Origin of the sequence: Pseudomonas sp. SWI36, from assembly GCF_002948105.1 — a bacterium.
Classification (GTDB): domain Bacteria; phylum Pseudomonadota; class Gammaproteobacteria; order Pseudomonadales; family Pseudomonadaceae; genus Aquipseudomonas; species Aquipseudomonas alloputida.
Genome location: NZ_CP026675.1, coordinates 2327672 through 2440781 on the forward strand (window position 1 = coordinate 2327672; position 113110 = coordinate 2440781).

A 113110-nucleotide genomic window follows, 5' to 3' on the forward strand; every position below is an offset into this window, starting at 1 on the left:
AAGTAGTGACTGGAGGGCGTTGCCGAGCGTTCAATCAGGATTACCGGTTGTCGCGATATGCCCGATGGATTGGTGCATGACGAAATAAATGCTAAGAACAGCTATGGGAAAAGGCTAAAATGCGCGACCCCAGCTAACCGCTGACCCAAATTTCAATGCGCCCCACAAGGTTCGCTACGTGATCGAGTTCCAACAGGTACATAAAACCTACCGCGTTGCCGGTAGGGAAATCCCCGCACTGAATCCGACCAGCCTGACCATCGAAGATGGCCAGGTGTTCGGCCTGATCGGCCATTCCGGCGCTGGCAAAAGCACCATGCTGCGCCTGATCAACCGCCTGGAAGAACCTTCCGGCGGCACGATCATCGTCGACGGCGAAGACGTCACCGCGTTCAATGCCAGCCAGTTGCGCGGCTTCCGCCAGCAGGTCGGGATGATTTTCCAGCACTTCAACCTGCTGGCCTCCAAGACCGTCGCCGACAACGTCGCCCTGCCACTGGCCCTGGCCGGTGAGCTGTCGCGCAGCGAAATCGACAAGCGCGTCACCGAGCTACTGGCTCGCGTTGGCCTGTCGGACCACGCCAAAAAGTACCCGGCGCAGCTGTCCGGCGGCCAGAAGCAGCGCGTCGGCATCGCCCGCGCCCTGTCCACCAACCCGAAGATCCTGCTATGCGACGAGGCCACCAGTGCCCTCGACCCGCAAACCACGGCCTCGGTCCTGCAACTGCTGGCCGAGATCAACCGTGAACTGAAGCTGACCATCGTGCTGATCACTCACGAGATGGACGTGATCCGCCGTGTCTGCGACCGCGTGGCAGTGATGGACGCCGGTCAGATCGTCGAGCAAGGCTCGGTGGCTGAGGTGTTTCTGCACCCGCAGCACCCCACCACCAAGCGCTTCGTCCAGGAAGACGAGCAGGTCGACGAAGGCGAGCAGCGCGACGACTTTGCCCACGTGCCAGGCCGCATCGTACGCCTGACCTTCCAGGGCGACGCCACCTACGCGCCGCTGCTGGGCACCGTGGCCCGCGAAACCGGTGTGGACTACAGCATCCTCGCCGGGCGTATCGACCGCATCAAGGATGTCCCCTATGGCCAGCTCACTCTCGCCCTGATCGGCGGAGACATGGAAGCGGCGTTCGCCCGCTTCAAGGCAGCTGACGTACATATGGAGGTACTGCGTTGATGGACGCCCTGAATTTCTTTGCCAACGTCGACTGGGCCGAAATCTGGCTGGCCACCGTCGATACCATGATCATGCTGTTCGGCTCGCTGTTCTTCACCGTGCTGCTGGGCCTGCCACTGGGCGTGCTGCTGTTCCTCTGCGGGCCAAAGCAGATGTTCGAACAGAAGGGCGTCTATGCGCTGCTGTCGCTGGTGGTCAACATCCTGCGCTCGCTGCCATTCATCATTTTGCTGATCGTGATGATCCCGTTCACCGTGCTGATCACCGGTACCTCGCTGGGCGTTGCAGGCGCCATCCCGCCGCTGGTGGTGGGTGCCACGCCGTTCTTTGCGCGCCTGGTTGAAACCGCCTTGCGTGAAGTGGACCGCGGCATCATCGAAGCCACCCAGTCGATGGGCGCCACCACCCGCCAGATCATCACCAGTGCGCTGCTGCCGGAGGCCCGTCCGGGCATCTTCGCGGCCATAACGGTAACCGCCATCACCCTGGTTTCTTACACTGCCATGGCCGGTGTGGTGGGTGCCGGGGGCCTTGGTGACCTGGCTATCCGCTTCGGTTACCAGCGTTTCCAGACCGATGTGATGGTAGTGACCGTGGTACTGCTGCTGGTACTGGTTCAAGTCCTGCAGAGCGTGGGCGACAAACTGGTCGTGCATTTTTCCCGTAAATAACCCCAATGGGGTCGGCCTGGCCGACCCGTTCGGGGGCCGTCGCGGCCCTCACAAGGAGTGATCAATGAAGAAGCTGCTTGCTGTCGCTGCCGCTGTCGCGGCCTTCTCGGCCCAGGCCGATACCCTTACCGTCGCCGCCACCCCGGTGCCGCACGCCGAGATCCTCAACTTCGTCAAACCACAGCTGGCGAAAGAAGGCGTAGAGCTGAAGGTCAAGGAATTCACCGACTACATCCAGCCGAACGTGCAGGTGGCGGAAAAGCGCCTGGACGCCAACTTCTTCCAGCACCAGCCTTACCTGGATGAATTCAACAAGGCCAAGGGCACCAGCCTGGTGAGCGTGGCCGGCGTGCACATCGAGCCACTGGGCGTGTATTCGACCAAGATCAAGAAACTGGACGAGCTGTCCTCCGGCGCCACCGTGGTCATCCCCAACGACGCCACCAACGGCGGCCGCGCCTTGCTGCTGCTGGACAAGGCTGGCGTGATCAAGCTCAAGGACAACAAGAACATCCTGTCGACCGTGAAGGATGTGGCCGAAAACCCGAAAAACGTGAAGTTCCGTGAGCTGGAAGCCGCCACCATCCCGCGCGTGCTGACCCAGGTAGATGCTGCCCTGATCAACACCAACTACGCGCTGGAAGCCAAGCTGAACCCGGAAAAAGACGCGCTGGCCATCGAGGGCAGCGACTCGCCTTACGTGAACATCCTGGTTGCCCGCCCGGACAACAAGGACTCGGACGACATGAAGAAACTGGCGGCTGCACTGCACTCGCCTGCGGTGAAGCAGTTCATCATCGAGAAGTACAAAGGCGCTGTGGTTCCGGCGTTCTGATCCAACATCCCCGGGGCCGCTTTGCGGCCCTTTCGCGACGCAAGGCCGCTCCCACAAGGTAGGCGTACGCCGATCCATGTGGGAGCAACTGTCTTGCTCAATTTCTAAAAGCTGGCGCGATCCCTGTGGGAGCGGGCTTGCCCGCGAACACGGGCGAAGCCCGTGCCATCCACCACGGTGTTGGCTTCGCGGGCAAGCCCGCTTCCACGCGGCTCACGCTTATGTCGCGAAAGGCCTGCGCAGCAGGCCCAGCACTCTCAATCCCGCTTGACCAGCCCCGGCAGCTGCGCCCCCAGCTTCTGGTTGTTGAACGGCGCCCGAATGAACCCACGCTGTCTCCCATCCGGGCCGACTATCGCCAGGTTACCGCTGTGATCCACGGTATACCCCGGCTTGCTGGTATCCGCCGGAATGAACGGAATGCTCAAGGCATTGGCCAGCTTCTGGGTATCCTCGATCGACCCCGCCACGCCGACAAAGTCCTTGTCGAAATAGCCCAGATACTGCTTCAGCTGGTTCGGCGTGTCGCGGTTAGGGTCCACACTCACCAACACCACCTGCAGCCGGTCGACGGCATCCTTGGGCAACTCGCTCTTCACCTGGCGCAGCTGGGCCAGGGTGGTCGGGCAGATGTCCGGGCAGTAGGTGTAGCCAAAGAACAGCAGCGACCATTTGCCCTTGAGGTCATCCATCTGCACCGGCTGGCCGTCCTGGTTGGTCATGGTGACATCAGCCACGGCGCGGCTCTGCGGCAGCAGGATGATGCCCGCATCGATCAGCTCGGCAGGGTTGGGCTGGTCACGACCATTAAGCACCTTGTTGACGGTCAGGCCCATGATCAACGCGACCAGGGCAACGAGGATGAAGACGGTTTTCTGGGTTCGGGTCATAGGTTCAGCAACAGGTAGTGGTCAAGAAGCAACGCGATGAACAGCGCGAACAGGTAGCCGATAGAGTACTTGAAGGTGCCGATCGCCGCGTGCGGCCGGCTGCTACGGTACAACACCCAAGCCCATTGCAGGAAGCGCAGGCCCAAGGCCAGGGCACAGACCAGGTACAGCGGGCCACTCATGTGGATGACATACGGGAGCAGGCTCACTGCCAACAGGATCAGGGTGTACAGCAGGATATGCAGTTTGGTGTAGCGCTCGCCGTGGGTCACCGGCAACATCGGGATATCGGCCTTGGCGTATTCCTCCTTGCGGTGGATGGCCAGCGCCCAGAAATGCGGCGGGGTCCAGGCGAAAATGATCAGCACAAGCAGCAAGGGTTCGGCGCTGACATGGCCGCTTACCGCCACCCAGCCGAGCAACGGCGGAGCGGCACCGGCCAGGCCACCGATGACGATGTTCTGTGGCGTGGCGCGCTTGAGAAAGCCGGTGTAGAGCACCGCATAACCGAGTAATGAGGCCAGGGTCAGCCAGGCGGTGAGGGCGTTGGTGAACACAAGCAGCAGGACCATGCCCAGCAACGCCAGGGCCAAGGCGAACAACAGCGCCGGCAGGGGCTCGACTCGGCCTTGGGCCAAAGGCCGTTTGTGGGTGCGTGCCATCAGCGCATCGATGCGCCGATCCACCACATGATTGACCACCGCTGCGCCACCCGCGCACAGGCCGATGCCCAGGTTGCCGAACAACAGCACGCTCCAGCTGACGCCCGCCCGGGTGGCCAGGAACATGCCCGCCAGCGAGGTGATCAGCATCAGCACCACCACCTTGGGCTTGGTCAGCTCGAGGTAATCGCGCCAGTGGGCCCGTCGTACGCTTAGAAGCGTCGCCACGAGTCGTTCCTCATATGATGGGAAATGCCCACCCCGACCACCGGCCGCAGACGCCAGCCATGGCCGACACCCACTCGAACCTTGTCGACCACTCGAATGCGGTAGTTCACCAGCACCATGCTCAGCAGCAGCATCGCCCCGCCGGCATTGTGCGCAACAGCCACAGCCAGCGGCAGGTGGAACACCACGTTGCTGATGCCCAGGCCCACTTGCAAGGCCAGCGCCAGCAGCACCAGCCGCGCCAGGCCGGGGAGACCACAGCGGTGCAGCTTCCAGCTGAGCATCAGCAGCACGCAGGTCACCAGCAGCGCACCCAGCCTGTGGCTGATGTGGATGGCCGTACGCGCATCACTGTCCAGCTGTCCGCCCAGGTAATTGGGGCCGACGTGCTGGGTCAGGTGGAAGCCGTTGCTGAAGTCCGCCGCTGGCCACCACTGGCCATGGCAGGTCGGCAGGTCGATGCAGGCCACGGCGGCGTAGTTGGCGCTGACCCAACCGCCCAGGGCGATCTGGCCGATTACCACCAGCAGCGCCAGCGCAGCGATCCGGCGCAGGCTCAGCGGCAGTTTCGGCAAGGGCGCAAAGGCCCGGGACAGACGCAGAGACAACAGAAACAGCAAGCTCAACGTGGTAAAGCCACCCAGCAAGTGCGCCGTGACCACCTGCGGCCATAGCTTCAGGGTGACCGTCCACATACCGAAGGCTGCCTGGGCCAGCACCACACCCAGTAGCAGCATTGGCAGGCGATAAGGCTGCCCATCGCGGGCATGCCGGCGCATTGCCTGGAACGCGAGCAGGGCGATCACCACGGCCAGGCTACCGGCAAAGTAGCGGTGGACCATCTCGGCCCAGCCCTTGGCAGCTTCCACCGGGTGCTCAGGAAAGTGCAGCTCGGCATGGGCGAACTGCGCGTCAGTCTTGGGCACGCTGATAAAGCCATAGCACCCGGGCCAGTCGGGGCAACCGAGGCCGGCGTGGGTCAGGCGGGTATAGGCACCGAGCAGGACGACCAGCAGTGCCAGCAGGGTGGCGAACACAGCAAGGCGAAATCCAGGTCTGGCCATGGCAGGCTCCTAGCCGATATTGGACAGCTTGAGCAGGTGGCGCAGGTCATCCAGCACATGCTTGCCGTTGACCTTGCCGTCGTAGCGCAGCACCAGGTTGCCGTGCGGGTCGACGATCCACAGCTGCGGGCCGGGCTCGACAACCTTCTGCTGATAACGTTGCGCATCCAGCGGGTAGCGCTGCAACTGCGGGTACTCGCGGCCGAGCAGTGCCTGGTAGTCGGCACTCAGCGGCTGGGCAGCGGCCAGCGCATGGCTGGCGCGGCTGGCATCACGCCCCAGCCCGACCTGAATCTGCCGAGCCAGGTACACCAGGCGCTGACAGTCTTCGGTGCAGGCCTGGGGTGCGCTGACCAGCAACTGCCAGCGATCGTCCTGCCCCGCCACGCCGAGATCGGCACGGCTTTCCCCATTGCCAATCATGGCGCCATGGTAGCTGCGGCCTTCCGGCACCCAGAATTTGAGCTTGTACATGCTGGTGGCCAGAACCATTGGCCCAAGCACCACCAGCAGGATCAGCAAAAGCTGCAAACGCCCACGGGCTCTGGGTTTGCTACGTTCAGGCGCGTCCAGTGGAGTGGCGGTGGCCATGGCGTTTCTCCTTGTTTTGATGCCAGCCGAAGTAGAGGTAGAGCAGAACCAGAGCGGTAGCCAGGGCAAACCACTGCACGGCATAGCCGACGTGTTTTTCGGGGCTCATGGCGACAACCGGCCAGTCCAGGCGATAGCTCGCAGGGCCCGGCTCCAGGCGCAATTCCTGAGCGAAGCCTTCGCGATCAAGCTGTTGCCATAGCTGCGCGGCATCGATAGCGGTCAACAGATGCGGCCATTGCCCGCCGATGGGGTCCGGGTGCAGCTGGAAGGTGCTACCGGGCACGACATACACAGAGGCATCCAGCGCCAAGGCCTGGGCAGGGGTTTCGAAACGCACCGGCACCCGGCGGTCCAGCCATGGCAGCCAGCCACGATTGATCAGCAACCACAGGCCGCTGGCTTGGTCGTGGAAGGGCTGCAGCAGCTCGACACCGGCTTTGCCGTCGCGCATGCGGTTGTCCAGCAGCACGCTGTGCTCGGCGTCGAAGCGGCCATACAGGTGCACGCGGCGGAAGGCGTTGTCTTCTTTAGAGAAGAGCTGGGCGGTGGCGATCGGTGCTTCAACCCGCCGTTCTGCATAGGTGGCCAGCAGCACGCGCTTTTCCTCGGCACGGCCGAGTTGCCAGCAACCAAGCGCAATCAGCCCCGGCAGCAATGCAAGCACCACCAGCGTCGGTACCCAGCCTGGGCGAAACGGCCTCACGGGCGCCTCGCTATACTTATCCACATCACCGCATCCCCCGGGAGTAACGCCATGCTCAAGGCCGCGATTGTCCTGATGCTGTTGGCCACGATTGCCAGCCTGTTCAGTGGCCTGGTGTTTCTGGTCAAGGATGATGAAAACTCGACCCGTCTGCTCAAGGCGCTGACCATACGGGTGACCCTGGCAGCCCTGACCATAGGCCTGGTCGCCTGGGGCTTGATCAGCGGTCAACTGGTCTCCCACGCCCCTTTCTGAAGTTCTCACCTGCCCCTACAGGGTTTTCGTATTCACAACACATAGACAAAGATGAACAACCCCACCCACACCACATCGACGAAGTGCCAGTACCAACTGGCTGCCTCGAAGCCGAAGTGTTTTTCCGGGTTGAAATGCCCGCGCAGAATGCGCACGAACATCACGATCAGAATGATCGTGCCCAATGTCACGTGGGCGCCGTGAAACCCGGTAAGCATGAAAAACGTCGCACCGTAGATGCCTGAGCCCAGTGTCAGCCCCAGCTTGGTATAGGCCTCGTGGTACTCGAAGGCCTGCAGTGCGATAAAGCTGATGCCCAGGACAATGGTCAGCGCCATCCAGAATTTCAGCGGGCCGCGGTGGTCACGGCGCAAGGCGTGGTGGGCAATGGTGATTGTCACACTGGAACTGACCAGCAGGATGGTGTTGATCAGCGGCAGGTGCCACGGGTCGATCACTTCCTTGGGGGGTGGGAACAGCTTGGGGTCGGGGGTATGCAGCAGCGGCCAGGTGAATTCGAAGGTTGGCCACAGCATGTGTGCAACACCTTTGGCTCCTTCGCCACCCAGCCACGGCCCCGCCAGTACGCGCACATAGAACAGCGCACCGAAGAAGGCCAGGAAGAACATCACTTCGGAGAAGATGAACCAGCTCATGCCCCAGCGGAACGAGCGGTCCAGTTGCGGGCTGTACAACCCGGCGCGGCTCTCCTTGACCACTGCCCCAAACCAGCCGAACAGCATGTAGGCCAGAAACAACGCACCCACGAAGAAAATCAGCGGCCCGTGGGAATCCGGGTGGCCCGCCTTCATGTCGTTGAACCAGGTGCCCAGGCCGAATACCGTGATGAACATGCCGATGGTGGCGATGATCGGCCATTTGCTCTGCGCCGGAACGTAGTAGTGCTCATGACTTGCCATTGCTGTTCTCCTTCCCTTAACGGGCGCCTTGGACGTCCTGCGCCGCAACGTGCGCGACCGGCGGGTGGCGAGCGGTGATGTCGAACAAGGTGTAGGCCAGTGTCAGGTGCTTCACGCTGGCCGGCAGGTCGCGGTCGACGATGAAGCGCACCGGCATCTCGATGCGTTCGCCGGGCTGCAGCACCTGCTGGGTAAAGCAGAAGCACTCGGTCTTGTGGAAGTAGGCCGCGGCCTCGGCCGGGGTAATGCTGGGTATTGCCTGCGCACTCATCGGCCGGTCGGTCGGGTTGTGGGCAATGAAGATCATCTGGTTCACCGCCCCCGGGTTGACCTCCAGCTGGTCGGCAGTGGAGTAGAAGTCCCAGACCATGTCGCTGGCATTGGTCGACATGAACTGCACCCGCACAGCACGCGTCGGGTCACTGACCTGGCTACCTTCGTACTGGCCGCCGGTCTTGCCGTTGATACCGAAGGCTTTGCACATGACGTCGTAGATCGGCACCAGCGCGAAGCCGAAGGCGAACATCACCACCGTCAGCATCAACAGGCGCGTTACCAGGCGTTTCACCGACAGGCCGTTCATGGCGGGTTCCTATTTCACTTCCGGGGGTGTCTGGAAGGTGTGGTAGGGCGCAGGCGAGGGTATCGACCACTCAAGGCCCTCGGCGCCATCCCAGGGTTTGGCCGGTGCCGGCGCGCCACCGCGGATGCACTTGATGACAATGAACAGGAAGAAGATCTGCGTGGCGCCGAACATGAACGCGCCGATCGACGACACCATGTTGAAATCGGCGAACTGCAGGTTGTAGTCGGGGATGCGCCGTGGCATGCCGGCCAAGCCTACGAAGTGCATGGGGAAGAAGGCCATGTTCATGCCGACGAACGACAGCCAGAAGTGCAGTTTGCCGAGGGTTTCGTCGTACATGTGGCCGGTCCATTTCGGCAGCCAGTAGTAGGCCGAGGCAAAGATGCCGAAAATTGCACCAGGCACCAGTACGTAATGGAAATGCGCCACCACGAAGTAAGTGTCGTGGTACTGGAAGTCTGCCGGGGCGATCGCCAGCATCAACCCGGAGAAACCACCGATGGTGAACAGGATGACAAAGGCGATGGCGAACAGCATCGGCGTTTCGAAGGTGAGCGAACCTTCCCACATGGTGCTGACCCAGTTGAATACCTTCACCCCGGTGGGCACGGCAATCAACATGGTGGCGTACATGAAGAACAACTCGCCGACCACCGGGATGCCGACCACGAACATATGGTGGGCCCAGACGATGAATGACAGGAAGGCAATGGCGCCGGTGGCATACACCATCGAGGTATAACCGAACAGCGGCTTGCGTGAGAATGCCGGGATGATCGAGCTGACCGCACCGAAGGCGGGCAGGATCATGATGTAAACCTCAGGGTGGCCGAAGAACCAGAACACATGCTGGAACAGCACCGGGTCACCGCCACCTGCGGCACTGAAAAAGCTGGTACCGAAGTGGATATCCATCAGCATCATGGTTACCACGCCAGCCAGTACTGGCATCACCGCAATCAGCAGGAACGCGGTAATCAGCCAGGTCCAGACGAACAGCGGCATTTTCATCAGCGTCATGCCGGGGGCACGCAGGTTGAGGATGGTGGCAATCACGTTGATCGCCCCCATGATCGAGCTGATACCCATCAGGTGGATGGCGAAGATGAAGAAAGTGACGCTGGCTGGCGCATAGGTGGTGGAAAGCGGTGCGTAGAACGTCCAGCCAAAGTTCGGCCCTCCGCCCGGGCTAAACAGCGTCGAGACCAGCAGCAGGAAGGCCGCCGGCAGCAGCCAGAAGCTGAAGTTGTTCATCCGTGGCAGTGCCATGTCGGGCGCGCCGATCATCAGCGGAATCATCCAGTTGGCCAGGCCGACGAAGGCCGGCATCACCGCGCCAAACACCATGATCAGGCCATGCATGGTGGTCATCTGGTTGAAGAACGCCGGTTCCACGATCTGCAAACCCGGCTGGAACAGCTCGGCGCGGATCACCATGGCAAACGAGCCACCCAGCAGGAACATGATGAAACTGAACCACAGGTACATCGTGCCGATGTCTTTATGGTTGGTGGTCAGCACCCAGCGCATCAGGCCCTTGGCCGGGCCGTGCGCATGGTCATGGCCGTGGGCGTGGTCGTCGATCACTGCACTCATGTCCTGTCTCCTGCAATCCATTGATTGCCGCGAGTAACCCGGTTCACTTGGCTTCTGCCTGCTTCAGCGCCAGCACGTCCTTCGGCGTCACCATGTCGCCTTTGTTGTTGCCCCAGGCATTGCGCTCGTAGGTGACCACAGCAGCGATGTCGACTTCCGACAGCTGCTTGCCGAAAGCGGCCATGGCCGTGCCGGGCTTGCCATGGAAGACAATGCTCAGGTGGCCTTCCTTCGGCCCGGTGGCAATCTTCGAGCCCTTGAGCGCCGGGAACATTGGCGGCAGGCCCTGGCCTTCGGCCTGGTGACAGGCCACGCAGGTGGTGTGGTAGACCTTGTCGCCTCGCTCCACCAGCTCCTCCAGGGTCCATTCCTTGCTGGTCAGCTCCTTGAGCTTGGCGGCTTCAGCCTTGCGCTCGCCCAGCCAGGTGTCGTAGTCGGCCTTGGACTTGACCTCGACCACCACCGGCATGAAGCCGTGGTCCTTGCCGCACAGCTCGGTGCACTGGCCGCGGTAGATGCCTGGCTTTTCGATACGGGTCCAGGCTTCGTTGACAAAGCCTGGGATGGCGTCGCGCTTGACCGCGAAGGCCGGCACCCACCAGGAGTGGATCACATCGGCAGCAGTGACCAGGAAGCGCACTTTCGCGCCCACCGGCAGCACCAGCGGCTGGTCGACTTCCAGCAGGTAATGCTCATCCTTCGGCGCCTTGTTGTGGATCTGGTCGGTGGGGGTGGCCAGGTTGCTGAAGAACTCCACGTCCTGGCCCAGGTATTTGTAGTGCCATTTCCACTGGTAGCCGGTGACCTGGACGTCGATGTCCGACTCGCTGGCGTCATAGATGTCGATCAAGGTCTTGGTAGCCGGAATGGCCATCACCACCAGAATCAGGAAGGGCACCACCGTCCAGAGAATTTCCACCCACGTGTGCTCATGGAAATGCGCGGCCTGCTGGCCAGTGGAGCGGCGGTGGATGACCATCGACCAGAACATCGCGCCAAACACCACGATGCCAATGATCACGCAGATCCAGAAGATGGTCATGTGCAGGTCGAAGACGGCGTTGGAGACTTCCGTCGCCCCTGGGTGCATGTTCACGGTCCAGGCGGCGTTTGCCTGGCCAAAAACCGACCACAACAGGAGGCCCATCCAGACATGTGGATGTCGCATCATTGCGGGTTCCCCTTCTAATTCTTGTTGTCCCGGAGGCGTGGCCTGCGGCAAGAGGGAACGGCGGTCAAGACTGCATGGCTTCGACGACCGAGCCCCTGCTAAAAGCAGTCGGGCCTCATCAACGAATCACGTTCAACGGGAGTATAGACAGCGACCAATGGCACGCAATGAAGCCTGTGAAATGAACTTCATGAAATGGCCGAATGGCCGGAAAACCGCGTGCTTGACAGGGCATGGCGTAATAATGGCACGTCGATATGCCTGATAGCGCACACGTTTGCGAGGCTTATAACAAATACGTCTTAGGTATTCTGTATACCGAGCTAATTTAGTGTCTTCCGTTTGAAACGTAATGTCCCTGGAGTTGTCATGAACATCGCTGCTGTACGCGAGCAGGTAAGCCAAGCCCATCAACATGAAGGCCAGACCGGCCAATTGAAAGAGCGTCTCGAGCTGCAACTGCCCCACCTGCACCCCTCGATCCAACTGCCTGAGCAGGACGCCCAGGGTACTTTGGCGCGCTTCGTCAGCGCCTACATCGATCAGGTTCCGGAATTGCTGGAGGCCGCCCACGAGGTCGCCCGCGAAGCCGGGATCGAATCGCAGATCAAACCTGTACTGAAAATTGCCGAAGCCTACTTCCTGCAGCCGCCCAGCGTGATGCAAGGGCATGTAGGCCTGGACTGCCTTCTGGATGAAGCGTACCTGGCGCACCGCCTGGTGGAAGAGGTGAATGACTTGTACATCCGCCACTTCCAGCAGCCGTTGATCCCGGTCGACACCACGGTCGCCAACCTGATTGCCCACCAGTTGATTGGCGAAAGCTTTGCCAACCAGCTGGATGAGGTGGTGCACCATTCGGTCGACGAAATGCTCAATGACGAGAGCTTTGCGGTTGAATCGGTGGAGGCTTATCGAGAGAAGCTGAGCAGCCCGGCAACTGGCGCGGCGTGGAAGCGCTGGCCGTGCCTGTCGCGCCAACTGGGTGTCGAGCTGGGTCAGCCGGCCTGATATACCTGTCACGGCCTAGGTGCATCGGTGGTTCGGCGCAGGCCGTGGTAGGAGCGGGTTCACCCGCGAAAGGGCCGGCCCTGCTGGCCAATCTCAACCCGCCGTTCACCGTTGCCGCCGCTACCGTATTCGCGGGTAAACCCGCTCCTACACATGCATCGATGGTTCGCCACAGGCCGTCGTAGGAGCGGGTTCACCCGCGAAAAGGCCGGCCCTGCTGGCCAATCTCCACCCGCCGCTCACCGTTGCCGCCGCTACCGTATTCGCGGGTAAACCCGCTCCTACGCCCCAACCCCCGCCGTCGTCCGCAACCGCCCCTCGATCCGACGCTTCAGGCGCCGCTGCTCTATCAGCAATCGTGACCCATTGGCAGAATTACTGCGGCTCCAGTCCTCCAGCAACTCAAGGCACGAGTGGTCGATATAGCTCAGGTTCCCCAGCGGCACATGCAGCGTGGTGCCCGCCGGTACGGTATCCAGCACCTGGGTCAGCGCCGGCACCTTCAGGAAGGTCGCCGCACCACTGAGGCGCAGTTCCATGTGCCCATCCTTGGCCAGGCTCACCAGGTTGATCTTCAGCCGCGCCGCCTTGAACGCCAGCTTCAGCAAGGTCAAGGCAAAGCCCAGCAGCACACCGGTCAGCAGGTCGGTAAAGATAATCGCCAGCGCAGTCGCCGCGTAGGTAAACATCGGCATGCGCCCATAACGGCCCAGCCCGCGGAACGCCTTGAAGTCGACCAGTTTGACCCCGGTAAACACCAACACCCCCGCCAAGCTCGCTACCGGGATCTGCTGCAGCACGCTGCTCAGCGCCACCACGAAGGCCAGCAACCACAAGCCATGGAAGATTGCCGACGCCCGGGTTTGCGCCCCCGCCTGGACGTTGGCCGAGCTGCGCACGATTACCCCGGTCATCGGCAGGGCACCCAGCACCCCGCACAGCATGTTGCCGATGCCCTGGGCCGACAGTTCGCGGTCGAAGTCCGAACGCTGGCCGCTGTGCATGCGGTCCACTGCTGCGGCCGACAGCAAGGTTTCGGCGCTGGCAATGAACGCCAAGGCAAAGGCGGCGACCAGCAGGGTAGGGTCTGCCAGCTGCAACAGGTCCTCCGGACGAAGCCAGTCGATGGCCTCGGACAGGTCGGCCGGTACCTGCACGCGGTTCACCGGCAAGGCCAGCCACATGCTGATAGCGGTCATGCTGGCCACGCCGAGTAATGCACCCGGCACGAAACGCAGCCGCTGCGGCCGCAAGCGCTCCCAGCCCCACATGATGGCGATGGTCCCCAGGCCCAGCGCACCGGCCATCCAGCCGGCGCCGGTGCTCTCCTGTGGCAGGGCAGCCGACAAAGTTGCCGGGAACTCCAGCAGGTTCTGCAGGCCCGACGGTTGCGGTGCGGTGTCGAACATCACATGCACCTGCGAAAGCACGATCAACACGCCAATCCCGGCGAGCATGCCGTAAACCACCGCCGGCGCGGTCACGCGGAACCAGCAGCCCAGGCGCAAGCGACCGGCAAGCAACTGCAACAGGCCGGCCAGCAACAGGATTGGCCCGAGCATGGCCATGCCGTGCTGGCGTACCAGCTCGAACACCAGTACCGCCAGACCGGCAGCAGGGCCGCTGACCTGTAGCGGCGATCCAGCAAGGAAACCGACGACAATGCCGCCGATAATCCCAGTAATCAGGCCTTTTGCCGGCGGCATGCCAGAAGCGATCGCAATGCCCATGCATAACGGCAAGGCCACAAGGAAGACCACCACCGACGCCAGCAACTCACGCGGCAGGGCCGCTTTCAACTGTGTAATGTTCACCGTGTTTCTCCTTTCTCTAGTCGCACGGCCATTCCCCTGGCCGTGGGCACGTTTGCCCCTGACAAGCGCGCAGGCGCGGGCCGCCAGCGAGCACGCCGGCAGGGCAGTCAGGGAATTCAAGGCAGCCGAAGGCCGCGCCACACCCCTGCAGGGTGCAGCCGGCTATCAAGGTTCTAGCGGCGGACGGGTCGCTTAGTAGCGGCCTCTCGGAGTGGCGCAGGGAACGGGTTCACCCGCGGCCAAGGGCAGGAAGCTGTCGCTGGCGGCGTCGTAGGCTTCGATCTTGCTGGTCTCGATGTCGTACACCCAACCATGAATGAACAGCTCACCGGCTGCCAGGCGCGAAGCCACCGAAGGATGGGTGCGCAAGTGATGCAGCTGGGCGATGACGTTCTCTTTGGTCAGCACTTGCATCGTCTCGTGTTCGCTGCCGCAGGAGCAGTTGTTCTCGACCACGGTGCGGGCCACTTCAGCGTGGCGCAACCAGGCGCCAACGGTAGGCATCTTGGTCAGCGACTGCGGGTTGAGTACCGCACGCATGGCACCACAGTCGGAGTGGCCACAGATGATGATGTGGTGAACTTTAAGCGCCATTACGGCGTACTCGATGGCGCTGGAAACGCCGCCGTTCATCTGGCCATAAGGCGGTACCACGTTACCCACGTTACGGGTCACGAACAGGTCGCCTGGCGAGCTCTGGGTGATCAGCTCGGGAACGATGCGCGAATCGGCACAGGTGATGAACATCGCGCGTGGTGTTTGCGCGGTGGCGAGCTTCTTGAACAGCTCTTGCTGATCAGGGAAAACATCATGGTGAAAGCGCAGGAAGCCGTCGACGATGTGCTTAAGGGCAGCATCGGCGCTTTCCGCGGGGACCTGCGGTACGACCTTGGATGGGTCCTTGACGGGCATGATTCATCCTCTTGACGGTGTGTAGGTAAATCCATTTTACCGGTGAAAGATTCAGGCTATGCAGGGTTTTAGATGACACGCACGGGCCATAGATCACAGTCGGTGTGGACTTGTTACCTACGCTAGCGGGGAAAACTTAACTGAAACTTAATTCGAAGGCTCTAGAACGGGCGTTCCAGATGAAAAAGGCGGGAACTGGATAATAGCAAAAAAACATCAACTGCCAATATGTATTAGCGCAATTATTGGTTGTTATTAGTTGCGTTGTGAGCAATGCGCAGCCCCCTGTGGGGGGTGGGTTCATGTCAGAACAGCGCCATCTGCCCACCCGGAGGGCAAAACGCCGAGCAATCCAGCGCCTGCGCCTCGCGCCCTTCGAAGTCCAGCCGTTTCATCGCCTTGGCAAAGCGCTGCGCCAGCAACTCGGCAAATACCCCTTCACCACGCATGCGCACACCGAACCGGCTGTCATACAGCTCGCCACCGCGGCTCTGGCGGATCAGGCTCAACACATGCGCCGCCCGCTGCGGGTAATGGTCCTGTAACCACTGCTCGAACAACGGCGCCACTTCCAGCGGCAGGCGCAGCATCATGTAGGCCGCACTCTGTGCGCCAGCCTCCTTGGCCGCCTCCAGCAGGCGTTCCAGTTCACTGTCGTTGATCATCGGAATCATCGGCGAACACAAAACACCCACAGGTACGCCCGCTTCACGCAATACCCGGATGGCCCTCAACCTCGCACCGGGTGAGGCTGCTCGGGGTTCGAGCACCCGTTTGAGGCCGTCGTCCAGCGTGGTCAGGCTGATCATCACCCGTGCCAGGCGCTGGCGGGCCATCTCGGCCAGCAGGTCGAGGTCGCGCAGCACCAGTGAACCCTTGGTGACAATGGTCACCGGGTGACGAAAACGCAGTAACACTTCGAGCAAGCGCCGGGTCAGCAACTGTTCCCGCTCGATCGGCTGGTACGGGTCGGTGTTGGAGCCCAGATTGATCGGCGCGCACACGTAGCCCGGTTTGCTCAATTGCTGTGCCAGCACCTCGGCGGCGTTGGTCTTGGCAATCAGTTTGGTCTCGAAATCCAGGCCGGGAGAAAGGTCCCAGTAGGCGTGTGAGGGGCGGGCATAGCAGTAGATGCAGCCATGCTCGCAGCCACGGTAAGGGTTGATGGAACGATCGAAAGGGAGGTCGGGTGAAGTGTTGCGGCTGATCACCGACTTGGCTGTCTCGATCCGCACCTCGGTACCCTGGGTTTGCGGCACTTCCTGGTACCAGCCATCATCTTCCGCCACCGAACGACCAGGGGCAAAGCGGTTGTGTGGGTTGTGCGCCGTGCCACGGCCCTTTTGCGGTGCTGGAGGAATCATGGCTCACCTGAATACTGTATTCATATACAGTATCGTGCATGCCGGGATCTTTCCAGCACCTCTGGTCTGACTACTTCAGGCCATGCCAGCCGAGATACGCTGCCTGGCTCGATTGCCGCCCAAGAAACGCCTCGATGCCTTCACGCAATGGGCGCGATGCCCCTGGGGCGAACAGTGCTTCCTGCAGTGCCCGACCCGTGGCTCCGTTCAACAGGCCCTCGGCTTTGAAGCGGGTGAACACATCGAAGGCATGCACATCCGACCACAGGTAGGCGTAGTAACCCGCATCGTAGCCGTTCACAAGGTGGTCGAAGGCATGCGCCGGATGTTCGAAATCAGCGAGTGGCCAGTAACCGCAACGCTCGCGGGCATCACCCAGTCGCTGTTCAATGGTCCTGCCATCGTTTGGAGTGCCATGCAGGTCCATGTCGAACAGCGCCAGGCATAGATCACCCGCGATCTCCTCCACGCTCTGCTGCCGTAGCTGCCGCAGGCACTCATCAGCTTGCTTGCGGGATAGTTGGTGGCCGTCGTGGGTGCGCGCCGAGATCGCCACCAGGTAGTCCGCGTCCCAGACCCAACGTTCGAACAACTTGCCGAACAACTCCACACCATCGGTGCCCAGCTCGGTCACATTGGACATGACGTGGTTCGTCGTACGTACCAGCAGGTGGTGCAGGGCATGGCCGAATTCATGGAACAGCTTGCGCAGTGACAAATGATCGAGCAACGGCTGTGAACCTGACAGCGCTTGCGGCACATCACTGAACACCACCACCGAGGCGGCCTGGTAGATACCCTCTGCATCGACCCGGCGATTCCTTGCATAGGTGGTGAACACCGCGTCTGGCTGCTTGCCTGCGTGTTGCACGGCATCCAGATACAGAAAGCCAATGAAAGCGCTGTCCTGCCACACCTCGAACGGCTGCACGCTGTCATCCCAGACAGGCAGCGCTTTGGGCTGCAGCACTGCACCAAACAACGTCTGCGCCAATTGCTGCAACGCACTGACAACAGTATTCAGCGGGAAGTAATCGCGCAGCGCTTCGGCAGGAAACTCGCTGCGCGAAGCACACCGCAGGTACTCGAAATCCCAGGGTTGGGGTTTGCCCAGGCCCTGCTCGGCAGCCCAACACTCCACCTGCGAACGCCACCGCAACATGGCAGGTCGCACATGATCGGCCAGATCGTGGAGAAAGCCGCACACCTGGGCTACCGAACCCGCACTCTTCACCTGCAGGCTCTGCTCCAGATGGCCGGAATAACCGAGCAGGAGGGCCTTCTCCTCAAGTAATTGCGCCAGTTGCTGCAGATACGTGCGGTTGTCCTGTTGCCGATCATGGCTGACGCCACGGGCGTGAAAAGCCCGGTACACGCGCTCACGGAGCTGGCGGTTGTCAGCATGTTTGAGCACCTCACGCGTAGTCACCTTGTCACACGCAATCAACCACCCCTGCTTACCTGCTTGCTGTGCACTTGCAGCCAATTCGTCACGTACCCGCTGCGGGATGCCGCTCAGCTCCGCTTCATCGGTGATATTCAACCCAGGCCGGTCGATGTTGCTGCGGAACGCCTCGCGTGCAGTGCCAATCTGCGCTTGAAGGTCTGCCAGATGCGCTTTGCCTGCGGTGTCGAGTAAAGCCCCGCTAGCGGCGAACTTGCCCAGGTGCCAACGCAAAGTGGCACGCTTCCCGACATCCAGTTGCTTGCCGATGTCACTGCCGGCCAAGCGTGCATACAGGTCATGCAAAGCCGTGTTGGCGAATTTTTGCTCGAAGCGCGCCGTCACTTTCCCGTAGAAATCAATGATGACGTTGGCCCACGCCGTATCCCGGCCGACCAGTGGTGAGGCGGCATACAACACTGCCAGCAGCCGGCTATCCAGCCCATCCACCGCCAGCACCATGTCATCCCAGGTGGGCATGGTTCGTTGATCACGGATGATGCGTTGGACACCGTTCTCGTGTGCCTGCAGCACGTGAGCGAATGCCGCCTGCATGTTTTCGAGGGTGATGGAAGAGTAATCGACGGGGATATGGCTATCTTGCAGAAGAGGGTTGGCCATGGGGCATCACCTTGCTGATAGAAATGAGCAAGAGAGCTTGCATGGCCAGCGTGCGCCAGGTGGCCTGACTATCTAACACCTGTCCATGCCAGCCCGGGCATTGCACCCGGGCGGCATGACCGTATTACTCAGCCGGCTTTTTCAGCTTCGGATTTGGGAAGAACTGCACGGTCTGCACCTTGGCCGGCGCGGCTTTCGGCGCCAGGTGGTTGACCCGCGTGCCCAGTTCCTTCGGCACCGACAAGCCCTGCTCGTTGAGGGTGTCGGTAAAGCCGCAGGCCACACACTCGCGGTGCGGTACGCCGTCTTCGTTCCACATCATCAGCTTGTCGGGCTCGCTGCACGCCGGGCACACGGCACCGGCAATGAAGCGCTTCTTGGTCTTGTTCACAGCTACCTCACTCATGCTGCAGCGTCCTCGGTGAGACCACTGTGGCGCAGCAATGCATCGATGGAAGGCTCACGGCCACGGAAGTCGACGAACAGCTCCATCGGCTCGCGCGAACCCCCACGGGCCAGGATCGCCTCGCGGAAGGCGCGGCCGGTCTCGGCGTTCAGCACGCCTTCTTCCTCGAAGCGCGAGAAGGCGTCAGCCGACAGCACTTCGGCCCACTTGTAGCTGTAGTAGCCCGCCGCGTAACCGCCCGCGAAAATGTGCGCAAAGCTGTTGGGGAAACGGTTGTAAGCCGGCGGGCGCATGACTGACACCTCGTCACGCACACCTTCGAGCACCTGCAATACGCTGCGGCCGTCGCCATGGCTGGCGTGCAGCTCGAAATCGAACAGCGAGAACTCCAGCTGGCGCACCATCATCATGCCCGACTGGAAGTTTTTCGCGGCCAGCATCTTGTCCAGCAGGTCCTGGGGCAGGGCGGCGCCAGTTTCGTAGTGACCCGAAATCAGTGCCAGGCCTTCCGGCTCCCAGCACCAGTTTTCCATGAACTGGCTTGGCAGCTCGACCGCATCCCAGGCCACGCCGTTGATGCCGGACACGCCGGCATGCTCGATGCGGGTCAGCATGTGGTGCAGGCCGTGACCGAATTCGTGGAACAGGGTGGTGACTTCATCGTGGGTCAGCAGCGCGGGCTTGCCGGGCGCGGCCGGGGTGAAGTTGCACACCAGGTTGGCCACCGGGCTTTGCAGCTGGCCGCCAGCGGTGCGGCGACGGTCACGGGCGCCGTCCATCCAGGCGCCGCCACGCTTGTTGGCGCGGGCGTACAGGTCGAAGAAGAAACGGCCAACGTGCTGACCGTTTTCCTTGATCTCGAACAGGCGTACGTCCGGGTGCCAGCTGTCGAAGCCTTTGAGCTCGGCGATTTCGATGCCGTACAGGCGCTGCACGATGCTGAACAGGCCGCCCAGCACCTTGTCGATCGGGAAGTAGGCGCGCAGGGCTTCCTGCGACACGCTGTAGCGCTGCTCGCGCAGCTTCTCGCCAAAGTAGCCGGCGTCCCAGCTGGCCAGCTCGGGGCAGCCTTGTTCGGCAGCGTAGGCCTTGAGCTGTTGCAGATCCTGGGCGGCGAACGGCTTGGAACGCTTGGCCAAGTCACGCAGGAAGCTCAGCACCTGGTCGCTGGACTCGGCCATCTTGGTGGCCAGGCTCAGCTCGGCGTAGTTCTTGTAGCCCAGCAGTTCGGCCAGCTCCTGGCGCAGGTCGAGGATTTCGCGCATCACCGGGCCATTGTCGAACTGGCCGGCATTCGGGCCCTGGTCGGAGGCGCGGGTGCAGTAGGCGGCGTAGAGCTCTTCGCGCAGGGCGCGGTCGCTGGCGTAGGTCATCACCGCGTAGTAGCTGGGGAACTCAAGGGTGATCAGCCAGCCGTCCAGGCCCTTGGCCTGGGCTGCAGCGGCCATCTGCGCCTTGGCCGAATCGGTCAGGCCGGCCAGCGCAGCTTCGTCGGTAACATGCTTGGTCCAGGCCTGGGTGGCGTCAAGCAGCTGATTGGAGAAACGGCTGCCCAGCTCGCTGAGCTTGCTCTGCACTTCGGCGTAACGCTGCTGCTTGTCCGCCGGCAGGTCGATACCCGACAGGCGGAAGTCACGCAAGGCGTGCTCGAGGATAGTCTTTTGCGCCACGTCGAAGCCGGCAGCCTCAGGGCTGTCGATCAGCGCCTGGTAGGCTTCGAACAGCGCGCGGTTCTGGCCCAGTTCGGTAGAGTAGGCGCTCAACGCCGGCAGGCACGACTCGTAGGCCTCACGCAACTCGGCACTGTTGCACACCGCATTGAGGTGGCTGACCGGGCTCCAGGCGGCGCCCAGGCGGTCGTTCAGTTCGTCCATGGCCAGCACCAGGCCGGCCCATGTAGGGTTCTTGCCCTGCTTTTCAAGGATCTCGGCAATGGCTTTACGGTTGTCGGCCAGGATCGCTTCGATCGCCGGCAACACGTGTTCGGCACGAATTTGCGAGAAGGGCGGCAGATCGTGGGATTGCAGAAGCGGGTTGTTCGCAGTCACGGTTTGGATACCTTGGCAGAAGAAACACTGCCCCATCTTAATTACAATCGACGCCGACCGCAGCAGGCAGCCTGCCTATCGGCACAGATGAGAGACGCTATCATGGCCATTCGCAGCTTCCAGCAACACACTCCGAAAGTTGGGCCCAGGGCCTTCGTCGACCGTTCGGCGGTGGTGCTGGGCGACGTGGAGATCGGTGAAGACAGTTCGGTCTGGCCGTTGACCGTGGTGCGCGGCGACATGCACCGCATCCGCATTGGCGCGCGCACCAGCGTGCAGGACGGCAGCGTGCTGCACATTACCCACGCCGGGCCTTTCAACCCGGACGGTTTCCCGCTGATCATCGGCGACGAAGTGACCATCGGGCACAAGGTGATGCTGCATGGCTGCACCCTGGGCAACCGTATCCTGGTGGGTATGGGCAGCACCATCATGGATGGTGCCATCGTCGAGGACGAAGTAATCATTGGCGCTGGCAGCCTGGTGCCGCCGGGCAAACGCCTGGTCAGTGGCTACCTGTACATGGGCAGCCCGGTGAAACAGGCCCGGCTGCTGAACGACAAGGAGCGCGCATTTTTCTCCTACAGCGCCGGCAACTACGTGAAGCTCAAGGACCAGCACCTGGCCGAAGGCTACGATCAACCTGAATGACCGCATTCACGGGCACGCCCGCTTCCACAGGTTCAGTGGAGCCATCAAGGCCTGCGCTGTACCTGTGGGAGCGGGCATGCCCGCGAAGAAGGCCACGCAGCACTCAAGTGGAACCCTGTACATGCACCAGCAAAACATCCTCTTCGACCTCGACGGCACCCTGACCGACCCACGCCTGGGCATCACCCGCTCGATCCAGTACGCCCTGGCCAAGCTGGGCATCGACGAACCAGACCTGGCCCGCCTCGAACACTTCATCGGCCCACCCCTGCTGCAGGCTTTCATGCAGTTCTACCGCTTCGACGAAGCCAAGGCCTGGGATGCGGTGAACTTCTACCGGGAGCGTTTCCGCGTGACCGGTCTATACGAGAACCTCGTGTTCGAAGGTGTGCCGGAGTTGCTTGAGGCCCTGACCGGGCAGGGCCGCACGCTGTACATTGCCACCTCCAAACCGTGGGAGTTCGCCCGCGAAATCGCCCGGCACTTTGCTTTCGATCATCACTTCAAGGTGATCTACGGCAGTGAACTGGACGGCACGCGCACCAACAAGGTCGAGCTGATTCGCCATTTGCTGGATGAAGAAGGGCTGGACCCGGCGCAAACCCTGATGATCGGGGACCGCAAGCATGACCTGATCGGCGCGCGCAGAAACGGGCTGCAAGCCGTCGCGGTGGGATACGGGTTTGGGAGCCGGGAAGAGCTGATGGCAGAAGAACCCGCTTTCCACTTCGCCACGGTAGCCGATTTGCATCAGGCTTTTATCAAGGCTTGAGCACCAGCAGGGCTGCTTTGCAGCCGGCCCTCCCACCTCGATCGGCGTACGCAGGGCCTTTGTGGGGGCCTTGTGTCGCGATGGGCCGCAAAGCGGCCCCAAAATCTCAAAGGCTAACCATCAGACGCTGCAACGCCGCTTTCCTTTCTTCAATCGGCAACCGCCCCAAATGCTCGACCCGCGCGTAAAACCGAACCCAATCCCCACCCACCTCACGAAACAGCGCCGCAAACGCCGGCACCCACTGGTCATAGAGCCCGAACGGCAACAACTTGGCATTATTCATCGGCCCATACATCCACGCGTCATAGCGCTTGTCACCACCCCACTGGCCATCACGCACCTGCCGGTATTCACGCCTCAAACGCTCAAACTCGGCCTGCTTGGCCCGGCGCTTGTGCGCATCATCCAAAGGCCCGGCATAAATGGCCTGCAACCGCTCACGACAGGCCAGCACCAGGCGGATGAACTGGTCACGCTGCTGCTGCCTCTGCCCTGCGTCAACCGCCGCCAGCCCACGCGCCGCCCGCCATTGCCGCGTGCCTTCCTGCTCGACGAACGAGGCAAACGATTCATTGAACTCGGTATCGTCCTGCACATAGAAGCGCTGGTGGGCCAGTTCATGAAAGATCAACGTAGCCAGGCGCTCATCGCCCCAGCCCACCATCGACGACAAAATCGGGTCATCGAACCAACCCAGGGTCGAATATGCTTCCACGCCGCCCACGTACACATCCAGGCCATCCTGACGCATCAACGCCGCCGCACCTCGCGCCGCGCCTTGCTGGTAGTAGCCGCGGTACGCCACGCACCCGGCAATCGGAAAGCAGTGCGTTACCGGTTGCAACGACAACTCGGGTGTGGCGAACACATTCCATACCACGTAGGGGCGGCCAAGGTCGGCATATACCCGGTAGCTGCGGTTGTCTGGCAGTTTCAATTGCTGGCTGGCAAACACCCGCGCCTGTTCGGCCTGTTGCAGGTGCGCGCGCAAGGGTGCAGGGGTAGCAGGGTCGGCCAATACCTGCTCTACAGGCTGCCGCGCCCGCAGCAACTGCCACTGGCCCTGGGCCAGCTGCCCATAGTAGGAGACATTGCTGCAACCGTTCAGCAGGAACGCCGCAAGCAGCGGAACCAAACGGGTGAAAATGCGGTCGAGTGCCCCAAGGCCTGAGCGCTGCATAAGAAAAAGTCGAAGCATCCGGGACTGTCTGACTCGCTCAAGACCATTTCGCTCCAAGACTATCTCGCCAAGGGGGAGTTTCGCCATGCGTGCATTATTGGTCGCCGGCTCAGTGTTGTTGATCTCTGCCTGTTCAACATTGCCAGACCCAGACCCGAACCAGGCCTGGATCGACCTCACCCGCTACGACAATACTTCGCTAGACGCCGTGCAGGTCGATGAGCGTGACTGGGCTGACAGCCGCTATTTCGAGGTTCAACCCGGCAGCCACGAACTGACCGTGCGCTATCAGTTTCCGGTTAACCCCAGCAATATCGGCCCCGTCGATGAGCCACTGTGGCGCGATTGCCAGGTCAAGCTGACCTTCAAGGACTTCAGCGCCGGGCAGCGTTATCAGCTGCAGGCTGGCAGCATTGGCTTCCGCCCTTGGATAAAACTCTACGACCACCAGCAAAAACTGCTGGGTCAAGGGCTGCCGGCGGGTTGTCAGCGCACCTGAACTGCACAAACGGCGCTATGCTTGTTACTTGTAAATCGCAAGTGGGAGTTTTGCCATGCGCCAGCCCATGATGCTGATCGCCCTCAGTACACTGGGGGCTTGCGCCAGCCCCTTGCCGCCCGTCGACCCCAAGCAGGCTTGGGTCGATCTGTACACCATGACCCCCGGTCGGGTGATCATGGCCGACCGCCTCGATGGCAAGCGCCTGGACGATGGCCGTTACTTTCAGGTGACACCGGGCAAGCATGAACTGGTGGTGCGCTTCGATTATGAAATCTACTCGGGCGGCCTCATGTCACAACCCAGGGACCGAACCTGCTACCTGACCGTCCGCTTTGACAACTTCAAGGCCGGCGAGCGCTATCGCCTGGAAGCGCGGGCGCCGGTGATGGAGCCGCAGGTGCTGCTGTATGACGCCAACCGCAAGGTGGTGGTGAACGAGCCTAGCGACGTGTTCTGCATCCCGTGAGTGTGGGGCTGCTTCGCAGCCCCGGGCCCTGATGCTTATCGATCGTTCTTTTGATAGATGATCTTCTTCGTCCCGCCATCGCAGGTCCCGACGACCATGTTCTGGTCCTTGACCTCGCTGTTGGGCACGATCTCCAGCGTGTAGGACGAAACCCCTTGGGCCTGGATCTTGGCCTCGATCTCGGCTTTCAGCTCCTCGCATGGCTTGACGGCCGCCAGCGCAGACGTGGCGACAAGGGAAGCCAACACAGCGATAGCTACGCGAATCATGGAACGGCTCCTGGAAAGGGCAGTGGCGCTGCCGACGTTCTTTAGACTACAGCAAACCACCACCGTTGCACCGTTTCACCCCACCAGCGCCGCATCCAGGCTGATCTTTGCATTCAAAACCTTGGACACCGGGCAGCCTTCCTTCGCCTTGTTGGCAATCTCCAGGAACTGAGCCTCGCTGGCCCCAGGTACCTTGGCCCTGAGCACCAGATGCACCGCGGTAATGACAAAACCGTCAGCTTGCTTGTCGAGCGTCACCTCTGCAGCCGTGTCGATCCGCTCTGCGGTAAGCCCCGCCTCGCCGAGCATCATGGATAGCGCCATCGAGAAGCAACCGGCATGGGCCGCGCCAATCAGCTCCTCCGGGTTGGTGCCGGGCGTGCCCTCGAAACGCGTGTTGAAGCCATAAGGGTTCTGCTTGAGTGCGCCGCTTTCGGTAGAAAGCAGACCTTTTCCATCCTTCAGGCCACCTTGCCAGATCGCCGATGCTGTCTTTTTCATGATGCCTCCTGGTCACTGGGTTGCTTACCTAGGGTTCAGAGGCCTGCCGCCTGCCGCAAGTTCAGAGCAATATGCTTGCAGGCATTGAATCCAACGAACGCGCCCATACAGAGTCAAAAAGGCCTCTGGCCAATCACTTTTGCGGAGGCTCCATGACGCAGCTGCGTGACCTGAAGATTTCCACCCTGGACCTGGTGCCCGTACGCGCCGACGCTGGCCCCGCGCAATCGCTGCGCAACTCGCTGGACCTGGCGCAGCATGTCGAGCGCTTTGGCTATAACCGCTTCTGGGTGGCCGAGCACCACAACATGGACGGCATCGCCAGTTCGGCGACTTCGGTGCTGATCGGCTACCTGGCCGGGGGGACCTCACGTATTCGCGTGGGCTCTGGCGGGGTGATGCTGCCCAACCATGCGCCACTGGTGATCGCCGAGCAGTTCGGCACCTTGGCCAGCCTGTATCCGGGGCGTATCGACCTTGGCCTGGGCCGTGCACCGGGTTCGGACCAGATGACGGCCTATGCCCTGCGACGCGACCGCGCTGGCGGCCCGGACGACTTCCCGGACGATGTCGAGGAGCTTTCGCGCTACCTCGGGCCACGCACTGATGATCAAAAAGTGATCGCCGTACCGGGGTACGACACCGACGTGCCGATGTGGTTGCTGGGATCCAGCCTGTTCAGTGCCCAGCTGGCGGGCATGCGCGGCATGCCCTACGCCTTCGCCTCGCATTTCGCGCCACGCTACATGCACGAGGCCATTCGCGTGTACCGCAACCATTTCAAGCCCTCGACCACGCTGGACAAGCCGTATGTGATGCTGGGCATTCCCATGGTGGTGGCGCAGACCGACGAGAAGGCCGAATACCTGGCCACCTCGGTCTACCAGCGCATCCTGGCGCTGATTCGTGGGCAGAGCCTGATGCAGAAGCCACCCGTGGAAAGCATGGATGGGCTGTGGTTGCCCCATGAGCGAGAGACGGTGGGCAGCTTCCTGGGGCTGGCCATGATCGGCAGCCCGCAGAAGGTAAAGGCCAAGGTAGAAGTGCTGCTGGAACAGACGGGTGCGGATGAGCTGATCTTTACCTGTGACCTGTATGAGCATGCGGACCGCATTCGGTCATATGAGCTGATGGCGCAGGCCCTCAAGACCGAGTGACCCTCGTCGCGGGCTCGCCCGCTCCCATAGGTTGACTTGGGAGCGAGCAAGCCCGCGAATGAGCAAACACATTAGCCGCGGCGGTAAACAATCTCCTTGCTACCGGCCTCGCAGCTACCAATCACCTTGCCCGCCGGCTCGCCTTTCTTGACGATCTCCAGCTTGTAGCCAGTGACGCCCTTGGCATCCAGCTTGGCCGCAATTTCCGCCTTCAGTTCCTCGCACGGTTTGCCCGCTGCCAGCGCACCACCGGCCAGGGTCATCAGGCCCAGCGCCAGAATCAGTTTGTTCATCACTCGCGTTCCTTGTGCAGATGAAATCAGAAGGGGCCCCACCAAGGCGCCCCTTTTCTGAATACCTCATCACGCCGGGATCATACAACCCAACGTTGTTTCAGCTATTGGCGATACGGAAGCCGACCTTCAGCGTGACCTGGAAGTGCGCCGCTTTGTTGTCGCGGATATGGCCGCGGGTATCGACCACTTCGAACCATTCCAGGTGCTTGATGCTTTTACCGGCTTCGGCCAGAGCATTGTTAATCGCCTCTTCGATACTGGTGGGCGAAGACCCGACCAGTTCGATTTTCTTGTAGGTGTGATGATCGGTCATGAGTGCTCTCCGTGGTTGACAGTGAGATTCAGCCTAGCAGCGCAGGCCTGGTTTACCTGCGAGCGGTCACTGTCAGCGAAAGTTCGATCGCACTTTCACGCAGCCCAAGGGTCGCAATCCTTACAGCCCATACTGCAAAGGAGAGTCAACATGCACCGCAACTCGCTGCGTAAAACATCCCTGGAAAGCATGGAAGCGGAGATCGAGAGCCTTCTGAAAAGCTTGGAACACCTCAAGCATGATGCGTCGGAAGAGTCCCAGAAGTCGGTGAAGGCAATCCGCAGCAACGCTGAAAGCGCACTGCGTCATTCGCGCAGCCTACTGAGCGATGCGTACGAGGAAGTGAAGCAGCGCACCCGACAGACCGGCATAGCCACCCGGGACTACGCCCAGGAGCACCCATACACCACCGCCGGTGTGGCCATTGGTGCGCTGGGCCTGCTGGCGGCCTACCTGATATGCAAGCGAAACTAAGCGCTCTGCCGCGCAAGTTCCGCCCGTAACCACTGCGCCAACTGCTCGGCGCGCCCGTCTGCGGCGCGCCGTGGCACCCACAATGCCAGCGCCGCCTGGGTAGGTGAGAAGCCCCAAGGCGCACTCAAACGGCCCGCCCGCAGGTCATCGGCGACCAGTGGCTGCGGTGCAATCGCCACGCCCAATCCGGCCACGGCAGCCTCCAGCAGGTAATACAGGTGCTCGAAAGCCTGACCATAGTGAATGGCCGTCGGGTCCAGGCCCTGTTGCACCGCCCAGGTAGGCCACGCTTGCGGGCGTGAAGTGGTGTGCAGCAAGGCTTCGCCCAACAATGCCTTGGCGGGCGCCCCCTGCAAGCGCTGGAAACCTGCGAAATGTGGGCTGAGCACCGGCCCGATGCATTCTTCGGCCAGCACGTGCACCTGCATGTCCGCCGGCCACGGTGGCTCGGCATACACCAGCAACGCATCCAGCCCGGGCCGCCGCGGGTCCAAGTCGCCCTCACCCGCCGACAGGTGCAAGCGCAGCTCAGGCAAATCCGCCTGCAACCGGCCCAGTCGCGGGATAAACCACCGCGCCAGCAGGCTGCCCGAGCAGCCCAGCACGAATGGCGCCTCGCTCACATCACGGCTGAGCTCGGAACACACGCTGCGCAGCCGGTCGAAGGCCTCACCGCTGGCATCGCGCAGACGCATACCGGCATCTGTGAGTTTGATGCCACGCCCGTCCTTGACGAACAGGGCTACGCCCAGATGCTCCTCAAGCACCTTGATCTGCCGGCTGACAGCGCCGTGGGTGACGTGCAGCGCTTCCGCCGCCTGGCTGACACTGTTCAGCCTGGCGGCAGCCTCGAAGGCGCGCAGGGCATTGAGGGGAGGGAGGTCGTGGGCCATTTTACCTGTGAGTTTTTCTGACAAGTTTACGCAATCTTATCGGTTTTCAGCCGAGCTTGCCGTGGTTAGAGTAAAGCTCATCACTCATTCACTACGCCCCGGAGCGCCCCATGACCCAGTCCCAATACCGCCCCGGCCCCGACGCCAATGGCCTGTTCGGCTCGTTCGGCGGCCGCTACGTGGCCGAAACCCTGATGCCACTGGTGCTGGACCTGGCCCGCGAATACGAAGCGGCCAAGGCAGACCCCAAGTTCCTTGAAGAGCTGGCTTACTTTCAGCGCGACTACATCGGCCGCCCCAACCCGCTGTACTTCGCCGAGCGCCTGACCGAGCATTGCGGCGGGGCGAAGATTTTCTTCAAGCGTGAAGAGCTCAACCATACCGGCGCGCACAAGGTGAACAACTGCATCGGCCAGGTGCTGCTGGCCAAGCGCATGGGCAAAAAGCGCCTGATCGCCGAAACCGGCGCCGGCATGCACGGTGTCGCCACCGCCACTGTCGCCGCGCGCTTCGGCCTGCCTTGCGTGATCTACATGGGCGCCACCGACATCGAGCGCCAGCAGGCCAACGTGTTCCGCATGAAGCTGCTGGGCGCCGAGATCGTGCCGGTTACCGCCGGCACCGGCACCCTGAAAGACGCCATGAACGAAGCCCTGCGTGACTGGGTTACCAACGTCGAAGACACCTTCTACCTGATCGGCACCGTGGCTGGCCCACACCCGTACCCCGCCATGGTGCGCGACTTCCAGTCGATCATCGGCAAAGAGACCCGTGCCCAGTTGCAAGAGAAGGAAGGCCGCCTGCCAGACAGCCTGGTTGCCTGCGTCGGCGGCGGCTCCAATGCCATGGGCCTGTTCCATGAGTTCCTCGAAGAGCCGAGCGTGCAGATCATCGGCGTTGAAGCCGGTGGCCACGGCGTACACACCGACAAGCACGCCGCCAGCCTGAACGGCGGCGTACCGGGCGTGTTGCACGGCAACCGCACCTACCTGTTGCAGGACCAAGACGGCCAGATCACCGATGCCCACTCGATTTCCGCAGGCCTGGACTACCCGGGCATCGGCCCGGAGCACGCCTATCTGCATGAGGTGAAGCGCGTCGAGTACGTCAGCATCACCGACGACGAAGCATTGGATGCGTTCCACGCAACCTGCCGTCTGGAAGGCATCATTCCAGCCCTGGAAAGCTCCCACGCCTTGGCCGAAGCGATCAAGCGCGCACCGAAGCTGCCCAAGGACCACCTGATGGTCGTGTGCCTGTCGGGCCGCGGCGACAAAGACATGCAAACCGTCATGAACCACATGGCCGCCCAGGAGAAACAGGCATGAGCCGTCTTGAACAACGCTTCGCCGAGCTGAAGGCCGAAGGCCGCTCGGCACTGGTCACCTTCGTCACAGCTGGCGACCCGGGCTACGACGCCTCGTTGCAGATCCTCAAGGGCCTGCCGGCTGCTGGCGCCGACGTGATCGAGCTGGGCATGCCGTTCACCGACCCGATGGCCGATGGCGTGGCCATCCAGCTGGCCACCCTGCGCGCCCTTGAAGCTGGCCAGACCTTGGCCAAGACCCTGCAGATGGTTCGCGAATTCCGTGTGGATAACCAGACCACGCCGATCGTGCTGATGGGTTACTACAACCCTATTCACCGCTTTGGCGTGGACACGTTCGTGGCTCAAGCCAAGGCAGCGGGCGTCGATGGCCTGATCATCGTCGACCTTCCGCCAGAGCACGACGCCGAACTGGCTACCCCGGCCCAGGCCGCAGGCATCGACTTCATCCGCCTGACCACCCCGACCACCGACGACGCGCGCCTGCCGCGCGTGCTGGAGCGCAGCTCCGGGTTCGTCTACTACGTGTCGGTGGCTGGTGTGACCGGTGCCGGTTCGGCGACCACCGAGCATGTGACCGAAGCCATTGCCCGCCTGCGCCGGCATACCGATCTGCCGATCAGCGTTGGCTTCGGCATTCGCACGCCGGAACAGGCTGCGAACATTGCCCGCTTGGCGGATGGTGTGGTGGTGGGCTCGGCACTGGTCGACAAGATCGCCCAGGCCAAAAGCGCCGATCAGGCGGTGACTGATGTATTGAGCCTGTGCTCGGCATTGGCTGAAGGGGTGCGTGGCGCACGCCGCTAAATCGCGTCGTCTGCTTCGCGGGTAAACCCGCTCCTACGGGGCCAGTGCCACCCTCTGGCTCTGCGATATCGTTGTAGGAACGGGTTCACCCGCGAAGAGGCCAGCACAGGCAACCCCCGCCTAGCCCCCAAAAACCGACAGATTCAATGGCCGCACGGCCCCCATCCAGATCGCATGATCCCGGTGATCCGCCAGTTCATCCCCGGTTTCCGGATGCATGAATACCACCAGGCCCTTGCGGTACAGCGCCAACCAAGGCAAAACCACTCCCACCACTTCGGGCCCGAACGCCAGCTGGCAACTCCAGTCCGGATGCGGCCCAACCGGTTTCTGATGCATGCGCCCCATGGTCACCGGGAACAGCCGCGCCGCCTCCTCGCACAGTTCGCGGGCCTGCTCCATGGTGGCTGCGTCGTAATAAACGTGGGCGTGATAACCCTTGATCCTCTGCACGATAACTCCTGATTGCGGTCCAACCATCACCACCTGCAACGGGAGTGATGCAGTGAAAAACGCCGAAACCCCAGTGTTCAAACTGGTCCTGTTCGGGCCTGAAAGCAGCCTGGGCAATGCCCTGATGGTCGAGCTGCTGTCGCGCCAGCACGAAGTCATCGCCGTGGTCGACGACCTCAACCGCCATTCGCCGCGTCCGGGCCTGCACTTCAAGATAGGGGGGCTGGGTGATGCCCACCAGGCGGAGCAGGGCGCAGCGGGCGGCTCGGCGGTGATCGCCCTGTTACCAGCGCTGGCGCCGGGTGACCTGCCGGGGCAGGCACGCTTGAGCGAGGCGCTGGTGGCGGGGCTTTCGCGTACGACTATACGCCGGCTACTGCTTGTGGGCGATTTCGATGTGCTGGATGAGCCGGGCAAGTACAGCGAGGTGGAACGGGAATGCGTGGCCCAGGTGGTTGATGGGTTGCAGCGCAGTGCCTTGCACTGGACGCTGATCAATGCACCGGAGGAACTGGCCGGGTTGGGCATGGAGCATTTTCGCAGTACCGAAGGCACGCTGGAGCCTGGGCTGGCTGAGCCGTTGCGGCGATTGTCCAGGATCGCAGCGGGGATGGTGGACATGCTGGAGCTGGACTTGCACCGGGGCGAGCACCTGAACTTCGTGGTCTAAATTGCCGGGGGCCGCAAAGCGGCCCCAAAATCTCAAAGGCTGCGCTCCTGCTCCAACCAATCCACGAACCGCTCGATCAACGCCCCACGCCGCTTGCGCGGCGGTAAGACTACGTAATAGCCGCGTTCCGAGCGCAAACTCCCCTCCAGCGGCCGACACAGCAACCCTTGCTCCACCAACCTGTCCACCAGGTGCGCCCAGCCAATCGCCACCCCTTGCCCGGCAATCGCTGCCTGAATCAGCAAGGTATAGTTATCAAACCGCAGCTGCCCCGCCGGCGGTGGGCTGTCCACACCAAACCCACGAAATACCCCCGCCCAGTCAAACCAGCGGCTGGCCTGCTCGCCCTTCAAATGCAGCAGCGGCAATCGTTGCAAAGCCACAGCTGACAAGGCTTTGCCATGAGTCAGATGGGGGCTGCACACCGGGAACACTTCCTCATCGAATAGCCAGCGGCTTTCTCCTTGGTGAAAGCGTCCATCGCCAAACAGCACCGCCACATCAATGTCCGGGCGCAACATGCCCTGGCTGCGCTCACCCGTCACCAGGCTCACATCCACCTGAGGATAAGCCTCATGAAAGCGCTGCAGCCTTGGCATCAGCCAGAACGCCGCAAAGGCAAAGTCGGTGGCGACCTGCAGCACTTCGCGCTGGCCGCGCCCGCCGGCCTGGGCAATACCGTCATCCATAGCCTGCAGCCCCTGATGCACCTGTTCGAACAGCACCTGGCCAGCCTCGGTCAGCTCGATGCCCCGGTAAATGCGGTCAAACAGGCGCGTGCCCAACTGTGCCTCCAGGCGCTTCACCTGCTGGCTCACTGCCGGCTGCGTGGTACCCAACTCCAGCGCCGCAGCAGTAAAGCCACGTAGGCGCGCAGCGGCCTCGAATACGCGCAAGGTATCCAGCGACAACCCAGCAAGGTGCTCAAACATAAGCTTGGCTAATCCCAGTCATTGCCCGCCATGGGCTTTACCCATGTTATCCACAGTCGCATCTTGGTAGGCAAGCAGTTCGCATAACCCTCAACGATGGAAGCCACTATGACGCGTCCGAATATCCTGTTCATCATGGCCGACCAGATGGCCGCGCCCTTGCTGCCGATCTACGGCCCTTCGCCCATCAAGATGCCGCACCTCGGCCGTCTGGCCGAGCAAGCCGTGGTGTTCGACTCGGCCTACTGCAACAGCCCACTGTGCGCGCCATCACGCTTCACCCTGGTCAGCGGTCAGTTGCCCAGCCGCATTGGCGCCTACGACAACGCGGCCGACTTCCCTGCCGATGTGCCGACCTACGCCCATTACCTGCGTCGCCTGGGCTACCGCACCGCGCTGTCGGGCAAGATGCACTTCTGCGGCCCGGACCAGTTACACGGCTATGAAGAACGCCTGACCAGCGACATCTACCCGGCCGACTACGGTTGGGCGGTGAACTGGGACGAACCCGATGTGCGTCCAAGCTGGTACCACAACATGTCCTCGGTGCTGCAGGCCGGTCCATGCGTGCGCACCAATCAGCTGGATTTCGACGAGGAGGTAGTGTTCAAGGCGCGTCAGTACCTGTACGACCATGTGCGCGAAAACGATGGCCGGCCATTTTGCCTGACCGTTTCGATGACGCACCCGCACGACCCCTACACCATTGCCAAACGCTACTGGGACCGCTACGAAGGGGTGGATATCCCCATGCCCCGTGCCGAGTTCAGCCAGGCAGCACTCGACCCGCATTCGCAGCGCCTGCTGAAGGTCTACGACCTGTGGAACAAGCCACTGCCTGTGGATAAGGTTCGCGACGCCCGCCGCGCCTACTTCGGCGCGTGCAGCTATATCGATGACAACATCGGCCAATTGCTGCAGACCCTGGAGGAATGCAACCTGGCCGATGACACAGTGATCGTGTTTTCCGGCGACCACGGCGACATGCTTGGCGAACGTGGCCTCTGGTACAAAATGCACTGGTTCGAAATGTCGGCGCGGGTGCCGCTGCTGATCCATGCGCCGAAGCGCTTCGCGGCGGGCCGGGTCACTGCCTCGGTGTCGACCTGCGACCTGTTGCCAACCTTGGTCGAACTGGCTGGCGGCGCTGTGGATAAAGACCTGCAGCTGGACGGCCGCTCACTGCTGGGCCATCTGCAAGGGCAGGGCGGTCACGACGAGGTGATCGGCGAGTATATGGCCGAAGGCACCGTCGGCCCGCTGATGATGATCCGCCGCGGGCCCTACAAGTTCGTGTACAGCGAAGACGACCCATGCCTACTCTATGACCTGAGCCGCGACCCGCACGAGCGGGAGAACCTCACCGGCAGCCCGGACCACCAGGTGCTGCTGCAGGCATTTGTCGATGAAGCGCAACAGCGCTGGGACATCCCCAGCCTGCGCCAGCAGGTGCTGGCCAGCCAGCGCCGCCGCCGCCTGGTGGCCGAAGCGCTGGCCATCGGCAAGCTGAAAAGCTGGGATCACCAACCACTGGTGGACGCCAGCCAACAGTACATGCGCAACCACATCGATCTCGATGACCTCGAGCGCAAGGCACGTTATCCACAGCCCGCCCCCCTGGATTGAGAAGAGAGGCCGCCATGCACAAGTTCTCCGCCGCCGTGTTCGTCCTGGCCCTGAGCGCCACCACGGCCCACGCCGCAGACAGCGATGCGCAATGCAGTACCGTGAAAATGGCCGACCCCGGCTGGAGTGATATTGCCTCGACCAATGCCGTGGCACGCCTGTTACTGGAAAGCCTGGGTTACCAGGTGAAGATCGACAGCCTGGCCGTACCGATCATCTACGGCGGCCTCAAGGACGGCCAGGTCGACGCCTTCCTCGGCAACTGGATGCCGGCGCAGCAAGGCTTCCATGACAAGTTCATCGCCAATGGCGATGTGCAGCAGCTGTCGCGCAACCTGGAGGGAACCGAGTTCACCCTCGCAGTGCCCGACTATGTGTGGAATGCCGGGGTGAAGGACTTCGCTGACCTGCAGAAACACGCCGGGCAGTTCGACAAAAAGCTGTATGGAATCGGCTCCGGCGCCCCGGCCAACCTGTCGCTCAAGGCAATCATCGACAAGAATGAATTCAACCTCGGCCAGTGGAAGCTGGTGGAGTCCAGCGAGCAGGCGATGCTGGCCCAGGTCGACCGGGCGGTGAAGAAGCAACAATTCATCACCTTCCTTGGCTGGACCCCGCACCCGATGAACGTGAAGCTGAAAATGCATTACCTGACCGGTGGGGAAAAGTGGTTCGGCAGCAAGGGCGAGGTATATACGCTGACGCGCAAGGGTTATCCACAAGCCTGCCCGAATGCCGCGAAGCTGCTGGGTAACCTCAAGTTCACACTGGACATGGAAAACAGCATCATGGCCGAGGTGGTAGACAAGAAGATCAGCTTCGATGAAGCGGCCAAGGCCTGGGTGAAAGCGCATCCTGAACGGTTGGATGGGTGGTTGGCCGGAGTTACCACCAAGGCCGATGGGGATGCCCTGGAGGCCGTCAAAGCCAAACTGTAATCTCACAAAGCAACACACCAACCCTGTGGGAGCGGGCGCGCCCGCGAACACCGGCAAAGCCGGTGCCAAGCAACGCGTTGGCTTTTTCGCGGGCATGCCCGCTCCCACAGGGCTTGGCGACCCCTTAAGGATTGTGGATAACCCATGCATCGCCTCTCTTTACTGCTGCCCTTCCTCACCTGGCTTCCCCGCCAATCGGGCCGCAGCCTGCGCCAGGACCTGCTGGTAGGCTTGAGCGGCGCCATCCTCGCCCTGCCGCAATCCATCGCCTACGCCCTGATCGCCGGCCTGCCCGCCGAATACGGGCTTTACGCCGCCATCGTGCCGGTACTTATCGCCTGCCTGTGGGGTTCTTCCTGGTACCTGATCTGCGGCCCGACCGCTGCCATTTCCATCGTGCTCTACGCCAGCATCAGCCCGCTGGCCGTGGCCGGCAGCGCTGACTACATCACGCTTGTGTTGCTGCTGACCTTCCTCGGCGGCATTTTCCAGCTGCTGCTCGGGCTGTTGCGCTTCGGTGCGCTGGTCAACTTCGTCTCCCATTCCGTGGTGCTCGGCTTCACGCTGGGTGCCGCCATCGTCATTGCCTTGGGCCAGCTACCCAACCTGCTGGGCATGGCCCTGCCCAGCCAGGCCACCGCGCTGATGACCGTGCAAGACCTGGCCAGCCACGCAGGCGAGGTCGACCTGCCTTCCTTGCTGCTGGGCGTGGCCACCGTAGTGATCGGTGTGGCCTTCAAACTCTGGCGCCCACGCTGGCCGAGCCTGTTGATAAGCCTGATCCTGGTCAGCTTGCTGGCCTGGCTGATGCCGGGCTTCTTTGGCCATGTACCGCGGGTGGCAGCGTTCACCGGGCAACTCCCGCCTTTCAGCCCGCTGCCTTTGCTGGACGTGGAGCTCATGTTGCGTCTGCTGCCCAGCGCCGTGGCGGTAGGCATGCTGGGGTTGGTCACCAGTCTGTCGATTGCTCGCTCGTTATCGGCACGTTCAGAACAACTAATCGACCCGGACCAGGAAATACGCGCACAGGGCCTGTCGAACATTGCCGGTGCATTTTTCTCGGGTTACTTGTCTGCCGGCTCCTTCACCCGCTCGGGCCTGAGCTACGAGGCGGGCGCCCGCTCGCCCATGGCCGGGGTGTTTTCGGCGCTGTGGGTGGCGTTGTTCGCGGTGACTGGCGCCGGCCTGATCGCGCACCTGCCGATACCGGCCATGGCCGGCAGTATTCTGCTGATCTGCTGGGGGTTGGTGGACCACCGAGGGATCCGTGCATTGTTCCGGGTCAGCCGCTCGGAGTTTCTGGTGATGGCGCTGACGGCGGCAGCGACATTGCTGCTGGAGCTGCAGACGGCCATCTATGCCGGCGTGCTGGCTTCGCTGTTCTTCTATTTGAAGCGCACCTCACGACCACGGATCCAACAAAGCCGTGAAGGGGACGCGGATGTATTGCGGGTAGGTGGGTCGATTTTCTTTGGTGCGGCGCATTACCTGCAGGTGCGCTTGCAGCGCTGCCAAGGGCCGCATGTAGTGATCGATGCCCGGCAGGTGAATTTCATCGATTACTCGGGTGTGGACATGTTGCACCGCGAGGCGCGGCGGTTGCGGCGATTGGGGGGGAGTTTGACCTTGCACCGGGCCAGGCCGCAGGTGATCGAGGAGTTGCAGAAGCTGGAAGGGGTGGAGTTGTGCCCGATCCGGTTTGAGGAATGAGGTTGGGATTCTGGGGCTGCTTTGCAGCCCATCGCGACGCAAGGCCGCTCCCACAGAGGATCGGCGTACGACGTACTTTGTGGAAACGGCCTTGCGTCGCGATAGGGCCGCCAAGCGGCCCCGGCCATCTCAGCCCCGAGCGAGTTGCCGGCGCAGTTCAGCCAACACCGGCGCCGTATCCGGCCTCACGCCACGCCAGATAAAGAAGGCTTCAGCTGCCTGCTCAGCCAGCATCCCCAACCCATCCAGTACCTTGGCAGCCCCCAGCTTGGTAGCCCACTGGCAAAACGGCGTCGGCTCCTTGCCATACATCATGTCGTAGCAAACCGTACGACCCGCCTCGACCAAGCTGTCGGCAATCGGTGGTAATTCCCCGGCCAAGCTCGCCGAGGTGGCGTTGATGATCACATCCACAGGTTCCTGCAACCAGGCAAACCCGCTGGCCACCACCGGCCCCAGTTCATCGAACTCGCGCGCCAGCTGCTCGGCCTTTTCCACGGTACGGTTGGCAATCACCAGCGACTGCGGCTTGTGCGCCAGAATAGGCTCCAGCACGCCGCGCACGGCGCCACCGGCACCGAGGATGAGAATGCGCTTGCCCGCCAGCTCGACCCCGGCATTCACCGTCAGGTCGCGCACCAGGCCAGCGCCGTCGGTGTTGTCGCCCTGCAGGGTGCCATCAGCCAGCTTGCTCAGCGTGTTCACTGCGCCTGCGCGCCGGGCACGCGGGGTCAGGCTGTCGCACAGGCGGTAGGCCTCTTCCTTGAACGGCACGGTGACATTGCCGCCACTGCCTTGCTTGAAGAAGCCGCGCGCGCAGTCGCTGAACTCGTCCAGTGGCGCCAGCAGCGTGGCATATTCCAGGTCCTGACCGGTCTGCTCGGCGAACAGGCGGTGGATCAGCGGCGACTTGCTGTGGCCGATGGGGTTACCAAAAACGACGTACTGGTCCATGACGGCTCCTTGTTTATCCACAGGCTTACTGGCCGAGCCAGTCGCGGTCCTGCAGGAAGTACTCTGTCAGGCGCGCTTCTTCACTGCCGGGCGCGGCCTTCCAGTCATAACCCCAACGCACCTGCGGTGGCAGCGACATGAGGATGGATTCGGTGCGGCCACCGGACTGCAGGCCGAACAGGGTGCCGCGGTCATAGACCAGGTTGAACTCCACGTAGCGGCCGCGGCGGTATTCCTGGAACTCGCGCTGTTGCGGGGTGTAAGGCGTGTCTTTGCGGCGCTGGACGATCGGCAAGTAGGCGTTGATGTAGGCATCGCCGATGGCGCGGATGAAAGCGAAGCAGGTGTCGAAGTCCCACTCGTTCAGGTCGTCGAAGAACAGGCCGCCGATGCCGCGTGGCTCGCCACGGTGCTTGAGGTGGAAGTAGCGGTCGCACCAGGCCTTGTAACGCGGATACACGTCGGCGCCGAACGGTGCGCAGGCCTGTTCGGCCACGCGGTGCCAGTGGATGCAGTCTTCTTCGTTGCCATAGTACGGCGTCAGGTCGAAGCCGCCGCCGAACCACCATACGGCCTCTTCACCTTCCTTTTCGGCGATGAAGAACCGCACATTGGCGTGGGAAGTAGGCACATACGGGTTGTGCGGGTGGATCACCAGCGACACCCCCAGGGCCTCGAAGCCACGGCCCGCCAGTTCAGGGCGGTGGGCGCTGGCCGAGGGAGGCAGGCCGGCACCAAACACATGGGAGAAGTTGACTCCGCCTTTCTCGATCACCTTACCGTCGCCGATCACCCGCGTGCGGCCCCCGCCACCGGCTTCGCGCACCCAGGCGTCCTCGACGAAGCGGGCACCGCCGTCTTCGGTTTCGAGGGCAGAGCAGATGCGGTCTTGCAGGTCGAGCAGGTAGGCTTTCACGGCCTCGGTGCGGCTAGTCATCGGGTCACCAGGAACGGGCAGGGAAGAATTCGCCGCGTAGCATACCACCGCCAGCGCGCGCGCCGCAGTTGACGACGACCAAGCAAAGGCGTCCGATAGAAGGCCTTTCCCGATCCCGACTACAGGAGTGCGAGATGGCCAAGCGTATCCAGTTCAGCCAGCATGGCGGCCCGGAAGTGCTGCAGTTTGTGGAATTCGAACCCACCCCGCCCGGGCCACAGCAGGTGCGTGTGCGTAACCATGCGATCGGCCTGAACTTCATCGATACCTACTTCCGAAGCGGGCTGTATGCGCCGCCGTCCCTGCCTTCTGGCCTGGGTACCGAAGCGGCAGGTGTGGTAGAGGCCGTGGGCGAAGGCGTGTCCCGGCTGAAGGTAGGAGACCGTGTGGCACATGCCGGCGGCCCGCTGGGCGCCTACAGCGAGGTGCATACGCTACCGGAAGCCAACCTGGTCAAGCTGCCGGACACCATCAGCTTCGAGCAGGCGGCAGCGGTGATGCTCAAGGGTTTGACCGTACAGTACCTGCTGAAGCAGACCTATGAGGTGAAGGCGGGTGATGTGATCCTGTTCCATGCCGCAGCCGGTGGTGTAGGGTCGCTGGCTTGCCAGTGGGCCAAGGCCCTGGGCGCCAAGCTGATCGGCACCGTGAGCTCTGCCAAGAAGGCAGAGCGGGCCAAGGCGCTGGGGGCTTGGGCGACCATCGACTACAGCCGTGAAGATGTGGCCAAGCGCGTACTGGAGCTGACCGACGGCAAGAAATGCCCTGTGGTGTATGACGGCGTGGGCGCCGACACTTGGCTGACCTCCCTGGACTGCCTGCGCCCGCGTGGGTTGATGGTGAGCTTTGGCAACGCTTCCGGTGCGGTGAGCGGGGTGAACCTGGGGATTCTGGCGCAGAAGGGCTCGCTGTATGTCACCCGGCCGACCTTGGCCACCTATGCCAACAATGCCGAGAACACCCAGGCCATGGCCGATGACCTGTTTGCGATGATTGCGAGCGGAAAGCTGGTTGTGGATATCCAGCAGCGGTATCCACTGAGCGAGGCGGCCAAGGCGCAGGCAGAGCTGTCGGCGCGGCGGACTGTAGGATCGACTGTACTAATCCCCTGAGCCACACACATCCCCTGTAGGAGCGGGTTTACCCGCGAAGAAGCCACCGCAATGGATGGCACCGGCTTTGCCGGTGTTCGCGGGCAAGCCCGCTCCCACAGGTACTGCGTCGGCTTCGATAGCTTCGCTATGCCTGTGAGGGTCGGTTTGTCGGCGGTGGAGACGACTCGATGCCATCGAGTATCGCCTCGATCACACCCTCTGCCATCTCAATCGCATGCAGGTTCGACCAGAACATGCCACGGCCTTCTTCACGCATGTAGTCCAAAGCTTTGTAGCCGGTTTCGTAAGCGCTGCGCAGGTAAAGGGCTACGTGGACCAGAGCGTCCTCGGCAGAAATGTTTGGGTTGACGGTGAAGAGTGGATCGTGGCCGGCATCGCAGTGGCCGAAGGGGCGGGTGGAGGTGCATGGGAGAGGTGGATCGGGGACTATTTTCTTCATCATTGGAAAATGCTCCTCAAGGCCGCCAACCCTCACTACCACGTGAATGGGTGGCGACTGTACGCGAGGTGGTAGACCCGGGCATTTTCCAATCCAGGCAGGCTCGAAAGCCTCCCACGCACAGCCACCATAGACTGTCATGGAAAAAATGCATCCGGGCTACCACACCCGATCGCCAAGTTATTCGGCGACGGATAGAGCCTAGAGGCAGAGGTTCCCACTTAGAAGGTGATGGAAGGAGACGCGGGTCGTAGGATATTTCCGAAGTGCCCAGCTGGACAGACATTTTGGCAAAAATCAGAAAACCCTGATCACGTAGAAAGCCACAGAAGGCCCATCTATAGCACGCGAGAAAAAGATCCCGGCTTGACCGTACAGATTCGGAAGCGTAGCCTTTCTGCTTGAGGATGTGCTGGTGCGCCGGTTGAGTTTCAAGTTATCCGGGCGAGTGCATCCCCGCCATTTAGGCCGCTTAAGCGGCCTTTATTTTTTGGCTTGTTTCTATCCCCTTTCGGGATGATGGAATAGAGCTCTGCCTTGGGCTTGCGGGCCGTCAGTTCAAAAATCGCCTCATCGAAGACCTCGTTACCATAGCCATCATCGCGACCAAACGTGCTGCGAAGGGCAGTCATGTGCGTGGCACTCTTCCAGATCGACGTCGCAGCCAGTGCTGCCTTGATCTGCAGAATCATGTCATCGATGGTGTAACCATCTCGTACTACCCGGCTTCTGTAGGCATGGCTACCGATGAAAACGATGCCTGGGTCCTCAAGCTGTGGCAAATCCTGCCCGTCCTTCTGCCTATTGATCGCGTCAAACTGATCAGCGGTGAACCTACCAATTTCCACCGCCCTGACCCGGTGGTTGGACGCAAGCTGCTCAAGATTCGCCCTTATCAGGTACTCGGCATTTTCGAATAGCGGCATGTTCCCCAGTACTCCCGCCGATTGGCGACGGTTCTTGCTAGCGTCAAAGATCGAGCGCCGCACGTGCGACGCATGGCTAGCAAGCTAGAGGCTGGGGTTTATGCAGGGAAGGTGAAGACTGGGGACGCAGGGAGTAAGAAATTTCCCAAACTCAGTACCGGACAGCCATTCGAGACATAATCAGAAAAATCTGCGGTGAATTGGCCCTAACCTCGTGGGAGCGGGCATGCCCGCGAACACGGGCGAAGCCCGTGCCAGGCACCGAGTTGTATTCTTCGCGGGCGCGCCCGCTCCCACAGGGGCCCGAGACCCGAGCCAGGCGTGTGGATTGGTATCAACCCGGGCGAACGACTTCGCCGGTTGCCAGGTCGCGAATCACACTCGGGTTCTTCCGCCCGCCCAGCGCACCACCCAGCACCAGGTCCAACTGGCCATGGAAGTACTGCTCAACCCGCAAGCGGGTCTTCGCCGCCGGGCGCCCGCCAGGGTTGCACGAGGTGGAAATCAGCGGCCCCACCAGCGCGCACAGCTCACGCACCACCGGGTGATCACTGACCCGCAGCGCTACCGTGTCATGCTGCCCGGTCACCCATTCGGGCAACAGGTCCTGGTGCGGCACCAGCCAGGTGTTCGGCCCCGGCCAGGTGCTGCTCATGCGGTCGATCCAGTCTTCGGGGAAGTCCTCGAACAGGAAGTCGAACTGACGGATATTGTCAGCGATCAGAATCAGCCCTTTATCCACAGGACGCGACTTCAGCGCCAGCAGGCGATACACCGCGTCCTCGTTCCATGGGTCGCAGCCCAGGCCCCAGACCGCTTCCGTCGGGTAGGCGATCACCGCGCCCGCCCGGATCTCACGTGCGGCTTGTTGCACACGAAAACTGCTCACCATTGCTGTTTCTCCGCCTATATACCTTGCATGTGAGCAGTGTACTTAGCCCGCACGGGCAAACCAACGCCCGGCTTCATTGCTGACCCGGCCTTCCAGCTCCAGCTCGGTCAACTGCGCCAGCACGTCGGCCAGCGGCTGCTCGCTGCAGTGGGCCAGGCTTTCACTGGTCTGGGGTGCGGCATGCAGCAGGGCGAGCAGGGGGTGGTCGAATCTGTCCACAACCGCAGGCGGCAGGTTCTGCCAACCCTGCAAGCTTTCCAGGATCTGCTCCACAGTTTCCACCAGCAGCGCCCCATCACGGATCAGCTGGTGACAGCCCTTGGCCCCCGGGTGATGAATGGAGCCCGGAATGGCGTACACCTCGCGGCCTTGTTCCGCCGCCAGGCGCGCCGTGATCAGCGAGCCGCTGGCGAGGCTCGCCTCGACCACCAGCACACCGAGCGACAGGCCACTGATGATGCGGTTGCGCCGGGGGAAGTTGCCGGGCAGCGGCCCGGCATCCAGGGGATACTCGGAAACCAGCGCACTGCCGTTGTCGATCATCGCCTGCGCAAGGTCCCTATGGCGCTGTGGATAAAGTTTTTGCAACCCCGTCCCGAGCACGGCAATCGTGCCGCCGCCAGCCTGCAACGCGGCCCGATGAGCGGCACCGTCGACACCTACCGCCAGCCCGCTGGTAATGGTGAAACCAGCCTGCGCGAGGTAGCGGGAAAATGCCCGGGCGGTGTCGAGCGCCGGGGGTGTGGCACGTCTGCTGCCCACGATCGCCAGCTGAGGACGATCGAGCAAGGCAGGTTCGCCAGCGACAAAAAGCAGCGGCGGGGCATCGTCGATTTCTGCCAGCAAAGCTGGGTAGTCTGGGCCGTCCCACATCAGCAAATGCTGGCCAGGGCGCTCCAGCCAAGCCATTGCGGCCAGTGCGCCATCGCGTACCTCGGCACTGCGCCGGGCATCGATGGTGGCTTGGGGAATGCCCAGCGCTCGCCAGGCCGAAGCGGGAGCACTGAGCGCGGAGGAGGCACTGCCGAAGGCTTCGAGCAACGTTCGAAAGCGTCGCAGTCCAGCCTCGGGGAGGCGATGCAGGCGTAAGCGTGCCTCCAGTTCGGCAGGCGGGCAGGGCGACGAATGGTGACTGGGCATTGAGATCATCCTTGATCGAAAGGGGGCCAATTACGTGGCACAACCTGTGGATAACTCTGTGAGTAACACTTTGAAAAGCTGTCCATTGATTGGGGGCTATCAAGCCCATAGTCACCCTAGACGAGCTTGCCAGGTGCCGAAATCCCCGTTTCCCTTTATTATGTGTGCTCAGTTTTCAACCGAACGCACAGTGACTGCCTGACCTTATGGCCATCTTGAACATTCTCGAATTCCCGGACCCGCGCCTGCGCACCCTCGCCAAACCGGTGACGGAGTTCGACGACGCCCTGCGTCAGCTGATCGACGACATGTTTGAAACCATGTACGAAGCCCCTGGCATCGGCCTGGCCGCTACCCAGGTGAACGTGCACAAGCAGGTTGTGGTCATGGACCTCAGCGAAGACCGCAGCGAACCGCGCGTCTTCATCAACCCGTCGGTCGAAGAGCTGACCCATGACATGGGCCAGTACCAGGAGGGCTGCCTGTCGGTACCGGGCTTCTACGAGAACGTCGACCGTCCGCTGCGTGTCCGGGTCAAGGCCCAGGACCGCGACGGCAAGCCGTTCGAACTGGAATGCGAAGGCCTGCTGGCGGTGTGCGTACAGCACGAATTCGATCACCTCAACGGCAAGCTGTTCGTCGACTACCTGTCGCAGCTCAAGCGCGACCGGATCAAGAAGAAGCTGGAAAAGCAGCATCGCCAGCAAGCCTGATCCCCACCTTCCTGAAGGCTTGCTCCGGCAAGCCTTTTTCTTTTTTGAAGCGAGAACTCCATGCGCATCGTCTTTGCAGGCACTCCAGAGTTTGCCGCCGAACACCTCAAGGCCCTGCTCGACAGCCCCTACGAGATCGTGGCCGTCTACACCCAGCCCGACCGCCCGGCCGGCCGTGGCCAGAAGCTGATGCCAAGTGCGGTCAAGGCACTGGCCGTGGCCCATGACATCCCGGTGTTCCAGCCGCAGACCCTGCGCAACGCCGATGCGCAGGCCGAACTGGCCGCACTCAAACCAGACCTGATGGTAGTGGTCGCCTACGGCCTGATCCTGCCGCAGGTGGTGCTGGATATCCCGCGCCTGGGTTGCATCAACAGCCACGCTTCCCTACTGCCACGCTGGCGCGGTGCCGCGCCGATCCAGCGTGCCGTGGAAGCTGGCGACGCCGAAAGCGGCGTGACCGTGATGCGCATGGAGGCCGGCCTGGACACCGGCCCGATGCTGCTCAAGGTAGTCACCCCGATCAGCGCCGAGGACACCGGCGGCACCTTGCACGATCGCCTGGCCGAAATGGGCCCGCCCGCAGTGGTTCAGGCCATCGCCGGCCTGGCTGACGGTTCGCTGCAAGGCGAAATACAGGACGATGCCCTGGCCACCTACGCGCACAAACTGAACAAGGACGAAGCGCGTATCGACTGGACCCGCCCCGCTGTCGAGCTGGAACGCCTGATCCGCGCCTTCAACCCATGGCCGGTGTGTCACAGCACTCTGGATGGTGAAAGCGTCAAGGTGCTGGCCGCCAACCTGTCCACAGGCCAAGGCGCCCCAGGCGAGATACTTTCCGCCAGCAAGGACGGCCTCGTAGTTGCGTGCGGGGACCAAGCCCTGAGCCTGACCCGCCTGCAACTGCCTGGCGGCAAGGCATTGAGCTTCAGTGACCTGTTCAACAGCCGCCGCGAGAAGTTCGCCGCTGGCAAGGTGCTGGGCCAATGAACCCACGCCTCGCCGCCGCCCGTGCGCTGGCCGCTGTGCTCAGCGGCAAGGCTTCGCTGAACAGCTCGCTGCCGGCGCAACTGGACAAGGTAGATGAACGCGACCGCGGCCTGACCCAGGACCTGGCGTTCGGCACCGCACGCTGGCAGCCACGCCTCGACCTGCTGGCCGCACAGCTGCTGCAAAAGCCCTTCAAGGCAGCCGATGCCGATGTTCAGGCGCTGCTGCTGGTCGGCCTGTACCAGCTGTTCTACACCCGCATTCCGGCCCATGCCGCCATCGGCGAGACCGTGGGCTGTGCCGACAAACTGAAGAAGCCGTGGGCCAAGGGCCTGCTCAATGCCGTGCTGCGCCGTGCCCAGCGCGAAGGCGAGGAACTGCTCGCCGGCATGGAGCGCGACCCGGTGGTGCGTACCGCGCACCCGCGCTGGCTGCAGAAGGCGCTGAAAGCCTTCTGGCCAGAGCAGTGGGAGGCCATCTGCGCCGCCAACAATGCCCACCCTCCGATGATTCTGCGGGTCAACCGCCGTCACCATAGCCGCGATGCCTACTTGGCACTGCTGGCCGAAGCAGGCATTGGCGCCAGCGCATGTCAGTACAGCCGGGATGGCATCGTGCTGGCTGAAGCCTGCGACGTGCGCGGCCTGCCAGGCTTCGCCGAAGGCTGGGTGAGCGTGCAGGACGAAGCCGCGCAGCTATCTGCCGACCTGCTGGAACTGGCCCCCGGCCAACGCGTGCTCGATGCTTGCTGCGCACCGGGCGGCAAGACCTGCCACCTGCTGGAGGCCGAGGCTGGCCTGGCGCACATGGTGGCCATCGACCTCGAAGCCAAGCGCCTGACCCGCGTGCGAGAAAACCTCGACCGCCTGCAACTGGACGCCGAGCTGATCGCCTGCGATGCCCGCGACACTGCCAGCTGGTGGGACGGCAAGCCATTCCAGCGCATTCTGCTCGACGCGCCGTGCTCGGCCACCGGCGTGATTCGCCGCCACCCGGACATCAAGATGACCCGCCAAGCCGACGACATTCCGGCTTTGGCCACACTGCAAGGCGAGCTGCTCGATGCCCTGTGGCCGACCTTGGAAGTGGGCGGCATGCTGCTATACGCCACCTGCTCCACATTGCCGACCGAGAACACTGAAGTGATCAAAGCCTTCCTCGCGCGCACCCCGGGCGCTCGTGAGCTGGACCTGGCGACCGAAGCCGGCCTGCGCCAGCCCCACGGCCGTCAGTTGCTGGCCCAGGAAGGCGGCCACGACGGTTTCTACTATGCCAAGCTGATCAAGATCACCGCCTCGCGCGGATAAGAACAAAGGATAGGGAGTAGCGCATGAAGATCATCATCCTCGGCGCAGGGCAGGTAGGCGGTACGCTGGCTGAACACCTGGCCAGCGAAGCCAACGACATTACCGTGGTCGACACCGACGGCGACCGCCTGCGCGACCTCGGCGACCGCCTGGACATCCGCACCGTCCAGGGCCGTGGCTCACTGCCGACGGTACTGCGTCAGGCCGGTGCCGACGACGCCGACATGCTGGTGGCGGTAACCAACAGTGACGAGACCAACATGGTTGCCTGCCAGGTGGCCTATTCGCTGTTCCATACCCCGACCAAGATTGCACGGGTGCGCGAATCGTCCTACCTGACCCGCGAAGAGCTGTTCGACAACGACCATATCCCGGTCGACGTTCTGATCAGCCCCGAGCAGGTGGTGACCAATTACATCAAGCGCCTGATCGAACACCCAGGCTCGCTGCAGGTGATCGATTTCGCCGAGGGCAAGGCCCAGCTCGTGGCAGTGAAGGCCTACTACGGCGGCCCGCTGGTCGGCCAGCAATTGCGCCAGATCCGTGCGCATATGCCCAACGTCGACACCCGCGTGGCGGCCATCTTCCGCCGTGACCGGCCGATCACCCCGCGTGGCGACACGGTGATCGAAGCCGACGACGAGGTGTTCTTCATTGCCGCGAAGAAGGATATCCGTGCAGTGATGGGCGAACTGCGCCGCATCGACGAAACCAATAAACGCATTGTCATCGCCGGCGGCGGGCAGATCGGCGAGCGCCTGGCGGAGGCCATCGAAAGCCGATATCAGGTGAAGATCATCGAGATGAGCCCGGCGCGTTGTCGGCACCTCTCCGATACCCTGGAAAGCACTGTAGTGCTGCAGGGCAGCGCCTCGGACAAAGACCTGATGCTCGAAGAGAACATCGCCGACGCCGATATTTTCCTGGCCCTGACCAACGATGATGAAGCCAACATCATGTCGTCCTTGCTGGCCAAGCGCCTGGGCGCAGGCAAGGTGATGACCATCATCAACAACCCGGCTTATGTCGACCTGGTGCAGGGCGGCGATATCGACATTGCCATCAGCCCGCAGCTCGCCACCATCGGCACACTGCTGGCGCACGTCCGTCGTGGCGACATCGTCAGTGTGCACTCGCTGCGCCGTGGTGCAGCCGAGGCTATCGAGGCGGTGGCACACGGGGACTCGAAGTCGAGCAAGGTGGTCGGCAAGGCAATCGAGGACATCACGCTGCCACCGGGCACCACTATTGGTGCGATCATCCGTGATGAAGAGGTGATGATTGCCCATGACGACACCATGATCGAATCAGGGGACCATGTGATCCTCTTCGTTGTGGATAAAAAGCATATTCGCGATGTGGAGAAGCTGTTCCACGTCGGCTTGAGTTTCTTCTAGGAGAAGAGGGCATGCGCGAATCGCTGGAGAAGATGCTGGCCAAAGGTGTGGATAACCCGCTGCTGAGGTTTGGCCTGGGCAAGGCCTGGCTGGATGAAGGCAACGGCGCTGAAGCAGCGGTGCACCTGGCGCGCTGTGTAGAGCAGGATCCGAAATACTCGGCAGCATGGAAGCTGCTGGGCAAGGCCTATCAGCTGCAGGGCGAGCTGGCGGCGGCGCGCAAGGCGTGGGAAGACGGGATCGTGGCGGCGCAGGCCCATGGTGACAAGCAGGCCGAAAAAGAAATGACCGTATTCCTGAAGAAGCTCAACAGAGCAGCGGGTTGACGCGGCCCCTGTAGGAGCGGGTTTACCCGCGAATGCGATGTTGGATTCACCGACGCATTCGCGGGTAAACCCGCTCCTACAGGGGCGGTGAATGGCTTAATACCAGCGCGGCTCGCCAGCCGGACGCTTCTTGAAGCGCTTCATGCTCCACATGTACTGGCTGGGGTACTCGCGCACATAGCGTTCGACCACCTTGCTCATCGCCGCTGCCGACACATTCACATCGGTGCTGTACATCTCTTCCGGCGCAGCTTCGAGGAACACCTTGAAGCCCGAGCCATCCGGCAACCGCAGCGCATGCAGGAACACACCTACCGCCTTGCCACCGGCCAGCATGTTCGGCACGAACTTGCTGGTCAGCGCCTGGGTGCCGAGGAACGGTACGAACACGCCCGCCGATTCCGCCGGCTCCGGGTCGGCAGGAATACCCACCTGGCCACCACGGCGCACTTCCTTGATCACGCTGAGGATGCCTTCCTTGGTCGACGGTGCCACGCGATTGCCCATCTGCACGCGCTGCTCGCGCAGCAGGTCATCCACCGCCTTCAGCTTCGGCGGGCGGTAGAAGATGATCGGCTTGCACTGGTTGCAGTAGAAGTGGTTCAGCACTTCCCAGTTGCCCAGGTGGCTGGTGATGCCGACCACGCCTTTACCCGAGGCCAGGGCCTGCTCCAGCACTTCCAGGCCATGCACTTCCTTGACCAGCTCCAGCGAGCGTTGCGGCGGCCAGATCCAGGCACAGGCACTTTCGACAAAGGATTTACCGATATCCCGCAGCGCCTGGCCCACCAGTTGCTCACGGGCAACCGGGTCCATCTCCGGGAAGCATTTGGCCAGGTTGATCCGTACCACGTTGCGCGAACTGTTGGGGATTTTCCACATCAGCCAGCCAATACCGGCGCCGACACGCTGCACAGCGCCCCAGGGCAGCTTGGCAAACAGGCGCAGCACCCCGACCATCAGGGCGCCCTTGAACTTTTCCACAGGCGAATTCCTTATTTCAGCAAGGCGCGCATTGTAACCCCTCAGCGCAACAAGGCGGCGTAGCGATCGCAGTCGGTGGTGTGGTCCATGACCATGCCGGTGGCCTGCATGAAGGCGTAGCAGATGGTCGGACCGACGAACGTGAAGCCAGCTTTCTGCAGGGCCTTGCTCATTGCCTTGGCTTCATCGGTGACCGCCGGCACGTCGCTGCGCTGCTTGAAGTGGTTGATCTTCGGTGAGCCGCCGACGAACGACCACAGCCATTCGGCAGGGTTATCCACAGCCAGCCAGGCCTGGGCATTGCGCCTTGCGGCCTTGAGCTTGAGGCGATTGCGGATGATGCCTGCATCCTGCATCAATTCTTCGATGCGTTCGTCGCTCATGGCCGCCAGCTTTACCGGGTCGAAGCCGTACATCACCTCGCGATAACGCTCGCGTTTGCGCAAAACGGTAATCCACGAAAGCCCCGCCTGGAACCCTTCGAGCAAAAGCATCTCGAAGAGCAACGCCGGGTCGCGCTGTGGCATTCCCCATTCCTGGTCGTGGTAGGCCTGGTACAACGGATCGTCGGTACACCAAAAGCAGCGTGGCATAAGGCTCCAATGAGTAGAGGGCGAGGCGAATCAGGTTATACTCCCGCTCTTTACATCCGCATCCCCAGATACAGGTGAATTTCGTGAGCCAGCCTACGCCAGCCGTGCGTACCTTCCAAGACCTGATCCTCGCCCTGCAGAACTACTGGGCAGCTCAAGGTTGTGTGGTACTTCAGCCCTACGATATGGAAGTAGGCGCCGGCACTTTCCACACCGCTACATTCCTGCGCGCCGTGGGTCCAGAAACCTGGAACGCCGCCTATGTGCAGCCTAGCCGTCGTCCTGCCGACGGGCGGTATGGCGAAAACCCCAACCGCCTGCAGCACTACTACCAGTTCCAGGTGGTGCTCAAACCGAACCCGGCCAACTTCCAGGAGCTGTACCTCGGCTCGCTGAAAGCCATCGGTCTGGATCCGCTGGTGCACGACATTCGTTTCGTCGAAGACAACTGGGAATCGCCGACCCTCGGCGCCTGGGGTCTGGGCTGGGAAATCTGGCTCAACGGCATGGAAGTCACCCAGTTCACCTACTTCCAACAAGTCGGCGGCATCGAGTGCTACCCGGTCACCGGTGAAATCACCTACGGCCTGGAGCGCCTGGCCATGTACATCCAGGGCGTCGATTCGGTGTACGACCTGGTGTGGGCCGACGGCCCGTTCGGCAAGGTCACCTATGGCGACGTGTTCCACCAGAACGAGGTGGAGCAGTCGACCTACAACTTTGAACATGCCAACGTCGACAAGCTGTTCGAACTGTTCGATTTCTACGAAAGCGAAGCCAACCGCCTGATCAAGCTGGAGCTGCCGCTGCCGACCTATGAAATGGTCCTGAAGGCCTCGCATACCTTCAACCTGCTGGACGCCCGCCGCGCCATCTCGGTAACCGAGCGCCAGCGTTACATCCTGCGTGTACGTACCCTGGCCCGGGACGTGGCGCAAAGCTATCTGCAAGCCCGCGCACGCCTGGGCTTCCCGATGGCCACCCCTGAACTGCGTGACGAAGTGTTGGCTAAGCTGGAGGCTGCACAATGAGTGCTCAAGATTTCCTGGTAGAACTGGGCACCGAAGAGCTGCCACCCAAGGCCCTCGCCAGCCTTGGCGACGCCTTCCTGGCCGGTATCGAAAAAGGCCTGCAGGCTGCTGGCCTGAACTACACCGGCAAGCAGGTGTACGCCGCGCCGCGTCGTCTGGCCGTGCTGATTCGCCAGCTGGACGTGCAGCAGCCTGACCGCAGCATCAACATCGACGGCCCGCCCCTGCAGGCTGCCTTCAACGCCGAAGGCGAGCCGACCCAGGCTGCGCTGGGCTTCGCCAAGAAGTGCGGTGTGGAACTGGCCGAGATCGACCAGAGCGGCCCCAAGCTGCGCTTCTCCCAGCACATCCCGGGCAAGGCTACCGTTGGGCTGCTGCCGACCATCGTCGAAGATTCGCTGAACGACCTGCCGATTCCCAAGCGCATGCGCTGGGCGGCCAGCCGTGAAGAGTTCGTGCGCCCGACCCAATGGCTGGTGATGCTGCTGGGCGATCAGGTGGTCGATTGCACCATCCTGTCGCAGAAGGCCGGGCGTGAATCCCGTGGCCACCGCTTCCACCATCCGGAAAACGTGCTCATCACCACCCCGGCCAACTACGTCGAAGACCTGCGCAAGGCCTACGTCCTGGCCGACTTCGCCGAGCGCCGCGAGCTGATCAGCAAGCGTACCGCAGAGCTGGCCATGCAGCAGGAAGGCACGGCCATCGTGCCACCGGCGCTGCTGGACGAAGTGACCGCTCTGGTCGAGTGGCCGGTGCCGCTGGTGTGCTCGTTCGAGGAGCGTTTCCTCGAGGTGCCGCAAGAAGCCCTGATCACCACCATGCAGGACAACCAGAAGTACTTCTGCCTGCTGGACAGCGAAGGCAAGCTGCTGCCGCGCTTCATTACCGTGGCCAACGTCGAAAGCCGCGACCCGAAGCAGATCGTGCAAGGCAACGAAAAAGTCGTGCGCCCGCGCCTGACCGACGCCGAGTTCTTCTTCAAGCAGGACAAGAAGCAACCACTGGAAACCTTCAACGAGCGCCTCAAGAACGTGGTGTTCCAGGCTCAGCTCGGCACCGTGTACGACAAGGCCGAACGTGTTTCCAGGCTGGCCGCCTTCATTGCTCCGCTGATCGGCGGCGACGCCCAGCGCGCTGGCCGTGCCGGCCTGCTGTCGAAGTGCGACCTGGCCACCGAGATGGTCGGCGAATTCCCTGAAATGCAGGGTGTTGCCGGTTACTACTACGCGCTCAACGACGGTGAGCCGGAAGACGTAGCCCTGGCCCTGAACGAGCAGTACATGCCGCGCGGTGCAGGCGCCGAGCTGCCGCAGACCCTGACCGGTGCTGCCGTGGCCATCGCCGACAAGCTCGACACCCTGGTGGGTATCTTTGGCATCGGCATGCTGCCTACCGGCAGCAAGGACCCGTACGCCCTGCGCCGTGCTGCTCTGGGCGTGCTGCGTATCCTGATCGAGAAGCAACTGGACCTGGACCTGACCGGTGCGGTTGAGTTTGCGGTCAAGCAGTTCGGCGCCAAGGTCAAGGCCCCCGGCCTGGCCGAGCAAGTACTGGAGTTCATTTTCGACCGCCTGCGCGCGCGTTACGAAGACGAAGGCATCGACGTCGCCACGTACCTGTCGGTACGCGCACTGCAGCCAGGCTCCGCCCTGGACTTCGACCAGCGCGTACAAGCTGTGCAGGCGTTCCGCAAACTGCCGGAAGCCGAGGCCCTGGCCGCGGTGAACAAGCGCGTGTCGAACCTGCTGAGCAAGGCCGAAGGTGCCATCGCCGAGCAGGTCGAGCCGAAGTACTTCGACAATGCTAACGAGTTCTCCCTGTACTCGGCCATCCAGCAGGCCGACCAGGCCGTGCAACCGATGGCTGCAGCACGTCAGTACAGCGAATCGCTGGCCCGCCTGGCGGCCCTGCGTGACCCGGTCGATGCCTTCTTCGAGGCGGTCATGGTCAACGCCGAAGACGCCAAGGTACGTGCCAACCGTTATGCCCTGCTCAGCCGTCTGCGCGGCCTGTTCCTGGGCGTGGCTGACATTTCGCTGCTGGGGTAAGCCTTGAAACTGCTGATTCTCGACCGTGACGGGGTGATCAACTACGACTCCGATGCGTACATCAAGACGCTGGAAGAATGGGTGCCGATCCCTGGTTCGGTCGATGCGATCGCGCAGTTGAGCAAGGCGGGCTGGACGGTGGCCGTGGCCACCAACCAGTCCGGCATTGCCCGTGGCTACTACCCGCTGGCAACCCTTGAGGCCATGCACGCGCGCCTGCGCGCGCTGGTGGCCGAGCAGGGCGGCGAGGTGGGCCACATCGTGTATTGCCCGCATGGGCCGGACGAAGGGTGCGATTGCCGCAAGCCCAAGCCCGGCATGCTGCGGGCGATCGCCGAGCATTACCAGATCGGCCTTGAAGGCGTCTGGTTCGTCGGCGACAGCAAAGGTGACCTGGAGGCCGCCCTGGCCGTCGGTGCACAACCCGTGCTGGTGAAAACCGGCAAGGGCGAGCGGACCCTGGAAAAAGGCGTCCCGGAAACTACACTGATTTTCGACGATCTGGCAGCTATCGCCAGAGAACTAATTTAAACAGTGCGCCTTCTGGCGCATTTTTCTCAGGCGGGCATGCCCCGCAATGGTACAAGCCACTATGTCGATCCTGCAGGCGATCAGAATCTTTCTTTTTTACCTGCTGCTGGGCACCAGTTCGCTGCTGTGGTGCTCGCTGAGCTTCTTCGTCGCGCCGTTCCTGTCGTTCCCCAAGCGCTACAAGTTCATCAACGTGTACTGGTGCCGCTGCGCGCTGTTTCTGGTGCGCACCATCCTGGGCATCGACTACAAGATCACTGGCGCCGAGAACGTGCCAGCTGAGCCTTGCGTGATTTTGTCCAATCACCAGAGCACCTGGGAAACCTTCTTCCTGTCCCAGTACTTCTCGCCGCTTAGCCAGGTGCTCAAGCGCGAGCTGCTGTATGTACCGTTCTTCGGCTGGGCCATGGCCATGCTGCGGCCCATCGCGATCAACCGCGACAACCCCAAGGAAGCGTTGCGCCAAGTGGCGAGCAAGGGTGACGAACTGCTCAAGCAGAAGACGTGGGTGCTGATTTTCCCAGAAGGCACCCGTGTGCCGTTCGGCACCATCGGCAAGTTTTCCCGCGGCGGTACGGCACTGGCCGTGAATGCCGGGCTGCCAGTGCTGCCGATTGCCCACAACGCCGGCAAGTTCTGGCCCAAGACCGGTTGGGGCAAGCGCGCCGGTACAATCGAAGTGGTAATTGGTGAGCCGATGTACGCCAACGGCACAGGGCCACGTGCCATCGCCGAACTCAACGACCGCGCTGCAGCTTGGAACGAAGCGACCCAGCGGGCCATGGGATCGCTGCCGCCAGCGGCGGAAAAACCTCAGGAGCAGATGGCTTGACCTTCTGTGGATAACTTGTGTGCAGTTTTTGGATTAAATGCTTGAATTGATAGCTAAGTGTATGAATTTGCTAGTTATTTCTTTGTATGAATTTTTTCTGAAAATCGTGCATAAGTTTTTTTGAGGCATAAGAAAACCGGCTTTTACAGCCGGTTTTTTTATGGCATGTGGACATCAGACTTTGTCGATATCTACATCCTTGGTTTCTCTCAGACAGAAGATCCCAACCACCAGGCTGATCCCGGTCACCAGCACCGGGTACCACAGCCCGTAGAAGATATCCCCGGTATAGACCACCAGCGCAAACGATACGGTAGGCAGGAAACCACCAAACCAGCCATTACCAATGTGGTAGGGCAGCGACATCGAGGTGTAGCGGATGCGGGTCGGGAACAGCTCGACCATCACCGCCGCCAACGGGCCATAGGTCATGGTCGCGATCAGGATCATCGCCACGATCAGTACCACCACCATTACCTGGTTGACCTGCGCAGGGTCGGCCTTGGCCGGGTAACCAGCCTGCTCGATTGCAGCACGCATGGCGGTTTCGTCAAAGCCGTTGATGGTCTTGTCACCGATGTTGACCACCACTTCACTGCCGGCCACGCTAACCGAGCTGTACGGCAGGCCCTGCTTGACCAGGAAGGTCTTGACCTTGTCGCACGGGCTGTCAAAACGAGCCTTGCCCACTGGGTCGAACTGGAATGTGCAGCCTTGCGGGTCGGCGGTGACCACGATCGGCGCCTGACGGCTGGCAGCGTCGATCTGCGGGTTGGCGTAGTGGCTCAGCGCCTTGAACAGTGGGAAGTACAGTACCGTGGCCAGCAACAGGCCGAGCATCAGGATCGGCTTGCGGCCGATACGGTCGGACAACCAGCCGAAGAACACGAAGAACGGCGCGCCAATCACAACGCTGATGATGAGCAGGGTGTTGGCCTGAGCCGAGTCCATTTTCAGCATCTGGGTCATGAAGAACAGAACGTAGAACTGCGCCGTGTAGAAGGTCACAGCCTGCCCCGCGTTGATGCTGAACAGGGCGGTAAGCACCACTTTCAGGTTTGGCCAGGAGGTGAATGACTCACGGATGGGCGACTTGCTGACCTTGCCCTGAGCCTTCATTTTCACAAAGGCCGGCGATTCGTGCATGCTCATGCGAATCCAGGTGGAGATCGCCAGCAGCACGATCGACAGCAGGAACGGCAAGCGCCAGCCCCAGGTTTCGAACTGGTCGCCACTGATATACCGGCTACCCAGCACCACCAAGAGCGACAACAACAGGCCCAGCGTTGCGGTGGACTGGATGAAACCAGTGTGCAAGCCACGCTTGCCGGGCGGCGCATGCTCGGCCACGTAAGTGGCTGCACCGCCATACTCGCCGCCCAGCGCCAGCCCTTGAAGCATGCGCAGGATCACCAGGATGATCGGTGCGGCGATGCCGATGCTGGCGTAGGTGGGCAACAACCCCACAGCGAAAGTGGACAGACCCATCAGCACGATGGTGACCAGGAAGGTGTACTTGCGCCCGATCATGTCACCCAGGCGGCCGAACACCAGCGCGCCAAACGGCCGCACCAGAAAGCCCGCAGCAAAGGCCATCAGGGCGAAGATGAAAGCGGTGGTATCGTTCACGCCAGCGAAGAACTGCTTGCTGATGACCGCTGCCAGCGCACCATAGAGAAAAAAGTCATACCACTCGAAAACCGTCCCGAGGGATGACGCGAAAATGATCTTGCGTTCTTCACGGCGGCTGGAGCTGCTGGCCGCCGCCCCCTGCTCTTGGATGTAATCCGACATCGTTGCTGTCCTCGGCCCTTAGGCCACAGTGATTATTCTTGTTGTTCCACTGTCGGCGACTTCTGACCGCAAGCCGCCGGTACTGCACGCACCCAGGTCAGGGCGTCGGTAACGCGTCTTCGTTCAGGTAGGTCTGGGTAGTAGCTCCTTTGAGGATCAGTTGCGCCGCCTTTTCGGCGATCATCAGGGTGGGGGAACACGTATTGCCGGAAGTTATCTGCGGCATGATCGAAGCATCGGCTACACGTAGACCGGGGATGCCATGCACGCGCAGCTGGTTATCCACAACGTCCATGGCACCGTTGCCCATGCGACAGGTACCGACCGGGTGGAAGATGGTGGTGCCGATCTTGCCAGCGGCCTCGAACAGGTCTTCCTCGCTTTGCAGCGCCGGGCCCGGCAAATATTCCTTGGGCTCGAAAGCGGCGAGGGCAGGGGCCTGGACGATGCGCCGGGTAAGGCGAATGGCATCGGCAGCAACCCGCAAGTCCTGCGGAGCACTGAGGTAATTGGGGTCGATCCGCGGCGTGCTGTTCATGTCGGTGCTGCAGATGTCGATGCGCCCGCGGCTGGCCGGGCGCAGGTTGCACACCGAGGCAGTAAAGGCCGGGAACTGATGCAACGGCTCACCGAAGCGTTCCAGTGACAGCGGCTGCACGTGATACTGAAGGTTGGCGGTGGCCTGTTCAGGGCTTGAACGCACGAACGCGCCTAACTGGCTCGGCGCCATGGCCAGCGGCCCGCTACGGTCGTAGAGGTAACGCAGGCCCATGCCCATCTTGCCCCACAGGCTGTTGGCCATCTGGTTCAAGGTACGGGCGTTGCGGATCTGGTAGATCAGGCGCAGTTGCAGGTGGTCCTGCAAGTTGCCACCAACGCCTGGCATGTCGTGGCGAACACCAATACCCAAGCTTTCCAGCAACTGACGCGGGCCGATGCCGGAACGCTGGAGGATGCCCGGTGAACCTACCGCCCCAGCACAGAGGATGATCTCGCGGCGCGCCGCAAACTCATGCCAGGCCCCTTGCCAGAGCGCCTTCACCGCCCTTGCGCGGGTGTTGTCGAGCAGTACCTGGTCAACCTGCACGCCGGTCAGCACAGTGAGGTTGGCGCGATCCTTGATCGGCCGCAGGAAAGCTTTGGAAGCATTCCAGCGCACACCACTGCGCTGGTTGACCTGAAAATATCCACAACCCTGGTTGTCGCCGGTGTTGAAATCGTCGACCTTGCCAATACCGCTCTGCTCGGCGGCATCTCGGAAAGCATCAAGGATCGGCCAGCTGTAGCGTTGCCGCTCGACCCGCCATTCGCCCTCCGCGCCGTGGTGCTCGCTGGCGCCTGCAAAGTGGTTTTCGCTGGCCTTGAACAGCGGTAACACATCTTTCCACGCCCAGCCGTCGTTGCCTTGCGCGGCCCAATGGTCGTAGTCGGCGGCTTGGCCCCGCATGTAGATCATGCCGTTGATCGACGAACATCCACCTAGCACCTTGCCCCTTGGATAACCCAAAGCGCGACCGCCGAGGCCAGGTTGTGCCTCGGTCTTGAAGCACCAGTCTGTGCGCGGGTTGTCGATGCAGTAGAGGTAACCAACGGGGATGTGGATCCAGGGATAATTGTCACGGCCACCCGCCTCCAGCAGCAGCACGCGGCAGGAAGGGTCGGCGGACAAACGATTGGCCAGCAGGCATCCGGCGGGGCCGGCCCCTACGACCACGTAGTCGAAGACAGAATCGGCTGATGGCATGTGCAACCTCGCGCCTGTTTTTTATTCTTGTCCCGATCCATCTTAGTGAGTAATTTCGTGGATGAAACACGAGATTTCGCGCAGCCGCTGTGCGTTTTAGCACAGTGGCAAGCCTGTACCGACCTCTTCGCGGGCTCGCCCGCACCTCAGGGATCACGTTACCTTCAGGGTGTTCACCGCACCTGTGGGGCATGCCCGTGAAGAGGCCGGAACGAACTGCCATAAGGGACAAGCATGTTCGACTGGAATGATCTGCGTTTTTTCCTCGAATTGCAGCGCAGCGGCCGCCTGCTGACCGCCGCCAAGCGCCTGAACACTACCCACAGCACCGTGGCCCGGCATATCGAAAGCATCGAGCAGAGCCTGGGGACCGCGCTGTTCGTGCAACATGCCCAGGGGTACGAGCTGACCCCCTCGGGCCAAGCCCTGCTCAAGCATGCCGAAGCCATGGAGAACGTCGCCCTGCTGGCACAGGAGGAAATCACCCAGGCCATCACCCCGCTGGGCAAGATTCGCCTGGGGGTAACCGAAGGCATCGGCATCATGTTCTTCACCCCACGCATGAACGCGTTGTTCGAGCGCTACCCCGGCCTGGAGGTGGAACTGGTAGCGGTGCCGCGCTTCGTCAGCATCCTCAACCGCGAGGCAGAAATCAGCATCCATCTGGAGCGGCCCAACGCCGATCTGCTGATCACCCGCAAACTCACCGACTACCGCTTGGCGCTGTACGCCAGCCAGGACTACCTGGACCGCGCGCCGCCACTGCGCCACCGCGAAGACCTGGCCCGGCACAGCTGGATCGGCTACGTTGACGATTTGCTGTTCAGCCAGGAACTGCTGTTTCTCAACAGTTTCTGCCGAGCACCCAACGTGGTGTTTCGCAGCACCAGCGTGATCGCCCAGCAAGCCGCCGCCCGCGCCGGGCTGGGCATCGCCGTGCTGCCCAACTACATGGCCCGCCACGACCCGACACTGGTGCGCGTGCTGCCGGGTGAAACCATCCAGCGCAGCTACTGGATCTGCACCCGCCGTGAGCTGCACAAGTCTGTGCGCCTGCGGGTGGTGTGGGACTACCTGCTGGCGTTGTGCGCGGCCGAACAAAGCGAGTTGCTAGCCGAGTAGAGCCTTGCCGGCCAACAACAGGGCAGCGGCCCAACCTGCCACGGCAAACATCTGCTGCAGACGCGGCCCGGCCAACCTGGCTGCCAAAGGCCGCGCCAGCAGCAGACCGAGCACTGCACCGACGGCAAACGGGGCGCCAACCTGCCAGTGCATGACGCCCGCAAGGCTGGCGCTGACCACACTGCCGGTAGAGACCAAGGCAATCACCGCCAGCGAAGTGGAAACGATGCTGGCCATGCGCAGGTTGGTGTAGCGGTTCAGGGCAGGGATGATGACGAACCCCCCACCCACGCCCAGCAAGCCGGACAACAACCCGGACAAGGCTCCCGTGAATGCCAGTGCGCGCGCACAGGGCAGAGTCCAGCGCAAACGCCCCTGCAGCGGGTTCAGCACACACGGCTCGATAAAGCGATGAGCGTCATTGGCTTCGCCACGCAGTTCTTTGGTCGCCTTGCGCCAGATGCGCAGGCAGGCATAAACCAGCACGCCGGCGAATACCACCTGCAACGGTGCATTCGGCAGGCGGTGCGCCAGCATCAGCCCGAACGGCGCTGCTGCCACACCAACCAACGCAATGAACAGCGCAGCCCGATAACGCACCAGCCCTTGGCGCAAGCCCAGCACCGCACCAACCGCTGCAGCCATACCTACAGCCAACAGGCCCACCGGTGCCGCTTCGACCATCGATAGCCCCAGGCCGAACACCAGCAAGGGTACTGCGAGAATGCCACCGCCTGCGCCGGTCAGCGCCAGCACCGCGCCGATGATTGCGCCCAGGCCCGCCCCTAACAGTTGATGCTCGATCACTGCCCACCCTCGGCTACCAGCTGCGGGCGTGCCAACCACTCGCGCCCCTTGAGCATGCCTTGCCAGTACAGCGGTGGCAGCGCCTGTGCCTTGAGCAGCCAGGCCAGACGTGTCGGCTTGCGGCCATCCAGTAACCAGTTAGGGAAGCTCGGTGCCAGCTTGCCGCCATAGGTGAACTCGGCCAGGACGATCTTGCCGCGCTCGACGGTAAGCGGGCACGAGCCATAGCCGTCGTACTGGGCCAGGGTCGCCAGCCTGCCCAGCGCCACCAGCACATTGTTGGCGACCACCGGTGCCTGCTTGCGCGCCGCAGCGGCGGTCTTGGCATTGCTGGTGTTAGCCACGTCACCCAGGGCATGAACGTTGGTGTATTTGCGATGGCGCAGGGTATGCGGATCGACGTCAACCCAGCCGGAGCTATCAGCCAAGGGGCTTTCGCGAATGAAGTCTGGCGCCACCTGTGGCGGTACCACGTGCAGCATGTCGAAGACCTCGATGCGCGTCTCGCTGCTGCCATCGGGCAAGGTACGCAAGAATGTAGCGCGCTTTCCCGGGCCGTCTACGGCAACCAACCTGTGAGAGAAGTTGAGATCGACGGCGTATTTTTCGATGTACTTCATCAGCGCGGGCACGTAGTCCGCGACACCGAACAGCACGGCACCCGCATTGTAGAAGCTGGCTTTCACCGCCCCCAAATGGCCATGGCGCAGCCAGTGGTCACAAGACAGATACAGCGCCTTCTGTGGTGCACCGGCGCACTTGATCGGCATGGGCGGCTGGCTGAACAGCGCGCGTCCTTGCTTGAGCTTTTGCACCAGTTCCCAGGTATAGGGCGCCAGGTCGTAGCGGTAGTTGGAGGTGACACCGTTGCGGCCCAGGGTCTCGCTGAGCCCATCGATGGCCGCCCAGTCCAGCTTGAGGCCGGGGCAGACGATCAGCTGTTCATAGCTGATGGCGCGAGCATCATCGAGGATGACCAACTGGCCCAACGGGTCGAATCCCTTTACCCGCGCCTTGACCCAGCGCACACCGCGAGGAATGGTCGACGCCATGGTGCGAGCAGTGCTGGGTGCCTTGAACACACCGGCACCGACCATGGTCCAGCCGGGTTGGTAGTAGTGCACTTCGGCAGGGTCGATCAAGACGACGTCCAATGATGGGTCGCGGCTGATCAGGCTGGAAGCAGTGGCGATCCCGGCGGCACCGGCACCGACGATGACCACCTTGTGGTGGTCGGTATTGGCAGGGGACAACAAGGCAGGCATGGCGGCAAATCCTGGAAATCTGATTATGGGGGCAGGGCGGTTACAGCTTGTTCAGCGGGATCTTCAGATAGCTCACGCCGTTCGCCTCCGGAGGGGGTAGTTGGCCGCTACGCATGTTCACCTGCACCGAAGGCAGGATCAGTACGGGCATTTCGAGCGTCTTGTCACGGGCTTCGCGCATGGCAACGAAGCTGTCCTCATCGATACCCTGATGGATGTGAATGTTGCTGGCGCGCTGCTCGGCGACAGTTGTGACGTACTGCATGTCGCGGCCACCCGGCAGGTAGTCGTGGCACATGAACAACCGAGTCTGGTCGGGGAAAGCCAGCAGGCGACGGATTGAGCGGTACAAGGTGCGGGCATCGGCCCCGGGGAAGTCGCAGCGGGCGGTGCCGTAATCGGGCATGAACAAGGTGTCTCCAACGAACACCGCGATCTCGCCGGCATCTTCGATCATGAAACTCATGCACGCGGGTGTGTGCCCAGGCGTGTGCAACGCACGGGCCTGCAGGTTGCCAATACGAAAACCTTCCTCATCTTCGAGCAGCACATCGAACTGGCTGCCATCACGGGCGAAGCCGGGCTCTGCGTTGAACAAGGCGCCAAACACTTTCTGCACCTGGGTAATGTGCGCGCCAATTGCGGTATGGCCGCCCAGCTTTTCTTTCAGGTAGGCAGCCGCTGAAAGGTGGTCAGCGTGCACATGGGTTTCCAACACCCACCGCACGCTGGCATTCAGTTCATTCACACGCTCGACCAAGCGATCAGCCGAAGCGCTACAGGTGCGCCCGGACTTGGGGTCGTAATCCAGCACGCTGTCGATCAATGCGCATTGTCGGGTTTCACGGTCCATGACCAGATAGCTGATGGTCGAGGTCGCCTCGTCGTAGAAGGCGTCCACGTGAAGGTTGTTGCCGATGATCATCACGTTCTCCAATTTATCCGCCCCGCCTTGTACAGGCGTAGGCAGTGACAGGAGCTTTATCAAGATGCATGCCAGGCTTTTTGCCACTCACTGGCCAGTAAAACCGGCCAGTTGCAGACCGCTGCGGGCAAAACTGGCAGCCCAGGTGGCAGTCGACTGACAGCCAATGGCAGTGTTTGGCAGTCCTTGTTACCCTGCGTCGGTCATCCATACGGTGCCGACATGCCTGAAGCCCATCCTCTCATCCTAGCTCTGGTTTCCTACCTCGAGCACGATGCCCTTCCGACCATCGTGTTGGACACCGACTACAACATCCTCGCCGCCAATGCGGCCTATCGCCGTCAGTTTGGCCGGCATGATCAGGCCCCACTGGGCGAGAAGTGCCACAGGGTTTCGCACCACTACGCTGTGCCGTGCGACCAGGCTGGCGAACATTGCCCGATGCGCAAGGCGTGGGACAGCAAGGTACCGGAGCGGGTATTGCACATTCATCACACACCACGCGGCCCGGAGCATGTGGATGTGGAGTTGCGGCCGATCCTGGATGAGCAGGGCAAGGTAGTGGCCTTTGTCGAACGCCTCACCACCATCACCCTCGCTTCGGCGCAGCCACAGGAGCAAGGGTTGGTCGGCCGCGCGCCAACCTTCAAGGCCGCGCTGGCCAGCCTGCAGCGTGCGGCACCGGCGCAGATCCCGGTGTTGCTGCAGGGGGAGTCGGGGACCGGCAAGGAGCTGTTCGCCCGTGCAGTGCACATGGGCAGCCCCAGGGCCAACGGCCCACTGGTGGTGGTCGACTGCACCGGCCTGACCGAGTCGTTGTTCGAGAGTGAACTGTTCGGCTATGAGAAGGGCGCGTTCACCGGGGCGAATCAGCGCAAGATCGGCTTGGCCGAGGCGGCGCATGGCGGCACCTTGTTCCTCGATGAAATTGGTGAGGTGCCGCTGGCGATGCAGGTGAAGTTGCTGCGCCTGATAGAGTCCGGGAGTTTCCGTCCCGTGGGCAGCCTGCGCACTGTGCATTCGGATTTCCGCCTGATTTCGGCCACCCATAAACCACTTAAACAAATGGTCGCGGATGGCTCATTCCGTGAAGACCTGTATTACCGCATCAGCGGCTTCCCGATTCGTCTGCCTGCATTGCGCGAACGGGTGGAAGATCTGCCGCTGCTCGCACAGAGCCTACTGCAGCGCATGGCCGGCCAACCGACGCCCAGGCTGAGTGAAGACGCCTTGCAGCAACTAGCGTTGCATCCGTTTCCAGGCAATATCCGCGAACTGCGCAACATTCTGGAACGCGCGCGTTTGTTTGCCGATGACGGAGTAATCAGACCGGAGCATTTACCGGAAGACACTGGGCTGACTGGCGCGGCTAAAGGAAGCGGCCGTCGCAATGACTTGGGTGAGCTGGCGCAGGCGCTGGAGCAGTTCAAAGGCTCGCGCAGTGAACTGGCCAGTCATCTTGGCCTGAGTGAACGCACACTGTATCGCCGCTTGAAAGCGCTCGGGCTGAACTGAAAGAACGTCAGACTTTACCGGACCTTTACCTGCGCCCTGACATTGAAAGGGAAAAATCGTGGTCTGATCAGTTAACCGAACCTGGCAATCATTACTTGCCAGGCGATTACAGGCAGAGGACCGCATCAAATGAAGAAAACCCTAACCGTGATCTGCGCCGCGCTCATGCTCAGCACACCGCTGGCAAGCTTCGCGCAACCGGGCCCGCCTGATCGGCATGATGGCGGCCCATCGCACCAAGGCAACCCGCCACAGGGTCAACCACAGCACCAGGGCCGACATGACAATGGCCGCGGTCCTGCTTACCGTGATCCAAACTTCCGCCCACAACAAGGCATGCCGATACCTCATAAGCAGTGGCAGCGTGGTCATGCCGTTGATCCACATTACCGTGGTGACCGTTACTGGGTAACTGACTGGAAAGCGCGCCACCTGTATGCGCCACCTCGTGATCATCGTTGGCTGTATGTGAATGGCGACTATGTGCTGGTGGCTATTGCCAGCGGTGTGATCGTGAACATTCTCACCGGTTACTGATTTTTTGCAGACACTAAAAAGCCCGCATCAGCGGGCTTTTTAGTGTCTGGCGAATTACACCTGATCAGAAGTCCAGGTTCGACACCGACAGCGCGTTACTTTCGATGAAGTCACGACGCGGCTCGACCGCATCACCCATCAGGGTGTTGAAGATCTGGTCAGCGGCGATGGCATCTTCGATAGTGACCTTGAGCATACGGCGAACGGTCGGGTCCATGGTGGTTTCCCACAGCTGGTCCGGGTTCATCTCACCCAGCCCTTTGTATCGCTGAATCGTATGGCGCTTGGTGGTCTCGTTCATCAGCCAATCCAGGCCCTCTTTGAACTCGACGATTGCCTTGCGGCGTTCACCGCGCTGCACGTACGCACCTTCACCCAACAGGCTCGAAAGCTTGGCACCAATGTTGACTACGGTACGGTAGTCATTGCTGCCGAAGAAATCGCGGTTGAAGGTGATGTAGCTGGCAAGACCGTGAGAGGTAATTTCCACTTCAGGCAGCCACACGTTGCGCTCTTTGTCTTCACGCAGGCTGGCGTTGTAAGCCAGGCCAGACTTCTGGCTGGAGTTCAGACGCGCCTGGAACTGGGCCAGCCAGGCCTGCATCACTGCGTGGTCACCCAACTGCTCCAGGGTCACCTCCGGCAGGTAGACGAAGTGCTCAGTCAGCTCTTCCGGGTACAAGCGCGACAGGCGCTTGAGAGTCTTCATGACACTACGGAACTCATTCACCAGCGCTTCCAGCTGCACACCGGAAACTGCTGGCGCCGATTCGTCCAGGTGCAGGCTGGCATCTTCCAGAGCCGACTGGGTCATGTACTCTTCCATGGCCTCATCGTCCTTGATGTACTGCTCCTGCTTGCCTCGTTTCACCTTGTACAGCGGCGGCTGGGCAATATAGATGTAGCCACGCTCGACCAGCTCCGGCAGCTGACGGAAGAAGAAGGTCAGCAGCAGCGTACGGATGTGCGAACCGTCAACGTCAGCATCGGTCATGATGATGATGTTGTGATAACGCAGTTTGTCGATGTTGTACTCTTCGCGGCCGATGCCACAGCCCAGCGCAGTGATCAGCGTGCCCACTTCCTGGGACGAAATCATCTTGTCGAAGCGCGCTTTCTCGACGTTGAGGATTTTACCCTTCAGCGGCAAGATCGCCTGGGTACGACGGTTGCGGCCTTGCTTGGCCGAGCCACCCGCAGAGTCACCCTCCACCAGGTACAGTTCGGAGAGAGCAGGATCCTTCTCTTGGCAGTCGGCCAGTTTGCCCGGCAGGCCCGCGATATCCAGCGCACCTTTACGGCGGGTCATTTCACGGGCTTTACGGGCGGCTTCACGGGCGCGAGCCGCGTCGATCATCTTGCCAACGACGGCCTTCGCCTCGTTCGGGTTTTCCAGGAGGAAATCGGCGAAGTACTTGTTCATCTCCTGTTCCACGGCGGTTTTCACCTCCGAGGAGACCAGCTTGTCCTTGGTCTGCGAGCTGAACTTCGGGTCCGGTACCTTCACCGAGATGATTGCGGTCAGGCCTTCACGGGCGTCGTCGCCAGTGGTTGCCACCTTGTTCTTCTTGGCCAGGCCTTCCTGCTCGATGTAGCTGTTAAGGCTACGGGTCAGCGAGGAACGGAAACCCACCAGGTGGGTACCGCCATCACGCTGCGGAATATTGTTGGTAAAGCACAGCAGGTTTTCGTTGAAGCTGTCGTTCCATTGCAGGGCGACTTCAACACCCACGCCATCGTCACGCTGAACGTTGAAGTGGAAAACCTGAGAGTTCACCGGCGTCTTGTTGGTGTTCAAGTACTCGACAAACGCACGCAGACCGCCTTCGTACTTGAAGAACTCTTCCTTACCGCTGCGCTCATCCTTCAGCAGAATGCCAACGCCCGAGTTAAGGAACGACAGCTCGCGGATGCGCTTGGCCAGGATGTCCCAGCTGAAGTGAATGTTCTTGAAGGTTTCAGCCGATGGCTTGAAGTGGATGTGGGTACCCGTGGTTTCACTGTCACCGACAACCGCCATGGGCGCTTGTGGAACACCGTGAACGTAAGTCTGTTCCCAGATCTTGCCGCTACGGCGAACGGTCAGAACCAGCTTCTCGGACAGGGCGTTCACAACCGACACACCTACACCGTGCAGACCGCCGGATACTTTGTAAGAGTTGTCGTCGAACTTACCGCCGGCGTGCAGCACAGTCATGATGACCTCGGCTGCGGAAACGCCTTCTTCCTTATGCACATCGACCGGAATGCCGCGACCGTTGTCGCGCACACTGATAGATTCGTCCGGGTGGATGATGACAGTGATGTCATCGCAGTGACCGGCGAGGGCTTCGTCGATCGAGTTGTCGACCACCTCGAAGACCATGTGGTGCAGGCCACTACCATCATCGGTGTCGCCAATGTACATGCCGGGACGCTTGCGTACGGCATCCAAACCTTTCAGCACCTTGATGCTGGAGGAGTCGTACGTTTGATTTTCGCTCATGCCTTCACTCCCGATGGTCGTGGGTCTGGGTGATACGGCCTTGTTCCACGTGGAACAAAGCAACTGGCGTTTCCGTCTGCCAGCCTTCCCTCAGTAATTCGTGATCTACACAGGTGATGAACACCTGGCAGCGTAATTCTTCAAGCAAGCGGCACAGTGCGCGGCGATGCTGTTCATCCAGTTCGGACGGCAAGTCATCCACGAGATAAATACAGTGACCGCGGCGAGCCTGACTGACGAGGTGGCCTTGGGCAATGCGCAATGCGCATACCACCAACTTTTGCTGACCACGCGACAGGATGTCGGCTGCGTTGTTGCCAGCCAACCGCAAACGCAGATCAGCACGCTGCGGACCGGCTTGGGTATGGCCCATCTGCTGATCGCGAAGGAGGGAGGAGGCGAGCACTTCTTGCAGTTCCCGGTCCTTGTCCCAGCCTCGGTAGTAGCTCAGGGTCAACCCGTCCAGCTCGACCAGTTCGCTCAGGGTTCGCTCGAAGACGGGCTTCAAGGCCTTGATGTAGTTGCGACGGTATTCATCTATTTCCGCGCTAGCCAGGCACAATTCCCGGTCCCAGGCGGCTTGCGAAGCTGGGTCAAGTGTACCATGACGCAACCATGAGTTCCGCTGCCGCAGCGCCTTCTGAAGGCGTTGCCAGGCTGGCAGAAAACGAGGTTCCACGTGGAACACCCCCCAGTCCAGAAACTGGCGGCGTATTTTTGGGGCACCTTCCAGCAGTCGGAAACTGTCTGGGTTGATGAGCTGAAGCGGCAGTAACTCAGCCAATTGCGCGGCGCTGCGCGCATTCTGCCCATCGATGCGAATAGTAAACTCCCCTTGTCGCTCACGGGACACACCCAGGTTGCTCGTACCACCCTCCGTCAGCTGAACCTCGCCGAACACAGTACAGGCAGCCTGTTCGTACTGAATAACCGGATTCAGGCGGGTGCTGCGAAATGAACGGGCCAGGCCGAGCAAATGCACGGCTTCGAGCACGCTGGTCTTGCCGCTGCCGTTGGCGCCGTAAAGGATGTTGATGCGGGGGGAGGGTAAGAGTGTCACCGGGTGCAAGTTGCGCACCGCGGTGACCATGATACGTCGAAGGGACATTTCGCCTGCTACAGGTTACAGGCGCATCGGCATGACAACGTAGGAAGAATCGTCATTGCCAGCTTCCTGCAGCAGCGCACTGCTGTTTGAATCGGACAAGATCAGACGAACTTGCTCAGTAGTCATCACGCCCAGCACGTCCAGCAAGTAGCTGACGTTGAAACCGATCTCCAGCGAGCTACCGTCATAGTCCACGCTGATTTCTTCTTCAGCTTCTTCCTGCTCGGGGTTGTTAGCCTGGATCTTCAGTTGACCGGCAGCCAGCTGCAGGCGAATACCGCGGTACTTTTCGTTGGAAAGAATCGCAGTACGGCTGAAGGCTTCACGCAGCGCCTGGCGGTCTCCGACGACCAGCTTGTCACCGCCTTTGGGCAGTACGCGCTCGTAGTCCGGGAATTTGCCGTCCACCAGCTTGGAGGTAAAGGTGAACTCGCCAGTAGTGGCGCGGATGTGATGCTGACCCAGCACGATGCTGACCATGCCTTCAGGATCGGTCAGCAGGCGCGCCAACTCCAGGATACCTTTACGCGGCACGATGACCTGGTGTCGATCTTCCTGCTCGATCGGCGCGCTCATCGAGCAAAGCGCCAGGCGGTGACCGTCGGTGGATACAGCGCGCAACGTGTTGCGGGAAACCTCAAGCAGCATACCGTTGAGGTAATAGCGCACATCCTGCTGGGCCATGGCGAAGCTGGTTCGCTCGATCAGGCGGCGCAGCTTGCTCTGCTCCAGGTTGCAGGTCAGCGAACCCGGGCCTTCTTCCACAGTCGGGAAGTCATTGGCAGGCAGGGTCGACAGGGTGAAGCGGCTGCGGCCGGCCTTTACCAACAATTTCTGCTCATCGACCTTGATATCGATCAGGGCGTCGTTAGGCAGGCTTTTGCAGATGTCCATCAGCTTGCGCGCAGGAACAGTGATCTCGCCAGGCTCGGCCGGCTCTTCCAGTTGCACGCGGCCTACCAGCTCGACTTCCAGGTCGGTACCGGTCAACGACAGTTGCTGGCCTTGTACGACCAGCAATACGTTGGACAGGACCGGCAAGGTCTGACGGCGCTCGACGACACCGGCGACCAGTTGCAGGGGTTTCAACAGGGCTTCGCGTTGAATGGTGAAATGCATGGTCTAGTCCCTTGCCTTCAATTAGCTGCGCAGACGGCCATCAGGTCGTCAGCGTCCGCAGCAGGTTCTTGTAGTCCTCGCGGATGTCCGCGTCGGATTCCTTCAGTTCATTGATTTTGCGGCAGGCGTGCAGCACGGTCGTATGGTCGCGACCACCGAACATGTCGCCAATTTCCGGCAGACTGTGGTTAGTCAACTCCTTGGACAGGGCCATGGCTACCTGACGCGGGCGCGCGACAGAACGCGAACGACGCTTGGACAACAGATCGGAGATCTTGATCTTGTAGTACTCAGCGACGGTACGCTGAATGTTATCCACACTGACCAGTTTGTCTTGCAGCGCCAACAGATCCTTGAGCGATTCACGAATCAGCTCGATGGTGATGTCACGCCCCATGAAGTGCGAGTGAGCGATAACCCGCTTCAGTGCACCTTCCAGCTCACGGACGTTGGACCGGATGCGCTGAGCGATGAAAAAGGCTGCGTCATGCGGGAGCTCGACTTTGGCCTGGTCGGCCTTCTTCATCAGGATCGCTACGCGGGTCTCCAGCTCTGGTGGCTCGACAGCCACCGTCAGGCCCCAACCAAAGCGCGACTTCAGACGCTCTTCCAGGCCTTCGATTTCCTTGGGATAGCGGTCAGAGGTAAGGATTACCTGCTGGCCGCCCTCGAGCAAGGCGTTGAAGGTGTGGAAAAACTCTTCCTGCGAGCGCTCTTTGCGAGCGAAGAACTGGATATCGTCGATCAACAACGCGTCCACCGAGCGGTAGAAGCGCTTGAATTCGTTGATGGCATTGAGTTGCAGCGCTTTGACCATGTCCGCGACGAAACGCTCCGAATGCAGGTACACCACCTTGGCGTTCGGATTTTTCTTCAGCAGATGGTTACCCACAGCATGCATAAGGTGGGTTTTACCCAAACCCACACCGCCATAAAGGAACAGCGGGTTGTAGCCATGCTTAGGGTTGTCCGCAACCTGCCAGGCAGCCGCGCGGGCGAGCTGGTTCGACTTACCTTCGACGAAGGTGTCAAAGGTAAAGGTCCGGTTCAGGTAACTGGTGTGCTTGAGCGCACCTTCAACCTGCACGGTGCGTTGTTCAGCCCGGCCACCACCACTGGGCGGCGCCGCAGCGGGCTCGGCCATGGCATCAAAGCTGTCACGCGAAGACGTCTCGACCAGTACAGGCTCGGCTGCAGCCACGGCAACGGGTTCAACCGCTGCGACAGGGGCCGTCTTGTGTGCCTGAGTCTGCGCCAGCGAAGCCGCAACGGCAGCGCTGACCGGCGCGTTGGGCGCAGCCCTTGGGGCCGAGCTGCGACGGCTACCTATTAATAAGGAAAGGGCTGGTGCAATGCCGCTACCGTTCTCACCCAACAGCTCGAGCAAGCGACCCAGGTACTTTTCATTGACCCAATCGAGAACGAAACGGTTAGGCGCATAGACGCGCAACTCGTCGCCTTCGGCTTCGACCTGTAGCGGACGGATCCAGGTGTTGAATTGCTGGGCAGGCAGTTCATCGCGCAGAAGCTCCACGCACTGCTGCCAAAGTTCCACTGACACGGATATCCCCTGAGTTTGAAAGCCGGATGAGGCAAAAACAAACCGCCATTGTACCGGTCGAGCGTTCAGTTATCCACATGTGGACACGTTAGGAACCACGACAAAACAGCCATTTATCGACCAAAACGGCTTTTCGCCTCTGTGAATAAGCCCTGTGGATAAACGACCCTGAGGGCTATGCACAACCCCAGCCCTTAGCCTGTTGATAACTCCGCTGTGGATAACAGGTGTTTTCATCCACAGCTTTCACTCACGATGGGAACAAGCGCAGCACGGGATCAGAACAAAGTTGTAAAACTCTGTACACCCCGTAATTCATGGGCCAGCGCAGGTTATCCACAGAAGGTTATCCACTTAAGAGTTATAAGTTCTTCAAAAAAGCTTTTTATATGTCTCTTCTTTTTTTTCATGTTGTCCCCGATCCGTGTGTCCGATCAAGCACCCCTTGGGCACTGATCAACAGGCACCGTCCATCACATGCTCTATATGGAAAGACTGGTTGGAAATTGACCTATGGGCTTGCTTTCTCTAGAATCGCCGGTCTCTTAAAAAGGGGGCCATCCCGGCCCGTCGTCGACAAACCAGGTAACACGCCATGAAACGTACTTTCCAACCAAGCACCATCAAGCGCGCCCGCACCCACGGTTTCCGTGCCCGTATGGCTACCAAGAACGGCCGTGCTGTTCTGTCGCGTCGTCGTGCCAAAGGCCGTAAGCGTCTGGCCATTTGATTTTTCGGCACAGGTGGTGAGTCAGGACTTCAGTCGGGAAAAGCGACTGCTTACACCCCGGCATTTCAAAGCGGTCTTCGACTCCCCAACCGGCAAGGTTCCAGGGAAAAACCTGCTGATCCTTGCTCGCGAGAACGGTCTCGATCACCCACGCCTTGGCTTGGTAATCGGCAAGAAGAGTGTCAAGCTCGCCGTTCAACGCAACCGCCTCAAGCGCTTGATGCGCGATTCCTTTCGTCTGAACCAGCAATTGCTTGCCGGTCTGGACATCGTGATCGTCGCGCGCAAGGGATTGGGTGAGATAGAAAACCCGGAATTGCACCAACACTTTGGCAAGCTCTGGAAACGCCTGGCGCGCAGCCGGCCGACACCAGCAGTCACCGCCAATTCCGCAGGGGTAGACAGCCAAGATGCGTAAACTGGCACTCGTTCCGATCCAGTTTTACCGTTATGCCATTAGTCCTCTGATGGCCAATCACTGTCGGTTTTTCCCCAGTTGCTCCTGTTACGCGTATGAAGCCATCGAAAACCATGGCATCTGGCGTGGTGGGTGGCTGGCCGTTCGTCGCCTGGGGCGTTGTCATCCGTGGAATGACGGCGGTTTCGACCCCGTTCCACCCGCTCCTTCCTCCCGAACTTCTTCGATAGCCGAGTAATCATGGATATTAAACGCACGATCCTGATCGCCGCGCTGGCAGTCGTGTCCTACGTCATGGTCCTGAAGTGGAACGATGACTACGGCCAGGCTGCCCTGCCGACTCAGAATACTGCTGCCAGCACTGTTGCTCCGGGCTTGCCCGATGGCGTGCCTGCCGGTAACAACGGTGCCAGCGCCGATGTACCGAGCGCCAACGCCGAATCGAGCCCTGCCGAACTGGCACCGGTCGCACTCAGCAAGGACCTGATCCGAGTCAAGACCGACGTTCTGGAACTGGCTATCGATCCGGTCGGTGGTGACATCGTCCAGCTGAACCTGCCGAAGTACCCACGCCGTCAAGACCACCCGAACATTCCATTCCAGTTGTTCGACAACGGTGGTGAGCGTGTTTACCTGGCACAAAGCGGTCTGACCGGTACCGACGGCCCGGATGCCCGCGCCAGCGGCCGTCCCCTGTATGCCGCCGAACAGAAGAGCTACCAGCTGGCCGATGGCCAGGAACAACTGGTGGTAGACCTGAAGTTCAGTGACAACGGTGTCAACTACATCAAGCGTTTCAGCTTCAAGCGCGGTGAGTACGACCTGAATGTCAGCTACCTGATCGACAACCAGAGCGGCCAGGCCTGGAACGGCAACATGTTTGCCCAGCTCAAGCGTGATGCCAGCGGCGATCCGTCCTCCAGTACCGCCACCGGCACCGCTACCTACCTGGGTGCTGCCCTGTGGACAGCTTCTGAGCCTTACAAAAAGGTCTCGATGAAGGACATCGACAAAGGTAGTTTGAAAGAAAATGTGTCCGGCGGCTGGGTTGCCTGGCTGCAGCACTACTTCGTGACCGCCTGGATTCCGGCCAAGTCGGACAACAACGTTGTCCAGACCCGCAAGGATAGCCAGGGCAACTACATCATCGGCTACACCGGCCCGGTTATCAGCGTACCGGCTGGCGGCAAGGTCGAAACCAGTGCCCTGCTGTACGCCGGCCCGAAGATCCAGTCCAAGCTGAAAGAGTTGTCCCCAGGCCTGGAATTGACCGTCGACTACGGCTTCCTGTGGTTCATCGCCCAGCCGATCTTCTGGCTGCTGCAACATATCCACAGCCTGCTGGGTAACTGGGGCTGGTCGATCATCGTGCTGACCATGTTGATCAAAGGCCTGTTCTTCCCGCTGTCGGCTGCCAGCTACCGCTCCATGGCGCGTATGCGTGCCGTTGCACCTAAGCTCGCCGCACTCAAGGAACGCTTCGGTGACGATCGCCAGAAGATGTCCCAGGCGATGATGGAGCTTTACAAGAAAGAGAAGATCAACCCACTGGGCGGCTGCCTGCCGATCCTGGTGCAGATGCCGGTATTCCTGGCCCTGTACTGGGTATTGCTGGAAAGCGTGGAAATGCGCCAGGCCCCATGGATCCTGTGGATTACCGACCTGTCGATCAAGGATCCGTTCTTCATCCTGCCGATCATCATGGGCGCCACCATGTTCATCCAGCAGCGCCTGAACCCGACTCCGCCGGATCCGATGCAGGCCAAGGTGATGAAAATGATGCCAATCATCTTCACCTTCTTCTTCCTGTGGTTCCCTGCCGGTCTGGTGCTGTACTGGGTTGTGAACAACTGCCTGTCGATTTCGCAGCAGTGGTACATCACTCGCCGTATCGAAGCAGCTACCAAAAAAGCTGCTGCTTGACGGGCTAATACGCTAGCCTGTGAATAAAAACGCCCCCTAGTGGGGCGTTTTTGCTATCTGTCGTTTTTGTCGTAGAGGCTTTCGAGCATGAACACTGTGCGTGAAACCATCGCCGCCATCGCCACGGCCCAGGGCCGGGGCGGTGTGGGAATTGTCAGGTTGTCCGGCCCTCTGGCTGCCAAGGCCGGCCTGTTGATCACCGGCCGCACCCTGACCCCGCGGCATGCCCATTACGGTCCGTTCCGCGACGATGAAGGGCTGGTGCTGGACGAAGGGATTGCTCTGTTCTTTCCAGGGCCTAATTCGTTCACTGGCGAGGACGTGCTTGAACTGCAGGGACACGGTGGCCCTGTGGTCTTGGACATGCTGCTGCAGCGCTGTGTACAAGTCGGCTGTCGTCTAGCCCGCCCGGGCGAGTTCAGCGAGCGCGCCTTCCTCAACGACAAGCTCGACCTGGCGCAGGCTGAAGCCATCGCCGACCTGATCGAAGCCAGTTCCAGCCAGGCAGCGCGCAACGCCCTGCGCTCGCTGCAAGGGGAATTCTCCAGGCGTGTGCACAGCCTCACCGAGGCGTTGATTGCCTTGCGTATTTACGTCGAGGCGGCAATCGATTTTCCTGAAGAAGAGATCGACTTCCTCGCCGATGGCCACGTGCTGTCGATGCTTGATGCCGTGCGCAGCGAGTTATCCACTGTGCAGCGCGAGGCCGGGCAGGGCGCCTTGCTGCGTGACGGCATGACGGTAGTCATTGCCGGCCGGCCGAATGCCGGTAAATCGAGCTTGCTGAACCAGCTGGCCGGGCGGGAAGCTGCGATCGTCACTGACATCGCTGGCACCACGCGGGATATCCTGCGCGAACATATCCACATCGACGGCATGCCGCTGCACGTTGTCGATACTGCCGGCTTGCGCGATACCGATGACCATGTGGAAAAGATCGGTGTGGAACGCGCCCTGAAGGCCATTGGCGAGGCAGACCGCGTTCTGCTGGTAGTCGACTCCACTGCGCCCGAGGCCAGCGACCCGTTCGCTTTGTGGCCTGAGTTTCTGGCTCAGCGGCCGGACCCGGCCAAGGTCACGCTGATTCGCAACAAGGCCGACCTGAGTGGTGAGCGGGTAGCGCTGGAACAGTGCGATGACGGCCATGTGACCATTACCCTGAGCGCCAAGGGCGACGACACAGGGCTGCAACTGCTCCGCGACCATCTGAAAGGCTGTATGGGTTATGAGCAGACTGCAGAGAGTGGCTTCAGCGCCCGCCGGCGCCATCTGGATGCCTTGCGCCAGGCCAGCGAGCACCTGGAGCACGGCCGTGCTCAATTGACCTTGGCGGGCGCGGGAGAGCTTCTGGCTGAGGACTTACGCCAGGCACAGCATGCGCTGGGGGAGATCACAGGAGCATTCAGCTCGGATGACCTGCTTGGGCGGATTTTCTCCAGCTTCTGCATCGGCAAGTAATCCAAGGCCAAGCGCCGCTCCTTAGGGAGCGGCTTTTTTTTGCCTGAAATTCGTTGCAGAAGATGAATGCAGGCCGCTGACCCAAGCACCTGTGGGAGCGGGTGGACCCGCGAAGAAGCCCTTACAAGCACGGAATGTCGGCGGATGTACCGACCCTTTCGCGAGCTTGACCGCTCCAAACCGATCATGCCTGGTTGCTAGCGCGATGAATTTTCCATGCTCGGCCTAAAAACTGTGCTCAGGAGCCCTGTGGAAAAGTCGCCTTCAGCTCAGTTGATAAGCGGGCTTTTTTTCTGAGGAAAAACCCGCCTGTGGGTAAACAGCCATTTAATCCACAGGCTAAATGACGTTATCCAGAGCCCTCATGGCACTCCAGGCACAGGGTTTAATTTCTCTCTACATAGCGCCATTATTGGGATGCACGACTTTATCCACAGAAGTCGCTGTGCATAAGAATAAACATAAAAACAAAGCTTTTTAAATTTCTTCTCTCTGATTTCTGTTGTTTGCCACTCATCCACAGACTGGTCAAAATTTGCTCAGACGGTTTCTTTACTGGGGGTGAAGTCCCTATACTTGTCCGCTTACCTTCTCTATTCGCAAAAACAGGCACGAGGTGCGTGGTGGATTTCCCTTCCCGTTTTGACGTGATCGTCATCGGCGGCGGCCATGCCGGTACCGAGGCTGCGCTTGCGTCTGCACGCATGGGTGTGAAAACCCTGCTGCTGACCCATAACGTGGAAACCCTCGGTCACATGAGCTGCAACCCCGCCATCGGCGGTATTGGCAAAAGCCATCTGGTCAAAGAGATCGATGCGCTCGGCGGCGCCATGGCGCTGGCCACCGACAAGAGCGGCATCCAGTTCCGCGTTCTGAACAACCGCAAGGGCCCGGCCGTACGTGCCACCCGTGCACAAGCCGACCGCGCCATCTACAAGGCAGTGGTACGTGAAATCCTGGAAAACCAGCCAAACCTGTGGATATTCCAGCAGTCCTGCGACGACCTGATCGTCGAGCAGGACCAGGTCAAAGGCGTGGTGACCCAGATGGGCCTGCGTTTCTTTGCCGAATCTGTGGTGCTGACTACCGGTACCTTCCTCGGCGGCCTTATCCACATTGGTCTGCAAAACCATTCCGGTGGTCGCGCCGGTGATCCACCTTCGATTGCCCTGGCCCACCGCATGCGTGAACTGCCGCTGCGCGTCGGCCGCCTGAAAACCGGTACCCCGCCACGCATTGACGGCCGCTCGGTGGACTTCTCGGTAATGACCGAACAGCCAGGCGATACGCCGATCCCGGTGATGTCGTTCATGGGCAATGCCGAAATGCACCCGCGTCAGGTGAGTTGCTGGATTACCCACACCAATGCGCGCACCCACGAGATCATTGCCTCGAACCTCGACCGTTCACCGATGTACTCGGGCGTGATCGAAGGTGTCGGTCCGCGCTACTGTCCGTCGATCGAAGACAAGATCCACCGCTTTGCCGACAAGGAAAGCCACCAGGTGTTCATCGAGCCGGAAGGCTTGAACACCCATGAGTTGTATCCCAACGGTATTTCCACTTCGTTGCCGTTCGACGTGCAGTTGGAGCTCGTGCGTTCCATCCGTGGCATGGAAAACGCCCACATCGTGCGCCCCGGCTACGCCATCGAGTACGACTACTTCGATCCCCGCGACCTCAAGTACAGCCTCGAGACGAAAGTCATCGGCGGCCTGTTCTTCGCCGGGCAGATCAACGGCACCACCGGGTACGAAGAAGCCGGCGCCCAGGGCCTGCTGGCCGGGACTAACGCCGCACTGCGGGCGCAGGGCCGTGACAGCTGGTGCCCGCGCCGCGACGAGGCATACATCGGCGTACTGGTGGACGACCTGATTACCTTGGGTACCCAGGAGCCGTACCGCATGTTTACCTCGCGTGCCGAGTACCGGCTGATACTGCGCGAAGACAACGCCGACCTGCGCCTGACCGAAAAGGGCCGTGAACTGGGCCTGATCGATGACCAGCGCTGGGCCGCGTTCTGCGCCAAGCGCGACGGTATCGAGCGTGAGGAACAGCGCCTGAAATCGACCTGGGTTCGGCCGAATACCGAGCAAGGCCAGGCCATTGTGGATAAGTTCGGCACTCCGCTGAGCCACGAGTACAGCCTGCTCAACCTGCTGGCGCGCCCCGAAATCGACTACGCCGGCCTGATCGAAGCGACTGGCGGTGACGTAATCGATCCACAGGTTGCCGAGCAGGTCGAGATCCGCACCAAGTACGCCGGCTACATCGACCGCCAGCAGGATGAAATTGCCCGACTGCGCGTCAGCGAAGACACACGCCTGCCTGTGGATATCGACTACACGACGATTTCCGGCCTGTCCAAGGAGATACAGGGCAAGCTGAGCCAGACCCGTCCGCAGACGCTGGGCCAGGCTTCGCGTATCCCGGGTGTGACCCCGGCGGCGATTTCCCTGTTGCTGATTCACTTGAAAAAACGCGGCGCTGGCCGCGAATTGGAGCAAAGCGCTTGAGTTCCCTGGTCACCCCTCAACACGCTGAAGAGTTGTCCACAGGTGCGCGCCAGCTTGGTGTCGAGCTGACTGCCGAGCAGCACGAGAAGCTGCTTGGCTACCTGGCTCTGTTGATCAAATGGAACAAAGCCTACAACCTGACTGCTGTGCGCGACCCGGACGAGATGGTTTCGCGTCACCTGCTCGACAGCCTTAGCGTCATGTCTTTTATCCACAACGACCGTGATAACTGGCTGGATGTCGGCAGCGGCGGTGGCATGCCCGGCATCCCGTTGGCTATTCTGCATCCACACAAGCGCGTCACCGTGCTGGACGCCAATGGCAAGAAAACCCGTTTCCTGACACAGGTGAAAATGGAACTCAGGCTGGACAACCTCACGGTTATCCACAGCCGGGTCGAGGCCTTCCAGCCGGCACAACCGTTCGACGGAATCATCTCCCGCGCTTTCAGCAGCATGGAGAACTTCACCAACTGGACCCGCCACTTGGGCGACACCGGGACGCAATGGCTTGCAATGAAGGGGCTGCATCCTGCCGATGAACTGGTAGCATTGCCCGCAGACTTCACAGTGGAAAGCGAACAGGCCCTGACCGTTCCGGGTTGCCAGGGCCAGCGCCATCTGCTGATACTGCGCCGCAAGGCATGACTGGGAACACTCGCAACAATGGCTAAGGTATTCGCAATCGCGAACCAGAAAGGTGGTGTGGGCAAGACAACCACCTGTATCAATCTCGCCGCCTCGCTGGCTGCGACCAAGCGTCGTGTCCTGCTGATCGACCTCGATCCGCAGGGCAACGCCACCATGGGCAGCGGTGTGGACAAGCACGAGCTCGAGCATTCGGTCTACGACCTGCTGATCGGGGAGTGCGACTTGGCCCAGGCTATGCACTACTCCGAGCACGGAGGCTTCCAGTTGCTGCCGGCCAACCGTGATCTGACCGCCGCTGAGGTGGTGCTGCTGGAAATGCAGGTCAAGGAGAGCCGTCTGCGCAACGCCCTGGCACCCATTCGCGATAACTACGACTACATCCTCATCGACTGCCCGCCGTCGCTGTCGATGCTCACGCTGAATGCTCTGGTCGCTTCCGATGGCGTGATTATCCCCATGCAGTGCGAGTATTACGCACTGGAAGGTCTCAGCGACCTTGTGGATAACATCAAGCGCATCGCCGCGCGGTTGAACCCGGAGTTGAAGATCGAGGGCCTGCTGCGGACCATGTACGATCCGCGTCTGAGCCTGAACAACGATGTTTCGGCACAGTTGAAGGAGCACTTCGGCCCTCAGCTTTACGACACGGTCATTCCGCGCAACATTCGCTTGGCCGAGGCCCCCAGCTTCGGCATGCCAGCCCTTGCTTACGACAAGCAATCGCGGGGCGCACTGGCGTACCTGGCCCTGGCTGGGGAACTGGTACGCCGTCAACGCCGTCCATCACGCACTGCACAAACAACTTAAGGAATCCGTATGGCCGTCAAGAAACGGGGTCTCGGACGTGGGTTGGATGCACTGCTCAGTGGTCCTTCCGTCAGCGCGCTCGAAGAGCAGGCTGTGAAGATCGACCAGAAAGAACTGCAACACCTGCCGGTCGAACTGGTCCAGCGTGGCAAGTATCAGCCTCGCCGGGACATGGATCCGGAGGCGCTGGAAGAGCTTGCGCACTCGATTCGCAACCATGGTGTGATGCAACCGATCGTGGTACGCCCGATTGGCGACAACCGATACGAGATCATCGCCGGTGAGCGCCGTTGGCGCGCCACTCAGCAGGCCGGCCTGGACACGATCCCGGCCATGGTCCGTGAAGTGCCCGACGAAGCCGCCATCGCCATGGCATTGATCGAGAACATCCAGCGCGAAGACCTCAACCCGCTGGAAGAGGCCATGGCCCTGCAGCGCCTGCAACAGGAATTCGAGCTCACCCAGCAGCAGGTGGCTGACGCTGTGGGCAAGTCGCGGGTGACCGTGGCCAACCTGCTGCGCCTCATCACCTTGCCCGATGCGATCAAGACCATGCTCGCCCACGGTGACCTGGAGATGGGGCACGCCCGTGCATTGCTGGGCCTGGACGAAAATCGTCAGGAGGAGGGGGCGCGTCATGTTGTCGCACGTGGCCTCACCGTGCGCCAAACCGAGGCACTGGTCCGTCAGTGGCTCAGCGACAAGCCTGATCCGGTCGAACCGAGCAAACCTGATCCGGATATCGCACGCCTTGAACAGCGGCTCGCAGAGCGCCTGGGCTCGGCCGTGCAGATCCGTCATGGCAACAAGGGCAAAGGCCAGTTGGTTATTCGCTACAACTCGCTTGACGAGTTGCAAGGCGTGCTCGCTCACATCCGCTGAAACAATTCCTGTTGTAGCGCGAAGTCGGAAATCACTACCGAAGAGTTGAATAGGGGTTAATCCACCCCTATACTCTGCGCGCATTTTGTCGGCACAAATTATGCCAAGTCATAGCTGACTTGTTGGTCGACTTCCGAGGAGCAGTTGTGATGGAAATACGCACGCCAAACCGCCTGCCTTTCCATCGCTGGGCGGTTTTTCCGGTACTGCTGGCTCAATTTGTCGTACTGCTGCTGGCAACCTTGGTGTTGTGGCAGTGGAAAGGGTCGGTCAGTGGATATTCAGGCCTTTGCGGAGGTTTGATTGCCTGGCTGCCCAATGTGTATTTCGCCTGGAAGGCTTTTCGCTTCAGCGGGGCTCGGGCGGCACAAGCTATCGTCAAGTCGTTTTACGCTGGCGAGGCAGGCAAGATGATTTTGACGGCAGTGCTTTTTGCACTGACCTTTGCAGGAGTGAAGCCACTGGCGCCGCTAGCAGTATTCGGCGTCTTCGTGTTGACCCTTTTGGTCAGCTGGTTCGCGCCCCTGCTGATGAATAAAAGACTTTCGAGACCTTAGGGCGTTTGAGGCAACCATGGCAGCAGAAACCGCTTCGGGCTATATCCAGCACCACTTGCAGAACCTGACCTACGGTCAACTACCAGACGGCAGCTGGGGCTTCGCCCATTCGGCTGCAGAAGCCAAGGCAATGGGCTTCTGGGCGTTCCACCTGGACACCCTGGGTTGGTCCGTCGCGCTGGGTCTGATCTTCCTGTTGATCTTCCGCATGGCGGCCAAGAAGGCGACTTCCGGCCAACCTGGCGGTCTGCAGAACTTCGTTGAGGTGATGGTCGACTTCGTCAACGGCAGCGTGAAGGACTCCTTCCACGGCCGTAGCCCGGTAATCGCACCACTGGCGCTGACCATTTTCGTCTGGGTATTCCTGATGAACGCCGTCGACCTGATACCGGTCGACTGGATTCCTCAGCTGGCCATCCTGATTTCCGGTGACCCGCACATTCCGTTCCGCGCCGTGTCGACCACCGACCCGAACGCGACCCTGGCCATGGCCTTCTGCGTCTTCGCCCTGATCATCTTCTACAGCATCAAGGTCAAGGGACTGGGCGGCTTCATAGGTGAGCTGACCCTGCACCCGTTTGGCAGCAAGAATATCTTCGTGCAGATCCTGCTGATTCCAGTCAACTTCCTGCTGGAATTCGTCACCCTGATCGCCAAGCCGATCTCGCTGGCACTGCGTCTGTTCGGCAACATGTATGCTGGCGAGCTGGTGTTCATCCTGATCGCTGTAATGTTCGGCTCCGGCCTGCTGTGGCTCAGCGGCCTGGGTGTGGTGCTGCAATGGGCGTGGGCTGTGTTCCACATCCTGATCATCACCCTGCAAGCTTTCATCTTCATGATGCTGACCATCGTCTACCTGTCGATGGCTCACGAAGATAACCATTAAGACCGCCTGGCGTGTCTGATAGCCTTCCCTGCCGGTACGGGGGGAGGGCTTAAAAAGTCCGCAAGGGCATGCTGTACCAAACGATTTGTTTTACCGCTTCAAACTAAAAACCTAACCAATACGACGTAAAAGTCGGGAGGAAAGATGGAAACTGTAGTTGGTCTGACCGCTATCGCTGTTGCTCTGCTGATCGGCCTGGGTGCTCTGGGTACCGCCATTGGTTTCGGCCTGCTGGGTGGCAAATTCCTGGAAGGCGCTGCTCGTCAGCCAGAAATGGTTCCGATGCTGCAGGTCAAAATGTTCATCGTTGCCGGTCTGCTCGACGCCGTAACCATGATCGGTGTTGGTATCGCTCTGTTCTTCACCTTCGCGAATCCGTTCGTTGGTCAGATCGCCGGCTAATCACTCGTCACCACGAGTTGATGGCTGTATGAATTAAGACCGAGCGAGGTGTTGGCGTGAACATTAATGCAACCCTGATTGGCCAATCCGTTGCTTTCCTGATTTTTGTACTCTTCTGCATGAAGTATGTATGGCCTCCGGTCATCACTGCCCTGCAAGAGCGCCAAAAGAAGATTGCCGACGGCTTGGACGCTGCCAACCGCGCAGCTCGCGACCTGGAGCTGGCCCAAGAGAAAGCGGGTCAGCAACTGCGTGAAGCTAAAGCACAAGCAGCCGAAATCATCGAGCAAAGCAAGAAACGCGCTGCTCAGCTTGTCGAGGAAGCCCGTGAACAGGCCCGCGTCGAAGCTGACCGTGTGAAGGCTCAGGCTCTGGCCGAGATCGAACAGGAACTGAACAGCGCTAAAGACGCCCTGCGTGCCCAAGTGGGTGCTCTGGCCGTTGGTGGTGCTGAAAAGATCCTTGGCGCCACAATCGATCAAAACGCGCATGCGGAGCTGGTTAACAAACTGGCCGCTGAAATTTAAGCGAGGGCGATCATGGCAGAACTGACCACGTTGGCCCGACCTTACGCTAAGGCTGCCTTTGAGCATGCCCAGGCCCATCAGCAACTGGCCAATTGGTCAGCCATGCTCGGCCTGGCTGCTGCGGTGTCGCAAGACGACACCATGCAGCGCCTGCTCAAGGCCCCGCGACTGACGAGCGCAGAAAAGGCCGCCACGTTCATTGACGTGTGCGGTGACAAGTTCAATGCACAGGCACAGAATTTCATTCATGTTGCCGCGGAAAACGACCGTCTCCTGCTTCTGCCGGAGATTGCCGCCCTGTTCGACCTGTACAAGGCCGAGCAAGAGAAATCCGTGGACGTGGAAGTCACCAGTGCCTTCGCGTTGAACCAAGAACAGCAAGACAAACTCGCCAAGGTTCTCAGTGCACGGTTAGGCCAGGAAGTGCGCCTGCACGCGTCGGAGGATGCCAGCCTGATTGGCGGCGTCGTCATCCGCGCCGGTGACCTGGTAATCGATGGCTCTGTTCGCGGCAAAATCGCGAAACTGGCCGAAGCATTGAAATCTTGAGTTTGAAGGGGCAGCAGAGCAATGCAGCAACTCAATCCTTCCGAAATTAGTGAAATCATCAAGGGCCGCATCGATAACCTCGATGTGAGCTCCCAAGCCCGTAACGAAGGTACCGTCGTTTCGGTATCCGACGGTATCGTGCGGATCCACGGTCTGGCCGACGTCATGTACGGCGAAATGATCGAGTTCCCTGGCAGCGTCTACGGCATGGCCCTGAACCTGGAGCAAGACTCCGTAGGTGCAGTGATCCTGGGTGCCTATGACACCCTCGCCGAAGGCATGAGCGCCAAGTGCACCGGCCGCATCCTGGAAGTTCCGGTTGGTAAGGAACTGCTGGGTCGCGTCGTTGACGCACTGGGTAACCCGATCGACGGCAAAGGTCCTCTGGGCAACACCCAGACTGACGCAGTCGAGAAAGTGGCTCCAGGCGTGATCTGGCGTAAGTCGGTAGACCAGCCTGTACAGACTGGTTACAAATCCGTCGACGCCATGATCCCTGTCGGCCGTGGCCAGCGTGAGCTGATCATTGGCGACCGTCAGATCGGCAAGACCGCCATGGCCATCGACGCCATCATCAACCAGAAAGACTCCGGTATTTTCTGTGTTTATGTTGCAGTCGGCCAGAAGCGTTCCACCGTTGCCAACATCGTTCGCAAGCTGGAAGAAACCGGCGCCCTGGCCAACACCATCGTGGTTGTTGCCAGTGCTTCGGAATCCGCCGCACTGCAATTCCTGGCGCCATACGCCGGTTGCACCATGGGCGAGTTCTTCCGCGACCGCGGTGAAGACGCACTGATCGTTTACGATGACCTGTCCAAGCAGGCCGTTGCCTACCGTCAGATCTCCCTGCTGCTGCGCCGTCCACCAGGACGCGAAGCATACCCAGGCGACGTGTTCTATCTCCACTCCCGTCTGCTGGAGCGTGCATCGCGCGTTTCGGAAGAGTACGTCGAGAAGTTCACCAACGGTGCTGTTACTGGCAAAACCGGTTCCCTGACCGCTCTGCCGATCATCGAAACCCAGGCTGGCGACGTTTCTGCGTTCGTTCCGACCAACGTGATTTCCATCACCGACGGTCAGATCTTCCTGGAATCGGCCATGTTCAACTCGGGCATCCGCCCAGCAGTGAACGCCGGTGTTTCGGTATCCCGCGTAGGTGGTGCCGCTCAGACCAAGATCATCAAGAAGCTGTCCGGTGGTATTCGTACCGCTCTGGCTCAGTACCGTGAACTGGCTGCATTCGCCCAGTTCGCGTCCGATCTGGACGAAGCGACCCGCAAGCAGCTGGAGCATGGTCAGCGCGTTACCGAGCTGATGAAGCAGAAGCAGTACGCGCCGATGTCCATCGCGGACATGGCTCTGTCGCTGTACGCCGCTGAGCGTGGCTTCCTGATCGACGTAGAAGTCTCCAAGATCGGCAGCTTCGAGCAAGCTCTGATCGCCTTCTTCAACCGTGATCACGCTGAACTGATGGCGAAGATCAACGTGAAGGGTGACTTCAACGACGAAATCGACGCAGGCCTGAAAGCCGGTATCGAGAAGTTCAAGGCCACCCAGACCTGGTAAGCCGCAGCGGGGGCTCAGGCCCCCGCTTGCTAACCTGATAGGTGATACATGGCAGGCGCAAAAGAGATTCGCAGTAAGATTGCGAGCATCAAAAGCACGCAAAAAATTACCAGCGCCATGGAGAAAGTGGCGGTCAGCAAGATGCGCAAGGCACAAATGCGCATGGCTGCTAGCCGTCCTTACGCGGAACGTATCCGCCAGGTGATCGGTCATCTGGCCAACGCCAACCCGGAATACCGCCACCCGTTCATGATCGAGCGCCCTGTAAAGCGCGCTGGTTATATCGTGGTGAGCAGTGACCGTGGTCTGTGCGGTGGCTTGAACACCAACCTGTTCAAGGCCCTGGTCAAGGACATGAGCGCAAACCGCGAACAGGGCGTGGAAATCGACCTGTGCGTGATCGGCAGCAAGGGTGCGACTTTCTTCCGCATCTTTGGCGGCAACGTCGTAGCAGCGATCAGCCACTTGGGCGAAGAGCCATCGATCAACGATCTGATCGGCTCCGTCAAAGTGATGCTGGACGCCTACCTGGACGGCCGTATCGATCGCCTCTCGGTGGTTTCGAACAAGTTCATCAATACCATGACCCAGAAGCCGACGGTCGAGCAATTGGTACCGTTGGTGGCAACCCCGGATCAGGATCTCAAGCATCACTGGGACTACCTGTACGAACCCGACGCAAAAGAGCTGCTGGACGGCTTGATGGTGCGCTACGTGGAGTCGCAGGTTTACCAGGCGGTGGTCGAGAACAACGCTGCTGAACAAGCGGCCCGGATGATCGCCATGAAGAACGCCACAGACAACGCCGGTGATTTGATCAAAGAGCTTCAGTTGATCTACAACAAGGCGCGTCAGGCTGCGATCACCCAGGAGATCTCGGAAATCGTCGGCGGCGCTGCCGCGGTTTAACGGTTCACATATTCAGAGGATCCAGCTATGAGTAGCGGACGTATCGTTCAAATCATCGGCGCCGTCATCGACGTGGAATTCCCACGTGACGTCGTGCCGAGTGTATACAACGCGCTTAAAGTACAAGGCGCGGAAACCACCCTGGAAGTTCAGCAGCAGCTGGGCGACGGCGTGGTTCGTACCATTGCGATGGGCTCGACCGAAGGCCTGAAGCGCGGTCTGGATGTCGTTGACACCGGCGCTGCCATTTCGGTTCCAGTTGGTAAGGCCACCCTGGGCCGTATCATGGACGTACTGGGCAACCCGATCGACGAAGCCGGCCCGATCGGCGAAGAAGAGCGTCGCGGTATCCACCAGCCAGCGCCTTCGTTCGCTGACCAGGCAGGCGGCAACGACCTGCTGGAAACCGGCATCAAGGTTATCGACCTGGTTTGCCCGTTCGCCAAGGGTGGTAAAGTTGGTCTGTTCGGTGGTGCCGGTGTCGGCAAGACCGTAAACATGATGGAACTGATCCGTAACATCGCCATGGAACACAGCGGTTACTCCGTGTTCGCTGGTGTGGGTGAGCGTACTCGTGAGGGTAACGACTTCTACCACGAGATGAAGGACTCCAACGTTCTCGACAAGGTAGCGCTGGTCTACGGTCAGATGAACGAGCCACCAGGAAACCGTCTGCGTGTAGCGCTGACCGGCCTGACCATGGCCGAGAAGTTCCGTGACGAAGGTAACGACGTTCTGCTGTTCGTCGACAACATCTATCGTTACACCCTGGCCGGTACCGAAGTATCCGCACTGCTGGGCCGTATGCCTTCTGCAGTAGGTTACCAGCCGACCCTGGCTGAAGAGATGGGCGTTCTGCAAGAGCGCATCACCTCCACCAAGGAAGGTTCGATCACCTCCGTACAGGCCGTATACGTACCTGCGGACGACTTGACCGACCCGTCGCCAGCGACCACCTTCGCCCACTTGGACGCCACCGTCGTTCTGTCCCGTGACATCGCCTCCCTGGGTATCTACCCAGCGGTCGACCCACTGGACTCGACTTCGCGCCAGCTGGACCCGAACGTGATCGGCAACGAGCACTACGAGACCGCTCGTGGCGTTCAGTATGTTCTGCAGCGCTATAAAGAGCTGAAGGACATCATTGCGATCCTGGGTATGGACGAACTGTCCGAAGCCGACAAGCAACTGGTAGCCCGCGCTCGTAAGATCCAGCGCTTCCTGTCGCAGCCGTTCTTCGTGGCAGAAGTCTTCACCGGTTCGCCAGGCAAGTACGTTTCCCTGAAAGACACCATCGCTGGCTTCAGCGGCATCCTCAAAGGTGACTACGACCACCTGCCAGAACAAGCGTTCTACATGGTCGGCAGCATCGACGAAGCGATCGAGAAAGCCAAGAAACTGTAATTCCTGCGCCCCGCAAGGGGCGCTATCAGGTTGAGGCAAGCAGATGGCTATGACAGTCCATTGCGATATCGTCAGCGCGGAAGGAGAGATCTTCTCCGGCCTGGTCGAGATGGTGGTTGCGCACGGTAACCTGGGTGATCTTGGTATCGCTCCAGGCCATGCGCCGCTGATCACCAATCTCAAGCCTGGTCCGATCACGCTGACCAAGCAGGGTGGCGCACACGAGGTGTTCTACATCTCTGGTGGTTTCCTCGAGGTTCAGCCGAACATGGTCAAGGTGCTTGCCGATACCGTGCAACGTGCTGCAGACCTGGATGAAGCTCAGGCTCAGGAGGCCCTCAAGGCTGCCGAGAACGCCCTGAATCTGAAAGGCGCGGACTTCGACTACGGCGCCGCCGCCGCACGTCTGGCCGAGGCCGCAGCCCAGCTGCGTACCGTCCAGCAAATGCGCAAAGGCAAGTAATCGGCTACGGCTGATAACTTCTGTTGCGATTGAGTAAAAGGGTAGCCTCGGCTACCCTTTTTCTTTTTCTGTTTTCTCCCCCGGTCTTTCACTGACCGCCCAGGATTGGTAGCCAGTAATGTCACTCGATATCGTTATTCTCGCCGCCGGCCAAGGCACCCGCATGCGCTCGGCGCTGCCCAAAGTGTTGCACCCGGTGGCTGGCAATTCCATGCTCGGCCATGTTATCCACAGCGCGCGCCAACTTCAGCCGCAAGGTATTCACGTGGTCATTGGCCATGGTGCCGAGCTGGTTCGCGAGCGCCTGGCCGCTGACGACCTGAATTTCGTCATGCAGGATAAACAGCTGGGTACCGGTCATGCTGTTGCCCAGGCACTGCCGGCGCTGACCGCTGACACTGTGCTGGTGTTGTACGGCGACGTGCCGTTGATCGAAGTGGAGACCCTGCAGCGTCTGTTGGCCAAAGCCAACGATCAGCAGCTGGGACTGCTGACAGTCACCCTCGACGATCCGACCGGCTATGGCCGGATCGTGCGTGACGAGCAGGGCCAGGTAACTGCAATCGTTGAGCACAAGGACGCCAACGACGCGCAAAAGGCGATCAAGGAAGGCAACACCGGCATTCTGGCACTGCCAGCAGCGCGTCTGGCTGACTGGATGGGCCGGCTGTCGAACAACAACGCCCAGGGAGAGTATTACCTGACCGACGTAATTGCCATGGCAGTGGCCGATGGCTTGGTGGTGGCAACTGAACAGCCACACGACGCTATGGAAGTGCAGGGCGCCAACGACCGCCGCCAGCTCTCCGAGCTGGAGCGTCACTACCAGTTGCGGGAAGGCCGCCGTCTGATGGCTCAGGGGGTTACCCTGCGTGATCCGGCACGCTTCGATGTTCGTGGTGAAGTAAGCGTTGGTCGTGACGTGCTGATCGACATCAACGTGATTCTCGAAGGCAAGGTGGTCATCGAAGACGATGTGCAGATCGGCCCTAACTGCGTGATCAAGAACACGACCTTGCGCAAAGGCGCGGTGGTCAAGGCCAACAGCCACCTCGAAGGCGCCGTGATGGGAGAGGGCAGCGATGCTGGCCCGTTTGCCCGCCTGCGCCCGGGCAGCGTACTGGACGCCAAGGCCCATGTGGGTAACTTCGTTGAACTGAAAAACGCCCACCTGGGTGAAGGGGCCAAGGCTGGTCACCTGACCTACCTGGGGGATGCCGAAATCGGTGCGCGCACCAATATCGGCGCCGGTACCATCACCTGCAACTACGATGGCGCCAACAAGTTCAAGACCGTGATGGGTGAAGACGTGTTCATCGGTTCGAACAACTCGCTGGTGGCGCCTGTGGAAATCAAGGCCGGCGCGACCACCGCAGCCGGCTCGACCATCACCCAGGCCGTAGAAGCGGGTGACCTGGCTGTAGCCCGTGCGCGCCAGCGCAACATTTCGGGTTGGAAGCGCCCGGAGAAGATCAAGAAGAGCTGAGTTATTCACAGCCGTTTCGATCGAAAGCCGACTTATGTGAATAAGTCGGCTTTTTTATTGGCGATTGGCGCTGCCGCGCCAAAAGGACCGCGTCAAAGCAGAGGCAAACAATCCACAGGTCAGCGACAGCTTGACGAATCGCTCGTCTTAGGTTTTGATTGCAACCAATAACTTTCGAATCGAAACTTAAACGCACATGTCGAAACGAAACACACCACAGCGGCGACACAATATTCTGGCTCTGCTCAGCGAGCAGGGTGAGGTAAGTGTGGACGCGTTGGCCAAGCGTTTCGCCACCTCGGAAGTGACCATTCGCAAAGACCTCGCCGCCTTGGAAACCAACGGCTTGTTATTACGCCGCTACGGTGGTGCGGTGCCGGTGCCGCAAGAGTTGCTCGGTGAACCGGCACAACCCGTCTCTTCCTATAAAAAGGCCATTGCGCGTGCTGCTGTGGGGCGTATCCGCGAACATGCACGCATTATCATCGACAGCGGCAGCACCACGGCGGCAATGATCCCCGAACTGGGGCGCCAGCCAGGCCTGGTGGTGATGACCAATTCGCTGAATGTGGCCCGTGCAATCTGCGACCTCGAACACGAGCCGGTGCTGCTGATGACCGGTGGCACCTGGGACCCGCATTCTGAATCGTTCCAGGGCCAGGTCGCGGAGCAGGTTCTGCGCTCCTACGATTTCGACCAATTATTCATCGGTGCCGACGGCATCGACCTCGGCCGGGGTACCACCACCTTCAACGAGCTGCTTGGGCTGAGCCGGGTCATGGCCGAAGTTGCCCGTGAAGTGATCGTGATGGTCGAGTCGGACAAGGTGGGGCGCAAGATTCCTAACCTCGAGCTGCCCTGGGGCAGTGTGCACACCCTTATTACAGATGAACGCCTGCCAGCAGCAGCGCGCGAACAAATTCAAGCCCGCGGCATCAACCTGATCTGCGCCGCGATCAGCCAGGAGCAATAAAACATGTGTGGAATCGTTGGTGCTGTCGCCGAGCGTAATATCACAGCCATCCTGATCGAAGGCCTCAAGCGTCTTGAATACCGCGGTTACGACAGCGCCGGTTTGGCTGTACTCACCCAGAACGGTGAACTGCAGCGCCGCCGGCGCATCGGCAAGGTCAGCGAGCTGGAGGTTGCTGTTGCTGATGACCCATTGGCAGGCCAGCTGGGTATTGCCCACACCCGCTGGGCTACCCACGGCGCGCCGACTGAAGGCAACGCCCACCCGCACTTCTCGGGCAATGATGTGGCCGTGGTGCACAACGGCATCATCGAGAACCACGAGGAACTGCGCGAAGAGCTGAAGGGGCTGGGCTATGTCTTCAATTCGCAGACCGATACCGAAGTCATCGTCCACCTTATCCACCACACCCTGAAGAGCATTCCAGACTTGACCGACGCCCTTAAGGCGGCGGTGAAGCGTCTGCACGGCGCTTACGGCCTGGCGCTGATCAGTGCCAAGCAGCCGGACCGCCTGGTGGCCGCGCGCAGTGGTAGCCCGCTGGTTATCGGCCTGGGCCTTGGCGAGAACTTCCTGGCGTCCGACCAGCTGGCGCTGCGTCAGGTTACTGACCGCTTCATGTACCTGGAAGAAGGCGACATCGCTGAAATCCGTCGTGATCAGGTCTCTATCTGGGACCAGCAGGGCAACAAGGTCCAGCGCGAAACCGTGCAATATCACGAAGGTGCCGAGGCTGCCGACAAGGGCGCTTACCGCCACTTCATGCTCAAGGAAATTCACGAGCAGCCAAGCGTTGTTCAGCGCACGCTTGAAGGCCGCCTGGGCAAGGACAATGTGCTGGTCCAGGCCTTTGGCCCGCAAGCTGCCGACCTGTTTGCCAAGGTGCGCAACGTGCAGATCGTTGCCTGTGGCACCAGCTACCACGCCGGTATGGTTGCGCGTTACTGGCTGGAAAGCCTGGCCGGCATCCCTTGCCAGGTAGAAGTGGCCAGCGAGTTCCGTTACCGCAAGGTGGTGGTGCAGCCGGACACTCTGTTCGTCTCCATCTCGCAGTCCGGCGAAACCGCCGATACCCTGGCCGCACTGCGTAACGCCAAGGAATTGGGTTTCCTTGGCAGCCTGGCGATCTGCAACGTGGGTATCAGCTCGCTGGTACGCGAGTCGGACTTGACCCTGCTGACCTTGGCCGGCCCTGAAATCGGCGTGGCTTCGACCAAAGCGTTCACCACCCAGCTGGTTTCGCTGATGCTGCTGACCCTGGCCCTTGGTCAGGTGCGCGGTACGCTGGAAGCCGGTGTCGAAGCTGAGCTGGTTGAAGAGCTGCGTCGACTGCCTACCCGCCTGGGCGAAGCCCTGGCCATGGATGCCACCGTCGAGAAAATTGCCGAGCTGTTCGCCGACAAGCACCATACCCTGTTCCTCGGCCGCGGCGCGCAGTACCCGGTGGCGATGGAAGGTGCTCTCAAGCTTAAAGAAATCTCCTACATCCACGCCGAAGCTTACCCAGCAGGCGAGTTGAAGCATGGCCCGCTGGCTCTGGTGGACAACGACATGCCGGTGGTTACCGTTGCACCAAACAACGAACTGCTGGAGAAGCTGAAGTCCAACCTGCAGGAAGTGCGTGCCCGTGGTGGCGAGCTGGTAGTGTTCGCCGACGAGCACGCTGGCATGACCAATGGCGAAGGCACCCACGTGATCAAGGTGCCGCACATTGCCGATGCCTTGGCGCCAATCCTATACACCATTCCGCTGCAGTTGCTGTCTTATTACGTGGCCGTGCTAAAGGGGACCGACGTTGACCAGCCTCGTAATCTGGCCAAGTCGGTGACTGTCGAGTAACGGGTAGTCAGGTGTTGATCAGCTGTTTTTGAATAATAAAGGTTGTCACAAAACAATAAAGGTTGTCACAACGTAATAAAGGTTGTCACAAGGCAGGCTCTGACCGCACATCGGGCCGGAGCCAGGCCTTGGAGATTCGGGTGACAATCCTCTACCCAACGCTGTGACTGTTGTCCTGGCTTAGCCCGCTCTCTGGGGTGTCCCCTGTGCACGACACCTGTCCTCGTCCCGGTCGAGCGGGTCGCCCAATTTTGAGCGACTCGAACAATGGCATCCATGCCCATAGCTCCGGTCAAGGCTGCACATCGCAAGCTGATGACCCAGGCAAAAATAGATAAGAAAATTCAATCGGGTCGTGGGTGTGGAGTTAGAGATTCCTATAAGCCATGGATCAAAGTGTGGGAGATCAAATCAAAGGGTGTCTCTCATATGATCGCGGGAGTTAAAATTCACCGCACACACCACCTGCTGTCCAATGCAGAGCGAGATTACTTAACTGTACTTGAGCACGATGCCTCGATCATCGATATCCGAGAGCAGTATCCTCTGCTGACACAGGCTGAGACCCAAGCAATTGCCTCAAGTATTAACTGTCGCCACCCTGTATATCCTGGCACGCAAATACCTGTCGTTATGACGACGGACTTTCTCGTTACCTTCTTAGATTCCTCTGGCGAAACAAGGCTAGCTGCTCGATCAGTGAAATACCGAAAAGAGTTTGAGCAAGCTGATCTTCAGGCGCGTAATCGAATAGCAGAAAAGCTAGCCATCGAAGAAAAATACTGGGCAATGAGGGGGGTGGACTGGAAGCTGGTCCTGCATGAAAACCTCTCAAAGATAAAATTAGCGAACCTCAAGATTCTCAGGACATACGCCAGTATTCATCCCTCGTTACCGACGGAGAAGAACATCGGCAATTTGCTTGGATACATTGAGGAGGCAAAGACGGATCAAATACCGTTAAAAATTCTTTTGGATAAAGCGTCTCGTGACCTTTACATTGAATATATGGGGGTAAAGCGCCTCTTCCATCACCTGCTATGGAACGGTCGTTTAGAGTCAGATCTTACCTCGAAAATAATAAGCATGTCGCAGCCGTTGCACGTATGGCCGAATCAAAGGTCAGCGGCTTTGTCTCTGCCAAACGAGGTTTCCCATCATGCTTGATCTTAAAATCAACAGCATTGTCACTCCTGGCGAAGAACCTAGCCTACTAAAAAAAGCGGTTCGGATTTTAGGCATAGATGATGATTCTGTAATTGTGATTGAGCTGAGTACGAATCCCAGCAAGCCGTGGCAGATCGAGCGGTCCGTTTTGATTGACGATATTGACGCAGGGCGCGCAATCTTAAGTCGAGAAATGGTGCCCTTACATCTGCTCAGAAGTGATGATGAAATTAGTGAAAATGAAAAATCGAGCCGAAATCGTAACTGGAGCCTTATAAGAGGGTTAGTAGAAGATCGCTCCGCCTTGGAAATTCTTGGACCGGGTTTTGGAAAGCTGGTTGCTAGGCATGCCCTAGAGACAGGAGTAGAGCGTAAACAGATATACCGGCTTCTATACCGCTACTGGAGCATGGGGCAGACACCTAACGCGTTTCTATGGAGCACTAGTGCTTGCGGTGGTCGGGGAAAGAAAAAGGATCGATCCTCAGGCATTATCCCCGGTAGGCCGCGTAAGTATCGTGGTGTCGTTGTCAATGATGGTGGTGCCATCACGCTCGAACCGCGCCATCTCTCTCATATCCGTTTGGCTTACGGGCGGGTTGCTAGCGGCAAATGCGGCACCCTGAAAGATGCACATAAGTGGATGTTAAACAAATTTTATAGAGAGACTCTGCCAGACGGCTCGAAAGGAAATATTGTACGCGGCAGTTACCCGACTACTACCCAGCTCAGATATCACGGTAAGCTTTTTTTCGATGATCTTTATAAACTTAAGGTGCGTGGCGGTTCTGTTCGATACAACAAAGATCATCGTGCTATCGTTGGCGCAGCTTCCCAAGGCCTGATGGGTGCGACCCATCGATATGAGATAGATTCCACCATCGCTGATGTATATTTAGTGCATCGCGTTAACAGGCTATGGCTCATAGGACGCCCCATACTTTATGTGGTCGTCGATACCTTTACTAGAATGATTGTAGGGATTCACGTGGGCCTTGAGGGTCCCAGTTGGAATGGGGCTCGACACGCGATATACAATGCTTGCACCCCAAAGGTCGATTTTTGCAAGCGATACAATGTTGAAATAGATGAGGCTGACTGGCCGTGCTCGCACTTGCCAGTCGAAATTGTTGCTGACCGGGCCGAACTTCTAAGTGAGGCTGGGGCAACGCTGTCGCAAAGCTTGGGACTAGCGGTGCAAATTTTGCCCCCCTTTAGGCCTGATTGGAAAGGGATCATCGAAAGCCGCTTCCGTCTGATCAATGAACACCTGGACTTGAAATTTGTTCCAGGCGGAGTAGATGCTCGTAAAATGGAGCGTGGTGATAGGGACTACCAACTCGATGCGATTTTGGATATCGACGAGTTCACAGAAATGGTTATTGTAGGGGTCTTGGCGCACAATAAGAGCCTACGCATACCACACCTATTAAGTCGCGAGATGATTGCCGACGGTATAGAAGCGACGCCTATAGCAGTTTGGAATTGGTCTAAAGCTAATAGTCCTATCAATTCTAAAGTGGTTTCTCCGGCTGAGTTGAAAATTGCTTTACTGCCCTCTCAAGAGTGTCGTATCAGTCGAGGCGGTATTGTTTTCCAAGGCGTCCAATATACATGTCAAACAGCCTTGCGTGAGGAGTGGTTGGAGCGCTCGCACAATCTGCGGACGAAGTATGTTCGAGTATTCTACGATCCTAACTCTATTGAAAATTGTTGGATCAAGTCCGAAGCAGGTTTTGAGGCTTTAACTATTGTACCGCAGCAACGGCAGAAATATGGTGGACTCCGTATGGAGGAGGTTCTTGATATGGTCCATGTCTTGAACCAAGTATCGCCGGATGCCCGTTATGACAGTGACAATACTGCGGCGCTGGTAAGGGGGCGGCAAGAGGAAATCCTTGACCGGGCCAAAGCCAAACGTGCCGCACAGGGTGACCCGAAATCGAATGCAGATTTCAAGCGGGACAAACGTGCCAAGCGTGCGACCGAAGCTCAGACCGAGCGCGATTCCCATACCGCTGATCTGAATCAGCTACGCGTTGTGGATCACACGCCCCTTGCGGGAGAAAATTCTAGGCCAGTCACCGGCAGGCCCAGTTCCACAAGAAGCGCGGCGTTTCTGAAACTGGTAGTCAGCGAGGGTAGCGAGACAGAGACATGAACGATTTGACCTTCTCCCCCGCAGAATATATTCCTACAGGCATGCCTCAATATGATGGCAACCCGCTGATTGAATGCTTGCCTAGAATTCTCTCGGATGTTGATGTGGTGAGGCGTGTTGGGAACCTTCCGCCGAAGCCCGACGAGGCCGAACGAGCGTTGCCACCGAAGCTTCGCGGCCATGGGATCAACCGGCTCAAAGATGTTGTGGTTCCATTCGAAATCCACTTGCGCCTCGAAGACCTATTCAGCCAGCTGATCCGCTACGGCTATTCGGGCCGAAATCCGCTGTTGGCCTCATCTGTTAGGCATCGATTGCCTTCCTCAGCAGATGCCAAGCGCCATGGATTCATGTCCACCGCTGAGACGATGACCCTGATTGGCTTGAGTGGTATGGGCAAGACCACAGCGCTTAATTCCATAGCAAGGCTTTATCCGCAGGTGATCAGTCACAGCAGATATAAAGACGCGATTCTCATCGAAACCCAGGTTGTGTGGCTAAAGATTGAGTGCCCTCACGATGGCTCGTTGCGCGGTTTTTGCGCAGCATTCTTCTCTGCACTGGACGCTGCGTTAGGTGTCGAAAAATACTCTCGCAGGGGCGGTGCCGCCAACAGCATCAGCGTAATGCTCCAGCACATCAGTCAGCTGTGCAAAACCTTTTTTATCGGTGCTTTGATAATTGATGAAATGCAGCATCTTTGCTCGTCGCGAGGGGGGCAGGATCGGGAAAAGTTACTGAATTTCTTCGTAACTTTATCCAATGATGCGGGCGTTCCGCTTGTCTATGTAGGGACCAACGCAATGCTTCCGCTTTTTTCTGGTGTGTTGCGTAATGCCCGAAGAGCGGCGGGGATGGGACCAATCGCCTTTGACCGTTTCAGCGAAGACGATCCGTTTTGGCATCACTTGGTGTCCCAACTCTGGGCCTATGACTGGACGGAATCTTGCGCTCCCCTGACGAGTGACCTCCTGTCCAAGATCTATGATCTCACCCAGGGCAATACAGATTTCCTAGCGAAACTGCTTATGCTTGCGCAGCGTCATGTTATTTGGGAAGGAATCGACGCCATTACGCCAGCCGTGCTTCAGCAGGTGTATGACAATCAAATGAGGCTTTTGCACAAGCCCATCGAGGCCCTTCGAAGCGGTGATCCTCTTCAGATTGCTGATTTCGAGGACATGATGCCTACAAAAGACCAAATCGCTCAGATGATGAGCTACGACTTGGCTCGCCGGGCGGACCGGGCTCATCTTTCGCTACTTACACAGACCGCGATAGCACCTTCACCTCTAGCAAAGGACAAATCGGTGCCGAAGGCTCCGAGTCGTACGGTCGTACCGGTTGCTGACGGCGCGTTAACTAACGTGCATTTTTCGAAGGACGAAGACCTTCAGGCTCAGCTCGAACAGCGCGGCTGGGTGGATAGGGATTCTTCCTGGTAATTTGACGCAGGGGAGCTCAGGGCAGTGGCTAACCTTCTGTTCTTCCCCCAGCCGTTTCCGGACGAGTCGCTCTATAGCCTGGCCGTGCGCTATCACAAGCTAGCAGCGAATCAGGGATACCGAGCGACCAGCCAAGAGCTGTTCGGTAGCTACTCGCGTACCTGCGGTTCCATCCTGCCGTGCTGCTTAGAGGCTCTGTCTGAACGTCTCAGAGGCGCCTTCTCTGTAGGAGAGCTGATCGAGCGCTTCACGCTTTTACCGCTTTTTCTGCCTTTTTTGGACGACGAGAAGGGCCGCGATGCTGCCGTTCTAATGGGAGGTAATCGAGGTACAGGCCTCAAGATGGCCTTGGGCATTACAGCATCGCGTTTCCTCCAACACGCCTCGTTTAGGTATTGCGAGAGCTGCGTCAGAGAGGACATTCTGGAGTGCGGCTCAGCTTATTGGCATCGTATTCACCAAGCATCGGGCACTTGCATTTGTCCACGCCACAGCGAAGTACTACAGGCGATTAGATTCCCCGGATGCTCAGATTGGCGTTGTATGTTGCTTCCGGGGGAATCTGCTGGAACGCCGGTTATGGACTGTGGTGACCACAGCGGGGCCGTTGCCATTGCCCACATGCAGCTGTGGGGGCTAGACCATCCCAATGAGATGAAAACGATTCTGGCTGGAAATTTGCTCAGGAACCGTTTGGACGAGATGGGTTTTATCAGGTCTGGACGAATTAGAGAGCAGATGCTGAGAGATTTTTTAACCAGGCGACTTCGGTGCAGTCCTAGCGCCGCCGAATTCGAAGAAATGGTTCGATCCGCTGAGTGGGTCTTTCAGATATTGCGGCGACAAGGTCGAACCGTGCAGCCTTTCAAGTTCTATTTTCTCTGCTGGCTCCTTGATCTAGAGCTGGAGCACCTGAATACCTACCGTCTAGAGGACGTTAATCGCGCTGGTATTGTGGTCCGGCCTGATGAACCGAATAACATCATCCCTGACGATGACCTTCACGCCCGGCGAATAGCGTTTGCGAAGAGTACGAATCTCAAATGTCATGACAAGCCGGGCTATCAGTGGTTGTACCGCCACGACAGGGAATGGTTGGCCCGTTATGTTGCTGGGAACCCCTACCACAGAGACCGAAGAATTTTGATCGATTGGCAATCCAGGGACTCGGCCCTTGCGTTGGAGCTCGCTAAAGCGAAGACGATGATTCTTTCTGTAGACGGAAAGCCTCAGCAGGTCACCCGCGCTGCTCTATGTAGGCGTGTCCTAAACGCTCATGCTTTCCTCAAGATGCCGGACCACTTTCCGATGAGCACTACGTTGATGGCGGGTTTACTTGAGTCTACTCATGACCATCAGCTACGTAAAATCCGGTGGGCAATTCGAGAATACTCGCTGACTGAAAACTGTGCGATGAGTGTTTTATACCGTTATGCAGGAATAAGAATATCTCGCGTATCCGAAGATGAAGTCTTTACGCAGATACGTGACGATATGGATTAGTTTTCATGGCTTCGTGCAAAAGTTTATTGAATATGACTGTTTTCTTCTCCCGCAGCACGTCTTGCTCATCCTTATTATTTAGCAAGTTGAAATAATTTTCAGCGGTGTGGCATCCAAGAAACACATAGATAGGATATTTGTCGCTGGTAGAGATACTGGCATGGGTGAGTCTCGAAGTTATGCCCATTTCTTCGTTGATCAGTTTGGAAATATTCAGCTGGGTTTTTTCGAATGCGCTAGTTCGATTTATCATGAGGCTTGCATATGCGACAAAGTCTGCCATTCCATCCTTGATCATAGGGCCGCTATAGTCCAAAAGGTCTGCGACAAATTTGGCATACATATGACGGTTTGATCCGAATTCTCGCTTTTGACGTTTTGACCATGTGTTAAGCTTGCTGCACTTGGCTAGGTGATTAATCTCGTGCTTTTTCATTGGTATTGAGCAGGTCGGACATGTCTCGATTAGAGCGCAGGCATGAGTACTGCACACCTGTACGGAACCCAATACGTGCCTGCGATGAATATAGGGGCTTCCGCAATTATCCAAGTCTTCGCGAACACAATCTGGACAAACTTTTTCCCAAGTTTTCGGTGTGACGATTGCGGTCGCTCGATGACGCCCGAGGGCAGCTATCATAGGATACAAAGTGTGATCGCTTAAGGCTAGGTCCGAAATCTTGTGCTCGTCTAGCAGCTTTGGGTAATAGAATTCTTGATGCGGCCGCCACTCTGTTTGCAACTTCCCCAAAGTCTTATTAATTCCGAACCCAATACGAGGTTTCGCTTTTATATAGAAATCTTCAGTTTTCAACGATTTAATGCCTAGGAGCTCATTGCCGCGCTTAAGCGCAGATGCGATATATTCTCCAGGTAATGGTGTGAAAATTTTCATGCAATGATGTTCTGGAAGACGAGTGGTATGGCATTTTAGTTAGAAGACACCGGTACTGCATACACATTAGTGATCGTTTTGGGCTAAGGTGTGGAGGTTAAAGGGCGTCGGGCGTGCTTGGGAATCAAATTCGATCTAGTCTGACAGCCAACGCACAAGAGGAGGTCGATGCAATGAATCCTACAAGCACGCCCCCACCTGTTGAATCGCAGGCTTTTGCACCAACGTTCCACTTGGTTCATACCGACCTTGATGAGTTGAGCCAGCTGGAGCTCCTGCGTCTTGTCCAAACAGGATTTTTTTTCAGCGACGTGAAATGCATGGTCGAGTCCTCAAGCCTATTCAAGGCTCGTAACCTCGTCAGGCGAATCACAGGAATATCGACCAGAAGCGTTCACCGTCTGAGCCATTCCGTTCAGGCCCATCGCCTGGATGCCCAGCAGAGCGCGGTGGCGTTTCAATATGCGAAAGGACTGGAGCTTGCGTCGAAGGTATTTGGCTCTCAGATGCTCGCGGAGCAGTGGCTTTGTCGGCCGTGCGGCCGTTTGATGGGGTTTGTACCCTTCGAGATGCTCGACACGTCGCTCGGATTCAGCGTGGTAGCGGACTATCTTGAGCGTCTTCGCCTGGGTGTCTATCAGTAGTGTGCCTGAGGGGAATTGGTATGCCGTGTAGACGCAACGCTACCTCCATCTGCAAGCCGGACTTACAACCTTGTAATCCCCGTATCACTCAATTGACAGCGACAAACTCCTAATCTTCAGTCACGTCTATTGGAGTGATTGAAATGAAAGTCATCAAAAGCATCGCGGCCATCCTGGCCATAGTGGCCTCCTCAACCGCGCTCGCCGAAGGAGGATCCGACCGTCTATACGGGAAGATGATTCAGGCCAATGAGCAAGCTATGCGAGCTTATGCGGCCGTCAATGATATGAAGCCACCGGAGGTGATCCATTATCGCTACGGGATGCGGCTCGACGTGGCGAGAGTAATCAGCATGACATCGACCAAGGCGAGCTGTGACGTGATGCCAGCACAGATGAACTACGAGGATTCCAATGGAGACCTGAAAATCCTTGAGTACCGGACCGCTGGTATCGGTTGCCGGGGCCAGAACTGAGCACTGATCGAGCGGGCAGGACTTACGCTGATAAAAAGCCGGGTTGAAGCGTCAATTCCGGCGATTGATCGCCTGGTTACCGGCTTTCATGACTGGTGGAGTACGATGAGAATTGGTAGCTCAGGCAGGACAGCCCAATGACTCAATCAGCGCGCACCACGGTCAAGTGCCTTGATCCCGGCGACGGCTCCGGCGATGTGATTGTGGAACTACCCGACGACATTCTGCGCGAGCTCGGGGTCACGACGGGCGACAGACTCTCCATCGAGCTTATCAACGGCGATATCGTACTCAAGCCAGTCCGCGAGCGCCGTGAATCTGATTAGCTACGCTTTGCAGGCCCTCTGTGTCGTCGTGTTGAGCTGATGAAACTTTCTAGCGGGGATTTATGGGACGGCAGTCAGCCTACTGCCGTCCTTCTGGTCGGTGCGTTATTTGGCTGGATAGTTGGCGACTACTTGGTCCTCGCCGCTTTTGGTCAAACCAATAACCTGGTAGGCATGGCTTACACCATCAACCTCCATGCCTGGGGATCCAGCTGGCATTCCTGGCACGGCGATCCCTACCAGATCGTTCCGCTCCTTGAGTTCTCGAATCTGCTCAGCTGGCACGTGACCTTCAACAAACTTTCCGTCAATCACGGCTGTGTGGCAGGAGGCTAACCGTGGCGCTACGCCCAGCTTCTGTTTCACTGCGCTCATGTCCGTCTCAACATGGTCGGTCACTTTGAAACCATTGGCTTCCAGGTGCGCGATCCACTTCTTGCAGCAACCGCAGTTCGCATCTCGGTGAACGTCGATGGACAATGACTCTGCGGCGTAGGCCGCCGAGGCCACCAGCAGCCCAGCGATTGCGGCTAGCCGAACGAGTATCCGGTTAGTTGGCATGAGTGTGCTCCTTACCGTCTTTGTGAACATGCGTCTTTGTCGACGATTTCGGGTGGGCGTCCGAATGGGCTTCGGCCGCATTGTGGTCACCGTGATGATCTGCCGCTTGGGCGGCGCCTGCGGGTGCAGCTCCATGGTCGTGAGCTGTCTGAGCATGGTCGTCATCTGCCGCTTCGTCGTGATCGCCACGCTCGGCATGACCGCTCCCGCCGTGCTGGCCCTCATGATTATGCATATCGCTTTCACCGCCGCCGTGCTGATGGCCGCCGCTCGTGGCCACCAACGCCTTGTACTGCTCAGGATTCATTTGGGGCAGTTGGTCAAGGAACGCGACTATTCCCCAGATGTACTCATCACCCATGCTCTTGCCCCAGGCGGGCATGCCGGTGGCTTTGATGCCGTGCTTGATCGTCCAGAATGCGGCAGCCGGATCGTCTCCGACACCCACCTTGGTGAGGTCAGGTGGCGACGGGTATAGCGCTTGGCTGAGTTCTGTCTTTCCAACGCCAGGGGCGAGGTGGCACCCAATGCACATGGCGTTGTAGTTGCCTGCGCCTGCCTTGATCAACGCAGCGTTCTTCAGGTCAGGCACTTCAATGTCTCGCGCTCGAACCTCAATCGACCGGTCGCGAGCCATGGCGAGAAACGAATGGACAGCCGGGAAGTGAGGATCATCGGCGCCGACATTCACCAAGCCGAAATACGCGGTGCCCAATACCGCAGCACTTCCGACAGAACCGGCCACAAGCAGCGTTGTAATTGTTCTTTTCATGTTGGAATTCTCAGAACCACATCCTGATACCGGCAACGAAGCGTGCCTCATCAACATCTCCACCCTCGTCTCGGATGAAGTCAGCGGTGTTGCCGTAGGAGCGGCTCCAGGTAAAGCCTATGTACGGGGCAAACTGGCGGACGATTTCATACCGTAGACGCAGCCCGACTTCGGTATTGGCCAGACCCGATCCAACACCGCGCTCAGGATCGTTCTTGCCATAGAAGTTCGCCTCAGCCGTGGGCTGCAAAATCAAGCGATTGGTCAGCAGGATGTCGTATTCGCCTTCAAGACGCGCAGCAGTCTGGCCGTTTTCGCCGATGAACGCCGTAGCTTCGGCCTCGAAGTCATACAAGGCCATGCCCTGAATACCAAAGGCTGCCCAGGTCTGCGGTGATTCCGGTTTGAAATCCTGACGGACCCCGGCGACCACGTCCCACCAAGGACTGACCGAGCGCCCGTATAGCAGTTGCAGCTCAGCATCTTCGGTTACCCCGTTGGTGCGCTCGCCTTCCGACCGAACCCAGAGTCGATTGATGTCGCTACCTACCCAGCCAGATGCATCCCAAGCCAGGGTGCTGCCCTCATCGGCGTCCTGGTATTCGAGCTGGTCCAACAGGAAGAAGCTGTTGATTCCGCTGTCGTGCACCTGGTGGCCACCCAAAGGCGGAAAGGCTGCCTCGCGGTCGGCATCAGTGAGCACTGGAATCGGCGTGCGGCTCGTTGTGGTCGGAGAAGTCGCTGAACCAGGATTCATCTGGGAATGGTCCATGCCCTTCATCGAACCGTGATCCATGCCCTTCATGTTTCCATGGCCCATTTTGCTGTGGTCCATCTTGCTATGGTCCACCGGGCTGGATTTGCTCTGGCTTTGAGCATGCCCCATCTGGCTGTGATCAACAGGGGCAGGCTGTTTCTGCTGTTTGCTCATCCCCATCTTGCTGTGATCCATCGCCGGCATCGATTCGGACGGAGCAGCATCCATTTGCATGGAACCGTGCCCCATTTTCGAATGATCCATGCCCGAGTGATCCATTTCTTCAGCGGCGAAGCTGGGCGTTACGCCCAGCATGCCGATTGAAACAGTCAGGGCCAGCAGCGAAGGCCGCCAAAGGCTATTGACCATCTTTCCCTGCCTTAGCTTTGTCGCTGCCATGCGATTCCATCATTTTGTCGTGGTCCATGCCTTCCATCGAGCCATGGTCCATCCCCTTCATCGAGCCGTGGTCCATACCTTCCATGGACCCATGGTCCATGCCTTCATGGTTCATGCCCTGGCCATGCTTGTCCTGCGAACCTTTGGCTTTACCGGCCTCGGTGGATTTCTGGGAATGCTGATCGTGGTTGTCGCTAGACCACGACGACGGGGCATAAACAGCCAGCATGCCGACCATCGCAGCAGAGAGGAAAAAGGCGCTTCGTTTCATTGGTTTGCTCATCTCAAATCTCCAGTTCATTCGTCCACACGGACTTCTCGGAACATGCCCATTTCCATGTGGAACAGTAGGTGACAGTGATAGGCCCAACGTCCCAAGGCATCTGCGGTGACGCGATAGCTTCGTTTTGAGCCAGGTGGCATGTCGATGGTGTGCTTGCGAACCATGAAGTTGCCGTTCTCGTCCTCCAGATCACTCCACATACCGTGGAGATGGATGGGGTGAGTCATCATGGTGTCGTTGACCAAGGTGATGCGAAGACGCTCGCCATATTTCAACCGCAGCGGTTCAGCGTCGGAGAATTTGATACCGTCGAACGACCATGCGAACTTCTCCATGTGGCCGGTAAGGTGCAGTTCGATTGTGCGTCCAGGCTCTCGACCATCGGGATCGATGAAGGTGCTCCGCAAATCGGCGTAGGTCAGCACTCGGCGCCCGTTGTTGCGCAGGCCAATTCCCGGATCGTTCAGCTTCGGGGTCGGCGACATGGTCTGCATATCGACCAACGGGTTGTTGGTCTCGGAAGTCGGATGGCTCTGCATTGCACCGCTCATGCCGGCCATGCCCTCATGACCCATCCCAGCCATCTTGCTGTGATCCATGCCGGCCATGTTGCCGTGGTCCATTCCAGCCATCTTGCTGTGGTCCATGCCGGCCATGTTGCCATGGTCCATTCCAGCCATCTTGCTGTGGTCCATGCCGGCCATGTTGCCGTGATCCATTCCAGCCATCTTGCTGTGGTCCATGCCGGCCATGCTGCCATGGTCCATCCCAGCCATCTTGCTGTGATCCATGCCGGCCATGTTCCCTTGGTCCATGCCAGCCATCTTGCTGTGATCCATGCCGGCCATGTTCCCTTGGTCCATGCCAGCCATGCCGCCGTGATCCATTCCGCCCATGCTGCCGTGGTCCATGCCCATATCGCTCATGGCGATGATCGGGCGTGGATCTACCTCCGGTACGGGCGCTTGCAAGCCTTCACGAACTGCCAGGGTGCCTCGGGAGTACCCGGTACGGTCCATGGATTGCGCGAAGATCGTATAGGCCTGCTCGTTTTCAGGTTCGACGATGACATCGTAGGTTTCGGCAACGGCGATCCGGAACTCATCGACCGATACGGGTTTGACGTACTGGCCGTCAGCAGCCACAACCGTCATCTTGAGCCCAGGAATCCGGACATCGAAATAGGTCATGGCCGAGCCGTTGATAAAGCGCAGGCGGATCTTCTCGCCGGGCTTGAAGAGTCCCGTCCAGTTGCCGTTCGGAGCCTGGCCGTTCATGAGGTAGGTGTAGGTATACCCGCTCACGTCAGCGAGGTCGGTGGGGCTCATCTTCATTTCAGCCCACATCTTCCGATCCGCTACAGCGGCCGACCAGCCTTTCTCGCTCACATCGTCAACGAAGTCGCTAACAGTGCGCTTGTGGAAGTTGTAGTAGTCAGATTGCTTCTTGAGTTTGGAGAGCACCCGCGCCGGGTCTTCATCCGTCCAATCGCTGAGCATGACGACGTAATCACGGTCGTACACAAACGGCTCCGGATCCTTGGCATCGATCACCAACGCCCCATAGACCCCGGACTGTTCCTGGAGGCCTGAGTGGCTGTGATACCAGTAAGTGCCGTTCTGGTGGACCTTGAATTTGTATTCGTACATGCCATCGGGAGCGATGCCGTGGAAGCTCAAGCCCGGCACACCGTCCATGTTGGCGGGCAGGATGATGCCGTGCCAGTGAATGGAGGTGTCCTGTTTCAGCCGGTTGCGTACGCGTAGCGTCACGGTGTCGCCTTCGCGCCATCGCAGGATCGGCCCTGGCACGGAGCCGTTGATGGCCATGGCCGTACGAGCTGCACCCGTTATGTTGACGGGCAGTTCACCGATATACAGATCGAAGTCCGTGCCGCTGAGCACGTTCGGTTGGCCAGGGCTGGACACGGCCCAGACCGGCGCGCGCCACATGCCGAGCCCACCCAGAATTCCGGTAGCGGCCAGGCCTTTGACGAAAGATCGTCTCGTCGTTTTGCTTTGCATGCCGTTGCGTCCAGTCAGGTAGATCGCTGATATCCAGGCTGCTCGATGGCGCAGCCCTTGGGTTCATTGGAGCACTCACCAGTCTCGTAGACTTTCGCCACTACGCGAGGCTGATGAGAGGCCGTAGTCTGAAACTGCCATAGTTCAGATTCCGGGGTGATTACATTTCTGTAAGCTCGGATCAGCAGCTTTCGTGGCCCGCGTGCTTGCTCGACTGGGCGGCGACTGGGGCCTGCTCTTTCTTCTCCTGCGCAACCTGGTAGGCCTGCATGGAGCTTTGGCGAGCCGCTTCCATCCGCGCAAAGGTCCGGTCCGCGCCGCCCTCTGCCAGGGCGATGCCTGCCATGCCGAAGGTAACGACCATCACAATTGCTTTGACCATGTTCATCTGGAGATCCTCAGTGGGTTCTGCGCCTCATGGCGTCAGGTACAGGGTCAAGTTAGCTTCGCGGTGCTGTCAGAAAACTGATCTCGACATTACTTTTCCGTCAGCTTCTGGTTGGGCGTCTTTTTTCCTGCAAACTGGAGATGCACCCCGCGTGGATGAGAGCAGATGAAATTACTCGTAGCCGAAGATGAGCCAAAAACCGGTGTCTACCTCCAGCAAGGTCTGACAGAAGCTGGCTTCACCGTTGACCGAGTGACGACAGGCACTGACGCCCTGCAACAGGCACAGAGCGAAGCGTATGACTTGCTGATCCTCGACGTGATGATGCCGGGGCTCGATGGCTGGGATGTCCTGCGCAAGATCCGTGCGGCGGGTCAGGATGTGCCGGTTCTTTTCTTGACGGCCCGAGACGGCGTAGACGACCGCGTGAAAGGTTTGGAACTGGGCGCTGATGATTACCTGGTGAAGCCCTTTGCGTTCTCGGAGCTGCTGGCTCGGGTTCGCACGTTGTTGCGCAGAGGCAACGGTGGTGCTGCTCAAACCACCATGAAGATGGCAGACCTTGAGGTAGACCTGCTCAAGCGTCGAGCTACGCGAAACGGCAAGCGGATCGACCTTACCGCAAAGGAGTTTTCCCTGCTGGAGCTGCTCATGCGCCGACGCGGCGAGGTGCTCCCCAAGTCGCTGATCGCTTCTCAGGTCTGGGACATGAACTTCGACAGTGACACCAACGTGATCGAGGTCGCGATTCGCCGACTGCGGGCCAAGATTGATGACGACTTCGCGCCAAAGCTCATCCATACCGCCCGAGGCATGGGCTACATGATGGATGTGCCGGAGTGATGCGCCCGCAATCATCGCTCGTCAAGCGACTGACCCTGATGTTCATGTTCGCGGTGACTGCTGTTCTGGTGGTTGCTGGCGTGGCTTTCTACGGGCTCAGTCAGCACCATTTCCGGATGCTGGATGAGCAGGCGCTTTCCGAAAAGCTGGAGTCAACGCGTCATATCCTGTCCATCTCAGCAGCGCGAGGCGGGCTCCACGATCAGGAGCAGCAGCTGCGGGCATTGCTCGGCGCACATCAGGATTTGTCGGCGAAAATCACCAAGGCTGACGGTACGGTCCTTTATTCAGACCCCAAAGCTTCCCAAATTCCTCAGCGATTCGAGCAGGCGCACCGGGGTGCGGTCTGGGAATGGCAGGATGAATCGCAGAACTTTCGCGGCATTACCGCCCAGCTGACCATTGCAGGCGAGCCGGAACCGGTGACGGCCGTGCTGATGCTCGATGTCACCACTCACGCGCATTTCTTTGTCACCCTGCAATGGTGGTTCGGCATCGGCCTGGTGATCAGCGCGATTGTGAGCGCAGGCTTGGGTTGGGTCGTGGCCAAGAGTGGGCTTCGGCCTGTTGGGCAAATCACCAAAGTGGCCACCGGGATGTCGGCAAGATCGCTCCGCGAGCGCATTCCGCTGGAGCCCGTACCGCTTGAGCTTCAGGAGCTCATCCTGTCTTTCAACGGGATGCTGGGACGGTTGGAGGATGCATTCGTTCGGTTGTCCAACTTCTCTGCCGATATCGCTCACGAGTTGAGAACGCCAGTCAGCAACCTTCTGACCCATACCGAAGTGGTGCTGACCAAGAAGCGTGACCTGGATGCCTATGAAGAAAACCTCTATTCGAACCTGGAAGACCTCAAGCGCATGTCGCGCATGATCGACGACATGCTTTTCCTCGCCAAGGCGGATAATGGTCTGATCGTGCCCGAGCAGATCGATGTGGAGCTCTCCGAACTCGTATCCAAGCTGTTCGAGTACTACCAGTTCCTGGCTGAGGATCAAGGCATCCAGCTGACCCTACACGGGCAGGGTAAGGTTCGTGGCGATCGCCTGATGATTGACCGAGCGCTTTCCAACCTTCTATCCAACGCGTTGCGCTACACCCCGGAAGGCAACGAGATATCAGTGCAGATCGAGCAGACGCCTGAAAGCGTGACGCTTTCCGTGCGTAACAGCGGGGTAACCATCGATCCCCAGCACATTGGCAAGATCTTCGACCGATTCTATCGAGCCGATCCAGCCAGGCGCGAAGGCGGCCCAAGCAATGCAGGCCTGGGTTTGTCCATAACCCGCTCTATCATCGAGGCTCACAGCGGACGAATCTGGTGTACTTCAGCGGAGGGTGTCACAACATTCTTCATCAGTCTCCCAGCCTCCAAGCGGTTGGTTAGTGCAGCCCCAACCCCTTAATGCTGAACTCATCCCGGTAACCTATACTCGCCCATCATGAATCGGTTCATTCGACTGCTCACCATCCTGATGCTTATCGTGGCGCTTCCGCTTAACGGGATGGCGGGCATCGATTCGGCGACTGAACCTTGCCCAATGCAGGCGATGAGCATGGAAATGATGGCGGGTATGGATCATGACTGCTGCCAGGACCAAGACCTGGGCAAGGCCGGCGATCACGCCAAATCCTGCAAGGTCGGCCAGGAGTGCAGGACTGCCAGTACCGTACAGCTCAGCTTCCTGACGCCTGGGCTCACCTTTGCCAAGCCACGACCTGCCGATACCTACGCGGTAGGCATAGCAACAGGCTCTCCCCCCGATCCATGGCGGCCTCCCCGCGTCTGATTCCCTCTTAATTTCACACCGTCGTTCCGCCTAGCAGCAGGGCGATGGCACGCGCCTGGGCGCTGATCTTTCGAGGAATCATTTTTCATGACTCCCCAACGTTTTCAGGGACGGATAACCATGGCCGTCCTGTTCATACTGCTGCCGGCTGTCTCGGCACAGGCTGCAACGCTGTCGCTGGATGATGCGCTGCAACTGGCTGAACGCAACGCTCCCTCTCTACAGGCCCGCCAGGAGCAGGCATCAGCTGCGCGCAGCGCAGTCATTCCAGCGGGCGAACTACCCGATCCGCGCCTGAATCTCGGGGTACAAAACCTGCCGATTGAAGGCACCGATCGCTGGAGCATGAACAGAGACTTCATGACCATGCAGGTGGTTGGCCTGTCCCAAGAAGTACCGAACCGGGACAAGCGCAAAGCTCGCATAGAGACAGCGCAGGCCACGGTCGAGCGAGCCGATGCCGAGGCGATCTTCGAACGCTTGAAGGTTAGGGCGGCAACCGCACAGGCTTGGGTTACTGCGTACACCGTGCAGCGAAAGCTTGAACAGTTCGACGCTTTCTACAAAGAAAACCAGCTGCTGGCTTCCACGGTGCGGGCCCGCTTGGCCGGAGGCGCAGGCTCCAGCGCCGATACGCTGGCTCCCAAGCAAGAAGCCGCGCAGTTGGACGAGCAGAAAGACGTTCTATTGAGTCAGTCAGCTCAGGCGCGAGCCGCGCTGAAGCGCTGGATTGGGCAGGACGCCGAAGTAGGCGCGCCGACCTTCCCTGTCTGGCCTGTAGACGCAGCTGAATACTTGCACTCCGTCCATGCCCATCCGGAGCTCAATACCTACAACGCCATGACACGCGAGGCTCAGGCCCAGGTACACCAGGCTCAGGCGGAAAAGAAATCGGATTGGTCCTGGGGAGTGGATTATCAGCGCCGTGGCCCGGACTTCAGCAACATGGTCAGTCTGCAAGTCAGCTTCCAGTTGCCGTTGTTCACCAGCTCACGGCAAGACCCGATGATTGCGGCACGACGCGCACAAGTTCGCCAATTGGAAGATGAGCAGGACGCTGCCCTGCGCGAGCATCAAGCCCAGCTTGAAACAGACCTTGCCGAGTACCACCGCTTGCAACGGGCAGTGCGTCGCAGTCGCGAAACACTTTTGCCCCTGGCCGAGGACCGGGTACGCCTCGCTCTCGCGGACTACCGCGCCGGTAAGTCTCCCTTGAGTGAAGTGCTGTCGGCACGCCGGCAGCGTGTGGAAGCACTGCTACAGGATGTGGACCTGCAAGGACAGTTGGCGGCAACAGCAGCGCGTCTGCATTTCGTTTATGGAGAGGTGCGGGCATGAGAAATAGGTCGATTGGTTTGCTCGTGGCTGCTGCCCTTGCTATTGGGATAGGCGCGGGCTTCTGGATAGGTGGAAGAGGTGCGTATTCGCCATCGCAGCCAGTAGGTGAGGAAAAAAAAGCGCTGTACTGGTACGACCCGATGTATCCCCAGCAGCACTTCCCGGCGCCCGGAAAATCGCCGTTCATGGACATGCCGCTCGTGCCCAAGTATTCGGATGACACGGCTGGCGAGGAGCAGCCTGCGGTTCAGGTCTCGGCTGGGCTCCAGCAAAACCTTGGCATTCGATTGGCAACGGTGACGGCTGGCCGGCTGGAACGGACCCTGAGTGTGAGCGGCGTTCTGACGTTCGACGAACGCGACTTCAGTGTGTTGCAGGCCAGAACTGGCGGTTACGTCGAACGCGTCTATGGCCGAGCGACGGGCGACATCGTTGCCAAAGGCGCTCCTCTCGCCGATGTGCTGACCCCGGAGTGGGCTGGTTTGCAGGAGGAATATCTGGCGCTGCGGCATTCCGGTGACGCTCAGCTGACGGCGGCGGCACGACAGCGGCTCGTGCTCGCCGGCATGCCGGCCGACCTGATCAACCGGGTCGCGAGCACTGGGAAGGTGCAGCTCTCGGTCACACTCTCCGCACCCACTGCCGGTGTAATCCAGGCTCTCGATTTGCGACCCGGCATGACGCTGACGCCGGGGGCTACTTTGGCAAGGATCAATGGAGTGGCCAACGTCTGGCTAGAAGCGGCTGTGCCGGAAGCCCAGGCTCAAGGCCTTCGCGAAGGCCAGCCTGTGCAGGCGCAATTGCCAGCGTTCCCAGGCGATCCCATACCGGGCAAGTTGACTGCGCTATTGGCCGATGCCGATTTGCAGAGCCGCACGTTGCGCCTGCGTATCGAGTTGCCCAACCGAGATGGGCGGCTTCGTCCTGGGATGACCGCTCAAGTGGCTCTCCATCCCGGCGAGTCTGCCGAGCAAAGCCTCTTGGTGCCTGCCGAGGCGGTCATCCGCACCGGCAAGCGAGACCTGGTGATGCTGGCTGAAGACGGTGGTCGCTTCCGGCCGGTGGAAGTCGTGTTGGGCCAGGAGAGCAAAGGCCAAGTTGCGGTGTTGCAGGGTCTTCAGGCAGGACAGCGCATCGTCGCGTCCGGGCAATTCCTGTTGGACTCCGACGCTAATTTGAAAGGCATCGAGGCGGCGACGGTGCAGGATAGTCAGCCTAATGCGGGGCCAGCCCTGCATGAAGCGGATGGCCGTGTCGTGCAGATAGACGGCACCCAGCTCACCGTTGCCCACGGTCCTTTCATCACCCTGGGCATGCCAGGGATGACCATGACCTTCCCTGTGGCTGAGCAGTCTCTCCTTGATGGCCTCAAGATCGGTGCGCAGATTCGCTTTGGCATACGCGAACGCGACGAGGGCATGGTAGTTGAGCAGATCAAAGTGTTGGAGGGCCAACCATGATTGCCAAACTGATCCGCTGGTCGGTAGGCAACCGTGTGCTGGTGCTCCTCGCCACGCTGTTTCTGGTGGCATGGGGCTTCGTCTCGGTGCGTAGCCTACCAATCGACGCCTTGCCCGACCTGTCGGACGTGCAGGTGATCATCCGCACGTCCTACCCAGGCCAGGCTCCCCAGATCGTTGAGAATCAGGTGACCTATCCGCTGACCACTACCATGCTCTCGGTTCCGGGGGCCAAAACGGTTCGCGGCTTCTCCGCCTTCGGTGACAGCTTCGTCTATGTGCTGTTCGAGGACGGCACCGATCTGTATTGGGCGCGCTCACGGGTGCTTGAGTACCTGAGCCAGGCGCAATCGCGATTACCTGCGGCAGCCAAGCCGGTACTGGGCCCTGACGCCACCGGGGTGGGCTGGATTTATCAGTATGCGTTGGTCGATCGCAACGGCGGCCATGACCTGTCGCAACTGCGCAGCCTGCAGGACTGGTTCCTGCGCTATGAGCTCAAAACCCTGCCGGATGTCGCTGAGGTGGCCACCATCGGCGGTATGGTCAAGCAGTACCAAGTCGTTCTCGATCCGCTGCGTATGGCCAGCCTCGGTATCACCCAGGCTGAGGTGGTTGAGGCTATAGGCAAGGCCAACCAGGAGACCGGTGGCGGTGTACTGGAGCAGGGCGAAGCGGAGTTCATGGTACGTGCGGCCGGCTACCTGCGATCGCTGGATGATTTCAGAGCGATACCGCTGCGACTGGCTACCAAGGGCGTGCCGGTGACATTAGGCGACGTCGCTACGGTGCAGATAGGTCCGGAAGCCCGCAGAGGCATAGGCGAACTGGACGGCCTCGGCGAAGCCGTAGGAGGGGTGGTGATCCTGCGCAGCGGGAAGAATGCTCGTGAGGCCATCGCGCACGTCAAGGCCAAGCTCGAAACCCTGAAGAAAGCCCTGCCAGCCGGGGTGGAACTTGTCACCGTCTACGACCGCAGCCAGTTGATCGACCGTGCCGTGGAGAACCTCAGTCACAAGCTGATCGAGGAATTCGTGGTAGTGGCGTTGGTATGCGCAGCCTTTCTCTGGCACCTGCGCTCGTCATTGGTGGCTATCGTTTCGCTGCCCGTGGGAATCCTGATAGCGCTGATCGTCATGCGTCATCAGGGTATCAACGCCAACATCATGTCACTCGGCGGTATAGCAATTGCCATCGGCGCGATGGTGGATGCTGCCGTGGTCATGATCGAGAACGCCCACAAACGCGTTGAGGCTTGGCATGCCCGACATCCTGATCAGCCGTTGCGAGGCGAAGCGCATTGGAGGGTAATGACGGAGGCGGCCGTCGAGGTAGGGCCGGCACTGTTCTTCAGCCTCATGATCATCACGCTTTCGTTCATCCCGGTGTTCACGCTGCAAGCCCAGGAAGGGCGACTCTTTGCACCCCTAGCGTTTACCAAGACCTACGCAATGGCAGCGGCGGCTGCGCTATCGGTGACCCTGATTCCGGTGCTGATGGGGTACTGGATCAGAGGGCCACTGCCTGCGGAACAGCGCAACCCGCTCAACCGAGGCCTCATCCGGCTGTACCGTCCGGCATTGGAGGTCGTCCTGCGCCGGCCTCTGGTTACCCTCGCTGGAGCATTGCTCATCCTGCTCAGCAGTCTGTGGCCCTTGAACCATCTCGGGGGCGAGTTCCTTCCTCCGCTCGATGAAGGTGATCTGCTCTACATGCCTTCAGCCTTGCCTGGACTCTCGGCGCAGAAAGCTTCAGAGCTGTTGCAGCGAACGGATCGTCTGATTCGAACCGTTCCCGAAGTGGCCAGTGTCTTTGGTAAAGCCGGCCGCGCCGAGTCCGCTACCGACCCGGCACCGCTGGAGATGTTCGAGACCACCGTTCGGCTCAAGCCCAAGAGTGAATGGCGTCCAGGAATGACCACGGACAAGCTCATCGAGGAGCTTGATCGCACTGTGCGTGTGCCTGGGCTGACCAACATTTGGATCCCGCCCATCCGCAACCGCATCGATATGCTGGCCACCGGCATCAAGAGCCCGATCGGCGTCAAGGTGGCCGGCAGCGACCTGGACCAGATAGACCGGGCCACTCTCGCTGTGGAGCGGGCCGCGAAAAAGGTGCCTGGAGTGACTTCGGCGCTGGCAGAGCGTTTGACTGGTGGCCGCTACATTGATCTGGATATCGATCGCCATGCCGCTGCCCGTTACGGTCTGAACATCACCGACGTACAGGCCCTCGTGGCTGGCGCCATTGGTGGCGAAACCATTGGAGAAACGGTTGAAGGCTTGGCCCGCTATCCCATCAGCGTGCGCTATCCACGCGAATGGCGTGATTCCGTGGAGGCGTTGCGTCAGCTGCCGATCTACACCTCGCAGGGCGGTCAGCTGACGCTCGGCAGCGTGGCCCGCATACGTATCGCTGATGGCCCGCCCATGCTGAAGAGCGAGAATGCTCGCCCCTCGGGTTGGGTGTACATCGATGTGCGCGGCCGGGATCTATCGTCTGTTGTGGCAGACCTTCGTCAGGCGATCAACAGCGAGGTGAAGCTCGATCCAGGCATGAGCTTGAGCTACTCCGGCCAGTTCGAATACCTGGAGCGGGCGAATGCCCGTCTGGCCTGGGTGGTGCCGGCGACGCTGGCCATCATCTTCGTGCTGCTCTACCTGACCTTTGGGCGCCTCGGTGAGGCGTTGCTCATCATGGGCACACTACCGTTCGCGCTGACCGGAGGCGTTTGGCTGCTGTACCTGCTGGGCTACAACCTGTCGGTGGCCACAGGCGTTGGTTTCATTGCCCTGGCCGGCGTAGCGGCGGAGTTCGGAGTGATCATGCTCATCTACCTGAATAACGCTTGGGCTGAGCGTCAGGCCAA

At 60.0% G+C, this 113110-nt stretch carries 111 protein-coding genes (1 of these 111 only partly in view); 64 read left to right on the top strand and 47 right to left on the bottom strand.

Features of this window, described 5'->3' with window-relative positions:
* Window positions 1-178: 178 nt before the first annotated feature.
* The 3 genes from C4Q27_RS11160 (at window position 179) to C4Q27_RS11170 (ending at window position 2692) form a co-directional block, all read left to right on the top strand.
* Complete coding sequence (locus C4Q27_RS11160) at window positions 179-1186, top strand: methionine ABC transporter ATP-binding protein (RefSeq protein WP_003253013.1); 1008 nt, start codon at window positions 179-181, stop codon at window positions 1184-1186.
* Complete coding sequence (locus C4Q27_RS11165) at window positions 1186-1857, top strand: methionine ABC transporter permease (RefSeq protein ID WP_010951513.1); 672 nt, start codon at window positions 1186-1188, stop codon at window positions 1855-1857. Before C4Q27_RS11160 ends, C4Q27_RS11165 begins: the two co-directional genes overlap by 1 nt.
* Window positions 1858-1921: 64 nt before the next feature.
* Entirely contained in the window at window positions 1922-2692 is a 771-nt protein-coding gene (locus tag C4Q27_RS11170) for a MetQ/NlpA family ABC transporter substrate-binding protein (RefSeq protein ID WP_064490889.1), read from the top strand.
* Between the two features lie 257 nt (window positions 2693-2949).
* Here C4Q27_RS11170 and C4Q27_RS11180 read toward each other — a convergent pair whose 3' ends face one another.
* The 5 genes from C4Q27_RS11180 to C4Q27_RS11200 are packed head-to-tail and all read right to left on the bottom strand — an operon-like array spanning window position 2950 to window position 6833.
* A complete protein-coding gene (locus C4Q27_RS11180; RefSeq protein ID WP_020191164.1) occupies window positions 2950-3582 on the bottom strand; it encodes an SCO family protein in 633 nt (210 codons plus the stop codon).
* Window positions 3579-4472 carry a heme o synthase gene (gene cyoE, locus C4Q27_RS11185; RefSeq protein ID WP_064490962.1) on the bottom strand — a complete coding sequence of 298 codons (894 nt, stop codon included), beginning with the start codon at window positions 4470-4472 and terminating at the stop codon, window positions 3579-3581. Before cyoE ends, C4Q27_RS11180 begins: the two co-directional genes overlap by 4 nt.
* Window positions 4457-5536: a heme A synthase gene (locus C4Q27_RS11190; RefSeq protein WP_104886838.1), complete on the bottom strand. Its 1080-nt coding sequence runs from the start codon at window positions 5534-5536 to the stop codon at window positions 4457-4459. The genes cyoE and C4Q27_RS11190 overlap by 16 nt, the downstream gene beginning before the upstream one ends.
* 9 nt (window positions 5537-5545) lie before the next feature.
* On the bottom strand, window positions 5546-6127 hold the full coding sequence (locus tag C4Q27_RS11195; protein ID WP_064490961.1) for a hypothetical protein: 582 nt from the start codon (window positions 6125-6127) through the stop codon (window positions 5546-5548).
* Window positions 6096-6833: an SURF1 family protein gene (locus tag C4Q27_RS11200; protein ID WP_064490960.1), complete on the bottom strand. Its 738-nt coding sequence runs from the start codon at window positions 6831-6833 to the stop codon at window positions 6096-6098. The genes C4Q27_RS11195 and C4Q27_RS11200 overlap by 32 nt, the downstream gene beginning before the upstream one ends.
* A gap of 51 nt (window positions 6834-6884) precedes the next feature.
* On the opposite strand from C4Q27_RS11200, the gene C4Q27_RS11205 reads away from it, so the two are divergent.
* Window positions 6885-7088, top strand: coding sequence for a twin transmembrane helix small protein (locus C4Q27_RS11205; protein ID WP_020191169.1), 204 nt, complete (start codon window positions 6885-6887; stop codon window positions 7086-7088).
* A gap of 32 nt (window positions 7089-7120) precedes the next feature.
* Here C4Q27_RS11205 and C4Q27_RS11210 read toward each other — a convergent pair whose 3' ends face one another.
* The 4 genes from C4Q27_RS11210 to coxB are packed head-to-tail and all read right to left on the bottom strand — an operon-like array spanning window position 7121 to window position 11361.
* Window positions 7121-8008, bottom strand: coding sequence for a cytochrome c oxidase subunit 3 (locus tag C4Q27_RS11210; RefSeq protein ID WP_020191170.1), 888 nt, complete (start codon window positions 8006-8008; stop codon window positions 7121-7123).
* A gap of 16 nt (window positions 8009-8024) precedes the next feature.
* Window positions 8025-8591, bottom strand: coding sequence for a cytochrome c oxidase assembly protein (locus C4Q27_RS11215; protein WP_003253035.1), 567 nt, complete (start codon window positions 8589-8591; stop codon window positions 8025-8027).
* A 9-nt stretch (window positions 8592-8600) separates the two neighbouring features.
* The gene (gene ctaD / locus C4Q27_RS11220) at window positions 8601-10190 is read right to left on the bottom strand and encodes a cytochrome c oxidase subunit I (protein ID WP_010951506.1); all 1590 of its coding nucleotides are present in this window, start codon (window positions 10188-10190) and stop codon (window positions 8601-8603) included.
* Window positions 10191-10233: 43 nt separating this feature from the next.
* Complete coding sequence (gene coxB, locus C4Q27_RS11225) at window positions 10234-11361, bottom strand: cytochrome c oxidase subunit II (protein WP_010951505.1); 1128 nt, start codon at window positions 11359-11361, stop codon at window positions 10234-10236.
* A gap of 369 nt (window positions 11362-11730) precedes the next feature.
* On the opposite strand from coxB, the gene C4Q27_RS11230 reads away from it, so the two are divergent.
* Complete coding sequence (locus C4Q27_RS11230) at window positions 11731-12372, top strand: hypothetical protein (RefSeq protein WP_064490959.1); 642 nt, start codon at window positions 11731-11733, stop codon at window positions 12370-12372.
* 281 nt (window positions 12373-12653) lie between these two features.
* Here the strand turns inward: C4Q27_RS11230 and C4Q27_RS11235 are convergent, their stop codons facing one another.
* The 6 genes from C4Q27_RS11235 to prlC form a co-directional block, all read right to left on the bottom strand.
* Window positions 12654-14186, bottom strand: coding sequence for a SulP family inorganic anion transporter (locus C4Q27_RS11235; RefSeq protein ID WP_020191557.1), 1533 nt, complete (start codon window positions 14184-14186; stop codon window positions 12654-12656).
* 192 nt (window positions 14187-14378) lie between these two features.
* Window positions 14379-15098: a carbonic anhydrase gene (locus tag C4Q27_RS11240; RefSeq protein WP_003253046.1), complete on the bottom strand. Its 720-nt coding sequence runs from the start codon at window positions 15096-15098 to the stop codon at window positions 14379-14381.
* Between the two features lie 305 nt (window positions 15099-15403).
* Window positions 15404-16462: a PA0069 family radical SAM protein gene (locus C4Q27_RS11245; RefSeq protein ID WP_064492522.1), complete on the bottom strand. Its 1059-nt coding sequence runs from the start codon at window positions 16460-16462 to the stop codon at window positions 15404-15406.
* A 70-nt stretch (window positions 16463-16532) separates the two neighbouring features.
* Window positions 16533-18527 carry a M3 family metallopeptidase gene (locus C4Q27_RS11250; RefSeq protein ID WP_064492523.1) on the bottom strand — a complete coding sequence of 665 codons (1995 nt, stop codon included), beginning with the start codon at window positions 18525-18527 and terminating at the stop codon, window positions 16533-16535.
* A 124-nt stretch (window positions 18528-18651) separates the two neighbouring features.
* Window positions 18652-18933: a YheV family putative zinc ribbon protein gene (locus tag C4Q27_RS11255; protein ID WP_010951500.1), complete on the bottom strand. Its 282-nt coding sequence runs from the start codon at window positions 18931-18933 to the stop codon at window positions 18652-18654.
* The gene (gene prlC, locus C4Q27_RS11260) at window positions 18930-20981 is read right to left on the bottom strand and encodes an oligopeptidase A (RefSeq protein WP_014589237.1); all 2052 of its coding nucleotides are present in this window, start codon (window positions 20979-20981) and stop codon (window positions 18930-18932) included. Before prlC ends, C4Q27_RS11255 begins: the two co-directional genes overlap by 4 nt.
* A 102-nt stretch (window positions 20982-21083) precedes the next feature.
* On the opposite strand from prlC, the gene C4Q27_RS11265 reads away from it, so the two are divergent.
* Both C4Q27_RS11265 and C4Q27_RS11270 read left to right on the top strand, forming a co-directional pair.
* Window positions 21084-21632: a gamma carbonic anhydrase family protein gene (locus C4Q27_RS11265; protein WP_004575263.1), complete on the top strand. Its 549-nt coding sequence runs from the start codon at window positions 21084-21086 to the stop codon at window positions 21630-21632.
* Window positions 21633-21753: 121 nt separating this feature from the next.
* Entirely contained in the window at window positions 21754-22404 is a 651-nt protein-coding gene (locus C4Q27_RS11270; protein ID WP_064492524.1) for an HAD family hydrolase, read from the top strand.
* A 106-nt stretch (window positions 22405-22510) separates the two neighbouring features.
* Here the strand turns inward: C4Q27_RS11270 and C4Q27_RS11275 are convergent, their stop codons facing one another.
* Complete coding sequence (locus C4Q27_RS11275) at window positions 22511-23587, bottom strand: aminopeptidase (protein ID WP_064492525.1); 1077 nt, start codon at window positions 23585-23587, stop codon at window positions 22511-22513.
* An 85-nt stretch (window positions 23588-23672) separates the two neighbouring features.
* On the opposite strand from C4Q27_RS11275, the gene C4Q27_RS11280 reads away from it, so the two are divergent.
* Together C4Q27_RS11280 and C4Q27_RS11285 are read left to right on the top strand one after the other, a co-directional pair.
* Window positions 23673-24086, top strand: a complete 414-nt coding sequence (locus tag C4Q27_RS11280; RefSeq protein ID WP_020191562.1) for a hypothetical protein — start codon at window positions 23673-23675, stop codon at window positions 24084-24086.
* Window positions 24087-24141: 55 nt separating this feature from the next.
* Window positions 24142-24555, top strand: a complete 414-nt coding sequence (locus C4Q27_RS11285) for a hypothetical protein (protein ID WP_064492526.1) — start codon at window positions 24142-24144, stop codon at window positions 24553-24555.
* A 35-nt stretch (window positions 24556-24590) separates the two neighbouring features.
* On the opposite strand, the gene C4Q27_RS11290 is transcribed toward C4Q27_RS11285, so the two are convergent.
* Window positions 24591-24824 carry a DUF1161 domain-containing protein gene (locus C4Q27_RS11290; RefSeq protein ID WP_020191563.1) on the bottom strand — a complete coding sequence of 78 codons (234 nt, stop codon included), beginning with the start codon at window positions 24822-24824 and terminating at the stop codon, window positions 24591-24593.
* Window positions 24825-24899: 75 nt separating this feature from the next.
* Entirely contained in the window at window positions 24900-25325 is a 426-nt protein-coding gene (locus C4Q27_RS11295) for an OsmC family protein (protein ID WP_104886839.1), read from the bottom strand.
* A 152-nt stretch (window positions 25326-25477) separates the two neighbouring features.
* Here C4Q27_RS11295 and C4Q27_RS11300 point away from each other — a divergent pair, with 152 nt between their 5' ends.
* Complete coding sequence (locus C4Q27_RS11300) at window positions 25478-26482, top strand: LLM class flavin-dependent oxidoreductase (protein ID WP_064492527.1); 1005 nt, start codon at window positions 25478-25480, stop codon at window positions 26480-26482.
* Window positions 26483-26553: 71 nt separating this feature from the next.
* On the opposite strand, the gene C4Q27_RS11305 is transcribed toward C4Q27_RS11300, so the two are convergent.
* Window positions 26554-26775: a DUF1161 domain-containing protein gene (locus C4Q27_RS11305; RefSeq protein ID WP_064492528.1), complete on the bottom strand. Its 222-nt coding sequence runs from the start codon at window positions 26773-26775 to the stop codon at window positions 26554-26556.
* Between the two features lie 100 nt (window positions 26776-26875).
* Entirely contained in the window at window positions 26876-27091 is a 216-nt protein-coding gene (locus tag C4Q27_RS11310) for a dodecin (RefSeq protein WP_003253076.1), read from the bottom strand.
* A gap of 150 nt (window positions 27092-27241) precedes the next feature.
* Between C4Q27_RS11310 and C4Q27_RS11315 the strand changes: the two genes are divergently transcribed.
* Window positions 27242-27565: a YqjD family protein gene (locus C4Q27_RS11315; protein WP_003253078.1), complete on the top strand. Its 324-nt coding sequence runs from the start codon at window positions 27242-27244 to the stop codon at window positions 27563-27565.
* Here the strand turns inward: C4Q27_RS11315 and C4Q27_RS11320 are convergent.
* A complete protein-coding gene (locus C4Q27_RS11320) occupies window positions 27562-28458 on the bottom strand; it encodes a LysR family transcriptional regulator (RefSeq protein WP_064492529.1) in 897 nt (298 codons plus the stop codon). The genes C4Q27_RS11315 and C4Q27_RS11320 overlap by 4 nt on opposite strands.
* 110 nt (window positions 28459-28568) lie before the next feature.
* On the opposite strand from C4Q27_RS11320, the gene trpB reads away from it, so the two are divergent.
* Together trpB and trpA are read left to right on the top strand one after the other, a co-directional pair.
* The gene (trpB, locus tag C4Q27_RS11325) at window positions 28569-29786 is read left to right on the top strand and encodes a tryptophan synthase subunit beta (RefSeq protein ID WP_010951489.1); all 1218 of its coding nucleotides are present in this window, start codon (window positions 28569-28571) and stop codon (window positions 29784-29786) included.
* Entirely contained in the window at window positions 29783-30592 is an 810-nt protein-coding gene (gene trpA, locus C4Q27_RS11330) for a tryptophan synthase subunit alpha (RefSeq protein ID WP_064492530.1), read from the top strand. The genes trpB and trpA overlap by 4 nt, the downstream gene beginning before the upstream one ends.
* A 120-nt stretch (window positions 30593-30712) precedes the next feature.
* Here the strand turns inward: trpA and C4Q27_RS11335 are convergent, their stop codons facing one another.
* Window positions 30713-31045 (bottom strand): DOPA 4,5-dioxygenase family protein, encoded by a 333-nt coding sequence (locus C4Q27_RS11335; protein ID WP_020189868.1) that lies wholly within the window; start codon window positions 31043-31045, stop codon window positions 30713-30715.
* Window positions 31046-31097: 52 nt separating this feature from the next.
* Between C4Q27_RS11335 and C4Q27_RS11340 the strand changes: the two genes are divergently transcribed.
* Window positions 31098-31715 carry an NAD(P)-dependent oxidoreductase gene (locus C4Q27_RS11340; protein WP_064492531.1) on the top strand — a complete coding sequence of 206 codons (618 nt, stop codon included), beginning with the start codon at window positions 31098-31100 and terminating at the stop codon, window positions 31713-31715.
* A 32-nt stretch (window positions 31716-31747) separates the two neighbouring features.
* Here C4Q27_RS11340 and C4Q27_RS11345 read toward each other — a convergent pair whose 3' ends face one another.
* The gene (locus C4Q27_RS11345; protein WP_104886840.1) at window positions 31748-32647 is read right to left on the bottom strand and encodes a LysR family transcriptional regulator; all 900 of its coding nucleotides are present in this window, start codon (window positions 32645-32647) and stop codon (window positions 31748-31750) included.
* A gap of 108 nt (window positions 32648-32755) precedes the next feature.
* Between C4Q27_RS11345 and betC the strand changes: the two genes are divergently transcribed.
* The 3 genes from betC (at window position 32756) to C4Q27_RS11365 (ending at window position 36921) form a co-directional block, all read left to right on the top strand.
* Window positions 32756-34273, top strand: a complete 1518-nt coding sequence (betC, locus tag C4Q27_RS11350; RefSeq protein ID WP_104886841.1) for a choline-sulfatase — start codon at window positions 32756-32758, stop codon at window positions 34271-34273.
* Between the two features lie 14 nt (window positions 34274-34287).
* A complete protein-coding gene (gene choX, locus C4Q27_RS11355) occupies window positions 34288-35211 on the top strand; it encodes a choline ABC transporter substrate-binding protein (protein ID WP_003253093.1) in 924 nt (307 codons plus the stop codon).
* A 144-nt stretch (window positions 35212-35355) separates the two neighbouring features.
* Window positions 35356-36921 (top strand): SulP family inorganic anion transporter, encoded by a 1566-nt coding sequence (locus tag C4Q27_RS11365; protein WP_104886842.1) that lies wholly within the window; start codon window positions 35356-35358, stop codon window positions 36919-36921.
* Window positions 36922-37050: 129 nt separating this feature from the next.
* On the opposite strand, the gene aroE is transcribed toward C4Q27_RS11365, so the two are convergent.
* Together aroE and hemF are read right to left on the bottom strand one after the other, a co-directional pair.
* Window positions 37051-37875 carry a shikimate dehydrogenase gene (gene aroE, locus C4Q27_RS11370; protein WP_003253098.1) on the bottom strand — a complete coding sequence of 275 codons (825 nt, stop codon included), beginning with the start codon at window positions 37873-37875 and terminating at the stop codon, window positions 37051-37053.
* A 25-nt stretch (window positions 37876-37900) separates the two neighbouring features.
* Complete coding sequence (gene hemF, locus C4Q27_RS11375; RefSeq protein WP_104886843.1) at window positions 37901-38812, bottom strand: oxygen-dependent coproporphyrinogen oxidase; 912 nt, start codon at window positions 38810-38812, stop codon at window positions 37901-37903.
* Window positions 38813-38946: 134 nt separating this feature from the next.
* Here hemF and C4Q27_RS11380 point away from each other — a divergent pair, with 134 nt between their 5' ends.
* A complete protein-coding gene (locus C4Q27_RS11380) occupies window positions 38947-39924 on the top strand; it encodes an NADPH:quinone reductase (protein WP_064492535.1) in 978 nt (325 codons plus the stop codon).
* A 127-nt stretch (window positions 39925-40051) separates the two neighbouring features.
* Here the strand turns inward: C4Q27_RS11380 and C4Q27_RS11385 are convergent, their stop codons facing one another.
* The 4 genes from C4Q27_RS11385 to dprA form a co-directional block, all read right to left on the bottom strand.
* Window positions 40052-40369 carry a hypothetical protein gene (locus tag C4Q27_RS11385; protein WP_104886844.1) on the bottom strand — a complete coding sequence of 106 codons (318 nt, stop codon included), beginning with the start codon at window positions 40367-40369 and terminating at the stop codon, window positions 40052-40054.
* Between the two features lie 428 nt (window positions 40370-40797).
* On the bottom strand, window positions 40798-41292 hold the full coding sequence (locus C4Q27_RS11390) for a hypothetical protein (protein ID WP_064492537.1): 495 nt from the start codon (window positions 41290-41292) through the stop codon (window positions 40798-40800).
* A gap of 334 nt (window positions 41293-41626) precedes the next feature.
* Entirely contained in the window at window positions 41627-42184 is a 558-nt protein-coding gene (locus C4Q27_RS11400) for an L-threonylcarbamoyladenylate synthase (protein WP_010951476.1), read from the bottom strand.
* A gap of 42 nt (window positions 42185-42226) precedes the next feature.
* Entirely contained in the window at window positions 42227-43324 is a 1098-nt protein-coding gene (dprA, locus tag C4Q27_RS11405; protein WP_019436826.1) for a DNA-processing protein DprA, read from the bottom strand.
* Window positions 43325-43530: 206 nt separating this feature from the next.
* Between dprA and def the strand changes: the two genes are divergently transcribed.
* From def to C4Q27_RS11430, 5 genes are read left to right on the top strand one after another with little or no spacing between them, the layout of a single operon-like run.
* On the top strand, window positions 43531-44037 hold the full coding sequence (gene def / locus C4Q27_RS11410; RefSeq protein ID WP_003253111.1) for a peptide deformylase: 507 nt from the start codon (window positions 43531-43533) through the stop codon (window positions 44035-44037).
* A gap of 60 nt (window positions 44038-44097) precedes the next feature.
* Window positions 44098-45030: a methionyl-tRNA formyltransferase gene (fmt, locus tag C4Q27_RS11415; protein WP_064492538.1), complete on the top strand. Its 933-nt coding sequence runs from the start codon at window positions 44098-44100 to the stop codon at window positions 45028-45030.
* Window positions 45027-46337, top strand: a complete 1311-nt coding sequence (gene rsmB, locus C4Q27_RS11420; RefSeq protein ID WP_104886845.1) for a 16S rRNA (cytosine(967)-C(5))-methyltransferase RsmB — start codon at window positions 45027-45029, stop codon at window positions 46335-46337. Before fmt ends, rsmB begins: the two co-directional genes overlap by 4 nt.
* A gap of 23 nt (window positions 46338-46360) precedes the next feature.
* The gene (gene trkA / locus C4Q27_RS11425; RefSeq protein ID WP_010951472.1) at window positions 46361-47734 is read left to right on the top strand and encodes a Trk system potassium transporter TrkA; all 1374 of its coding nucleotides are present in this window, start codon (window positions 46361-46363) and stop codon (window positions 47732-47734) included.
* Between the two features lie 11 nt (window positions 47735-47745).
* Window positions 47746-48060, top strand: a complete 315-nt coding sequence (locus tag C4Q27_RS11430; RefSeq protein WP_047603763.1) for a tetratricopeptide repeat protein — start codon at window positions 47746-47748, stop codon at window positions 48058-48060.
* A 96-nt stretch (window positions 48061-48156) separates the two neighbouring features.
* On the opposite strand, the gene C4Q27_RS11435 is transcribed toward C4Q27_RS11430, so the two are convergent.
* On the bottom strand, window positions 48157-49044 hold the full coding sequence (locus C4Q27_RS11435) for a lysophospholipid acyltransferase (RefSeq protein ID WP_003253121.1): 888 nt from the start codon (window positions 49042-49044) through the stop codon (window positions 48157-48159).
* Window positions 49045-49085: 41 nt separating this feature from the next.
* Window positions 49086-49637 (bottom strand): DNA-3-methyladenine glycosylase I, encoded by a 552-nt coding sequence (locus C4Q27_RS11440; protein WP_020192530.1) that lies wholly within the window; start codon window positions 49635-49637, stop codon window positions 49086-49088.
* A gap of 83 nt (window positions 49638-49720) precedes the next feature.
* Between C4Q27_RS11440 and glyQ the strand changes: the two genes are divergently transcribed.
* Genes glyQ through C4Q27_RS11460 form a run of 4 tightly spaced genes read left to right on the top strand, consistent with a single transcriptional unit; the run spans window position 49721 to window position 54082 of the window.
* Window positions 49721-50668, top strand: a complete 948-nt coding sequence (gene glyQ, locus C4Q27_RS11445) for a glycine--tRNA ligase subunit alpha (RefSeq protein ID WP_003253126.1) — start codon at window positions 49721-49723, stop codon at window positions 50666-50668.
* Window positions 50665-52719, top strand: a complete 2055-nt coding sequence (glyS, locus tag C4Q27_RS11450; RefSeq protein ID WP_020192531.1) for a glycine--tRNA ligase subunit beta — start codon at window positions 50665-50667, stop codon at window positions 52717-52719. Before glyQ ends, glyS begins: the two co-directional genes overlap by 4 nt.
* A gap of 3 nt (window positions 52720-52722) precedes the next feature.
* Window positions 52723-53250, top strand: coding sequence for a D-glycero-beta-D-manno-heptose 1,7-bisphosphate 7-phosphatase (gene gmhB, locus C4Q27_RS11455; RefSeq protein WP_003253129.1), 528 nt, complete (start codon window positions 52723-52725; stop codon window positions 53248-53250).
* Window positions 53251-53296: 46 nt separating this feature from the next.
* Window positions 53297-54082: a 1-acyl-sn-glycerol-3-phosphate acyltransferase gene (locus C4Q27_RS11460; RefSeq protein ID WP_010951467.1), complete on the top strand. Its 786-nt coding sequence runs from the start codon at window positions 53297-53299 to the stop codon at window positions 54080-54082.
* A gap of 174 nt (window positions 54083-54256) precedes the next feature.
* Here the strand turns inward: C4Q27_RS11460 and C4Q27_RS11465 are convergent, their stop codons facing one another.
* Entirely contained in the window at window positions 54257-55876 is a 1620-nt protein-coding gene (locus tag C4Q27_RS11465) for an MFS transporter (RefSeq protein WP_010951466.1), read from the bottom strand.
* 97 nt (window positions 55877-55973) lie between these two features.
* The gene (locus C4Q27_RS11470) at window positions 55974-57620 is read right to left on the bottom strand and encodes a GMC family oxidoreductase (RefSeq protein WP_104886846.1); all 1647 of its coding nucleotides are present in this window, start codon (window positions 57618-57620) and stop codon (window positions 55974-55976) included.
* Between the two features lie 234 nt (window positions 57621-57854).
* Here C4Q27_RS11470 and C4Q27_RS11475 point away from each other — a divergent pair, with 234 nt between their 5' ends.
* Window positions 57855-58742 carry a LysR family transcriptional regulator gene (locus tag C4Q27_RS11475; protein WP_014589207.1) on the top strand — a complete coding sequence of 296 codons (888 nt, stop codon included), beginning with the start codon at window positions 57855-57857 and terminating at the stop codon, window positions 58740-58742.
* Here the strand turns inward: C4Q27_RS11475 and C4Q27_RS11480 are convergent.
* From C4Q27_RS11480 to C4Q27_RS11490, 3 genes are read right to left on the bottom strand one after another with little or no spacing between them, the layout of a single operon-like run.
* Entirely contained in the window at window positions 58731-59549 is an 819-nt protein-coding gene (locus C4Q27_RS11480; RefSeq protein ID WP_104886847.1) for a sulfite exporter TauE/SafE family protein, read from the bottom strand. The two genes, C4Q27_RS11475 and C4Q27_RS11480, sit on opposite strands and share 12 nt — an antisense overlap.
* Window positions 59546-60814, bottom strand: coding sequence for an FAD/NAD(P)-binding oxidoreductase (locus tag C4Q27_RS11485; RefSeq protein ID WP_102886206.1), 1269 nt, complete (start codon window positions 60812-60814; stop codon window positions 59546-59548). The genes C4Q27_RS11480 and C4Q27_RS11485 overlap by 4 nt, the downstream gene beginning before the upstream one ends.
* Window positions 60815-60854: 40 nt before the next feature.
* On the bottom strand, window positions 60855-61739 hold the full coding sequence (locus C4Q27_RS11490; protein ID WP_003253146.1) for an MBL fold metallo-hydrolase: 885 nt from the start codon (window positions 61737-61739) through the stop codon (window positions 60855-60857).
* Between the two features lie 222 nt (window positions 61740-61961).
* Here C4Q27_RS11490 and C4Q27_RS11495 point away from each other — a divergent pair, with 222 nt between their 5' ends.
* Window positions 61962-63254, top strand: coding sequence for a sigma-54-dependent Fis family transcriptional regulator (locus C4Q27_RS11495; RefSeq protein WP_104886848.1), 1293 nt, complete (start codon window positions 61962-61964; stop codon window positions 63252-63254).
* 129 nt (window positions 63255-63383) lie between these two features.
* Complete coding sequence (locus C4Q27_RS11500; RefSeq protein WP_003253149.1) at window positions 63384-63791, top strand: RcnB family protein; 408 nt, start codon at window positions 63384-63386, stop codon at window positions 63789-63791.
* Between the two features lie 64 nt (window positions 63792-63855).
* Here the strand turns inward: C4Q27_RS11500 and gyrB are convergent, their stop codons facing one another.
* From gyrB to dnaA, 4 genes are read right to left on the bottom strand one after another with little or no spacing between them, the layout of a single operon-like run.
* Window positions 63856-66276 carry a DNA topoisomerase (ATP-hydrolyzing) subunit B gene (gyrB, locus tag C4Q27_RS11505; protein ID WP_003253152.1) on the bottom strand — a complete coding sequence of 807 codons (2421 nt, stop codon included), beginning with the start codon at window positions 66274-66276 and terminating at the stop codon, window positions 63856-63858.
* Between the two features lie 4 nt (window positions 66277-66280).
* Window positions 66281-67384, bottom strand: a complete 1104-nt coding sequence (gene recF, locus C4Q27_RS11510) for a DNA replication/repair protein RecF (protein WP_064491470.1) — start codon at window positions 67382-67384, stop codon at window positions 66281-66283.
* 15 nt (window positions 67385-67399) lie between these two features.
* Window positions 67400-68503, bottom strand: coding sequence for a DNA polymerase III subunit beta (gene dnaN, locus C4Q27_RS11515; protein ID WP_020192712.1), 1104 nt, complete (start codon window positions 68501-68503; stop codon window positions 67400-67402).
* 40 nt (window positions 68504-68543) lie between these two features.
* The gene (dnaA, locus tag C4Q27_RS11520) at window positions 68544-70064 is read right to left on the bottom strand and encodes a chromosomal replication initiator protein DnaA (RefSeq protein WP_064491471.1); all 1521 of its coding nucleotides are present in this window, start codon (window positions 70062-70064) and stop codon (window positions 68544-68546) included.
* A 595-nt stretch (window positions 70065-70659) separates the two neighbouring features.
* Between dnaA and rpmH the strand changes: the two genes are divergently transcribed.
* From rpmH to C4Q27_RS11645, 25 genes are all read left to right on the top strand, one after another.
* Complete coding sequence (gene rpmH / locus C4Q27_RS11525) at window positions 70660-70794, top strand: 50S ribosomal protein L34 (RefSeq protein ID WP_003253163.1); 135 nt, start codon at window positions 70660-70662, stop codon at window positions 70792-70794.
* 13 nt (window positions 70795-70807) lie between these two features.
* Window positions 70808-71212 carry a ribonuclease P protein component gene (gene rnpA, locus C4Q27_RS11530; protein WP_003253166.1) on the top strand — a complete coding sequence of 135 codons (405 nt, stop codon included), beginning with the start codon at window positions 70808-70810 and terminating at the stop codon, window positions 71210-71212.
* Window positions 71205-71450: a membrane protein insertion efficiency factor YidD gene (gene yidD, locus C4Q27_RS11535; protein WP_003253169.1), complete on the top strand. Its 246-nt coding sequence runs from the start codon at window positions 71205-71207 to the stop codon at window positions 71448-71450. Before rnpA ends, yidD begins: the two co-directional genes overlap by 8 nt.
* Before the next feature lie 2 nt (window positions 71451-71452).
* Window positions 71453-73135, top strand: coding sequence for a membrane protein insertase YidC (gene yidC, locus C4Q27_RS11540; RefSeq protein ID WP_010951425.1), 1683 nt, complete (start codon window positions 71453-71455; stop codon window positions 73133-73135).
* Between the two features lie 87 nt (window positions 73136-73222).
* Window positions 73223-74593: a tRNA uridine-5-carboxymethylaminomethyl(34) synthesis GTPase MnmE gene (mnmE, locus tag C4Q27_RS11545; RefSeq protein ID WP_010951424.1), complete on the top strand. Its 1371-nt coding sequence runs from the start codon at window positions 73223-73225 to the stop codon at window positions 74591-74593.
* A 623-nt stretch (window positions 74594-75216) separates the two neighbouring features.
* Entirely contained in the window at window positions 75217-77109 is a 1893-nt protein-coding gene (gene mnmG / locus C4Q27_RS11550; protein ID WP_104887856.1) for a tRNA uridine-5-carboxymethylaminomethyl(34) synthesis enzyme MnmG, read from the top strand.
* Window positions 77106-77756, top strand: a complete 651-nt coding sequence (rsmG, locus tag C4Q27_RS11555) for a 16S rRNA (guanine(527)-N(7))-methyltransferase RsmG (protein WP_020192710.1) — start codon at window positions 77106-77108, stop codon at window positions 77754-77756. Before mnmG ends, rsmG begins: the two co-directional genes overlap by 4 nt.
* An 18-nt stretch (window positions 77757-77774) precedes the next feature.
* A complete protein-coding gene (locus C4Q27_RS11560) occupies window positions 77775-78566 on the top strand; it encodes a ParA family protein (protein ID WP_003253182.1) in 792 nt (263 codons plus the stop codon).
* 9 nt (window positions 78567-78575) lie between these two features.
* Entirely contained in the window at window positions 78576-79448 is an 873-nt protein-coding gene (locus C4Q27_RS11565) for a ParB/RepB/Spo0J family partition protein (RefSeq protein WP_003253185.1), read from the top strand.
* A 149-nt stretch (window positions 79449-79597) separates the two neighbouring features.
* A complete protein-coding gene (locus C4Q27_RS11570) occupies window positions 79598-80005 on the top strand; it encodes a F0F1 ATP synthase subunit I (protein ID WP_010955890.1) in 408 nt (135 codons plus the stop codon).
* 16 nt (window positions 80006-80021) lie between these two features.
* A complete protein-coding gene (atpB, locus tag C4Q27_RS11575) occupies window positions 80022-80891 on the top strand; it encodes a F0F1 ATP synthase subunit A (protein WP_010955889.1) in 870 nt (289 codons plus the stop codon).
* A gap of 144 nt (window positions 80892-81035) precedes the next feature.
* A complete protein-coding gene (gene atpE, locus C4Q27_RS11580; RefSeq protein ID WP_003097235.1) occupies window positions 81036-81293 on the top strand; it encodes a F0F1 ATP synthase subunit C in 258 nt (85 codons plus the stop codon).
* Window positions 81294-81349: 56 nt separating this feature from the next.
* A complete protein-coding gene (locus C4Q27_RS11585; RefSeq protein WP_003253189.1) occupies window positions 81350-81820 on the top strand; it encodes a F0F1 ATP synthase subunit B in 471 nt (156 codons plus the stop codon).
* A gap of 12 nt (window positions 81821-81832) precedes the next feature.
* A complete protein-coding gene (locus tag C4Q27_RS11590) occupies window positions 81833-82369 on the top strand; it encodes a F0F1 ATP synthase subunit delta (RefSeq protein WP_003253191.1) in 537 nt (178 codons plus the stop codon).
* 21 nt (window positions 82370-82390) lie between these two features.
* A complete protein-coding gene (atpA, locus tag C4Q27_RS11595; RefSeq protein ID WP_010955887.1) occupies window positions 82391-83935 on the top strand; it encodes a F0F1 ATP synthase subunit alpha in 1545 nt (514 codons plus the stop codon).
* 48 nt (window positions 83936-83983) lie between these two features.
* Window positions 83984-84844, top strand: a complete 861-nt coding sequence (gene atpG, locus C4Q27_RS11600; RefSeq protein WP_003253195.1) for a F0F1 ATP synthase subunit gamma — start codon at window positions 83984-83986, stop codon at window positions 84842-84844.
* Window positions 84845-84871: 27 nt separating this feature from the next.
* On the top strand, window positions 84872-86248 hold the full coding sequence (gene atpD / locus C4Q27_RS11605; protein ID WP_003253197.1) for a F0F1 ATP synthase subunit beta: 1377 nt from the start codon (window positions 84872-84874) through the stop codon (window positions 86246-86248).
* A gap of 43 nt (window positions 86249-86291) precedes the next feature.
* Entirely contained in the window at window positions 86292-86711 is a 420-nt protein-coding gene (locus C4Q27_RS11610) for a F0F1 ATP synthase subunit epsilon (RefSeq protein WP_010955886.1), read from the top strand.
* A gap of 118 nt (window positions 86712-86829) precedes the next feature.
* Complete coding sequence (glmU, locus tag C4Q27_RS11615) at window positions 86830-88197, top strand: bifunctional UDP-N-acetylglucosamine diphosphorylase/glucosamine-1-phosphate N-acetyltransferase GlmU (protein WP_047603748.1); 1368 nt, start codon at window positions 86830-86832, stop codon at window positions 88195-88197.
* Window positions 88198-88393: 196 nt separating this feature from the next.
* Window positions 88394-89170: a DeoR/GlpR family DNA-binding transcription regulator gene (locus C4Q27_RS11620; RefSeq protein ID WP_003253204.1), complete on the top strand. Its 777-nt coding sequence runs from the start codon at window positions 88394-88396 to the stop codon at window positions 89168-89170.
* A 3-nt stretch (window positions 89171-89173) separates the two neighbouring features.
* Window positions 89174-91009, top strand: coding sequence for a glutamine--fructose-6-phosphate transaminase (isomerizing) (gene glmS, locus C4Q27_RS11625; protein WP_020190289.1), 1836 nt, complete (start codon window positions 89174-89176; stop codon window positions 91007-91009).
* Between the two features lie 267 nt (window positions 91010-91276).
* A complete protein-coding gene (locus C4Q27_RS11630; RefSeq protein ID WP_049798467.1) occupies window positions 91277-92176 on the top strand; it encodes a TnsA endonuclease N-terminal domain-containing protein in 900 nt (299 codons plus the stop codon).
* Window positions 92169-94337 carry a Mu transposase C-terminal domain-containing protein gene (locus C4Q27_RS11635; RefSeq protein WP_104886849.1) on the top strand — a complete coding sequence of 723 codons (2169 nt, stop codon included), beginning with the start codon at window positions 92169-92171 and terminating at the stop codon, window positions 94335-94337. Before C4Q27_RS11630 ends, C4Q27_RS11635 begins: the two co-directional genes overlap by 8 nt.
* Complete coding sequence (locus tag C4Q27_RS11640; protein WP_104886850.1) at window positions 94334-95782, top strand: ATP-binding protein; 1449 nt, start codon at window positions 94334-94336, stop codon at window positions 95780-95782. Before C4Q27_RS11635 ends, C4Q27_RS11640 begins: the two co-directional genes overlap by 4 nt.
* Before the next feature lie 24 nt (window positions 95783-95806).
* On the top strand, window positions 95807-97285 hold the full coding sequence (locus C4Q27_RS11645) for a TniQ family protein (RefSeq protein ID WP_104886851.1): 1479 nt from the start codon (window positions 95807-95809) through the stop codon (window positions 97283-97285).
* Here C4Q27_RS11645 and C4Q27_RS29310 read toward each other — a convergent pair.
* Complete coding sequence (locus C4Q27_RS29310) at window positions 97257-98180, bottom strand: TniQ family protein (protein WP_158666132.1); 924 nt, start codon at window positions 98178-98180, stop codon at window positions 97257-97259. The two genes, C4Q27_RS11645 and C4Q27_RS29310, sit on opposite strands and share 29 nt — an antisense overlap.
* A gap of 173 nt (window positions 98181-98353) precedes the next feature.
* Here C4Q27_RS29310 and C4Q27_RS11650 point away from each other — a divergent pair, with 173 nt between their 5' ends.
* The 3 genes from C4Q27_RS11650 (at window position 98354) to C4Q27_RS11660 (ending at window position 99626) form a co-directional block, all read left to right on the top strand.
* Window positions 98354-98824, top strand: a complete 471-nt coding sequence (locus C4Q27_RS11650) for an antitoxin Xre/MbcA/ParS toxin-binding domain-containing protein (RefSeq protein ID WP_044047197.1) — start codon at window positions 98354-98356, stop codon at window positions 98822-98824.
* Window positions 98825-98967: 143 nt separating this feature from the next.
* The gene (locus tag C4Q27_RS11655) at window positions 98968-99300 is read left to right on the top strand and encodes a DUF2790 domain-containing protein (RefSeq protein WP_044047196.1); all 333 of its coding nucleotides are present in this window, start codon (window positions 98968-98970) and stop codon (window positions 99298-99300) included.
* A 137-nt stretch (window positions 99301-99437) separates the two neighbouring features.
* Window positions 99438-99626 carry an AbrB/MazE/SpoVT family DNA-binding domain-containing protein gene (locus tag C4Q27_RS11660; protein ID WP_016489899.1) on the top strand — a complete coding sequence of 63 codons (189 nt, stop codon included), beginning with the start codon at window positions 99438-99440 and terminating at the stop codon, window positions 99624-99626.
* Window positions 99627-99731: 105 nt separating this feature from the next.
* On the opposite strand, the gene C4Q27_RS11665 is transcribed toward C4Q27_RS11660, so the two are convergent.
* From C4Q27_RS11665 to C4Q27_RS11690, 6 genes are all read right to left on the bottom strand, one after another.
* On the bottom strand, window positions 99732-100187 hold the full coding sequence (locus C4Q27_RS11665; protein ID WP_044047194.1) for a DUF411 domain-containing protein: 456 nt from the start codon (window positions 100185-100187) through the stop codon (window positions 99732-99734).
* Entirely contained in the window at window positions 100177-100959 is a 783-nt protein-coding gene (locus C4Q27_RS11670) for a cytochrome c (RefSeq protein ID WP_104886852.1), read from the bottom strand. The genes C4Q27_RS11665 and C4Q27_RS11670 overlap by 11 nt, the downstream gene beginning before the upstream one ends.
* Before the next feature lie 10 nt (window positions 100960-100969).
* Entirely contained in the window at window positions 100970-102085 is a 1116-nt protein-coding gene (locus C4Q27_RS11675) for a copper resistance protein B (RefSeq protein WP_104886853.1), read from the bottom strand.
* On the bottom strand, window positions 102075-102398 hold the full coding sequence (locus tag C4Q27_RS11680; protein ID WP_104886854.1) for a hypothetical protein: 324 nt from the start codon (window positions 102396-102398) through the stop codon (window positions 102075-102077). The genes C4Q27_RS11675 and C4Q27_RS11680 overlap by 11 nt, the downstream gene beginning before the upstream one ends.
* A gap of 14 nt (window positions 102399-102412) precedes the next feature.
* Window positions 102413-104422, bottom strand: coding sequence for a copper resistance system multicopper oxidase (locus tag C4Q27_RS11685; protein WP_104886855.1), 2010 nt, complete (start codon window positions 104420-104422; stop codon window positions 102413-102415).
* 181 nt (window positions 104423-104603) lie between these two features.
* On the bottom strand, window positions 104604-104810 hold the full coding sequence (locus C4Q27_RS11690) for a co-regulatory protein PtrA N-terminal domain-containing protein (RefSeq protein WP_019470284.1): 207 nt from the start codon (window positions 104808-104810) through the stop codon (window positions 104604-104606).
* A gap of 165 nt (window positions 104811-104975) precedes the next feature.
* Here C4Q27_RS11690 and C4Q27_RS11695 point away from each other — a divergent pair, with 165 nt between their 5' ends.
* From C4Q27_RS11695 to C4Q27_RS11720, 6 genes are all read left to right on the top strand, one after another.
* Complete coding sequence (locus C4Q27_RS11695; protein WP_104886856.1) at window positions 104976-105653, top strand: heavy metal response regulator transcription factor; 678 nt, start codon at window positions 104976-104978, stop codon at window positions 105651-105653.
* Entirely contained in the window at window positions 105653-107059 is a 1407-nt protein-coding gene (locus tag C4Q27_RS11700) for a heavy metal sensor histidine kinase (RefSeq protein ID WP_104886857.1), read from the top strand. Before C4Q27_RS11695 ends, C4Q27_RS11700 begins: the two co-directional genes overlap by 1 nt.
* Before the next feature lie 36 nt (window positions 107060-107095).
* Complete coding sequence (locus C4Q27_RS11705) at window positions 107096-107443, top strand: hypothetical protein (RefSeq protein WP_104886858.1); 348 nt, start codon at window positions 107096-107098, stop codon at window positions 107441-107443.
* A gap of 87 nt (window positions 107444-107530) precedes the next feature.
* Complete coding sequence (locus tag C4Q27_RS11710; RefSeq protein WP_104886859.1) at window positions 107531-108781, top strand: TolC family protein; 1251 nt, start codon at window positions 107531-107533, stop codon at window positions 108779-108781.
* Window positions 108778-110241 carry an efflux RND transporter periplasmic adaptor subunit gene (locus C4Q27_RS11715; RefSeq protein ID WP_039614981.1) on the top strand — a complete coding sequence of 488 codons (1464 nt, stop codon included), beginning with the start codon at window positions 108778-108780 and terminating at the stop codon, window positions 110239-110241. The genes C4Q27_RS11710 and C4Q27_RS11715 overlap by 4 nt, the downstream gene beginning before the upstream one ends.
* A protein-coding gene (locus tag C4Q27_RS11720; protein WP_104886860.1) for an efflux RND transporter permease subunit crosses the window boundary here: on the top strand, window positions 110238-113110 show its 5' portion. 286 nt of this gene lie beyond the right edge of the window; the window shows 2873 of its 3159 coding nt (coding positions 1-2873); the start codon lies at window positions 110238-110240; the stop codon falls past the right edge of the window. The genes C4Q27_RS11715 and C4Q27_RS11720 overlap by 4 nt, the downstream gene beginning before the upstream one ends.

Excerpts from the sequence above, each read along its gene's own strand:
- C4Q27_RS11165 (WP_010951513.1), top strand. The coding sequence starts at position 1,186 with ATGGACGCCCTGAATTTCTTTGCCAACGTCGACTGGGCCGAAATCTGG.
- C4Q27_RS11170 (WP_064490889.1), top strand. The coding sequence starts at position 1,922 with ATGAAGAAGCTGCTTGCTGTCGCTGCCGCTGTCGCGGCCTTCTCGGCC.
- C4Q27_RS11180 (WP_020191164.1), bottom strand. The coding sequence starts at position 3,582 with ATGACCCGAACCCAGAAAACCGTCTTCATCCTCGTTGCCCTGGTCGCG.
- C4Q27_RS11190 (WP_104886838.1), bottom strand. The coding sequence starts at position 5,536 with ATGGCCAGACCTGGATTTCGCCTTGCTGTGTTCGCCACCCTGCTGGCA.
- C4Q27_RS11195 (WP_064490961.1), bottom strand. The coding sequence starts at position 6,127 with ATGGCCACCGCCACTCCACTGGACGCGCCTGAACGTAGCAAACCCAGA.
- C4Q27_RS11205 (WP_020191169.1), top strand. The coding sequence starts at position 6,885 with ATGCTCAAGGCCGCGATTGTCCTGATGCTGTTGGCCACGATTGCCAGC.
- C4Q27_RS11210 (WP_020191170.1), bottom strand. The coding sequence starts at position 8,008 with ATGGCAAGTCATGAGCACTACTACGTTCCGGCGCAGAGCAAATGGCCG.
- C4Q27_RS11215 (WP_003253035.1), bottom strand. The coding sequence starts at position 8,591 with ATGAACGGCCTGTCGGTGAAACGCCTGGTAACGCGCCTGTTGATGCTG.
- ctaD (WP_010951506.1), bottom strand. The coding sequence starts at position 10,190 with ATGAGTGCAGTGATCGACGACCACGCCCACGGCCATGACCATGCGCAC.
- coxB (WP_010951505.1), bottom strand. The coding sequence starts at position 11,361 with ATGATGCGACATCCACATGTCTGGATGGGCCTCCTGTTGTGGTCGGTT.
- C4Q27_RS11230 (WP_064490959.1), top strand. The coding sequence starts at position 11,731 with ATGAACATCGCTGCTGTACGCGAGCAGGTAAGCCAAGCCCATCAACAT.
- C4Q27_RS11240 (WP_003253046.1), bottom strand. The coding sequence starts at position 15,098 with ATGCCCGTCAAGGACCCATCCAAGGTCGTACCGCAGGTCCCCGCGGAA.
- C4Q27_RS11245 (WP_064492522.1), bottom strand. The coding sequence starts at position 16,462 with ATGATTCCTCCAGCACCGCAAAAGGGCCGTGGCACGGCGCACAACCCA.
- C4Q27_RS11250 (WP_064492523.1), bottom strand. The coding sequence starts at position 18,527 with ATGGCCAACCCTCTTCTGCAAGATAGCCATATCCCCGTCGATTACTCT.
- C4Q27_RS11255 (WP_010951500.1), bottom strand. The coding sequence starts at position 18,933 with ATGAGTGAGGTAGCTGTGAACAAGACCAAGAAGCGCTTCATTGCCGGT.
- C4Q27_RS11265 (WP_004575263.1), top strand. The coding sequence starts at position 21,084 with ATGGCCATTCGCAGCTTCCAGCAACACACTCCGAAAGTTGGGCCCAGG.
- C4Q27_RS11270 (WP_064492524.1), top strand. The coding sequence starts at position 21,754 with ATGCACCAGCAAAACATCCTCTTCGACCTCGACGGCACCCTGACCGAC.
- C4Q27_RS11275 (WP_064492525.1), bottom strand. The coding sequence starts at position 23,587 with ATGCAGCGCTCAGGCCTTGGGGCACTCGACCGCATTTTCACCCGTTTG.
- C4Q27_RS11280 (WP_020191562.1), top strand. The coding sequence starts at position 23,673 with ATGCGTGCATTATTGGTCGCCGGCTCAGTGTTGTTGATCTCTGCCTGT.
- C4Q27_RS11285 (WP_064492526.1), top strand. The coding sequence starts at position 24,142 with ATGCGCCAGCCCATGATGCTGATCGCCCTCAGTACACTGGGGGCTTGC.
- C4Q27_RS11290 (WP_020191563.1), bottom strand. The coding sequence starts at position 24,824 with ATGATTCGCGTAGCTATCGCTGTGTTGGCTTCCCTTGTCGCCACGTCT.
- C4Q27_RS11295 (WP_104886839.1), bottom strand. The coding sequence starts at position 25,325 with ATGAAAAAGACAGCATCGGCGATCTGGCAAGGTGGCCTGAAGGATGGA.
- C4Q27_RS11300 (WP_064492527.1), top strand. The coding sequence starts at position 25,478 with ATGACGCAGCTGCGTGACCTGAAGATTTCCACCCTGGACCTGGTGCCC.
- C4Q27_RS11305 (WP_064492528.1), bottom strand. The coding sequence starts at position 26,775 with ATGAACAAACTGATTCTGGCGCTGGGCCTGATGACCCTGGCCGGTGGT.
- C4Q27_RS11310 (WP_003253076.1), bottom strand. The coding sequence starts at position 27,091 with ATGACCGATCATCACACCTACAAGAAAATCGAACTGGTCGGGTCTTCG.
- C4Q27_RS11315 (WP_003253078.1), top strand. The coding sequence starts at position 27,242 with ATGCACCGCAACTCGCTGCGTAAAACATCCCTGGAAAGCATGGAAGCG.
- C4Q27_RS11320 (WP_064492529.1), bottom strand. The coding sequence starts at position 28,458 with ATGGCCCACGACCTCCCTCCCCTCAATGCCCTGCGCGCCTTCGAGGCT.
- trpB (WP_010951489.1), top strand. The coding sequence starts at position 28,569 with ATGACCCAGTCCCAATACCGCCCCGGCCCCGACGCCAATGGCCTGTTC.
- trpA (WP_064492530.1), top strand. The coding sequence starts at position 29,783 with ATGAGCCGTCTTGAACAACGCTTCGCCGAGCTGAAGGCCGAAGGCCGC.
- C4Q27_RS11345 (WP_104886840.1), bottom strand. The coding sequence starts at position 32,647 with ATGTTTGAGCACCTTGCTGGGTTGTCGCTGGATACCTTGCGCGTATTC.
- betC (WP_104886841.1), top strand. The coding sequence starts at position 32,756 with ATGACGCGTCCGAATATCCTGTTCATCATGGCCGACCAGATGGCCGCG.
- choX (WP_003253093.1), top strand. The coding sequence starts at position 34,288 with ATGCACAAGTTCTCCGCCGCCGTGTTCGTCCTGGCCCTGAGCGCCACC.
- C4Q27_RS11365 (WP_104886842.1), top strand. The coding sequence starts at position 35,356 with ATGCATCGCCTCTCTTTACTGCTGCCCTTCCTCACCTGGCTTCCCCGC.
- aroE (WP_003253098.1), bottom strand. The coding sequence starts at position 37,875 with ATGGACCAGTACGTCGTTTTTGGTAACCCCATCGGCCACAGCAAGTCG.
- hemF (WP_104886843.1), bottom strand. The coding sequence starts at position 38,812 with ATGACTAGCCGCACCGAGGCCGTGAAAGCCTACCTGCTCGACCTGCAA.
- C4Q27_RS11380 (WP_064492535.1), top strand. The coding sequence starts at position 38,947 with ATGGCCAAGCGTATCCAGTTCAGCCAGCATGGCGGCCCGGAAGTGCTG.
- C4Q27_RS11385 (WP_104886844.1), bottom strand. The coding sequence starts at position 40,369 with ATGATGAAGAAAATAGTCCCCGATCCACCTCTCCCATGCACCTCCACC.
- C4Q27_RS11390 (WP_064492537.1), bottom strand. The coding sequence starts at position 41,292 with ATGCCGCTATTCGAAAATGCCGAGTACCTGATAAGGGCGAATCTTGAG.
- C4Q27_RS11400 (WP_010951476.1), bottom strand. The coding sequence starts at position 42,184 with ATGGTGAGCAGTTTTCGTGTGCAACAAGCCGCACGTGAGATCCGGGCG.
- dprA (WP_019436826.1), bottom strand. The coding sequence starts at position 43,324 with ATGCCCAGTCACCATTCGTCGCCCTGCCCGCCTGCCGAACTGGAGGCA.
- def (WP_003253111.1), top strand. The coding sequence starts at position 43,531 with ATGGCCATCTTGAACATTCTCGAATTCCCGGACCCGCGCCTGCGCACC.
- fmt (WP_064492538.1), top strand. The coding sequence starts at position 44,098 with ATGCGCATCGTCTTTGCAGGCACTCCAGAGTTTGCCGCCGAACACCTC.
- rsmB (WP_104886845.1), top strand. The coding sequence starts at position 45,027 with ATGAACCCACGCCTCGCCGCCGCCCGTGCGCTGGCCGCTGTGCTCAGC.
- trkA (WP_010951472.1), top strand. The coding sequence starts at position 46,361 with ATGAAGATCATCATCCTCGGCGCAGGGCAGGTAGGCGGTACGCTGGCT.
- C4Q27_RS11430 (WP_047603763.1), top strand. The coding sequence starts at position 47,746 with ATGCGCGAATCGCTGGAGAAGATGCTGGCCAAAGGTGTGGATAACCCG.
- C4Q27_RS11440 (WP_020192530.1), bottom strand. The coding sequence starts at position 49,637 with ATGCCACGCTGCTTTTGGTGTACCGACGATCCGTTGTACCAGGCCTAC.
- glyS (WP_020192531.1), top strand. The coding sequence starts at position 50,665 with ATGAGTGCTCAAGATTTCCTGGTAGAACTGGGCACCGAAGAGCTGCCA.
- C4Q27_RS11460 (WP_010951467.1), top strand. The coding sequence starts at position 53,297 with ATGGTACAAGCCACTATGTCGATCCTGCAGGCGATCAGAATCTTTCTT.
- C4Q27_RS11465 (WP_010951466.1), bottom strand. The coding sequence starts at position 55,876 with ATGTCGGATTACATCCAAGAGCAGGGGGCGGCGGCCAGCAGCTCCAGC.
- C4Q27_RS11470 (WP_104886846.1), bottom strand. The coding sequence starts at position 57,620 with ATGCCATCAGCCGATTCTGTCTTCGACTACGTGGTCGTAGGGGCCGGC.
- C4Q27_RS11475 (WP_014589207.1), top strand. The coding sequence starts at position 57,855 with ATGTTCGACTGGAATGATCTGCGTTTTTTCCTCGAATTGCAGCGCAGC.
- C4Q27_RS11485 (WP_102886206.1), bottom strand. The coding sequence starts at position 60,814 with ATGCCTGCCTTGTTGTCCCCTGCCAATACCGACCACCACAAGGTGGTC.
- C4Q27_RS11490 (WP_003253146.1), bottom strand. The coding sequence starts at position 61,739 with ATGATCATCGGCAACAACCTTCACGTGGACGCCTTCTACGACGAGGCG.
- C4Q27_RS11495 (WP_104886848.1), top strand. The coding sequence starts at position 61,962 with ATGCCTGAAGCCCATCCTCTCATCCTAGCTCTGGTTTCCTACCTCGAG.
- C4Q27_RS11500 (WP_003253149.1), top strand. The coding sequence starts at position 63,384 with ATGAAGAAAACCCTAACCGTGATCTGCGCCGCGCTCATGCTCAGCACA.
- gyrB (WP_003253152.1), bottom strand. The coding sequence starts at position 66,276 with ATGAGCGAAAATCAAACGTACGACTCCTCCAGCATCAAGGTGCTGAAA.
- recF (WP_064491470.1), bottom strand. The coding sequence starts at position 67,384 with ATGTCCCTTCGACGTATCATGGTCACCGCGGTGCGCAACTTGCACCCG.
- dnaN (WP_020192712.1), bottom strand. The coding sequence starts at position 68,503 with ATGCATTTCACCATTCAACGCGAAGCCCTGTTGAAACCCCTGCAACTG.
- rpmH (WP_003253163.1), top strand. The coding sequence starts at position 70,660 with ATGAAACGTACTTTCCAACCAAGCACCATCAAGCGCGCCCGCACCCAC.
- yidD (WP_003253169.1), top strand. The coding sequence starts at position 71,205 with ATGCGTAAACTGGCACTCGTTCCGATCCAGTTTTACCGTTATGCCATT.
- yidC (WP_010951425.1), top strand. The coding sequence starts at position 71,453 with ATGGATATTAAACGCACGATCCTGATCGCCGCGCTGGCAGTCGTGTCC.
- mnmE (WP_010951424.1), top strand. The coding sequence starts at position 73,223 with ATGAACACTGTGCGTGAAACCATCGCCGCCATCGCCACGGCCCAGGGC.
- C4Q27_RS11560 (WP_003253182.1), top strand. The coding sequence starts at position 77,775 with ATGGCTAAGGTATTCGCAATCGCGAACCAGAAAGGTGGTGTGGGCAAG.
- C4Q27_RS11565 (WP_003253185.1), top strand. The coding sequence starts at position 78,576 with ATGGCCGTCAAGAAACGGGGTCTCGGACGTGGGTTGGATGCACTGCTC.
- C4Q27_RS11570 (WP_010955890.1), top strand. The coding sequence starts at position 79,598 with ATGGAAATACGCACGCCAAACCGCCTGCCTTTCCATCGCTGGGCGGTT.
- atpB (WP_010955889.1), top strand. The coding sequence starts at position 80,022 with ATGGCAGCAGAAACCGCTTCGGGCTATATCCAGCACCACTTGCAGAAC.
- atpE (WP_003097235.1), top strand. The coding sequence starts at position 81,036 with ATGGAAACTGTAGTTGGTCTGACCGCTATCGCTGTTGCTCTGCTGATC.
- C4Q27_RS11590 (WP_003253191.1), top strand. The coding sequence starts at position 81,833 with ATGGCAGAACTGACCACGTTGGCCCGACCTTACGCTAAGGCTGCCTTT.
- atpA (WP_010955887.1), top strand. The coding sequence starts at position 82,391 with ATGCAGCAACTCAATCCTTCCGAAATTAGTGAAATCATCAAGGGCCGC.
- atpG (WP_003253195.1), top strand. The coding sequence starts at position 83,984 with ATGGCAGGCGCAAAAGAGATTCGCAGTAAGATTGCGAGCATCAAAAGC.
- atpD (WP_003253197.1), top strand. The coding sequence starts at position 84,872 with ATGAGTAGCGGACGTATCGTTCAAATCATCGGCGCCGTCATCGACGTG.
- C4Q27_RS11610 (WP_010955886.1), top strand. The coding sequence starts at position 86,292 with ATGGCTATGACAGTCCATTGCGATATCGTCAGCGCGGAAGGAGAGATC.
- glmU (WP_047603748.1), top strand. The coding sequence starts at position 86,830 with ATGTCACTCGATATCGTTATTCTCGCCGCCGGCCAAGGCACCCGCATG.
- C4Q27_RS11620 (WP_003253204.1), top strand. The coding sequence starts at position 88,394 with ATGTCGAAACGAAACACACCACAGCGGCGACACAATATTCTGGCTCTG.
- glmS (WP_020190289.1), top strand. The coding sequence starts at position 89,174 with ATGTGTGGAATCGTTGGTGCTGTCGCCGAGCGTAATATCACAGCCATC.
- C4Q27_RS11630 (WP_049798467.1), top strand. The coding sequence starts at position 91,277 with ATGGCATCCATGCCCATAGCTCCGGTCAAGGCTGCACATCGCAAGCTG.
- C4Q27_RS11635 (WP_104886849.1), top strand. The coding sequence starts at position 92,169 with ATGCTTGATCTTAAAATCAACAGCATTGTCACTCCTGGCGAAGAACCT.
- C4Q27_RS11640 (WP_104886850.1), top strand. The coding sequence starts at position 94,334 with ATGAACGATTTGACCTTCTCCCCCGCAGAATATATTCCTACAGGCATG.
- C4Q27_RS29310 (WP_158666132.1), bottom strand. The coding sequence starts at position 98,180 with ATGAAAATTTTCACACCATTACCTGGAGAATATATCGCATCTGCGCTT.
- C4Q27_RS11650 (WP_044047197.1), top strand. The coding sequence starts at position 98,354 with ATGAATCCTACAAGCACGCCCCCACCTGTTGAATCGCAGGCTTTTGCA.
- C4Q27_RS11655 (WP_044047196.1), top strand. The coding sequence starts at position 98,968 with ATGAAAGTCATCAAAAGCATCGCGGCCATCCTGGCCATAGTGGCCTCC.
- C4Q27_RS11660 (WP_016489899.1), top strand. The coding sequence starts at position 99,438 with ATGACTCAATCAGCGCGCACCACGGTCAAGTGCCTTGATCCCGGCGAC.
- C4Q27_RS11665 (WP_044047194.1), bottom strand. The coding sequence starts at position 100,187 with ATGCCAACTAACCGGATACTCGTTCGGCTAGCCGCAATCGCTGGGCTG.
- C4Q27_RS11670 (WP_104886852.1), bottom strand. The coding sequence starts at position 100,959 with ATGAAAAGAACAATTACAACGCTGCTTGTGGCCGGTTCTGTCGGAAGT.
- C4Q27_RS11675 (WP_104886853.1), bottom strand. The coding sequence starts at position 102,085 with ATGGTCAATAGCCTTTGGCGGCCTTCGCTGCTGGCCCTGACTGTTTCA.
- C4Q27_RS11680 (WP_104886854.1), bottom strand. The coding sequence starts at position 102,398 with ATGAGCAAACCAATGAAACGAAGCGCCTTTTTCCTCTCTGCTGCGATG.
- C4Q27_RS11685 (WP_104886855.1), bottom strand. The coding sequence starts at position 104,422 with ATGCAAAGCAAAACGACGAGACGATCTTTCGTCAAAGGCCTGGCCGCT.
- C4Q27_RS11690 (WP_019470284.1), bottom strand. The coding sequence starts at position 104,810 with ATGAACATGGTCAAAGCAATTGTGATGGTCGTTACCTTCGGCATGGCA.
- C4Q27_RS11695 (WP_104886856.1), top strand. The coding sequence starts at position 104,976 with ATGAAATTACTCGTAGCCGAAGATGAGCCAAAAACCGGTGTCTACCTC.
- C4Q27_RS11700 (WP_104886857.1), top strand. The coding sequence starts at position 105,653 with ATGCGCCCGCAATCATCGCTCGTCAAGCGACTGACCCTGATGTTCATG.
- C4Q27_RS11705 (WP_104886858.1), top strand. The coding sequence starts at position 107,096 with ATGAATCGGTTCATTCGACTGCTCACCATCCTGATGCTTATCGTGGCG.
- C4Q27_RS11710 (WP_104886859.1), top strand. The coding sequence starts at position 107,531 with ATGACTCCCCAACGTTTTCAGGGACGGATAACCATGGCCGTCCTGTTC.
- C4Q27_RS11715 (WP_039614981.1), top strand. The coding sequence starts at position 108,778 with ATGAGAAATAGGTCGATTGGTTTGCTCGTGGCTGCTGCCCTTGCTATT.